At 48.6% G+C, this 115,343-nt stretch carries 104 protein-coding genes and 1 pseudogene (1 of these 105 running past the window's edge); 88 read left to right on the top strand and 17 right to left on the bottom strand.

Features of this window, described 5'->3' with window-relative positions; translation table 11 throughout:
• The 16 genes and pseudogenes from ACFRAM_RS01935 to ACFRAM_RS01860 form a co-directional block, all read left to right on the top strand.
• Positions 1 to 1,110: the 3' portion of a class I SAM-dependent methyltransferase gene (locus tag ACFRAM_RS01935; RefSeq protein WP_379464737.1), read on the top strand. The gene continues 156 nt to the left of window position 1, outside the view; only the last 1,110 of its 1,266 coding nucleotides appear in the window; its start codon lies beyond the left edge, outside the window; it ends in the stop codon at positions 1,108 to 1,110.
• 3 nt (positions 1,111 to 1,113) lie between these two features.
• Entirely contained in the window at positions 1,114 to 3,699 is a 2,586-nt protein-coding gene (locus tag ACFRAM_RS01930) for a metallophosphoesterase (RefSeq protein WP_379464314.1), read from the top strand.
• A gap of 208 nt (positions 3,700 to 3,907) precedes the next feature.
• Positions 3,908 to 4,177: pseudogene (locus ACFRAM_RS01925) on the top strand (DUF2087 domain-containing protein); the annotation flags it as partial.
• Positions 4,178 to 4,484: 307 nt separating this feature from the next.
• Positions 4,485 to 5,261 (top strand): bifunctional transcriptional activator/DNA repair enzyme AdaA, encoded by a 777-nt coding sequence (locus ACFRAM_RS01920; RefSeq protein ID WP_379464313.1) that lies wholly within the window; start codon positions 4,485 to 4,487, stop codon positions 5,259 to 5,261.
• Complete coding sequence (locus ACFRAM_RS01915; protein ID WP_379464312.1) at positions 5,254 to 5,802, top strand: methylated-DNA--[protein]-cysteine S-methyltransferase; 549 nt, start codon at positions 5,254 to 5,256, stop codon at positions 5,800 to 5,802. The genes ACFRAM_RS01920 and ACFRAM_RS01915 overlap by 8 nt, the downstream gene beginning before the upstream one ends.
• 120 nt (positions 5,803 to 5,922) lie before the next feature.
• Positions 5,923 to 6,174, top strand: coding sequence for a YolD-like family protein (locus tag ACFRAM_RS01910; RefSeq protein WP_175371861.1), 252 nt, complete (start codon positions 5,923 to 5,925; stop codon positions 6,172 to 6,174).
• Positions 6,175 to 6,281: 107 nt separating this feature from the next.
• Positions 6,282 to 7,100, top strand: coding sequence for an SPL family radical SAM protein (locus tag ACFRAM_RS01905; RefSeq protein WP_379464311.1), 819 nt, complete (start codon positions 6,282 to 6,284; stop codon positions 7,098 to 7,100).
• Positions 7,101 to 7,156: 56 nt separating this feature from the next.
• Positions 7,157 to 7,636, top strand: a complete 480-nt coding sequence (gene ybaK / locus ACFRAM_RS01900; RefSeq protein WP_379464736.1) for a Cys-tRNA(Pro) deacylase — start codon at positions 7,157 to 7,159, stop codon at positions 7,634 to 7,636.
• A 192-nt stretch (positions 7,637 to 7,828) separates the two neighbouring features.
• Entirely contained in the window at positions 7,829 to 9,013 is a 1,185-nt protein-coding gene (locus tag ACFRAM_RS01895; RefSeq protein WP_379464310.1) for a substrate-binding domain-containing protein, read from the top strand.
• Between the two features lie 220 nt (positions 9,014 to 9,233).
• Positions 9,234 to 10,535, top strand: a complete 1,302-nt coding sequence (locus ACFRAM_RS01890; protein WP_379464309.1) for a glycoside hydrolase family 125 protein — start codon at positions 9,234 to 9,236, stop codon at positions 10,533 to 10,535.
• Positions 10,536 to 10,631: 96 nt separating this feature from the next.
• A complete protein-coding gene (locus ACFRAM_RS01885) occupies positions 10,632 to 11,933 on the top strand; it encodes an ABC transporter substrate-binding protein (protein ID WP_379464308.1) in 1,302 nt (433 codons plus the stop codon).
• Between the two features lie 55 nt (positions 11,934 to 11,988).
• Complete coding sequence (locus tag ACFRAM_RS01880; RefSeq protein ID WP_379464307.1) at positions 11,989 to 12,876, top strand: carbohydrate ABC transporter permease; 888 nt, start codon at positions 11,989 to 11,991, stop codon at positions 12,874 to 12,876.
• Between the two features lie 31 nt (positions 12,877 to 12,907).
• The gene (locus ACFRAM_RS01875; RefSeq protein WP_379464306.1) at positions 12,908 to 13,795 is read left to right on the top strand and encodes a carbohydrate ABC transporter permease; all 888 of its coding nucleotides are present in this window, start codon (positions 12,908 to 12,910) and stop codon (positions 13,793 to 13,795) included.
• Positions 13,796 to 13,832: 37 nt separating this feature from the next.
• Positions 13,833 to 15,365, top strand: a complete 1,533-nt coding sequence (locus tag ACFRAM_RS01870) for a glycoside hydrolase family 76 protein (RefSeq protein WP_379464305.1) — start codon at positions 13,833 to 13,835, stop codon at positions 15,363 to 15,365.
• Between the two features lie 60 nt (positions 15,366 to 15,425).
• Complete coding sequence (locus ACFRAM_RS01865) at positions 15,426 to 16,481, top strand: glycoside hydrolase family 76 protein (protein WP_379464304.1); 1,056 nt, start codon at positions 15,426 to 15,428, stop codon at positions 16,479 to 16,481.
• Between the two features lie 65 nt (positions 16,482 to 16,546).
• Positions 16,547 to 17,722 (top strand): glycoside hydrolase family 76 protein, encoded by a 1,176-nt coding sequence (locus ACFRAM_RS01860; protein WP_379464735.1) that lies wholly within the window; start codon positions 16,547 to 16,549, stop codon positions 17,720 to 17,722.
• A gap of 343 nt (positions 17,723 to 18,065) precedes the next feature.
• Here ACFRAM_RS01860 and ACFRAM_RS01855 read toward each other — a convergent pair whose 3' ends face one another.
• Positions 18,066 to 18,380: a winged helix-turn-helix transcriptional regulator gene (locus ACFRAM_RS01855; RefSeq protein WP_379464303.1), complete on the bottom strand. Its 315-nt coding sequence runs from the start codon at positions 18,378 to 18,380 to the stop codon at positions 18,066 to 18,068.
• 198 nt (positions 18,381 to 18,578) lie between these two features.
• Between ACFRAM_RS01855 and zwf the strand changes: the two genes are divergently transcribed.
• The 6 genes from zwf to ACFRAM_RS01825 all read left to right on the top strand — a co-directional run bounded on the left by zwf (position 18,579) and on the right by ACFRAM_RS01825 (position 27,270).
• Positions 18,579 to 20,090, top strand: coding sequence for a glucose-6-phosphate dehydrogenase (zwf, locus tag ACFRAM_RS01850; RefSeq protein ID WP_175371851.1), 1,512 nt, complete (start codon positions 18,579 to 18,581; stop codon positions 20,088 to 20,090).
• A 105-nt stretch (positions 20,091 to 20,195) separates the two neighbouring features.
• Positions 20,196 to 21,095: a phosphogluconate dehydrogenase (NAD(+)-dependent, decarboxylating) gene (gene gnd / locus ACFRAM_RS01845; protein WP_379464302.1), complete on the top strand. Its 900-nt coding sequence runs from the start codon at positions 20,196 to 20,198 to the stop codon at positions 21,093 to 21,095.
• A gap of 208 nt (positions 21,096 to 21,303) precedes the next feature.
• Entirely contained in the window at positions 21,304 to 21,987 is a 684-nt protein-coding gene (locus tag ACFRAM_RS01840) for a response regulator transcription factor (RefSeq protein WP_379464301.1), read from the top strand.
• Positions 21,980 to 23,356 carry a HAMP domain-containing sensor histidine kinase gene (locus tag ACFRAM_RS01835; protein ID WP_379464300.1) on the top strand — a complete coding sequence of 459 codons (1,377 nt, stop codon included), beginning with the start codon at positions 21,980 to 21,982 and terminating at the stop codon, positions 23,354 to 23,356. The genes ACFRAM_RS01840 and ACFRAM_RS01835 overlap by 8 nt, the downstream gene beginning before the upstream one ends.
• A gap of 66 nt (positions 23,357 to 23,422) precedes the next feature.
• On the top strand, positions 23,423 to 26,551 hold the full coding sequence (locus ACFRAM_RS01830; protein ID WP_379464299.1) for an efflux RND transporter permease subunit: 3,129 nt from the start codon (positions 23,423 to 23,425) through the stop codon (positions 26,549 to 26,551).
• 77 nt (positions 26,552 to 26,628) lie between these two features.
• On the top strand, positions 26,629 to 27,270 hold the full coding sequence (locus tag ACFRAM_RS01825) for a class I SAM-dependent methyltransferase (protein WP_379464298.1): 642 nt from the start codon (positions 26,629 to 26,631) through the stop codon (positions 27,268 to 27,270).
• Positions 27,271 to 27,354: 84 nt separating this feature from the next.
• Here the strand turns inward: ACFRAM_RS01825 and ACFRAM_RS01820 are convergent, their stop codons facing one another.
• Positions 27,355 to 28,110 carry a DeoR/GlpR family DNA-binding transcription regulator gene (locus tag ACFRAM_RS01820; protein ID WP_175373347.1) on the bottom strand — a complete coding sequence of 252 codons (756 nt, stop codon included), beginning with the start codon at positions 28,108 to 28,110 and terminating at the stop codon, positions 27,355 to 27,357.
• Between the two features lie 217 nt (positions 28,111 to 28,327).
• Between ACFRAM_RS01820 and rhaD the strand changes: the two genes are divergently transcribed.
• From rhaD to ACFRAM_RS01790, 6 genes are all read left to right on the top strand, one after another.
• Positions 28,328 to 29,173 (top strand): rhamnulose-1-phosphate aldolase, encoded by an 846-nt coding sequence (gene rhaD / locus ACFRAM_RS01815; RefSeq protein ID WP_379464297.1) that lies wholly within the window; start codon positions 28,328 to 28,330, stop codon positions 29,171 to 29,173.
• Positions 29,174 to 29,413: 240 nt separating this feature from the next.
• Positions 29,414 to 30,508: an NADH:flavin oxidoreductase gene (locus ACFRAM_RS01810; protein WP_379464296.1), complete on the top strand. Its 1,095-nt coding sequence runs from the start codon at positions 29,414 to 29,416 to the stop codon at positions 30,506 to 30,508.
• Positions 30,509 to 30,656: 148 nt separating this feature from the next.
• A complete protein-coding gene (locus tag ACFRAM_RS01805; protein WP_379464295.1) occupies positions 30,657 to 31,595 on the top strand; it encodes a GNAT family N-acetyltransferase in 939 nt (312 codons plus the stop codon).
• A 166-nt stretch (positions 31,596 to 31,761) separates the two neighbouring features.
• Complete coding sequence (locus ACFRAM_RS01800; protein ID WP_379464294.1) at positions 31,762 to 32,097, top strand: alpha-helical endospore appendage domain-containing protein; 336 nt, start codon at positions 31,762 to 31,764, stop codon at positions 32,095 to 32,097.
• Between the two features lie 32 nt (positions 32,098 to 32,129).
• A complete protein-coding gene (locus tag ACFRAM_RS01795) occupies positions 32,130 to 32,426 on the top strand; it encodes an alpha-helical endospore appendage domain-containing protein (protein WP_379464293.1) in 297 nt (98 codons plus the stop codon).
• Between the two features lie 31 nt (positions 32,427 to 32,457).
• Positions 32,458 to 32,943 (top strand): hypothetical protein, encoded by a 486-nt coding sequence (locus tag ACFRAM_RS01790; protein ID WP_379464292.1) that lies wholly within the window; start codon positions 32,458 to 32,460, stop codon positions 32,941 to 32,943.
• A 165-nt stretch (positions 32,944 to 33,108) separates the two neighbouring features.
• On the opposite strand, the gene ACFRAM_RS01785 is transcribed toward ACFRAM_RS01790, so the two are convergent.
• Positions 33,109 to 34,743 carry a BclA C-terminal domain-containing protein gene (locus ACFRAM_RS01785; RefSeq protein WP_379464291.1) on the bottom strand — a complete coding sequence of 545 codons (1,635 nt, stop codon included), beginning with the start codon at positions 34,741 to 34,743 and terminating at the stop codon, positions 33,109 to 33,111.
• 248 nt (positions 34,744 to 34,991) lie between these two features.
• Here ACFRAM_RS01785 and miaB point away from each other — a divergent pair, with 248 nt between their 5' ends.
• The 5 genes from miaB to ACFRAM_RS01760 all read left to right on the top strand — a co-directional run bounded on the left by miaB (position 34,992) and on the right by ACFRAM_RS01760 (position 40,024).
• Complete coding sequence (miaB, locus tag ACFRAM_RS01780; protein ID WP_379464290.1) at positions 34,992 to 36,578, top strand: tRNA (N6-isopentenyl adenosine(37)-C2)-methylthiotransferase MiaB; 1,587 nt, start codon at positions 34,992 to 34,994, stop codon at positions 36,576 to 36,578.
• Positions 36,579 to 36,639: 61 nt separating this feature from the next.
• Positions 36,640 to 37,056 carry a YlbF/YmcA family competence regulator gene (locus ACFRAM_RS01775; RefSeq protein ID WP_246317325.1) on the top strand — a complete coding sequence of 139 codons (417 nt, stop codon included), beginning with the start codon at positions 36,640 to 36,642 and terminating at the stop codon, positions 37,054 to 37,056.
• Positions 37,057 to 37,185: 129 nt separating this feature from the next.
• Complete coding sequence (locus ACFRAM_RS01770) at positions 37,186 to 37,956, top strand: NUDIX domain-containing protein (protein ID WP_376767051.1); 771 nt, start codon at positions 37,186 to 37,188, stop codon at positions 37,954 to 37,956.
• 44 nt (positions 37,957 to 38,000) lie between these two features.
• Entirely contained in the window at positions 38,001 to 38,543 is a 543-nt protein-coding gene (locus ACFRAM_RS01765) for a cysteine hydrolase family protein (RefSeq protein ID WP_175373339.1), read from the top strand.
• A 29-nt stretch (positions 38,544 to 38,572) separates the two neighbouring features.
• Positions 38,573 to 40,024 carry a nicotinate phosphoribosyltransferase gene (locus tag ACFRAM_RS01760; protein ID WP_379464289.1) on the top strand — a complete coding sequence of 484 codons (1,452 nt, stop codon included), beginning with the start codon at positions 38,573 to 38,575 and terminating at the stop codon, positions 40,022 to 40,024.
• 243 nt (positions 40,025 to 40,267) lie between these two features.
• On the opposite strand, the gene ACFRAM_RS01755 is transcribed toward ACFRAM_RS01760, so the two are convergent.
• Positions 40,268 to 41,611: an amino acid permease gene (locus ACFRAM_RS01755; protein WP_379464288.1), complete on the bottom strand. Its 1,344-nt coding sequence runs from the start codon at positions 41,609 to 41,611 to the stop codon at positions 40,268 to 40,270.
• A 364-nt stretch (positions 41,612 to 41,975) separates the two neighbouring features.
• Here ACFRAM_RS01755 and ACFRAM_RS01750 point away from each other — a divergent pair, with 364 nt between their 5' ends.
• From ACFRAM_RS01750 to ACFRAM_RS01660, 20 genes are all read left to right on the top strand, one after another.
• Positions 41,976 to 42,986 (top strand): 2-oxoacid:acceptor oxidoreductase family protein, encoded by a 1,011-nt coding sequence (locus ACFRAM_RS01750; protein WP_379464734.1) that lies wholly within the window; start codon positions 41,976 to 41,978, stop codon positions 42,984 to 42,986.
• Positions 42,987 to 43,009: 23 nt separating this feature from the next.
• Complete coding sequence (locus ACFRAM_RS01745) at positions 43,010 to 45,316, top strand: thiamine pyrophosphate-dependent enzyme (protein WP_379464287.1); 2,307 nt, start codon at positions 43,010 to 43,012, stop codon at positions 45,314 to 45,316.
• A 204-nt stretch (positions 45,317 to 45,520) separates the two neighbouring features.
• Entirely contained in the window at positions 45,521 to 45,754 is a 234-nt protein-coding gene (locus ACFRAM_RS01740; protein WP_379464286.1) for a hypothetical protein, read from the top strand.
• A complete protein-coding gene (locus ACFRAM_RS28760) occupies positions 45,751 to 45,915 on the top strand; it encodes a CDI toxin immunity protein (RefSeq protein ID WP_483875003.1) in 165 nt (54 codons plus the stop codon). Before ACFRAM_RS01740 ends, ACFRAM_RS28760 begins: the two co-directional genes overlap by 4 nt.
• Positions 45,916 to 45,978: 63 nt before the next feature.
• Positions 45,979 to 46,527 (top strand): CPCC family cysteine-rich protein, encoded by a 549-nt coding sequence (locus ACFRAM_RS01735; RefSeq protein ID WP_379464285.1) that lies wholly within the window; start codon positions 45,979 to 45,981, stop codon positions 46,525 to 46,527.
• 157 nt (positions 46,528 to 46,684) lie between these two features.
• The gene (locus ACFRAM_RS01730; RefSeq protein ID WP_379464284.1) at positions 46,685 to 47,155 is read left to right on the top strand and encodes a hypothetical protein; all 471 of its coding nucleotides are present in this window, start codon (positions 46,685 to 46,687) and stop codon (positions 47,153 to 47,155) included.
• Positions 47,156 to 47,313: 158 nt separating this feature from the next.
• The gene (locus ACFRAM_RS01725; RefSeq protein ID WP_175373331.1) at positions 47,314 to 47,784 is read left to right on the top strand and encodes a MarR family winged helix-turn-helix transcriptional regulator; all 471 of its coding nucleotides are present in this window, start codon (positions 47,314 to 47,316) and stop codon (positions 47,782 to 47,784) included.
• A 407-nt stretch (positions 47,785 to 48,191) separates the two neighbouring features.
• Entirely contained in the window at positions 48,192 to 48,788 is a 597-nt protein-coding gene (locus ACFRAM_RS01720; protein WP_379464283.1) for a hypothetical protein, read from the top strand.
• Positions 48,789 to 49,031: 243 nt separating this feature from the next.
• A complete protein-coding gene (locus ACFRAM_RS01715; RefSeq protein ID WP_379464282.1) occupies positions 49,032 to 50,657 on the top strand; it encodes a peptidase G2 autoproteolytic cleavage domain-containing protein in 1,626 nt (541 codons plus the stop codon).
• An 808-nt stretch (positions 50,658 to 51,465) separates the two neighbouring features.
• Complete coding sequence (locus tag ACFRAM_RS01710) at positions 51,466 to 51,951, top strand: SRPBCC family protein (RefSeq protein ID WP_379464281.1); 486 nt, start codon at positions 51,466 to 51,468, stop codon at positions 51,949 to 51,951.
• Positions 51,952 to 52,511: 560 nt separating this feature from the next.
• A complete protein-coding gene (locus tag ACFRAM_RS01705) occupies positions 52,512 to 53,549 on the top strand; it encodes a CobW family GTP-binding protein (RefSeq protein WP_379464280.1) in 1,038 nt (345 codons plus the stop codon).
• 93 nt (positions 53,550 to 53,642) lie between these two features.
• Entirely contained in the window at positions 53,643 to 53,990 is a 348-nt protein-coding gene (locus ACFRAM_RS01700; protein ID WP_066361829.1) for a four-helix bundle copper-binding protein, read from the top strand.
• Positions 53,991 to 54,149: 159 nt separating this feature from the next.
• Positions 54,150 to 54,305: a hypothetical protein gene (locus ACFRAM_RS01695; protein WP_379464279.1), complete on the top strand. Its 156-nt coding sequence runs from the start codon at positions 54,150 to 54,152 to the stop codon at positions 54,303 to 54,305.
• Positions 54,295 to 55,251: an ATP-binding cassette domain-containing protein gene (locus ACFRAM_RS01690; protein ID WP_379464278.1), complete on the top strand. Its 957-nt coding sequence runs from the start codon at positions 54,295 to 54,297 to the stop codon at positions 55,249 to 55,251. Before ACFRAM_RS01695 ends, ACFRAM_RS01690 begins: the two co-directional genes overlap by 11 nt.
• Positions 55,248 to 55,961 (top strand): hypothetical protein, encoded by a 714-nt coding sequence (locus ACFRAM_RS01685; RefSeq protein ID WP_379464277.1) that lies wholly within the window; start codon positions 55,248 to 55,250, stop codon positions 55,959 to 55,961. Before ACFRAM_RS01690 ends, ACFRAM_RS01685 begins: the two co-directional genes overlap by 4 nt.
• Positions 55,962 to 56,021: 60 nt before the next feature.
• Positions 56,022 to 56,486, top strand: a complete 465-nt coding sequence (locus ACFRAM_RS01680; protein WP_175373324.1) for a hypothetical protein — start codon at positions 56,022 to 56,024, stop codon at positions 56,484 to 56,486.
• Positions 56,483 to 57,091: a class I SAM-dependent methyltransferase gene (locus tag ACFRAM_RS01675; protein WP_379464276.1), complete on the top strand. Its 609-nt coding sequence runs from the start codon at positions 56,483 to 56,485 to the stop codon at positions 57,089 to 57,091. Before ACFRAM_RS01680 ends, ACFRAM_RS01675 begins: the two co-directional genes overlap by 4 nt.
• Before the next feature lie 136 nt (positions 57,092 to 57,227).
• Positions 57,228 to 57,599 carry a BlaI/MecI/CopY family transcriptional regulator gene (locus tag ACFRAM_RS01670; protein WP_379464275.1) on the top strand — a complete coding sequence of 124 codons (372 nt, stop codon included), beginning with the start codon at positions 57,228 to 57,230 and terminating at the stop codon, positions 57,597 to 57,599.
• Between the two features lies 1 nt (position 57,600).
• Entirely contained in the window at positions 57,601 to 58,917 is a 1,317-nt protein-coding gene (locus ACFRAM_RS01665) for a M56 family metallopeptidase (RefSeq protein WP_379464274.1), read from the top strand.
• A 14-nt stretch (positions 58,918 to 58,931) separates the two neighbouring features.
• Positions 58,932 to 59,750, top strand: coding sequence for a TraX family protein (locus tag ACFRAM_RS01660; protein ID WP_379464273.1), 819 nt, complete (start codon positions 58,932 to 58,934; stop codon positions 59,748 to 59,750).
• 111 nt (positions 59,751 to 59,861) lie between these two features.
• On the opposite strand, the gene ACFRAM_RS01655 is transcribed toward ACFRAM_RS01660, so the two are convergent.
• The 5 genes from ACFRAM_RS01655 to ACFRAM_RS01635 all read right to left on the bottom strand — a co-directional run bounded on the left by ACFRAM_RS01655 (position 59,862) and on the right by ACFRAM_RS01635 (position 66,101).
• The gene (locus ACFRAM_RS01655; protein WP_379464272.1) at positions 59,862 to 60,752 is read right to left on the bottom strand and encodes an NAD(P)-dependent alcohol dehydrogenase; all 891 of its coding nucleotides are present in this window, start codon (positions 60,750 to 60,752) and stop codon (positions 59,862 to 59,864) included.
• A gap of 3 nt (positions 60,753 to 60,755) precedes the next feature.
• Entirely contained in the window at positions 60,756 to 61,016 is a 261-nt protein-coding gene (locus tag ACFRAM_RS01650; RefSeq protein ID WP_175373316.1) for a helix-turn-helix transcriptional regulator, read from the bottom strand.
• Position 61,017: 1 nt separating this feature from the next.
• Positions 61,018 to 61,455: a hypothetical protein gene (locus tag ACFRAM_RS01645; protein ID WP_175373315.1), complete on the bottom strand. Its 438-nt coding sequence runs from the start codon at positions 61,453 to 61,455 to the stop codon at positions 61,018 to 61,020.
• A 763-nt stretch (positions 61,456 to 62,218) separates the two neighbouring features.
• Positions 62,219 to 64,312 (bottom strand): ABC transporter ATP-binding protein, encoded by a 2,094-nt coding sequence (locus tag ACFRAM_RS01640; protein ID WP_379464271.1) that lies wholly within the window; start codon positions 64,310 to 64,312, stop codon positions 62,219 to 62,221.
• Between the two features lie 40 nt (positions 64,313 to 64,352).
• A complete protein-coding gene (locus ACFRAM_RS01635; protein ID WP_175373313.1) occupies positions 64,353 to 66,101 on the bottom strand; it encodes an ABC transporter ATP-binding protein in 1,749 nt (582 codons plus the stop codon).
• Positions 66,102 to 66,580: 479 nt separating this feature from the next.
• Between ACFRAM_RS01635 and ACFRAM_RS01630 the strand changes: the two genes are divergently transcribed.
• Complete coding sequence (locus ACFRAM_RS01630; protein WP_379464270.1) at positions 66,581 to 66,898, top strand: HesB/YadR/YfhF family protein; 318 nt, start codon at positions 66,581 to 66,583, stop codon at positions 66,896 to 66,898.
• Between the two features lie 122 nt (positions 66,899 to 67,020).
• Here ACFRAM_RS01630 and ACFRAM_RS01625 read toward each other — a convergent pair whose 3' ends face one another.
• Positions 67,021 to 67,536, bottom strand: coding sequence for an ADP-heptose synthase (locus tag ACFRAM_RS01625; protein ID WP_175373366.1), 516 nt, complete (start codon positions 67,534 to 67,536; stop codon positions 67,021 to 67,023).
• 126 nt (positions 67,537 to 67,662) lie between these two features.
• On the opposite strand from ACFRAM_RS01625, the gene ACFRAM_RS01620 reads away from it, so the two are divergent.
• From ACFRAM_RS01620 to ACFRAM_RS01610, 3 genes are all read left to right on the top strand, one after another.
• Entirely contained in the window at positions 67,663 to 69,411 is a 1,749-nt protein-coding gene (locus ACFRAM_RS01620) for an ABC transporter ATP-binding protein (protein WP_379464269.1), read from the top strand.
• A 390-nt stretch (positions 69,412 to 69,801) separates the two neighbouring features.
• The gene (locus ACFRAM_RS01615; protein ID WP_379464268.1) at positions 69,802 to 70,320 is read left to right on the top strand and encodes a sigma-70 family RNA polymerase sigma factor; all 519 of its coding nucleotides are present in this window, start codon (positions 69,802 to 69,804) and stop codon (positions 70,318 to 70,320) included.
• Positions 70,313 to 71,242, top strand: a complete 930-nt coding sequence (locus ACFRAM_RS01610) for a DUF4179 domain-containing protein (RefSeq protein ID WP_379464267.1) — start codon at positions 70,313 to 70,315, stop codon at positions 71,240 to 71,242. The genes ACFRAM_RS01615 and ACFRAM_RS01610 overlap by 8 nt, the downstream gene beginning before the upstream one ends.
• A 1,282-nt stretch (positions 71,243 to 72,524) precedes the next feature.
• Here the strand turns inward: ACFRAM_RS01610 and ACFRAM_RS01605 are convergent.
• Positions 72,525 to 72,968 (bottom strand): DUF441 domain-containing protein, encoded by a 444-nt coding sequence (locus ACFRAM_RS01605; protein ID WP_379464266.1) that lies wholly within the window; start codon positions 72,966 to 72,968, stop codon positions 72,525 to 72,527.
• Positions 72,969 to 72,991: 23 nt separating this feature from the next.
• Complete coding sequence (locus tag ACFRAM_RS01600) at positions 72,992 to 73,972, bottom strand: YpdA family putative bacillithiol disulfide reductase (protein ID WP_379464265.1); 981 nt, start codon at positions 73,970 to 73,972, stop codon at positions 72,992 to 72,994.
• Between the two features lie 226 nt (positions 73,973 to 74,198).
• Here ACFRAM_RS01600 and ACFRAM_RS01595 point away from each other — a divergent pair, with 226 nt between their 5' ends.
• Both ACFRAM_RS01595 and ACFRAM_RS01590 read left to right on the top strand, forming a co-directional pair.
• Positions 74,199 to 74,795: a DUF2087 domain-containing protein gene (locus ACFRAM_RS01595; RefSeq protein ID WP_175373307.1), complete on the top strand. Its 597-nt coding sequence runs from the start codon at positions 74,199 to 74,201 to the stop codon at positions 74,793 to 74,795.
• A gap of 120 nt (positions 74,796 to 74,915) precedes the next feature.
• Complete coding sequence (locus ACFRAM_RS01590; RefSeq protein WP_379464264.1) at positions 74,916 to 75,365, top strand: DUF3939 domain-containing protein; 450 nt, start codon at positions 74,916 to 74,918, stop codon at positions 75,363 to 75,365.
• A gap of 124 nt (positions 75,366 to 75,489) precedes the next feature.
• Here the strand turns inward: ACFRAM_RS01590 and ACFRAM_RS01585 are convergent, their stop codons facing one another.
• Together ACFRAM_RS01585 and ACFRAM_RS01580 are read right to left on the bottom strand one after the other, a co-directional pair.
• Entirely contained in the window at positions 75,490 to 75,786 is a 297-nt protein-coding gene (locus tag ACFRAM_RS01585) for a phosphatidylinositol kinase (RefSeq protein WP_379464263.1), read from the bottom strand.
• A gap of 221 nt (positions 75,787 to 76,007) precedes the next feature.
• Positions 76,008 to 76,916, bottom strand: coding sequence for an aldo/keto reductase (locus ACFRAM_RS01580; RefSeq protein ID WP_379464262.1), 909 nt, complete (start codon positions 76,914 to 76,916; stop codon positions 76,008 to 76,010).
• 199 nt (positions 76,917 to 77,115) lie between these two features.
• Between ACFRAM_RS01580 and ACFRAM_RS01575 the strand changes: the two genes are divergently transcribed.
• A complete protein-coding gene (locus ACFRAM_RS01575) occupies positions 77,116 to 77,787 on the top strand; it encodes an HAD family hydrolase (protein WP_379464261.1) in 672 nt (223 codons plus the stop codon).
• Positions 77,788 to 78,226: 439 nt separating this feature from the next.
• Positions 78,227 to 79,327: a ribosome small subunit-dependent GTPase A gene (gene rsgA / locus ACFRAM_RS01570; RefSeq protein WP_379464260.1), complete on the top strand. Its 1,101-nt coding sequence runs from the start codon at positions 78,227 to 78,229 to the stop codon at positions 79,325 to 79,327.
• A 184-nt stretch (positions 79,328 to 79,511) separates the two neighbouring features.
• Here the strand turns inward: rsgA and ACFRAM_RS01565 are convergent, their stop codons facing one another.
• Positions 79,512 to 80,138: an FMN-dependent NADH-azoreductase gene (locus tag ACFRAM_RS01565; RefSeq protein WP_379464259.1), complete on the bottom strand. Its 627-nt coding sequence runs from the start codon at positions 80,136 to 80,138 to the stop codon at positions 79,512 to 79,514.
• Between the two features lie 236 nt (positions 80,139 to 80,374).
• Between ACFRAM_RS01565 and ACFRAM_RS01560 the strand changes: the two genes are divergently transcribed.
• Entirely contained in the window at positions 80,375 to 80,512 is a 138-nt protein-coding gene (locus ACFRAM_RS01560; protein ID WP_379464258.1) for a hypothetical protein, read from the top strand.
• A 123-nt stretch (positions 80,513 to 80,635) separates the two neighbouring features.
• Here ACFRAM_RS01560 and ACFRAM_RS01555 read toward each other — a convergent pair whose 3' ends face one another.
• Entirely contained in the window at positions 80,636 to 80,875 is a 240-nt protein-coding gene (locus ACFRAM_RS01555; protein WP_066361778.1) for a hypothetical protein, read from the bottom strand.
• Positions 80,876 to 81,045: 170 nt separating this feature from the next.
• Between ACFRAM_RS01555 and ACFRAM_RS01550 the strand changes: the two genes are divergently transcribed.
• The 8 genes from ACFRAM_RS01550 to ACFRAM_RS01515 all read left to right on the top strand — a co-directional run bounded on the left by ACFRAM_RS01550 (position 81,046) and on the right by ACFRAM_RS01515 (position 89,556).
• Positions 81,046 to 81,708 (top strand): hypothetical protein, encoded by a 663-nt coding sequence (locus ACFRAM_RS01550; RefSeq protein ID WP_379464257.1) that lies wholly within the window; start codon positions 81,046 to 81,048, stop codon positions 81,706 to 81,708.
• Between the two features lie 318 nt (positions 81,709 to 82,026).
• Positions 82,027 to 83,049: an ABC transporter substrate-binding protein gene (locus ACFRAM_RS01545; RefSeq protein ID WP_379464256.1), complete on the top strand. Its 1,023-nt coding sequence runs from the start codon at positions 82,027 to 82,029 to the stop codon at positions 83,047 to 83,049.
• Positions 83,050 to 83,083: 34 nt separating this feature from the next.
• A complete protein-coding gene (locus ACFRAM_RS01540) occupies positions 83,084 to 83,863 on the top strand; it encodes an ABC transporter ATP-binding protein (RefSeq protein ID WP_379464255.1) in 780 nt (259 codons plus the stop codon).
• Positions 83,864 to 83,953: 90 nt separating this feature from the next.
• Positions 83,954 to 84,733, top strand: coding sequence for an ABC transporter permease (locus tag ACFRAM_RS01535; protein ID WP_379464733.1), 780 nt, complete (start codon positions 83,954 to 83,956; stop codon positions 84,731 to 84,733).
• Positions 84,734 to 84,834: 101 nt separating this feature from the next.
• On the top strand, positions 84,835 to 85,824 hold the full coding sequence (locus ACFRAM_RS01530; RefSeq protein ID WP_379464254.1) for an aromatic acid exporter family protein: 990 nt from the start codon (positions 84,835 to 84,837) through the stop codon (positions 85,822 to 85,824).
• A gap of 175 nt (positions 85,825 to 85,999) precedes the next feature.
• Positions 86,000 to 87,022, top strand: a complete 1,023-nt coding sequence (locus ACFRAM_RS01525) for an HD-GYP domain-containing protein (RefSeq protein WP_379464253.1) — start codon at positions 86,000 to 86,002, stop codon at positions 87,020 to 87,022.
• 161 nt (positions 87,023 to 87,183) lie between these two features.
• Positions 87,184 to 87,741: an outer spore coat protein CotE gene (locus tag ACFRAM_RS01520; protein ID WP_066361767.1), complete on the top strand. Its 558-nt coding sequence runs from the start codon at positions 87,184 to 87,186 to the stop codon at positions 87,739 to 87,741.
• A gap of 816 nt (positions 87,742 to 88,557) precedes the next feature.
• The gene (locus tag ACFRAM_RS01515; protein ID WP_379464252.1) at positions 88,558 to 89,556 is read left to right on the top strand and encodes a putative amidoligase domain-containing protein; all 999 of its coding nucleotides are present in this window, start codon (positions 88,558 to 88,560) and stop codon (positions 89,554 to 89,556) included.
• Between the two features lie 897 nt (positions 89,557 to 90,453).
• Here the strand turns inward: ACFRAM_RS01515 and ACFRAM_RS01510 are convergent.
• A complete protein-coding gene (locus ACFRAM_RS01510; protein ID WP_379464251.1) occupies positions 90,454 to 91,167 on the bottom strand; it encodes an inositol monophosphatase family protein in 714 nt (237 codons plus the stop codon).
• A 594-nt stretch (positions 91,168 to 91,761) separates the two neighbouring features.
• On the opposite strand from ACFRAM_RS01510, the gene mutS reads away from it, so the two are divergent.
• The 18 genes from mutS (at position 91,762) to ACFRAM_RS01420 (ending at position 115,302) form a co-directional block, all read left to right on the top strand.
• Positions 91,762 to 94,575, top strand: a complete 2,814-nt coding sequence (mutS, locus tag ACFRAM_RS01505; RefSeq protein ID WP_379464250.1) for a DNA mismatch repair protein MutS — start codon at positions 91,762 to 91,764, stop codon at positions 94,573 to 94,575.
• A 50-nt stretch (positions 94,576 to 94,625) separates the two neighbouring features.
• Positions 94,626 to 96,737, top strand: a complete 2,112-nt coding sequence (mutL, locus tag ACFRAM_RS01500; protein ID WP_379464249.1) for a DNA mismatch repair endonuclease MutL — start codon at positions 94,626 to 94,628, stop codon at positions 96,735 to 96,737.
• A 60-nt stretch (positions 96,738 to 96,797) separates the two neighbouring features.
• The gene (locus ACFRAM_RS01495; RefSeq protein ID WP_379464248.1) at positions 96,798 to 97,577 is read left to right on the top strand and encodes a class I SAM-dependent methyltransferase; all 780 of its coding nucleotides are present in this window, start codon (positions 96,798 to 96,800) and stop codon (positions 97,575 to 97,577) included.
• Positions 97,567 to 98,523 (top strand): tRNA (adenosine(37)-N6)-dimethylallyltransferase MiaA, encoded by a 957-nt coding sequence (gene miaA, locus ACFRAM_RS01490; protein ID WP_175373289.1) that lies wholly within the window; start codon positions 97,567 to 97,569, stop codon positions 98,521 to 98,523. Before ACFRAM_RS01495 ends, miaA begins: the two co-directional genes overlap by 11 nt.
• Positions 98,524 to 98,712: 189 nt before the next feature.
• Positions 98,713 to 99,057, top strand: coding sequence for a hypothetical protein (locus ACFRAM_RS01485; protein WP_379464247.1), 345 nt, complete (start codon positions 98,713 to 98,715; stop codon positions 99,055 to 99,057).
• A gap of 74 nt (positions 99,058 to 99,131) precedes the next feature.
• A complete protein-coding gene (locus ACFRAM_RS01480) occupies positions 99,132 to 100,862 on the top strand; it encodes an ABC transporter ATP-binding protein (protein WP_379464246.1) in 1,731 nt (576 codons plus the stop codon).
• Positions 100,862 to 102,706 (top strand): ABC transporter ATP-binding protein, encoded by a 1,845-nt coding sequence (locus ACFRAM_RS01475; RefSeq protein WP_379464245.1) that lies wholly within the window; start codon positions 100,862 to 100,864, stop codon positions 102,704 to 102,706. The genes ACFRAM_RS01480 and ACFRAM_RS01475 overlap by 1 nt, the downstream gene beginning before the upstream one ends.
• A 382-nt stretch (positions 102,707 to 103,088) precedes the next feature.
• Positions 103,089 to 103,328, top strand: a complete 240-nt coding sequence (gene hfq, locus ACFRAM_RS01470; protein ID WP_042128368.1) for an RNA chaperone Hfq — start codon at positions 103,089 to 103,091, stop codon at positions 103,326 to 103,328.
• Between the two features lie 173 nt (positions 103,329 to 103,501).
• A complete protein-coding gene (locus ACFRAM_RS01465; protein ID WP_379464244.1) occupies positions 103,502 to 106,078 on the top strand; it encodes a transglycosylase domain-containing protein in 2,577 nt (858 codons plus the stop codon).
• A gap of 226 nt (positions 106,079 to 106,304) precedes the next feature.
• Positions 106,305 to 107,549 (top strand): MFS transporter, encoded by a 1,245-nt coding sequence (locus ACFRAM_RS01460; protein WP_379464243.1) that lies wholly within the window; start codon positions 106,305 to 106,307, stop codon positions 107,547 to 107,549.
• Positions 107,550 to 107,825: 276 nt separating this feature from the next.
• Positions 107,826 to 108,380, top strand: coding sequence for a ribonuclease FAU-1 family protein (locus ACFRAM_RS01455; protein WP_175373284.1), 555 nt, complete (start codon positions 107,826 to 107,828; stop codon positions 108,378 to 108,380).
• A gap of 3 nt (positions 108,381 to 108,383) precedes the next feature.
• A complete protein-coding gene (locus ACFRAM_RS01450; protein ID WP_379464242.1) occupies positions 108,384 to 109,040 on the top strand; it encodes a YdcF family protein in 657 nt (218 codons plus the stop codon).
• A gap of 93 nt (positions 109,041 to 109,133) precedes the next feature.
• A complete protein-coding gene (locus ACFRAM_RS01445; RefSeq protein ID WP_379464241.1) occupies positions 109,134 to 110,099 on the top strand; it encodes an AAA family ATPase in 966 nt (321 codons plus the stop codon).
• A gap of 53 nt (positions 110,100 to 110,152) precedes the next feature.
• A complete protein-coding gene (hflX, locus tag ACFRAM_RS01440) occupies positions 110,153 to 111,442 on the top strand; it encodes a GTPase HflX (RefSeq protein ID WP_379464240.1) in 1,290 nt (429 codons plus the stop codon).
• 92 nt (positions 111,443 to 111,534) lie between these two features.
• Entirely contained in the window at positions 111,535 to 112,788 is a 1,254-nt protein-coding gene (locus ACFRAM_RS01435; RefSeq protein ID WP_379464239.1) for a methionine gamma-lyase family protein, read from the top strand.
• Positions 112,789 to 112,872: 84 nt separating this feature from the next.
• Positions 112,873 to 113,283 (top strand): MerR family transcriptional regulator, encoded by a 411-nt coding sequence (locus ACFRAM_RS01430; protein WP_066361713.1) that lies wholly within the window; start codon positions 112,873 to 112,875, stop codon positions 113,281 to 113,283.
• A 30-nt stretch (positions 113,284 to 113,313) separates the two neighbouring features.
• Positions 113,314 to 114,642, top strand: a complete 1,329-nt coding sequence (glnA, locus tag ACFRAM_RS01425; RefSeq protein WP_066361711.1) for a type I glutamate--ammonia ligase — start codon at positions 113,314 to 113,316, stop codon at positions 114,640 to 114,642.
• Positions 114,643 to 114,987: 345 nt separating this feature from the next.
• Positions 114,988 to 115,302: a hypothetical protein gene (locus tag ACFRAM_RS01420; RefSeq protein ID WP_379464238.1), complete on the top strand. Its 315-nt coding sequence runs from the start codon at positions 114,988 to 114,990 to the stop codon at positions 115,300 to 115,302.
• The last annotated feature ends 41 nt before the right edge of the window (positions 115,303 to 115,343 follow it).

Here is a 115,343-nt window from a genome sequence, read left to right as displayed (position 1 = left end):
GATAATGAAATTTCTTACAAGCAGCATGAGCAGGAGAACTTCGAGTATTTGAATGTGTCGCGGTACAATACACCGTTGTTTCCACTGAATGCAATGAACGAATTTTTCTCAGCGCCGCTAAGGGTACAGGATGAGCGGGATGTTAAAGGGTATGAGCAGACCTTGTTCATAGGCATGATTCATATTGAACTGGTGAGGTACATTCATTTTTTTGAAAAGCACTTGCCGGACTTCACGTTCGAAATGAGTCATCTGGCGCATAAAAGTTATTCCTTAACGGTGAAGACGAGCAAAAGCCTCTACCAGCTCCTGCATGTTGCGGGTGTACTGTGTTTGTTCCTCTCGGCCTTCGGCAATGAGTACATCGATATTTCAGAAAGTATCCTTGATAAATATATCAAGAGCGTAAACGTCATGGATGCGCCATTTTATATCCGTAGCCTGTTCGTACGCAATTTTTTATCGTCGAAGGACCGGTTCCACAAATACAAGGGTGAGCTGGAAACAACAGATCGTTATGATATCCAGTTTGCCTATGGAGGAACGGCACTACAGCGCAGACTACATATCGGCAATGTCTTAGCCTTCGATAAGTCGATTGTAGATATTGGCTGCGGAGAAGGGTTCTATGCTATTCCTTTTGCAGGAAAGCTGGAGGCTAGCTATTATGCGATTGATATTGACGAAGAGCGCCTAGAGACGGTAAGACGCAAAGCAACGGCCAAGACGATCGACAATATTGTTCTTGCAAGCTCCATCGATCAGTTCCTGGAAAGCTATAACGGGGAGCAGGTGGACGTGATTTTAACGGAAGTGATTGAACATATGAGTCTGGATGAGGCTGCTAAGTTAATCCGGCAAATCTGCACGTCTATTGATTTTGACCAACTCATTATTACGACCCCTAATGCGGACTTTAACCGCTATTATGAACTGAAAGATTTCCGCCATGAGGACCATAAGTGGGAACTTGGGGAAGAGGATTTTCAGCAATGGATGATTGATGTGATTCAAGATGCTGATGTGCATGCCGAGTTCGTAGCCATAGGTGATTGTGTAAATGAAACCCGAACCACACAAGGCGTTATTCTTAAGCAAAAGGGGACCTAATCGATGCTTATTCAGACAAAGGTTCATACGATCTTTATGTTAATCGGTTCTACAGAATGCGGTAAAACGACATTTGCCAAGGAAGTACTGATTCCCGGGCTGCAGTTTGAAGATCACAATCGTGCCGTGCGGGCCAATGTCCAGTACCTATCCTCTGACCAGATCCGTCAGGATATCCTCGGCTATGATTATGATAAGTACGATCAGTTTATGTTGGAGTCCAGTGAGCAAGCTTTTAAGCTGTTGTTCGAACGACTGAAATTGGTAACGTCCTTTCCGATCAATGCCGAGTTTGTGGTGGTTGATACTACAGGTTTGTCAGAGGATTTTCGAACGAAGGTCAAGGGGATTGCCCAAGAGAACAACTACAATCTAGAAGTCATCGTCTTCGATTATCGGAAACGCGACGACTATTATGCATCAGAACGTTCCAAGAAGCTGATTACGAGCCATATTAACCGGCTGAAAACAGAAGTACTGGGTTCATTGGCGCGAGAAAGCTATACGAAGGTTCATCGAGTGCGGGCTAAGGATTTTTATGTACCTGTAGAAGGAATAGTCAATTCGGAATACAGTATCGTCATAGAGGATTTACAAGCGTATCTATCCAGTGTATTGCCGCAAGACCAGCAGTATATCATCGTTGGCGATGTTCACGAATGCGTGGACGACCTGCAGGGACTGCTACTGGATTACGGATACAAGATGGAAGATGGTAAGTGGATTCCCGGAGAGAAACTGAAGCGAACCAAGGTGATTCTGGCCGGGGACTGGATTGATAAAGGAAAACGGACGAGGGAGATCATTCAATTTCTGTACGATAACCGGGAGCACCTGGTTCTTGTTCTGGGGAACCATGAGAACTTCGTAGATAAGTATTTGCGTGGTGAAGTGAAAGGTGTGGATCAAGAGCTGCTTCATTCGTACTTTGACTCTACCCAGACGCTTCTGCAAGATCCGGAATTGCTTGAGAAATTTCAGTGTCTGGTTGCCGTGTCGAAGCCGTTTTACCGATATGTAGGTGTTAATGGACCCTCTTATTATGTTACCCATGCGCCTTGTCGGAACAAGTATATAGGCAAGCTGGATACAAATTCGGTTCGCCATCAGCGGAATTTCCGGTTGGACCGGGAAGGGCTGGTGGAGGAGCAGCTTTCTTTTTTACGGGAGGAAGCGGTTAAAAATCACCCGTATCATATCTTCGGGCATATTGCGGCCAAGCAAGCTTTTCGAATCTATAATAAAATTCATATCGATACCGGCAGCGTCTATGGCAACCAGCTCACAGCGGTCACCATAGGGTACAAACCGTTTGTACGGTCACATCGGTCGAGCAGGGCGGTCATTCCGGAAGAACTGCCAATGCTGTTCCAGGAACCTAGAAAGGTCTCACTTCAGGATCTGGAGGAAGAAGAGGCACGCCGTCTCCGTTACGCTACCCGCCATAAAGTGAACTTTATCTCGGGTACAATGTCCCCGTCAGATAAAGATGAGGAGACACAAGAACTGGAATCGTTAAAGCAGGGCTTGGCGTATTTCCAGAAGCGTGGTGTTCAGCAGGTGATACTGCAGCCGAAATATATGGGCTCAAGATGCAACATTTATCTGCACAAGGAGCGGGACCAGTGCTTTGCTATTAGCCGTAACGGCTACAGGATTAAAGGAGCAGATTTATCGGAGATTTATACCGGGCTGTACGAGAAGTTTAGCAGCTTCATGGAGAAAGAGAAGATAGCGATGCTGATTCTGGATGGGGAGCTTCTGCCATGGAAGGCGCTCGGAGAAGGGCTGATCGAACGTCAGTTTAAGCCGATCGAGGCGGCGCTTGGAACAGAGTTGACCTTTTTGCAGGAAAATAGTTTTGAAGAGGCGTATCACGGGCTTGTTGCTGCTTATGAAGCAAGTGGCTTTGAGCAGGATCAGAATCGTACTGCCAAATCTGCTTTGAGTGAGAAATATGGGGCAAGTGTGTATCAGACCTACAAGTATATTCACGATATAAAGGCGAGTTATGTGCCGTTAGCCGATCATCAGGATGCATATGATGTCTACAAGCGGCAGCTGGAGTTATACGCTGGGGACGAAGTCATGGAGTATAAGCCTTTTACTATCTTGAAAATCGTCTGCGAAGATGGACGCGAGCAGCAGCCGGATTGGAAGACATCCGAGATGTACAGCTTTCTGTCGGATGACGAAGCGATTGTATTAGATCTTGCAGAACCGGATAGCTGGAAAAGAGCAGAGCAATATTTCTCCAAGCTTACGTTTGAGAGAGGAATGGAGGGCATTGTAATCAAGCCGGAGACATGGGATGAAAGTACGGTGCCTTATATGAAGGTACGTAACCCGGAGTACTTGTCCATCATCTACGGCTATGACTATAAGTTCCGGCATAAGTACCGGAAGCTCTTGAAGCAGAAGAATATTGCCCGGAAGCTGCGTACTTCCTATAATGAGTATAAACTGGGAAGAGATCTGCTGGCGATCCCGTTTGATGAGATCAACTCTGAACATGAAGGATACAAAGAGATCGCTGCAAATTTGCTGTTTGAAGTGGCTAAGGAGCGGGAGATTGACCCGCGGTTGTAAGGATTGTAGAGCGTCCATCCGTATTAACGGATAGGACGCTTTTTTTGCGATGGAATCATAAAAGAATATGAGATTGATCCCTTGAATGGAATCATTGACAACTAATAAACATTAAATTAATATCTAATTAGACAATTGACTAATTTTATGGATGTTCAAATACGATCTCAAGAAAGGTGCATATCAGATGAGCGATCAAGATCAAGCATTGAAAGCATCTGTTATCCGCAACTTCTCCACAGCCGATGGACGGTTGCAGAGCATTCCAGTACAGCGCAAAAAGAAGCTTATTATCTTGGAGTACCTGATTTCCAAGCTGGAGCCGGGACGTCCATATCCCGAGAAGGAATTGAATATGTTTATCAAAGGTTTTCATGAGGATTTTGCCACGATCCGCAGGGAATTTATTGTGCATGGATTCATGACCCGGGAGAATGAGGTATATAGGTTGGCCCCGCAGGAAAACTGGGCGACATAGGGTGGATTAGCCGCAGGCTACTAAGTAGCGCGAGGTTAATAGGGAACTTCATGAGTGTAGAAAAGAGGGGCGGGGTGCCTCTCTTTTTTCATATCATTGAATCCGTCTTCATCCAGCGCACCCACGTCGTGCTGAATCGAGGCTAATGCTATCAGTTCCAAGTTGATCCACAGCGTTGACCCCCGATTCCGGGAGAAGTTCCCCGATCGCTGCGACGAAAGCTTGAGTTTCACTATCTTGCTATTGTATTCCAAAATGCGTACAGGCAGGCCTGGATAGGGGTATACTATCCATAGAGGTGAGCGGAATGAAGAGTGGAATCGATAGCAGAATCGAACGCGAAATGGAAAGCAAAGACGAGAGTCGAACAGAGCACCGGACAGAGCATAACATGGAGAAACTGGCTGTGAGTCGAACGGAGCGCCAGAATGAGCGCAACACGGAGAGCCAAATCGAGCTCCAGACCGAGCGCAAAATAGATGAGAAATTGACGGAAGAGAAATGGCAAGCCATTCTGTCTAATAACGCCGCGTGCGATGGCACCTTTTTCTATGCTGTGCGGACTACGGGTATCTTTTGTCGACCATCCTGCAAATCCAAGGCCCCGAAGCGCGAGAATGTCGCTGTCTTCTCGGTAGCTGAGCAAGCGCTGGCAGCTGGATTCCGCCCCTGCAAACGTTGCAAGCCCACCGGGGAGCGATTACCGGATGCAGAGTGGGTTGAAGTTATGACCCGATACATGGATAATCACCTATCTGAGCCTGTAACGCTTGGGCATCTGGCCGAGGTATGCCATGGGAGTCCCTATCATCTGCACCGGACGTTTAAGAAGATCACGGGTATCACTCCGGTGGATTATCTCCAGCAGCAGAGGGTGGCTAAGGCCAGACAATATCTGCTTCAATCGGAGCAAGGGGTGGCCGAGATTGGCCAAAGTGTTGGTCTACCCAATACCTCTTATTTTATTACCCTGTTCAAGAAAAAAACGGGCTACACGCCCTCTCAATTCCGCCAGATTTACCAGGCAACGACGCAAGCTGCGGAAGATAATATATCAGCCAAGGAGGCATCCATATATGAGTAAAGAGACTAGTCCAGTTATCTATTGGACGTTGCTGGATTATAAAGAATGGCATTTTTACATCGCTGCTACAGAGAAGGGGCTCTGTTATATCGGCTCGCAGGGGAAGCCATTTAGTGAGACGAGCACGTGGGCTGAACGCCGCTTTCCAGGCAGTTCGCTTGTAGAAGATGAGGCTCGGCTACAGCCATGTCTAGCTGAACTGAAAGAATACCTGGACGGAGAACGTCAGGATCTAATCTCTCCAGCCGATTTGATTGGCACCCCCTTTCAGCTTGAAGTATGGCGCGCGCTTCGCGAAATTCCATATGGCAGTACATGGTCTTATTCGGATATTGCAGAACGTATCGGCCGTCCGTCCGCAGTGCGGGCAGTGGGGACCGCGATTGGGGCCAATCCGGTCTTAATTACCGTTCCGTGCCACCGGGTGATCGGCAAAAATGGAAGTCTAACCGGCTTCCGGGGCGGGCTGGAGATGAAGAAACGGTTGCTGGAACTGGAGCAGGGCACTGCTATTGCTGGAGAACAGCGCCTGCAATTTTAAGCAGGGAGTTTGGTGAAGGGGAATTCTTTTTATAAATGTCGGGTAGGGACATGTTATAATGAGAAGGAGCATTCATACTTCGTTTTATCTTAAATTGTAATGGCTTATTGGAGGTACAGTGTGGCAAAAGCAAAGGTAGCAAAACGGCCGACGAGAGACGAGTTCGTGCTCGAAGAACTTGGCAATCAGCTGGCAGAAGCCAAGATGGAAGAATCTGAAATTCTTTTGACCGTATGGGGGCAGGAAGAGCAGGTACGTGGTGTTATTGTTGACATGGACCCTCGAACCGGTAAAGTGCATCTCAGCTATCATGAGACTCTTATAAAAGTGCCTTTTATGGATATTATGCAAGTCAATTATCCCAGGGACTAATACTCATGACTCGAACCCCAATTCTGCGATTGGGGTTCTTTACTGCCAAGCGATCTTTGCCCCGTAAGGAAAAATCACATATATCTATATACTGCGAGGTGAACAGGATGGCTATGGAGCTTTTGTACAAACAGCCGAAGACACTGCTGAATAAAGGAACGGGATTTCTGTCGGGCTACAGCCACTCCCTGAACCCATATACGGGTTGTGCTTTTGCCTGCTCTTACTGTTATGTGCGCCAAATGCCGGTCTCGATCTTCCGTAAGGAAGAGTGGGGCACCTGGGTGGATATTAAGCAGGGGGCGGCGGAGCTTTTACGCAAGGAACTGCTCCGGGCAAAGGCGAAGGGACCGGTCACTATATTCATGTCCTCCAGTACAGATCCCTACCAGCCGGTTGAATATAAAGAACAGGTCACCCGTTCGCTGCTGGAGGTCATGGTGCAGGAACAGCCGGACTTTCTGCTAGTGCAGACACGGAGCCCGCTGGTGCGGCGGGATATAGATTTGCTGCGGGAGCTCGGAAACCGTGTGCGGGTCAGCCTGACCGTGGAGAGTGATCTGGACGAGATCCGCAAGCGTTTTTCCCCTGATGCTCCGCCTATCGCTGCCCGTCTCAAGACATTGGAGCTGCTTAAGGAGGCAGGCATTCCCGCTCAGGCTGCGATTGCACCGGTGTTGCCAAGCAGCCCGGAATTCCCGAAAAAGCTGAAAGAAGTGGTGGACCGGGTGTGTGTGGACGATTATTTCATGGGTGATGGTAGTGGAGGCAAACGTACGCGGAAGCTGGGAATATCTTCGTTATATGAAGAACAGGAGCTGGAAGAATGGTATAACCCATCTGCATGGCGTATCGTATATGACCGGATGAAGACGGTTTTTTCGGAAGAGCAGGTATTGCTCAGCCAGCAAGGTTTTGAGCCTTGATGACTATCCTTGACTGGATGTAATATGAAAGGGAATTGAATGAAAGGTTGATGATGATGCAAGCGGGTAAAACCAATGCAATGCGAATTCTGGATGCGAAGAAGATTCCATACGGCATCTTTTCTTACGATCATGAGGATGGGCAAATCCATGGGACTGCGGTCGCCGATAAAATAGGCCAGCCTGCAGAGCAGGTCTTTAAGACGCTCGTTTCGCACAGCGGCCCTAATATATACGTGTTCGTGATTCCCGTTGGCGAAGAGCTGGATTTGAAGAAGGCCGCCAAAGCTGCCGGGGAGAAAAAGATTGAAATGCTGCCAATGAAGGATTTGCTGAAGTGGACAGGCTATATCCGCGGGGGCTGTTCCCCGGTAGGCATGAAGAAGCTATACCCGACCTATATTGATCAAAGCGCAGAGCCCCTTGAGATGATGGCTGTCAGTGCAGGGAGAGTCGGCACACAGATGGGGCTTGCCCCGCAGCAGCTAGCGGATACTGTATCCGCAGTTTTTACGGAGCTGATTAAACAGCATTGATGTACATTAAGCGGAAGCCTGAAAGAGTCAAGTGGGGTTCCGCTTTATTTTATTATTGTTTAGCACGGAAAAGAGTTTGCGGTCTTCTCCCCCTGATTGCGGGTATTTGCGGAGATGGGTCGACAATAATAATATATCATGATATATTATTATGTATAAAATGAAATAATGAACGTCAGGAGAACGATAGCCATGAGTGAGACGACTTCTTCCAAGCCGATGTATGAGAAAATATTTGACGAAGTGAAGCAGGATATTGTTACCCAAGCTTACAAGCTAGGTGAGCGTGTTCCTTCCGAAAAGGAACTGGCTGAAGCTTATAATGTAAGCCGCATTACCAGTAAAAAAGCGCTGGAGCTGCTGGCAGCCGAGCGATTGATTGTACGTAAGCCGGGAAGGGGCTCTTTTGTAGCTGATCCCGTGCATGACTATGTAGAAGAGGAAGCGTCTTCAGCCGGACATCCCGATGAACCCGCTATCAAATTTGCACATCAAGAAGAGAAGACCATTGGCTTGATTATTACCGATTTTGGTAACAGCTATGGTACAGGGCTGATTTATGGTATGGAGCAGGCTTCACGAGACAAAGATTGTTTTCTGGTACTGAGAAGAACCTTCGGCATCCCTGAGAATGAGGAGCTGTCGATTCAGAAGCTGTTGGGCCTCGGGGTAGACGGGCTAATTGTGTTCCCCGCCCAGGGTGAGTATTTCAATGCGGAAATTCTGAAACTGGTGATTGACCGCTTTCCGCTGGTCCTTGTCGACCGGCATTTGAAAGGCGTGGCAGCGGCTTCGGTCAGTTCTGATAACCTGAAGGCTGCGCTTCAAGGCACAGAGTATCTATTTGATCTTGGACATACGCATATTTCCTTTCTGTCGCCGCCGCCGGTGGATACGACCGCAGTGGAGGACCGGATTGAAGGGTTCATCCAGGCTCATGCCCAGCGGGGGATCATGGTTGACAAAGGGCTATGGGTCAGTGATCTGACCTCAACGCTGCCCAATTCTTTTAATGATGAGAACATTGAGCGCGACATATCACGCCTGGTCTCCCATTTGCAGAACCATCCTTCCATTACTGCCTTGTTCGCCATCGAATACAACATTGCTCTGCTGGCCAAAACAGCGGTGGAACGGCTTGGTCTGCGTATCCCTGAAGATATTTCGATCATTTGCTTTGACAGTCCGCCGACACATTTGGGCGGGGGATATTCCTTCACCCACATGCAGCAGAATGAAGAAGAGATGGGACGGATTGCAGTAGAGAATGTGCTCAGTATCATGAACGGACACACCGTTCCGAATAAAATCATGCTGGAAGCCCGGTTGATCACCGGTGAATCCACCGGTCCTGCCCGAGATCCAGGCACCGTCTAGCGGTATTGGTGTCAACGAAATATATCCGTCGAGAATCGTCATTCCCTTAGAAACCTGTCAGCTTGTGATGGGTTTTTTGGGGTTCTTTGTGCATTTATTTGCTCTTAGTATCGATATAACAATATATCATTATCGAAAATAAAACATATTGACATATGGATGGTATACCAATATACTAATTTGTGAAAGCGCTTTAGATTAAAGTGAAGATGGGGAGGTTATGAAGCTGAGCTCAAACAATCAAATTCCGCAGGCCATAGAAGAACTTATAGCCGCAATACATGAGAAGCTAGGGGATCGCCCCAGACTGGCAGGGATGTTTGAGAAGTGTTTGTTGAACACATGGAATACGACGATTAAGCGTAAGCCCGATGGTACCACCTTTGTCATTACTGGAGATATTCCAGCCATGTGGCTGCGGGACTCGGCAGCGCAAGTTAGGCCGTATCTGATTCTTGCTTCCAAGGATGAGACAATCGCAGATATGATCCAAGGGCTGGTCGACCGGCAATTTGCCTATATCCAGCTTGATCCTTATGCCAATGCTTTTAATGAAACTGCTGCTGGCCAGGGCCATCAGGACGATCTGACAAAAATGAATCCCTGGATATGGGAACGGAAATACGAGATTGACTCCTTATGTTACCCCATTCAGCTAAGTTATCTGTTATGGAAAAATACAGGGCGGACCTCCCAGTTCAACCCGAATTTTGTAACAGGGGTCAGAAGGATACTGGAATTGTGGAGCAGGGAACAAAATCATGAAAGCGATTCGGCTTATCGGTTTCAGCGCTTGAATTGCCCACCGACGGACACACTGATCCGTGACGGCCGGGGAAGCCTCACCGCATATACAGGAATGACCTGGTCAGGCTTTCGCCCCAGTGATGATGCCTGTGAATACGGTTATCTGGTACCAGCCAATATGTTCGCAGTTGTAGCGCTGCGGTATGTGGAGGAAATTGCCCATGAGGTGCTGGGGGATATTGAAATGGAGACAGCCGCTTCCAGGCTCAGGGCGCAGATAGATGAGGGCATCCGCGAATATGGAATCGTGCAGCATCCGGAGTTCGGCGATGTGTATGTCTATGAGGCAGATGGTTTAGGGAATGTGAATCTTATGGATGATGCTAACGTGCCCAGCTTGCTGTCCATTCCTTATCTGGGCTATGCAGAAGCAGATGATCCCGTCTATCTCAACACCCGCAGGCTGATCCTAAGCAAGGAGAATCCTTATTATTATGAAGGCAGCGCTGCAGCCGGTATTGGTAGCCCACACACGCCTGAACGATATATCTGGCATATTGCGCTGGCGATTCAGGGGATGACGGCGACAAGCCGGGAAGAACAGAAAGGACTGCTCGATTTACTGGAGCGTACTGATGTCGGAACGGGTTTCATGCATGAAGGTTTTCATGTGGATGATCCCGGGCAGTTTACGAGACCCTGGTTCTCTTGGGCCAACATGATGTTCTGTGAGTTTTTGTTAATGACCTGTGACATATCCGTTAAGCGAAGCTGAGGAGGCAGGCGAATGTTGCGTCTTGCCGCTGCACATGTCTGTTGAATGCAGTGTCGTTCATTTAAGCTTTATCACACAACAAAAGGGGATGAGAATATGAAGAAATGGTTGGTTACGGCAGTTACACTCAGTATGGTTACTGTTCTAGCGGCAGGCTGTGGAGGCAGTAACGGAGCTTCTGAGAAAGGGGATACCGGAAAGGGGGATACCGGAGGCAACGGTAAGAAAACAGAGCTTACCTTCTGGGGAGACTGGGGCGGTGAAGGTCAGAAGCAATTCGAGACAATGGTCGATGCCTTTAATAAATCTCAGGATAAAATTCATGTTAAATATGTGCTGCAGCAGGATATGATCACGAAATTCCTGACCGCAGCCACTAATGGCGGTGCACCGGATGTGCTGTTCTGGGATCGCTGGCGGACTTCCCTGTATGCGCCCAAGAATGTCCTTCATCCTGTGGATGAGTATCTGGCACGTGACGGCATATCCAAAGATAATTTTTACAGTGAATCTCTGAAAGAGCTTACCAACGACGGAAAATTGTACGGCTTGCCGCTCACAGTAGATGCTCGCGCTCTTTTCTACAATAAAAAGCTGCTCGCGGAAGCCGGACTTCAGCCGCCGACGACATGGGATGAACTGGAAGCTGCTGCAACGAAGCTGACCAAATGGAAGGGTGACAAGCTGGAAGTAGCCGGCTTCTCCATGGGCGATCTTGGATTGTTCAATATGTATCTGCAACAGGCGGGCGGCCAGATGCTGACTGAAGATGGTAAGACAAACTTTAATAATGACAAAGGCAAGCAGGTGCTGGAGTTCTGGGACCGCCTGATGAACAAAGATAAAGTGTACAAAGTCGGCTTCGAATTGGGACTTGGCGAAGGTCAGGATGCTTTTGTCACAGGAAAGGTTGCTATGCTGTATTCCGGTCCTTGGATGCTAAGCACCTACAATAAATACGGCAAAGACCTGGATTATGGCATCGTACCTCCACCAGCAGGACCAAGTGGCGATAAGGGCAGTGTTATGGGCGGATTTGGCCTCGTGATCCCTGAAGGCTCCAAGCACCAGGATGAGGCATGGGAGTTCATTAAATGGTGGACAGCAAATAAGGATAACGCACTGCTGTGGGCAAAAACCAGTCTGAATTTGCCGGGCTTCAAGCCATCTCTGGAAGATCCGTTCTTCAAGGATGATCCGCAGTGGAAGCCATTTATGGATACGCTGGAATTCGCGAAAATTCGTCCTACTCACCCTGGCTACTCGGTTATGGAGACAGATGCACTCTCACCGAACCTCCAGCTCAATCAGCAGAACAAGCAGAGTATTGAAGATACGTTGAAGAAAGCTCAGGAACAGGGCGACAAAATGCTCAAAGACAACGAGGTTGTGAAGTAAAACGAAGGAAAGTAATATGGCAAATTACTGAATGGAATATAGAGGGGGAACCCAAGTGACATCCGTCAGAAGGATTGAAAGGCATCAGGCGAGAACGGCATATTTGTTTATTACGCCTACAGTGCTGCTGTTTGTGGTATTTACGGTCATCCCCGTTGTCATGGCCTTATATTTAAGCTTTACGAACTACGATGTGCTAAGCCGGAACGATTGGATCGGATTCGATAACTACCGGCGGCTGGCCGAGGATGATCTGTTGTGGAAAACCTTTCGGAACGTGTTACTGTATGCGGTAGTATTCGTTCCATTAAATATCCTGATATCGGTGCTGCTCGCTGTTCTGCTCAGCCGGGCGTGGCGCGGGGTTAAGCTGTTCCGTACGCTTAACTATCTGCCGACGCTAACCTCTGCCGTAGCCGCGGCTACGGTATGGATCTGGCTGCTGCATCCCGAATTCGGAGCGGTGAACGGGCTGCTCTCTTATGTAGGGATTACAGGCCCGGCCTGGCTGTCGGAGACCCGCACGGCGATGCTGTCCATTATCATGCTTACGCTATGGCAGTCGGTAGGATCGAATATGATCATTTATCTGGCCGGCTTGCAGGGGGTTCCCGATTATCTCTATGAATCAGCGCGGCTCGACGGGGCGAACAAGTTCGATTGCTTCCGGTACATCACGTGGCCGCAGCTTCGGCCGACAACCTTTCTGGTCAGCACGATGTCAATCATCGGTGCGCTCCAGCTGTTCGACCAGGCTTTCGTACTTACACAGGGCGGTCCGGCTAACATGACCAAGACACCTGTCTATTTAATTTATCAGCAGGGCTTCAATCAGCTTCAAATGGGCTATGCGTCCGCGCAGGCATTTGTACTAGCGATGGCGATTCTCATCTTTTCGCTGATCAATATGCGGATATCGAAGGCGGAAGACCCGATCGTATAGACACATGCCAAGCAGAAGGGGGCTCAAAGGAATGGATACTAGCAGCAATTCCGCGCTGAAGCGGGGTTTAGGCAAAACATTTTATTATATCTTATGCATCGCTATCGCGCTTGTCATGTTCCTGCCATTTTACTGGAGCGTGCTGACATCGTTAAAGCCGGATGAAGAAATCTTCGCGATGCCAATCAAATGGTTTCCGTCACATCTGACATTCGAGCATTACCGCAAAGCGTTCACGACTGTACCGTTCGGCCTGTATTTCTGGAACTCATTGGTGCTGGCGGTATCGGGTGTACTGGCGAACCTGTTCTTCGGATCAATTAGCGGCTATGCCTTTGCGAAGCTGAAGTTCAAGCTGAACAAGCCGATTTTCCGTGTCCTGCTTGCAGCCATGATGATTCCGGGCATCGTCACCATGATTCCGACCGTCTATGTGATGCGCCATATCCCGCTTATGGGCGGCAATGATATTTTTGGCAGCGGGGGTATGGGGCTGATGAATTCCTTCTGGGGCATTATTTTGCCGGGTGCATCAGGGACCTTCGCGGTATTCTTTATGCGGCAGTTCTTCCTGACCCTTCCGAGCGACATGATGGAGATGGCCCGGATTGAGGGCTGCGGGGAATTTATGATCTTCTGGCGCATCTATCTGCCGCTGACGAAGCCAGCGCTGGCTACCCTGAGCATCTTTACCTTTCAGGCAGGCTGGAATAGCTTCCTGTGGCCGATGATTGTGCTGAATGATCCTGATAAAGCGACCATCCAGATGGGTCTACAAGCGTTCTCTTATAATTTCCAGACGGATTACGGACCGATGATGGCCGGAGCGCTCGTGGCAATTTTACCGATACTCGTGCTGTTCCTGGCGTTGCAGCGTTATTTTGTGCAGGGAATTGCCTTCAGTGGTATTAAGGGTTAACAGCTCTTAACCAACTTCAACTCAAGGAGATGATGGAATGGCAAAATTCGGCAAGAAAGCATCAGCGATCGTCAGTGGAATTCTGGCGGCTGTGCTTCTGATTTCGCCCTTTGGGGGAGAACGACATGCGGCTGCGTTTACCGCAGCGAATGCCGACATGGCAATGAACAGTTTTGTCAGTACCTTTTATGATCCTGTAGCAAAGTATTTCTATACCAACAGCGACCACCTGATTCATTCAGAGCATGCTCATGGACCTGACGGTGGGCTGTATACCGACTTCTGGTGGGAGGCCCAGCTGTGGGAGACGGTGATGGATGCGTATGAACGGACCGGCAGCAGCACTTACCGCGCTATGATCGATGATATTTATGCGGGCTTCAACGCCAAGTACCCGGATATGATGGCCAATGATTTTAATGATGATCTTGGCTGGTGGGCGCTCGCCTGTATGCGGGCTTATGAACTGACGGGCACCGCTGAATATCGCAACCGTGCGTCATACCTGTTCGACCAGATCTGGAGCGATTGGGACAGCACGTATGGCGGCGGTATCTGGTGGAAGCGGGACGGTACTTCGCCGCAAAAGAATATGGCAACCAATGCGCCGATGGTTATGACAGCTATCAAGCTGAAGAATGCTACGGGCAACAACGACTATCTGACAAAAGCGCAGAGTATCTACAGCTGGATCCAGAGCAGACTGGTCTCCGGCAGCAAAATCAATGACCACGTCGAAGGCTCCGGCTCAGGAACGGTGGTAGATTGGGACTTTACCTATAATTACGGCACGTATCTCGGTGCGGCACTGGCCCTGAATCAGGCCACGGGGAATGCTTCCTATCTCACGGATGCGAATACTGCCGCAGCTTATGTCATTGATAAAATGACCCTCTCCTATACGCTTATGTATGAGGGAGAGAATGATTCACCTGGTTTCCGCATGGTGTTCGCCCGCAACTTGAACCAACTGCGAAAGGCGACAGGGAACGCTGCTTACTTAAATTTTTTGCAGCAGAATGCGACCCAGGCCTTTAACCATCGGCGGGCCTCTGACGGCATTATTGACAGCGACTGGACAGCACCTGCCAGAAGCGGTTATATCCAGTCCATCGCTGCCGCCGCAGGTGCTTCGATCCTGCAACTGGTTCCGGCAGACAATTACACCGGACCCATTGCGGGGAATGGTACCTACGAGGCCGAGAACGCCCGCCGTTACGGTGTTAATAACGAATCCTCGCAGCCAGGCTTTTCAGGGCGGGGCTATACAGCAGGCTGGAACACCGATAATACGAAAGTTGTATTTCACGTCAATCAGAACAGTGCCAGTACACGGACGATTAGCTTTCGTTATGCCGCCGCGGCGGGGAATGCCGGAAGGTACGTTAAAGTGAACGGTACGGTGGTCAGCAATAATTTGATTTTTAACGGTACCAGCAGTTGGTCCGCCTGGAACACGGTGACGCTAAATGTTCCGCTGAATGCAGGCTACAACTCTATTGAGCTTGGATTTGATAGTACCAAGGGCAACAGCAATTATCTGAATGTAGACAAAATGACGGGACTTTAAGCTGCTCTGCCAGAATCGGGGACGGCTTGGGAAGAACCGGGAGACCAGGGAGAGAAGCATATGAACCAACTGAAGCTTAAGCTGTGGGATGAACGGGCGGACCAGGCGCAGGGAGCGCTGGATACGCTATTCTGGAATGAAGATATCGGGATGTACAACATCGAGACACCTTGCCCGAATGGGGAATGCAACACGATTTTTCACTACTGGTGGATGGCCCATGCTGTAGATGTACTTGTGGATGGACTGCTGCGTACCGGTGACACCCGCTATGCCGATCGATTAGCCGCTCTGCATCAAGGGCTGCTGAAGCGCAATGGCGGTGTGTGGCCTAATGAGTTATATGATGATATGGAATGGATGGCTTTGGCTTGGTTACGTGCCTATCAGGCTACGGGTCAAGAGACTTATAAAGAAACAGTGTTTATCCTCTGGGAGGATATTCTCACTGGTTGGAATGAGCATATGGACGGCGGTATTGCCTGGCAGAAATCGCAGCTGGATTACAAGAATACGCCTGCTAATGCACCGGCAGTGATTCTCGCAGCACGTCTGTATCAAACATTCGGCGATGCCGAAGCCTTGAACTGGGCCGAGCGGATCTATGCGTGGCTAAAAGGGCATCTGGTCGATGCAGATACAGGCTTCGTCTGGGATGGCATGAACCGTGCCGGAGACGGCGGCATCGACAAGGACTGGAAGTTCACCTACAACCAAGGGGTGTACATCGGCGCAGCTGTAGAGCTGTACCGGATAACGGGCGAAGCTGGTTATCTGGAGAATGCCCGCCGCACCTTCCAGGCGGCGGTGACGGAGCTGGCCGATGCCGGACACGGCGGCCTGCCGGATGAGGGCGGCGGGGATGCCGGGCTGTTCAAAGGCATCCTGGTCCGCTATACGGCCGAGCTGTGCAAGGCCGATCCGGGGTCAGGCGTGGCTGCGGATTTCCTCCGCGCCAATGGCGATTTGCTCTGGTCGCGCGGGAAATCCGGCGACGGAGCGCTGTTCGGCACGGACTGGAACAGTGCGGGTGGCGAGATCATCCAGTTAAGCTCCCAGCTCAGCGGAATCAAGCTGCTGGAGATGTTGGCTGAGTTGGAGAGCGTGCGGAGCTAATTGGACAATAGATGTTAGTTTATAGAGTATGTCTCAATAGAATGTGAGCTAACAATGTGAAGGAAATGATATATCAACAGTCTAACGATAAACTAATAGCGAACATTGAACAACGAACTAACAACAAGCTAATCGGGTTAACCATGGGTACGCTATTACTAGAAGATGAGGTGCAGCTGATGTCAGACCTGATACAGACAGTGGACATGGACAGTTGGAAGGAACGGGCGGAGTGGTACCAGCAGCAGCTGCTTCATAACTATTACAACGCAGAGACCGGAATTATGAACCAATGGTACCCGCAAGAGAATAGCCCAGCTGATGAAAACTTTTATTATTGGTGGCAGGCCCATGTTATAGATGTGCTGGTAGACGGGCTGGAACGAACCGGCAGCCAAGGGTATGCGGACCAAATTCGTGAATTGAGCCGGAGTCTTCGTGCGTATAACGGTGGCACCTTCTCACATAATTACTATGACGATATGGAGTGGACGGCGCTTGCACTGCTGCGGGCTTACAAGGCGACAGGCGAACAAGAATATAAGCTTGCGGTGCTGGAACTGTGGAAGGACATCAAAACCGCGTGGAATGATCATTTTGGCGGCGGGATGGCCTGGAAGAAAGATCAGAGGGACTATAAGAATACTCCGGCAAATGCCCCGGCAGCTATTCTGGCCGCCCGTCTATATGGCCTATTTCAGGATGAGGAGGATTTGAACTGGGCGGAGCGTATCTATGAATGGAACAAAACCCATTTGGTAGACCCGGCTTCCGGCTTTGTCTGGGATGGAATTAACAGGCAGGGTGATGGAGAAATTGATTACGACTGGGAATTCACCTATTGTCAGGGGGTGTTCCTGGGCGCTGCACTTGAGCTGTATCTTAACACGGGTAACACTAAATATGCAGCGGACGCGCGCCGTACTTCAGAAGCTTGTATCGAGCGGCTTTGTGATGCGGATACACGGATGCTGCCTGATGAGGGCATAGATGACACGGGGTTGTTCAAAGGGATTCTAATTCGATATTGGGTACAGTTGTACCGTCAAATTCCGGAGCAGGAGCAGGTACGAGAGATCATTCTCCGAAATGCCGGGCGGCTATGGGAGTCTGGTCTGAACAAACAACTGGGCTTATGCAGTCCGTCATGGGAAAAAGCACCGGAACTGCCCGTTCAGTTGAGCGTTCAGCTCAGTGGATTGATGCTGCTGGAAGCAGCAGCGGTAGTACAGGAAAAGTGATAGCGCAGGAGCTGTACTGGTGACAAGAAAAATGAAGCAACAGAGGCATAGAGTTTTACTAAAACATTCAAGAGCGTTCTAAATGAAGGTCAGGATTGTTAATTGATGTTCAGACAGTTAGAGAATCGTTCACCGCTGTCCAATGATAAAAAATCGCCAGGTGTCCCGTAAGCCATTAATGGCTATGGGTCGCCTTTTTTTGAATTGTGGATCTGTGTGGAGCACTGAGATTCCTCTTAGATATGCTCTGAGGCGTTGTTAAGTTTTGCTCAAAGCTGCGTTTGAGTTATACTTAGTTGATATGCGAAGCAAACTATGCTCAGGCAAAGAGAGGTGGCTGTTCTTAAAACCACTTCATTCCCCACGCTTCAACATGAAATAAAGCATCGCCGAGTTCTTTCCCTTTCTCGGTCAACGTATATTCTGTGCGGACAGGCCGTTCTGGAATGACGTGGCGCTTTAGAATATCGTATTCTTCAAGCTCCTTCAGTCGTTCATTCAGCATGCGTTTGCTGAGGACGGGAATAATGGCGTTCAGCTCGTTGAACCGTTTCGGTCCTTCCATGAGTACATGGACGATTAGGTTCACCCATTTTTTCCCGATGATATGGTAAGCACTTTCGACTTTGGCATGTAATGGCTTAGGAGGTTCTTTCATAAATTAGGCTTCATCCTTTTTTGTGGTTATCATTAATATCTTTCTTACTATAACACAGTATAGTGAAATGAATAACTTCTGTAAATGTCGAAATGATGTTGACGAATGGACATTATCGTCGTATGATGTGTGATATAAAAGTTAAGAAGTAATTAATAGTAACCTCATAAATATATATTAACAACAGGAGGAATTAAAGTGGAATCATCAACTTTTGTGCTATTTGGCGCTACCGGAGATTTGGCAAAACGGAAAATTTATCCCGCTTTATATAACCTGTTCTTAGATGGTAAAATATCGACACCTTTATCTGTAATCGGACTCGGCAGACGGGAACTGTCGAATGAAGCATTTCAGGCGCAGGTTCTGAATTCCCTTCAAACCTTCTCCAGAAAACCGGCGGAAGATTCCGAAAAATTGCGGACTTTCATCCAGGCGTTTGAATATACGGTGCTGGACGTGGGTCGTCCGGAAGACTATGTGAAGCTGCTGGGACATGTCAAGGCTAGAGAAGAAGATCTGGGGATTCCTGAGAACCGAATGTTCTACCTGTCTGTCGGTCCTGAATTCTTCGGTGAAATTGCAGCCAACATCAATTCCAGCGGTCTTGGTTCCACGAAAGGCTGGAAGCGCCTGGTGATTGAAAAACCGTTCGGTACGGATCTGGCGTCGGCGAGAGTGCTGAATGAGAGCCTTTCGGCTGCGTTCAAAGAAGAAGAAATCTTCCGTATTGACCACTTCCTGGGCAAGCCAATGGTGCAGAATCTGGAAGTGCTCAAATATTCCAATCCAGTGCTTAGAGCGCTTTGGAAAAACCGTTATATCGCCAATGTGCAAATTACAGCGAGCGAAACAGTTGGGGTGGAGGAACGTGCTGGTTACTACGACAAGTCCGGCGCGCTGCGGGATATGTTCCAGAATCATATGCTCCAGCTGTTGATGATGACAGCCATGCAGCTTCCTAAAGGCAGCACACCAGAAGATGTCAGCAACAAGAAGCGGTATGTAATGGAATCGCTCCGCCCGTTGATAAAAGACGATCTTACACGTGATGTCGTGCTGGGACAATATGCAGCCGGAGAAATTAAGGGCAATCCAGTGCCAGGCTATTTGGACGAACCGGGAATCGACTCCAGCTCGCGGAACGAGACCTACATTGCTGCCCGCCTTTGGATTGAAGATCCGATGTGGAATGAAGTTCCGATCTATATTCGGACCGGGAAGCGGATGAAAGAGAAGTCCACGCGAATTGTCATTGAATTCAAAGAACCACTTAATGATTATAACAATCTGAATAAAGGGAACACTGACCCTAACCTGCTGATTATTGATATCAGTCCGAATGAAGCGATTACTCTGCAGCTCAACACTAAAGATCCGCTTCGTACCGGCAAGCTGGAACCTGTCCGCATCAATTATCAGCTCGGTAACCCGGAAATTCCGGAATCTTACGAGAACCTCATCTATGATGCCCTGCGCGGCGACTCGACCTTCTTTGCCCATTGGGATGAAGTTGAGCTGTCCTGGCAATGGGTTCAGCCGATTCAAGAAGCGATGGAAGCAGGAGTTCTTCCGTTGCACAGCTATGCTGCTGGCTCTCACGGTCCTGCTGCGGCAGCTGAACTTCTTGGCGATGACCACTGGTGGCTGGACGAGAATGAGGAACCGGAGGCTCAAGAGATTCAATCCGTACCGGCAGGTGTTCTGTAATTTCTAAACGCATCCAGGGGCCTCGGCCTCTGGATATTCTTTTTCTATACACCTTTAAAAGGAAGTATTTGGACCATACATGATCATACACAGGAGGGAATTTAGATGAAAGTAGGATTAATTGGACTTGGAAAAATGGGCTTTAACCTTGGACTGAATCTGCTGGAACACGGACATGAGGTGGCAGCGTTTGACCTGAATACACCAGCTGTGGAAGAGATGATCAAGAACGGTGCGGAAGGTGCAGCAAGTCTGGCAGAACTTGTGGGGAAATTAGAGCAGCCGCGCATTCTCTGGATCATGGTTCCCCATCCGGTCGTGGACAATGTGATCGCTGAGCTGACTCCGCTGTTATCACAAGGTGATATCATCATTGAAGCGGGAAACTCTCATTACAAGCAGTCCATTAGCCGTTATGAGGCCCTGCGCCAACATGGCATTAGCTTCATGGATGCCGGTACTTCGGGCGGGATGGAAGGTGCGCGGAACGGCGCCTGTTACATGATTGGTGGTGATCCTGAAGCTTGGGCGATTGTCGAGCCGCTGTTCCGGGATACTTCCGTGGAGAACGGATATCTCTATGCGGGTAAATCCGGCAGCGGGCATTTCCTGAAGATGGTGCATAACGGGATTGAATACGGGATGATGGCTGCCATCGGGGAAGGCTTCGAGGTTCTGGAGAAAAGCGGGTATGATTTCAACTTCGAACAGGTGGCCCGGGTATGGAACAATGGCTCCGTCATCCGTTCCTGGCTGATGGAGCTGGTGGAACGAGCCTTTTCCAAGGATGCTAAGCTGGAAGAGATTAAAGGTGTGATGCATTCCTCAGGTGAAGGCCGGTGGACGCTGGAAACTGCCTTTGATCTTCAGGCGGCTACACCGGTTATCGCCATGTCACTGCTGATGCGCTACCGTTCGCTGGAGACCGATACCTTTACCGGTAAAGTAGTTGCGGCACTGCGTAATGAGTTCGGTGGTCATGCCGTGGAATCCCAGGATAAATAAACTGGAGATTCCTCTAACGGGTATCTTGTCTACAATCCGCGGATGCTTTTCATTTCAGCCGCCCTTTCAGGAATAATAACGACCTTACTCCATGTAAAATCCAAGTGTGCGTTGGGTTGTAATGTTCTGTTCACTTTCAGTACAAATTAGGCCGATATACTAAAGTGATAATTGTCAGGGAAAACAACTGGATGAGGTGTGGTACAGCGTGACAACAATTTTGGTGGCGGATGATGAAGCGCATATTCGGGAGCTGGTTAGCCTTTTTCTGAAGGATGAGGGTATGGAAATTGTAGAGGCAAGCAATGGCGCGGACGCCTGGAGCTATTATGAGAAACATGATGTTGATCTCGTAATTATAGATATTATGATGCCCGGTATGGACGGATGGGAATTGTGCAGACGGATTCGTGAGGCCGGAGACAGACCGGTCCTGATGATCACAGCTAAAGGCGAGCCTGCCGACAAAATCAAGGGCTTTCGCCTTGGCACCGACGACTATCTCGTTAAGCCATTTGATCCGATGGAGATGGTCATGCGGGTCAAGGCGCTGCTGAAGCGATACGGCATTTCCACATCCCATACCATTAAGCTGGGAGGCGTTACGTTAGACAGGAGAGGTTATCATGTTCTGCATGACGATACCGGTCAATTGACTACGTTGCCGCTTAAGGAATTTGAGGTACTGTGGAAGCTGGCAAGTTACCCTGGCCAAATCTTCACACGCGATATGCTAATCCGCCAGATTTGGGGCTATGAGTATTTTGGCGATGAACGAACCGTAGATACACATATCAAACGGCTGCGGGACCGGTTCCAGCCGCACAGCGGTGATTTCCGGATTGTTACACTTCGAGGAGTAGGTTACAGGCTGGAGGTTCTGCATGATTAAGTCGCTGTATGTACGTGTGGTACTGACCTTTCTGGGGGCTGTTATCCTTAGTATTTTCACGGCATCGCTGTTGATAAATCACATATATATAGGACAAATCAAGAAGGCACTACAGGATCACATGATATCCAGCGGAAAAATGATGATCAAGGCTTACGAGCAGGCTGAGGGGGGAGATCTGGATTACCTGATGACAGGGGTATCCTCCCTCCCAGGCTATGCTGTACATATGTACGATAGCAAGGGGAAATTGCTGTATGTGAGCAGTGAAGTTCACCAAAGGCAGTTGGAGCTGGAAGCAGTCCATGTTCCGGAGGTTCTCCATGGGGGCGTTTTTCGCAGTGGAATTAACAAAGGTGAGGGAGGCATGACAGTCGGCCTTCCATTGACCGTGAATGGCTCACCCGGCGCATTATTCATCACACCGGAGGTCAATGAACTGGTGAGCATGATCGGCGGTTTCCTGAAAACCCAACTGCTCTTTATTCTGGGCTTCGGCAGTCTGTTCATTCTGATCGCTGCCAGGTACATCGTTCAGCCGCTGCGGCGGTTGACCCGTGCGACCCGAAGAATGGCCAAAGGCGATTTCAGCGTCAGTCTCAGCACCAAGCGTGGTGATGAAATCGGCCAACTGACTCAGAGCTTTAATGTGATGGCGAAGGAACTGGGAACGCTGGAGGAAAGCCGCAAGCGGTTCGTCTCGGATGTATCCCATGAAATTCAATCTCCGCTGACATCGATTAAGGGGTTCACACAGGCGCTTAAATACAAGCAGCTTGATGAACAAACACGCATGCGGCTGCTCGATATCATTGAGGCAGAGAGCGACCGTCTGTCCAGGCTGAGTGGTGATTTACTGCAGCTATCGACGCTGGAATACGAGCATATGCAGCTGTCCCCGGGGAAATTCTCACTGGATGAGCAGCTTCGTCAAGTGGTGATTGCTCTGGAACCTCAGTGGTCCACCAAGGAGATGACAGTCAATCTGGATGTACTTCCTGTAACTATAGAAGCGGATGAAGACCGGTTGAGTCAAATATGGAGTAATTTGTTAAGCAATAGCATCAAGCATACGAACAACGGTGGAACTATTGACATTAAAGTATCTTTAAGTGGAGAACAGGTATTGGTGGAGATTGCTGACACCGGATCAGGAATTCCTGAGGAGGAACTCCATCATATTTTTAAACCTTTCTATAAAGTGGATAAATCCAGAGAACGAAAAGTTGGCGGCAGCGGCCTGGGGTTATCCATCGTCAAGCGAATTGTCGACCTGCATAAGGGTCAGATTGAAGTCGCCAGCACTCCGGGAAAAGGAACGACTGTCTCTGTTCAACTCCCCCAATTCTACTACAAGCCCGAATTGTAATCCTCAGTTCACATTGAGGACAAATTCGGGCTTTATACTGTGGTCAGATAGAGGAGGAGAAGAGGAATGAACTTTTTGAGTAAAATCAGTTTAAAAAATTCAGTGGCTGTGCTGATCTTGTTTGCCCTTATTATGGGCTATGGCGTATATTCAGCGACACAGATCAAGCAACAGACTTTCCCGGATATCGAATTCCCTGCGGTATTTATCCAGGCAATTAATCCTGGGGCATCCACAGAGGAAATGGAGACAGGAGTTACAAAGCCAATTGAGGACAGCCTGAAGAACTTTGCCGGGTACGATTCCTTAACCAGTACTTCTACAGAGAATGCGTCCAGCATCTCGATCCAGTTTCCATTCGGTTCCGATATGGACAAATTGTCTACAGATATTGAGGCCTCGGTGGCAAAATTGAAGCTTCCGGAGAATGCCAAAGTAAGTGTGCAGCGTCTTTCGGCTGGTGCTATGCCAATCTACCAGGCGGCAATTTTTTCTACAGGCAAAGACTCTGGAGAATTAACCAGAAAGCTAGAGGACGATGTCGTTCCCGCCTTGCAGAAGCTTGAAGGGGTCAGCTCGGTGACACTGAAGGGAGCAGCCTCGGACCAACTGCAAATTGTCGTCGACAAGGAGAAGGCTTCCAGACTGGGGATCTCGCTGAGTTCTATCCAGACAGCCCTTCAGGGCTTAAATTATGCTTTGCCGCTAGGAAATGTAAACGAGGGTGAAACCACAATTCCGATCCGGCTCTCAGGCTCGGCGACTACCCTGCAGCAAATCAAGGATTTGCCGCTCGGCCCAGCCGGCGGAGTAGGCGGGGGCGTCGCAGCTGCGCCTGGTTCTTCTGGCGGAGCTGGGCAACAAACGAGAGGCGCCGCCGGAGGTGCTCAGGTGGCCACGCCGCCTCCTGCGATCAAACTCTCCGATATTGCAACAGTAACCAGTTCTGCGCAAGTCGATGAAATTACACGTTACAACGGGGAACCGAGCTTTGTATTGGAAGTGGTCAAGACCCAGGATGCTAATACAGCTGATGTAGGGGATGCGGTTCAAAGCTTGCTGGATTCCTACAAGAACGATCATATAGAAGCTCATGTGATTTCGAACCAGGGAGAGGAAATCAAGGAATCGGTTAATTCATTGATTAGAGAAGGATTGTATGGGGCATTATTCTGTATCATCATTATCTTCCTGTTCCTGCGTAATGTACGGGCAACACTAATCTCCATTCTGTCACTGCCAATCTCTATTTTCGCTACAATCGCAGTGATGAACCAAATGGGATATACCCTGAATATTATGACGCTGGGTGGGATTGCCGTATCCATCGGCCGTATCGTCGATGATAGTATAGTGGTCATTGAGAATATTTATAGATGGCGTCAAGAGAAAGGTACTTCACTTAAGAGCAAGGACTTGACCTACCGGGCGACCAAGGAAGTAATCAGTCCAGTACTGTCCTCGACGATTGCCACAGTCGTAGTATTTGCACCGCTTGGTTTCGTCAATGGCGTGATTGGTGAGTTCTTCCGCCCGTTTTCTCTCGCTGTCGTAATCTCTATTGTGGCGAGTCTTCTGGTCGCTGTGATGCTTATTCCAGTGCTAGGTGCTTCTTTTTTCAAAAAGGTAAAACCCCATAAGAGCGAAAGCAGACTTACGGGCGTATATGAGCGACTGATTAATGCTGCACTGAAACGCAAATGGCTGGTTATGATTCTATCACTGGTACTCCTTGCTGGCTCGCTGAGCTCTATTCCATTGCTGGGGGTTGCGTTCCTGCCGGCAGATTCCGTGCCAACGGCTTCCATTCAGCTGACGCTTCCAGCCGGAAGTGGCACAGAGCAGGGCGATCAAGTCAGCAAAAAAGTAGAGAGCTATGTCAAAGATCTTAACGGAGTGACGAATTACCAGGTTGCTGTTGGCGGCTCAGCAGATAATCCGATGCGATCCTCAGGCAGTACGGCTAACCGGGCAACAGTGACAGCACAGTTTACGAAGGATATTGACATGGAAGCTGTCATTGACAAAGCCAAGGCTGACCTGCCGGCGCTAGTGGAGAATGTCATTCCCGGCACGACAGTGACAGTCAAGGCAGGCGAGCAGCAGGGTCTGCCTAGCGGCAACAATATTGATGTCAGCCTTTATTCAGACAATATGGATGATTTGTCCAAGGCCTCTAAGCAAATAGAGGACCTGATGGGGCAAAACAGCAATCTCAAGGATGTTACGAACAATATGAACGAGGTTACTCCGAAATGGGAGCTTACCCTTAATCAACAAGGAATAGATGAGAAAGTCAGTCCTTATGTGCTCATGCAGGCAGTATCAGAGCAACTCAAGCCTGTCCATGCAGGGAGTTATACACTGGACAATAAGGAACAGACAGTTACACTGTCCTATCGTCAGCAGATTACCTCACTGGAGGAATTGAAGAGCATCCCATTACCTACGGCAGGCGGAATTCGTACTTTAGGGGATGTAGCTGATATCTCTGTCCGCGATGCTTTGGTTACTGTCAATCATAACGATGGCAAAACCTATGCCAAAGTTTCAGGGACCGTCAAAGGAGACAACACTTCAGTCGTCACCCGTGAGGTGCAGAAGGATATTTCAGCCCTGTCCCTGCCTGATGGTGTTGAAGTCAGCTATGGCGGCGGTATGGCGATGATGCAGGAGGGCTTTACGAATCTTGGGATTGCAATGGCGGCAGCGGTTGGACTTGTATTTCTGGTCATGAGCATCACCTTCGGCGGCGTAGTTACTCCGCTGATTATCCTGTCCTCCCTGATCTTCATTCCGGTCGGTTCTCTGGGGGCATTGCTGGTTACAGGGCAGGCCTTGTCCATGAGCGGAATGATAGGCATGCTGATGCTGGTCGGTATTGTTGTGACGAATGCAGTCGTTCTGCTTGACCGTGTGGAGAAGAATCGTAAGAGTGGCCAGCCGATCACGGAAGCCATTGTCGAGGCTTGCAAAACACGGCTTAGACCGATCCTGATGACCGCACTGGCGACAATGCTGGCCCTGTTGCCGCTGGCATTGTCCGGTTCCTCCACGAGTCTGATCTCTGGCGGCCTGGCAGTGACAGTGATCGGCGGTTTGTTCACTTCAACTTTGCTTACGCTGATTGTGGTTCCGGTCCTCTACGAGATTGTGTGGAAGAAGCGGAAGGTCAGAGAAGTTGAGAATTTTTAACCGAAATTAACCAAAAGATATGTTATCTAGCCAAAGGGTAATACTTAATAAAAAGATGCATAGAGAGGAGGCGGCATATGTTAAGAGGACTCAAAGAGCGATTGTTGTTTCTATATAAGTTCCTGCAGGCCCCTTTATCGACAGGGAATATTGTTCCCAGTTCGCGCAGGTTGGCGCAAGCGCTGCTGGAGCCCATTCCTTGGGAGCAGGTAAACTCTCTGGCAGAGCTTGGAGCAGGCACAGGCGCGGTTACCCGGCATCTGCCGTCGGCACAGCAGCCTATGCAAGTTCTTTTGTTCGAGAAAGATCCGGAACTCCGCCGCCGATTGAAACTGCGGTTTCCTGACTACCGATTTTATCCGGACAGCTCCCGGCTGCGGCTGGCGTTGCATAACGGTAAGCTGGAGAAGCTGGATTGCATTGTGAGCGGTCTTCCGTTCTGGAGTATGGGCAGCGAGAAGCGGATGCAATTGCTGTCACAAATTTCCGCTTCCCTGAAGGATGAGGGGATGTTCGTGGTCTTCAGTTATTATTTTAAGCAGATACAAAAAGACCTGAAGCCATTCTTCGACATCCAGAGATCGATGTTCGTTCCGCTGAATTTCCCACCAGCGGTAGTCTATGTCTGCCGTAAAAAGGCGAATGCAGACAGCGAAAAGAAAGTCCCGTGGCTTTCAGTGGTTGCTGCCAAGGACTCCCGGGTGCTGCTTGAAAGATGACTGTTAGTTGAATAGAAGACTAAGTAGAGTGCAATGTCAGAGAAGGGTCGTTTCCCGCAGGGGAGACGGCCCTTCTTTTTAATACTAATACAGCAGTTCGATATTATCTCTGGATAGACGTTCCAGCCATGCTTCGGATGGTCTGCGGTCTGTGATCAGATAGTCGATGTTACTTAACTCGATGAGCTTCGAGAAGGCGGTTTTGTCAAATTTGGTGTGATCCGCAAGCAAAACAACTTTGTCGGCCTGGCGCAGCATGTATTTCTTCAGCTCGCATTCCGGTTCGTTAGAGTCGGTAACACCTTTGTCAAGATCGATGGCTTTGCAGCTGATTACAGCTGTATCCACATTGTAGCGCTGGATGGTGTCGTGAGCGACCGGACCGACCAGTGAGAGGGAGCGATAACGTAGTGATCCTCCGGTAGAGATAATGTTCATTCCCGAATTAGCGAAATCATGCAGAATATTAACCGAATTCGTAATGATGGTCAGATTGCTTTTCGTCTCGAGCAGTTTCAGAAATTCAAAGGCGGTAGAACTGGGGTCTACCATCAGCGTGTCACCGTCGTTAATAAGATCGAGTGCCTTCAGAGCGATGCTTCGCTTGATTTCTGTGTTCAGGGCATTCCGGGTGACAAAAGGCAAATCTTCATTCGTATGACGGTTCAGCATCGCGCCCCCATAAGTGCGGCTCACGATACCGTCTTTCTCCAGCTTCTCCAGATCCCTGCGGATTGTCTCTTCCGTGACCTCAAACATTCGGCTTAAATCCGAGACCAGGACACGCTTGTCCTGATGGACGAGATCAATGATTTTTTTGCGTCGTTCGGCTGCCAGCATAATAATCACCTTTTCAACAGTATAGTTATTTATGATAGGGGGATATTCTGTGTTTTGCAACAAACGAAGAAGAATAACATGCTAATTACAGCATGAATTGCCTGAAAATCACTTAAAACAAATATAAACAACACAATTAATATTTAATTTGTTGACAATGAAGAATCGTGCACATACGATTAAATCATTAAAGGACGAAGAAGGAGAGAAACAAGCGATGAGCACATCTATGATTAGAAATAACGGATATATTGCTAGTGCCGAAGCTCCATTTATCAATGAAATGACAGAGATTACCCATCATATGTGGAAGCTCGGCTGGGATGAGCTGAACGGCGGGAATATCAGCTACCTGCTGGATGAAGAAGAAGTTGGAAAATATATCAATATCGTCGAGCCCTTGCGCACCATTCCGCTGACCTTTCCGGTACAGGAGCTGGCAGGTCGTTATTTTATCGTGACCGGCTCGGGGAAATTCTTCCGAAATGTAATCAAGGACCCGGAAGCCTGTCTTGGCGTATTGCGTGTAAGTACGGATGGCAACAGTGTCGAAATTCTATGGGGGCTGCGGGATGAGGCTATGCCGACCAGTGAATTGGCCTCGCATTTCATGAGCCATATCGAAAGGTTAAAGGTCGACCCGAGTCACCGTGTCGTCCTTCACACCCATGCGACGAATGTGATTGCCATGACTTTCACTCATGATCTGGATGAACGTAAATTCACTAAGACTTTATGGGAAATGTGTACCGAATGTATTGTTGTGTTCCCGGACGGTGTGAGTGTTATTCCTTGGATGGTACCAGGCAGCAGCGAAATCGGACGTGAAACGGCGAAGAAAATGAAGGATCACCGCGTTGTCATCTGGCCGCACCATGGCATATTCGGCACAGGATCAACAATGGATACGGCCTTTGGATTGATTGAAACGGTTGAAAAAGCCGCAGCGGTGTACAACCTCATCGGTGGCAGGGAAATCAGGCAGAGAATTACCGATCAGCAGCTGGCTGATCTTGCCAAGGCTTTCGGCCAAGTGCCGAAACCAGGGATTCTGAACGTTTAGAATCGAAGACAGATCTTCCCGTTCCAATAGAATGAAACCAGGACTTTTACGATAAAATAAGTTATCCGGCAAAGCCGGGCATTTGCAGAGGGAAGCTGCGTTGCCCGGCTTTTGATTTGAGCATTCACTTTGAATTACCTTAGTAATTCGGTAGGTTATAACGGATAATTTGCAATTTGTTCTAAATCGCGCGATAATATGCTTACAAAAAGTAATTATATTAAAATATGGAGGTTACTCATGACTACTAAATTATTGTTTGAGCCTGTTACAGCAGGCAACCTGAAGCTGGCTAACCGAATTGTAATGGCACCGATGACCAGAGCGTTCTCGCCGGACGGAATTCCAGGTGATGATGTTGCGGCTTACTACCGTCGGCGGGCAGAGGGCGGAGTCGGTCTGATCGTTACTGAAGGAACGGCGATTAATCATCCGTCAGCTGTCAGCAGTCCGCGCATTCCCAATTTCCATGGGGAAGCAGCACTTAAGGGTTGGGCAAAGGTTGCTGCTGAAGTCCATGCAGTTGGCGGCAAGATCATCCCGCAGCTCTGGCATGTCGGGTTGGAACGCAAGATTGGCGCGCTGCCGAACCCTGAGGCTCTGCCGGTTGGCCCCTCAGGCCTTAACTTGGCCGGAGAGCAGGTTACAGAGCCGCTAACCACAGCTGAGATCGAAGGCTTGGTGGCCGCTTACGCTCAAGCTGCTGCTGACGCCAAGGCAGCTGGCTTTGACGGGATTGAGCTACACGGGGCACATGGCTATTTGATCGACCAATTCTTCTGGGAGCGGACCAACAAGCGCACCGACCGCTATGGCGGCGATCTAGTAGGCCGCACAACGTTTGCGGTAGAGGTTATTGAGGCTTGCCGCCGCGCAGTGGGTCCGGATTTCCCAATTGTGCTGCGCTTCTCGCAGTGGAAAGCGGGCAATTATTCTGCCAAACTGGTGGAAACACCAGAGGAGCTGGAGCGCTTCTTGGCTCCGCTGGTACAAGCTGGAGTTGATATTTTCCACTGTTCGACACGTCGCTTCTGGCTGCCGGAGTTCGAAGGCTCTGAACTGAACCTGGCGGGATGGACGAAGAAGATCACAGGCAAGCCGACCATCACTGTAGGTTCTGTAGGTCTCGACAGTGACTTCCTGATCCCGGATAAGGAGAAGAGTGATGAGGATAATCTGGAGCGTCTGCTGGAACGTCTGAATCGAGAAGAATTTGATCTTGTCGCTGTGGGTAGAGCGCTCATTAGTGATCCAGCTTGGGCGAATAAGGTACAAGAAGGCAGAACAGATGAGATTCTTCCATACACTCAGCAATCAACTAGCACCTTGTACTAATAAACCGTTGTACACGGCCTAAGCGTCGATTATTTCAACGTTTTTTTGAGTAATATTTGGTTTTAACTAAAGAGTATGCTTCTGCGCAGGCCAGTATGGTCTATGATGAATTCATGCATTTATCATGACTGGCAAAGGAGCTACTTATTTGAGTCATTTATCTACCGACCGTTTGCATGATGTTGAGATCCGTAATTTTCAGGAAGCAGATATGCCGCTGCTGGAAGGGCTGTTCCGCTCTGTAACGGCAAGGGAATACGCTGTCTTCTGGTGGGTTGGGGATCCGGCGAACTGGGGCAATGTATTCTGTGCCTTCAGGCAAGGTGTGATGATCGCCAAGGGACAGGTGAGTATTATTAACATCGTGCCGCCCGGAAGTCTGTCAGAAGCGCGGCATTCGATCTACATGAACCTTAAGGCTGTACCGGAATGGGAACATGATTTTGAATTGATGGATCGTCTATATGAGCTGTTGTATGCCAGGGCTTTGGAGCTGAAGGCGACGCTGTCAGCTGAATATCCGACGCTCTTGTGTGTGGGTAATGATTCGGGAGAGGTAGCCAATAATCAATTTTTCAAGGAACGGCACAGTTTTCGCCATCTGAACAGCCTGTTCAGTATGAACCGTGATTTGGGATTCCCGCTGCCCGAACTGACGCTGCCGGCAGGGCTGGAAATGATGCACTGGCAGATGGCGACAGTACAGGAGGAAGAGGATTATTTGACGCTGGAGGCCGAAATATGGCCCGATACGCCACTAGGCAGCAACAGATTGGCTGAGTACAAGCGTAATGATCTGTGGACGGCGCTGGTGGTCCGTGAAGGGGAGACCATCATAGCCAGTCTGATGGTGTGGCGTGAGGATAATTACGGATACATTGAAGATGTGTTTGTACGCGAGCCGTGGCGAAAGCGGGGAGTGGCCAAATATTTGCTGACGCAAGCGATGAAGTATTCCGGGTCCCACGGATTGTCCTCGGTCCGGTTGATGGTGTTAACCACCAACCCCTCCGCACTGAAATTGTATGAGTCGCTGGGCTTTACCGCAATACAAGAGGAGATTCGATTCTGTCTGGATCTGAAGTAGACTGAAACGGTATGAGTATAAGCAGAAGGTGTTCGCAGTGTTTTCACTGCCGGACACCTTTTTTATATTAATCAGACTGGACAATAAAGTGACTTTCTGGGTTTTTGTGCATACCATAAGGTATAAGTGAATGTATAAAATTGGAACACAAGGTTGTGATTACATTATGTCAATGCCCAATATTCCGGATATCAAACCAAACATCATCCTCAACCGCAAAGATGTCATCAACCTGCTGCTAACCACTATCGCACTTGAGGAGATTGGATTTTCCCATATTATTAATGCGGAAGCTGAGAAAATACAGCATATGCTGAAAGACAACTGCCTCACCTTGGATGATGCGCTGCGGGTCAATGACAGTGTGGAGCATATGCTGCGCGGAATTGTGGCTAATCAGATCCTGCTGCAGTTCAAATTAAGCGATGTTTTGAAGCTCGAACGAAGCTACAGACTCTCCCTCACAGAGGAGGAGTGTGAAATTGAAGAAGAGGAAGAATAGCATTGTTCCGTCAGAGAAAGGAGACTTGCAGCGTGGGAACGAGAATAGTTGATGACGCAACTACATACGGGAAAGCTGTTAGCAGCCAGCAGGAAGCTTTGGATAGCGAAAAAGAAGCACTTGCAGCTCTGATGTCGGCGCTGGCGGATGAGGTGAGTCATTTCACGAACGATCGGAGACGCCGTACGGAAGTTGAAACCGCTGAGATCATTCTCTACAATGACTCCCTTCTCCGGACGGTGGATTCTTTTTGTATGATGAGCTGGATGATGCTGAGGAAGGAACAGTCCCTGCATCAGGTCAAGGCACTTGAGGAGGTGTTGTCCTGATGTCGATATCCAAGTGGCAGGGGCACAGGTGATGCCAAATTCCGATTCCAGTTATATCGAGGCCATTGATAAGTTAACCGATTCCCTTGCCCGGATGATGGTCTGGGAAACGAGGCGAGTATGTACAGGCCAGAACAGTGATGAGCTGGAAGGGCAATGGGTTGCTTTACTCTCCCGTATTGCCGAAATGACCGGTTTTTCCTGCCGGATCGAGCAGACCTCGTCCGAAAATGCGAAACGTGACGCTACACTGGCACAGGTCTTTCCGGCATGGATTGCAATATTGAACAAAAGCATCCTAGAGTTTCCATTTAGCAATACCTTTCACCGTCTAGCTGTACAGGAAGAACTTCGCCAGATCGGATATTATTATATCGGCTCCTATAGTCAAGAGATGGCGCTAAGGAACAAGCTCAGAGATCGTAAGTTACCGATGCCATTCCTGAATCAGGAGCTGTTCCCCAAATGGAAGAACTGGGAGTGGCCGCAAGAAATGAGAAGTGAACTTAATGAATAAAAGCGAAAGCTGTTTACAGAGCGAATCTTCGACTGTGGACAGCCTTTCTTCAATTTTAGCGAATTTAGAGCCTTGGTTCTGGTGAGGAGCTGTGAACTTTTGTCTGCAATCAAAAAGAATACCCCCAGAGCTATAACTATCTGGGAGTATTCTTGTCGTAATCTTTTAGACGAGGCGAATGATGGTCAACGTGGCACCTGGTGCCTGCAGGCCGACCGAGAGTGTAGAGGTTACATTGAGCTGAATAGTGGCCCCGGCAGGAACGTTAGTGATTGTTTCGGCCGCCAGAACGGTGGTGGCAACGGAGGCTGTAGCTGTGGCTGCAACAGGAGAACCGTTCAACAATATGCGGGATGAAGTAAGCAGAGAAGCCGTCATATTGATTCGGTAGCTAATGAAATAGCTACCCGCATTAGTGATCGTTAAGGTGTCATTTGCACCGTTGATGGTGATGCCTGCCGGAATGTTTTGGTTATCCGGGAACGTGGCATTACCTGAGCCCAGAAGCACAGCGATCGTTCCTGAAGCATTTTGAGCAAATGCGTAGTTGGATGTTACGCTAGTGCCAGTAGCACCGGTAGGTCCTGTTAAACCAATGGGTCCTGTTGGTCCAATATTACCTGTGGCTCCTAAGGTTCCGGTCGGGCCAGTAGGCCCTGAAGGACCAATGGGTCCAGCAACACCGGTAGCTCCTCGTGCTGCTAACTGGGTGTAGTTAGGGGAGACGTCTGGTGTACCTACTGGTGGAGCACTTGTGACGATATAAGTGCCGCCGTTGTAAGTGACAACCTGGCCGACAGGATATCCTGGAGCAAGTGCGGCGTTGTAAGTGACGATCCCGGTCAAACCTACACCTGTCGGACCTGTAGGTCCAGTAAGACCTGTAGGTCCGGTAGCACCGGTGGCTCCTACAGCGCCTGCGCTGCCTGTAGCTCCACGTGCGGCAAGCAGTGTATAGTCTGCTGATGCACCGGGCAGACCGGTCGGTGGAGCATTGTTAACTATAAAGGTGCTGCCGTTGTAGCTAACTACCTGGCCAACAGGATACCCTGGAGCGAGCGCGGCATTATAGGTTACTATGCCAGTGAGTCCCACACCTGTGGCTCCTATAGGTCCGGTTGGGCCAGTAGCGCCAGTAGGTCCAGTAGCACCAGTAGGTCCCTGTAGTCCAGTAGCGCCTGTTGCACCGGCGGCAGCGATCAGAGTATAGTCCGGGGAAGTATCAGGCGTACCTACAGGCGGTACCGTGTTGACGATATAGGTGCTGCCGTTGTAGGAAACAACCTGATTGAGAGTATAGCCAGGTGCAAGGAAGGGATCAAAAGGAACAATGCCGCTTAAGCCAGCCCCGATCGGACCCGTGGCACCAGTAGGTCCAGCGAGTCCGGTTACCCCCGTTGGCCCCGCCGGTCCGGTAGCACCAGTAGGCCCGACAGAACCTGTGGGCCCAACTGGACCCCCAGCAGGCCCTGTGGGTCCAGCCGGTCCGGTTGGTCCTACAAGTGTAGGAGCCTGTAGTATTCCCTCCATCTTGGATTGGAGGAACATCTGGTTGCGGGCTGTACTGTCTAGTGTAGACCGAACACTCTGGTTAACAGAAAGTAAATCGGCAATAGTTGCTGGCGGCCCTGTCAGGCCGGGCAGAGTTCCGAGCACATACTGAAGCTTTTCACCTTCAGCATTCAGAATGTGGCTCATCCCCAGTTCTTCCATAGCTATGGAAGATAAAATCAGGTTCACAGCATCGTCTCTCGTGATAGTCACGCTAGGAGTAATGTTAGGAATATTCGGTTGAGACATGTATTCAGATCACCTCTGAGTTATTTGATTTGTACACCATACATACTATGTTGCTTATTAAATAGTGGAACATAGACGAAATAACCAATATCAGTATAGTGATTCTTTTATCTGGATTTTATAGAAAGGGAATAGGGGCATAGATGGAACGAACTACATCCTTGTGATATAATTTTTTATTAGCAAAGAATTATGGCAATCTACCCATTCTTTATGAAGAAGCTTCATTAAATAAAGGACGTGACAAGATGACTAAGGGGAGTCAACCCTCACCGGACTTAACATCCGGCAAGAGTGTCAAGGATTATTCCAAATACTTTGATTTTAGCGATGCCAAGCTCATCAGTGAGGAAGATGGCAAAACCACCTACCGTATTAAGGGCAGAAATGTACAGATCAACAGCCAGCCTGATTACAAGGAAGGCAAACGCCGGGGTAAGGAAGAGATCGAGGTTCATTATGAATTTGCGATTCCAGAAGAAATGTCCGGCTTCGGTGTGGGCAAGTTCTATCATATAACGACCTACGGCTGCCAAATGAACGAGCATGATACCGAAACGATGAAGGGTATGCTGGAGCAGATGGGCTACCGTAGTATTGAGGACCGCACGAAAGCGGATCTGATTCTATTGAATACCTGTGCCATCCGTGAGAACGCCGAAGACAAGGTCTTCGGGGAACTTGGTCATCTCAAGCATCTGAAGACCGAGAATCCTGATCTTCTGCTGGGTGTCTGTGGTTGTATGTCACAGGAGGAAGGCGTAGTTAACCGGATTATGTCCAAGCATGGCTTTGTAGATATGATTTTTGGAACGCATAATATCCATCGTCTGCCGCATCTGATTAAGGAAGCGGTATTCAGCAAAGAACTGGTTATCGAGGTATGGTCCAAAGAAGGCGATATTATCGAGAACCTGCCCAAGAAACGCGAAGGTATGCGTGCCTGGGTGAACATCATGTATGGTTGCGACAAGTTCTGCACCTATTGCATTGTGCCGTATACCCGGGGTAAGGAGCGTAGCCGTCGTCCAGAGGATGTAATTGCCGAAGTGCGGGATCTGGCCCGTCAAGGCTTCAAGGAAGTGACCCTGCTGGGACAAAATGTGAACGCATACGGGAAGGATTTTACCGATATCGACTACACCTTCGGCGACCTCATGGACGACATGCGACGTATTGATATCCCGCGCATTCGCTTCATGACCTCTCATCCGCGTGATTTCGATGACAAACTGGTTGAAGTGCTGGGCAAAGGCGGTAACCTCACGGAGCATATCCATCTGCCGGTGCAATCAGGAAGCACGGCGGTGCTGAAGAAAATGAGCCGCAAATATTCCCGTGAAGTCTATCTGGAGCTGGTCCGCAAAATTAAAGCTGCCGTACCGGGTGCCGTGCTGACTACCGATATTATCGTTGGTTTCCCGGGTGAAACCGATGAACAATTCGAAGAAACCCTGTCCCTCGTGCGCGAGGTAGGTTATGATATGGCTTATACCTTCATTTATTCTCCGCGTGAAGGGACGCCGGCCGCCGCCATGGAGGACAATGTACCGATGGAGGTTAAGAGCGAACGCTTGCAACGACTGAATGCTCTCATTAAAGAGAACAGCCGTATCAGTAATGATCGCATGCTGGGCGAAGTGGTCGAAGTGCTGGTAGAGGGCGAGAGCAAGAACAATGCTAACGTGCTATCAGGGCGTACTCGCAGTAATAAACTGGTGCATTTTGAAGGATCTCAGGAGCTCATAGGCACCTTTGTGCAAGTACGTATTACCGATACCAAGACCTGGTATATCAAAGGAGATTGTGTGGCGGAGGCTATGGCCGTCAATTAATTATATAGAAATGGAGCGATTGCCAGTGAGTCAGGAGCAAGGACGTTTGAACAACTACGGGATGCCGACTTATGATACCCGTGATTTAATCGTACGCGAAGATATTATGGGCAAGGCCAAGGAACTCGCTTCATTGATTTCGACCAGTGAGGAAGTACAGCATTTCCAACAGGCCGAGAAGAAGATCCAGAATCATGAGCGCGTACAAGGATTGATTGCACAGATCAAGAAGAAGCAGAAGGAAATTGTGGCCTTCGAGAGCTTTCGGAATAAAGAGATGGTAGCGAAGATAGAAGCGGAAATTGCAACTCTTCAGGATGAGATTGATGGCATCCCGGTGGTGAATGAGTTTCAGCAGAGCCAAAGCGATATCAATTACCTGCTTCAGCTAGTCATTTCGGTCATCCGGGACACCGTCTCGGAGAAAATCAATGTGGAAGCGGGCACTGAAGCGCCCCCGTCCACCTGCGGAGATTAAAGGACAGCAGACACGGGGCGGATGAGAATCCGTCCCGTTTTTGATATGAAGCATTGCTTTTCGAACTGAAGGTTTGGTACATTAAAAGATACGAACAGCAAAAAAGCTGCGGCAAAGGATGGATATATCGTGAGCGAGAACGGGGAACAAACCTATAACGCCAAAAAATACCGCACTCCGGACGGTGTTCCGGCCGACATTGTGATGTTTACATTGACGAAGCGCGAGCGGAAGACCGTGACGAAGACCCTTCCCCTACGTGAATTAAAAGTCATGCTGATTAGGCGGAAAAAGTGGCCGTGCGCCGGGATGTGGGCGCTGCCGGGCGGCTTCTGCCAGGAGGATGAATCTATATACGCGGCTGCAACACGTGAGCTCAAGGAAGAGACGGGCGTTGACGGCGGACATCTGGAGTACTTAGGCGTGTACAGCACACCGGGCCGTGATCCGCGCGGCTGGATCATCAGCCATGCCTTCTTCGCTTTGGTGGAGGAGTGGATGCTGGAGCAAAGACAAGCCTCCGACGATGCCGGCGAAGTAGGGCTTTTCACACTGCAGGAAGCATTGGAAGAGCTGGAACTGGCTTTTGACCACCATGACATTATTACGGATGCTTACTTGCGTATTCAGCAGCAAATGCTGCAGACCACAATTGCAAGACAGTTTCTGCCGCGGCATTTCACACTGAGTGAACTGTATCAGGTCATTCAGACTGTGGTGCCTGAGTTCAAGGAGCCCAATTTTATCCGTAAAATAACATCAACCCGTAGCCGCCAAGGAATTCTCCAGGAGGTTCGGGATGAAGAGGGCAATCCGCTGAGTTCCAATCAATATTCACAGCGTCCGGCCCAATTGTATATGTTCACTGACCATGAGCCGTTGTTGTCCATCTATACCTGATCCTGAAGTAACGGTGTCTTACAACAAACAAGGAGGTAATACTCATGAGGGGATTAATCGTGATTGATTTCACGAATGATTTTGTGGATGGTAGTCTGCCAGTAGGTCAGCCAGCAATCGATATTGCGCCTAGAATCAGTCAAATAACAGAAGACTTTGTAAAGAACGGCGACTATGTCGTTATGGCTGTGGATCTTCACGACGAGAATGATGAGTATCATCCCGAGACCAAGCTGTTTCCACCGCATAATCTGCGTGGCAGCTACGGACGTGAGTTGTATGGCACGCTAAAACAGGTGTATGAGGACAATAAGGAGTCTATCTATTGGATGGACAAAACACGTTATAGTTCATTCAGTGGCACGAATCTGGAGCATAAGCTCCGTGAACGCGGAATTACTGAACTGCATTTGATTGGGGTATGCACGGATATCTGTGTATTGCATACCGCGGTAGATGCGTATAATAAAGGCTTTAAGATTGTTGTGCACGAGGACGGGGTCGCCAGCTTCAATGCAGCAGGCCATGCCTGGGCGCTGGGCCACTTTACAGGAAGTCTCGGGGCAAAGGTAGTCAACGGAGAATAAGAACAGCAGCGAGACTAGGAGATGAGGATTTGAGAAGAGAACTTGCTCTTCATACGGATAAGTACCAGATCAATATGATGTACGCCCACTGGGTCAACGGAAGTCATAAGCGCAAAGCGGTATTCGAAGCCTATTTCCGCAAGCTGCCGTTTGGAAACGGCTTTGCCGTATTTGCAGGGCTGGAGCGCATTGTCGGCTATATCGCCGGATTGCGCTTTACGGAGGAAGATATTCGTTATCTGTCGGAGCAGGAGGAGAACTACGCGCCCGCCTTTTTGGAAGAGCTGCTGCAATTTCACTTTCAGGGCACGATCCATTCGATGAAAGAAGGGGCGCTTGTCTTTCCTGACGAGCCGCTGCTTCGGGTCGAAGGGACGATCATGGAGACTCAACTGGTTGAAACGGCCATATTGAACTTCATGAACTACCAGACGCTAATCGCCACTAAGGCATCACGTATCAAGCAGGTTGCTCCTAACGATATTTTGCTAGAATTCGGCACACGGCGGGCTCAGGAAGCAGATGCTGCGGTATGGGGGGCACGGGCTGCCTATGTTGCGGGCTTCGATGCTACCTCTAATATGCTGGCCGGCAAGCTGTTCGGCATTCCCACGAAGGGGACGCATGCCCATTCCTGGGTGCAGAGCTTTGGCAGCGAGCAGGAGGCCTTCGATGCTTATGCAAAGGTCATGCCTGACGGAGTCACACTGCTGGTGGATACGTTCGATACCTTGCGCAGCGGGGTGCCAAATGCTATAAATACGGCCAAGATGCTGGAATCTCAGGGCAAACGGATGAACGCTATTCGTCTGGACAGCGGTGACTTGGCATATCTATCCCGGCAAGCCCGCAAAATGCTGGATGATGCCGGTTTGCCGTATGTGAAGATTGTCGCTTCCAATGATCTTGATGAGAATACAATCATGAACTTGAAGTCCCAAGGTGCGGCGATCGATACCTGGGGTGTCGGCACTCAACTGATTACAGCTTCCGACCAGCCTTCACTGGGCGGTGTTTACAAGCTGGTGGAGATCGAATCGGCGAGCGGAGAGATGATCCCGACGATCAAAATCTCCTCCAATCCCGAGAAGGTCTCCACACCGGGCAAGAAGGATGTGTTCCGGATTATCGGGGCGAACGGCAAAGCATTGGCTGATTATATCAGCTTCCCTGAAGAGGAAATTCCGCGGAACGGAGCGCGTCTGAAGCTGTTCAATCCGCTGCATCCTTATATGAAGAAACATGTGGATCGCTATGAGGCGCTCCCAATGCTGGAGCCGATCTTTGTCAACGGCTTTCAGGTCTATAAGCTGCCCGATCTGGAAGAAATCCGCCGGTATCACCGGGAACAGCTGGATCTGTTCTGGCCGGAATATCTGCGCAAGCTGAACCCCGAAGTCTATCGGGTAAATCTCAGCCAGCAGGTATGGAGCCGCAAGCAGCAGTTGATCGCCGAGCATATGCAGGCGGATATGGAATAGGGTACTTATAATTGAACAGCAGCCTATTTAATACTGCAATAAACAAGGGGTTGTCCAGGTAGCCATTTATATGGCTTAGGGACAGCCCCTTTTCCAGTTGTTGAGATGATTATCGGAGCGAGTGTCGTTGGAAGCTGCCGAAGAAATCGTGCAGGAGGCACTCGTCAGTTGAAAAAACAAACACAAAAGCAGCGATTCTCCCAACAAGGGAAAGTCGCTGCTCTGTTTTTGTTTTTCATTATACTAGTTTCTTTTTCTAAATTTCACGAAAGACCAGACGATCAAGAACAGCAGGAACGCCAGGCATGTGCCGATGCTGATGCGATTCTTCGTATCAAACAGAAACATGCTCGCAATCACGATCAGGCAGGTAACCGTCAGGGTAGTGATATATGGGAAGCCCCATACTTTAAAGCTAGGCTCCTGAGGATATCTTCTGCGTAGCTTGAGCTGGGCTAGAGTGATCGAGATCCATACCAATAGCACCACAAAGCCTGGAACGGCCATCAGCAAGGCGAATACCCTGTCCTGTGCAAAATAAGCCAGCATCGAACCGATTCCAAGTACAGCGGCGCAGAGCTTCAGGCTGTTCAGCGGTACGCCTCGCGAGGTGGTACGCGCCAGAGCTTTCGGTGCTTCTCCTTGGGAAGCCATGGAATGCAACATCCGGGTCGCTCCGTAAATTCCTGAATTGGCCGCCGACAGTACGGCAGTGATCAGGATAAAGTTCATCACATGTGCGGAGCCTTTCAGACCTGTGGAGGCCAGCACCTGCACAAAAGGACTTGTCTGATCATTCAGCTGATTCCATGGCATAAGGCCGCAGATCACCAGGATCGGCAGGGTGTAAAACAGGACCACGCGCAGAATGAGGTTTTTGACCACCTTGGGCAGTACTTTTTCCGCATCCTTCGTCTCAGTTAATGTCAGTCCGATCAGCTCAGAACCGCCGTAGGCGAACATAACGACCAGTAACGCAGAGAAAATGGAGGTCCAGCCATTCGGCAGAAATCCGCCATAATCCGTAAAGTTACGCAGATAAGGAGCACCTTCTGCCAAAGGGAGAAGTCCGAAAATCAGCGCGGCTCCAAGAATAATGAAGATAAAAATCATTGCGATTTTGATGCCGGCCAGCCAGAACTCTGCTTCGCCATACCCGCCGACGCTCATCGTGTTAATACCAATAATCAAAGCACCGCTTGCCAGACTGAGCAGCCAGAGCGGTACATCGGGGAGCCAATATTGCAGGAAGCTTCCTGCAGCCAGTATCTCAATGACGCAGACCGTCAGCCACATGAAGCAGTACATCCAGCCCACGATAAAAGAAAGTCGTTCTCCAAACGCCTCGCGGATAAAATCCTTCATATTTCTGTTCGGGTAGACTGTAGCCATCTCGGCAATCGCACCCATCACCACTAGCAGAAGCAGCCCTCCTAAGGCGTAGGACAAAACAATCCCCGGCCCGGCAATTCCGATGGTCTCGGAGCTCCCCTTGAAAATTCCAGTGCCGATTACACCGCCCATAGCCATAAAGCTGATATGTCTAGGCAGTAATTTTTTCTGTAGTTCGGCTTCATTTGACTTCACTATCGATGCACCCAACCCTCTATACAATATTTACGACAAGAATATAGTGTATCCTGAATCGCTTGCCTTGAAAAGTACAAATCACACGATCAGGCAGGTTTCTCAAACAGAAAATGGTCACGACCGGGGGAATCCTTTGGGGAGGCCCAACTGTGATTTTAATCATCCATTCTGTGATGAATTTAACATCTTAATTTTTAATATTGTTGCTAAAGTAAGAATGAAGGATACGATTCACATAATAATTTCCAAACCATGGAAAAATGCAAGATTTGTCACTTCGCGGCAAATGGGATCAAGCTATAATCTTTGAAACAGTCAAAAGGATACTATTCTTATGAGAACCTTGAAAGGGGTTATGTCGGTGGTACAGTTACCTAAAGTAAACGACCTCGGTTTTTTTGAGATTCGTCTGGAGTCTATTGGGGGCCTGGGAGCGAATCTGGCGGGTAAAATGCTCGCTGAAGCAGGTGTTGTCGGGGCCGGAATGAATGGGGTGAGCTTCTCATCCTATGGCTCGGAGAAAAAAGGCTCTCCCGTAAAAGCGCATATTCGTTTTTGTGATCTGAATACGCCTATCCGTGATACTTCCCCGGTGGAGCGTCCCCATGTCGTTGGTGTTTTTCATGAAGCGTTGGCGAAGACCATTAACGTTACAAGCGGAATTTATGAGCATAGCACGGTGCTGGTCAACTCGGCCAAGTCGCCGGAAGAGCTGAAGTCATCCATGAAGATGATGGCAGGTACCATTGCTGTAGTGGACGCGACAAGCATTGCGCTGGACGAGAAGAATCGTGTCAATATGGCGATGCTGGGCGCGTTGTTCCGGATGTGTGATTTTCTGGACCCGGAAATTATGAAAGATGTCATCGAGAAATCACTCGGCAAAAAATACCCGCAAGCCGTTCACTCCGCAATTATGACGTTTGAGCGCGGATATAGTGAAGTGAAGTTTATGCATTTCCCGCTGGCGCAAGGTGTAGAGATGCCTCTGTTCGTCCGTTCCGACATTTCGGCTCTTGGTTACGAGACCCAGACCATCGGGGGGACAATTATTAGCGCGGGCAGTACTTTTGTGAAAAATCTCAGCATTTCCCGTTCCGGGCATTTGCCTCATTTTAAAGCGGAGGAATGTATTCACTGTGCCCAGTGTGACACCGTCTGTCCTGATTTATGCTTCGTATGGGATGAATTGCCGGACAAGAAGGGACGTCCGCAGATGTTCCTGCAGGGGATCGATTATCAATACTGTAAGGGCTGTCTGAAATGCGTCGAGGCCTGTCCAACCAGCGCCTTATCTGGTGAACGGGAGGAAGAGGGCTACGCAGAGAGTCATTCGGTCCGTCAGCATTTGGATCTCGTCACCCAAGTATAAATGGAAGGAAAGGTGGAACACACATGGCAATCGACTATGAAAAAGAACTAGGCTCTGCCAAGGTGGAGCAGAAATTCCTATATGAATCCGGCAATGAAATGGCTGCTTATGCCGCTCATCAGATCAACTATCATGTCATGGGCTATTTTCCAATTTCGCCATCTACGGAGGTTGCTCAGTTTCTCGACACGATGAAAGCTAGCGGACAGCATGATATTCTGCTGATTCCTTCAGATGGTGAACATAGCTCAGCCGGCATTTGCTACGGGGCATCAACAGCGGGTGGACGGGTATTTAACGCAACGAGTGCGCAGGGCTACATGTTTATGCTGGAGCAAATGCCGGTTCAGGCGGGTACCCGGATGCCAATGGTCATGAACTTGATCTGCCGCTCCATTTCCGGGCCGCTGAACATTCATGGTGACCACTCAGACTTGTACTTTGCCCTGAATACAGGCTGGCCGATTCTGATGTGCTGTGATCCGCAGTCAGTCTACGACATGAACCTGATGGCACTGAAGCTGGCGGAGCATGCTAAAGTCCGGCTTCCAGTAATGGTGGCTTCGGACGGTTACTTTACTTCTCATCAGAAGCGCCGTGTGCAGGCTTTTGCTCATCGCAGTGACGTGCATAAATTCGTAGGTGAGCAGCCGCCAGCAGGCTTTACCGATACACTTGACCGCAACAATCCAGTCACAGTCGGTCCTTACATGAACGAACCTGACTACATCAACAACCGTTACCAACAGTCGGTGGCCATGTACAATGCCGGAGAAGTCTTCGAAGAAATTGCCAAGGAATTCGGCGAGCTGACCGGACGTCATTATCCGATGATTGAAGAATACCGGATGGAAGACGCTGAGGTGGCGGTGTTCCTGATGAATTCCGCGTCAGAGATCATCAAGGATGTCGTGGACCAGCTTCGTCTGCAAGGGATTAAGGCTGGAGCGATCTCACCGAATATGATCCGTCCCTTCCCACAAAAGCAGATTGCGGAAGCGCTCAAGCATGTGAAGGCCATCACCGTTGGAGACCGTGCGGATTCTGTCGGCGGACACGGCGGTAATATGGTGAACGAGATCAAAGCTGCGCTGTTCACATATGGCAACACAACGACCAAAGTTATCAGCCGTATTTATGGCTTGGGTGGCAAAGATTTTTATGCAGAGGATGGACACAGCTTCTTCAAGTTGGCCTTGGATGCTGTAGCGGCAGATCGGGTAGAAGTACCATTCGACTATTATGGTCACAATCCGGGTGCGCCAGAGAAGGCGCCGCAGCGACTACTGAAGCCGATGGATTTCGATGCTCTGAAGACAGGACTTATTACGGTAAAACAGGATGAAGCCACAGGCAAGCTGAGTGTGCGGATTCCGCCGCTACGCAACTTGACTAGGAAGCCAAAACGCCTGGCTCCAGGCCATGGGGCGTGTCCAGGCTGTGGGATTTTCTCGGGACTGGAGACTTTTTTCAAAGGCATCGAAGGCGATATTGTAGCTCTGTATCATACTGGCTGTGCAATGGTTACTACGACAGGGTATCCATATTCAGCGCATAAATCGACATTCATTCACAACCTGTTTCAGAACGGTGCAGCAACGCTGTCTGGCGTCGTGGAAATGTTCTGGGAGCGCAAACGCCGCGGGGAACTGGATGGCCTTGGCCTGAAGGATGACTTCACCTTTGTGATGGTTACTGGGGACGGCGGCATGGATATCGGGATGGGACCTGCTATCGGTGCAGCCCTGCGCGGACACAAGATGATTATTGTGGAATACGACAACGAAGGCTACATGAACACTGGCGCACAGCAGTCCTATTCCACGCCGCTGGGTCATCGTACCTCGACTTCAAGCATCGGCAAGAACCAGCAGGGAAAGGTCACACAGCATAAGGATACTGCGCAAATTATGGCGGCAACTAATATCCCTTATGTCTTCACAGGAGCTGAGGCCTATCCGCAGGATCTGGTGAAAAAAGCAGCCAAAGCCCAATGGTACGCCCAGAACGAAGGTCTGGTCTACGGCAAAATCCTGATCGCCTGTCCGCTCAACTGGATGTCCGAGGACAAGGAGGGCACGAACATCGTGTCCCTGGCTGTGGAATCCTGTTTCTTCCCACTCTACGAAGTGGAGCATGGCATTACGAATATTACGTACAACCCGGAGGACAAGAATAAGCGCCTGCCGCTTACCGACTGGCTCAAAACCATGGGCAAAACCCGCCATCTCCTGAAGCCGGAGAACGAACCTGCCCTGCACAGCTTCGAGGACGAAGTCCAGCGCCGCTGGAGCCGGCTCAAAGCGAAGCATGAGCATCCGGATTTGTAGAATTATTTTATAAAAATATAAGCAGTGAAATTGGGCTGCCCCTGTAGTTGGCAAGATGACTATGGGGGTGGCTTTGTTTTGGATGGGAATTACTGCGATCAGGAGAGATTAGAGAGTCTAGTAGTGATTGACAAAAAGTAAATATTATCTAAAAATCAATTTAAGGATTTTGTACATATTTGAAAATTAAAGGAGTGAAAATGTATGGTGATAGTAAAATATACACCTGAATATTCGCCAGTAGAAGTATTCATAACTAGATTTTTTGATAATGAAACTAATGTCTTAATTTTTGAACAAGAGACCCAGATTCCGATCCCGACATTAACTGTCGGAGATATTATACATATATTTGAACAAGAATATATAGTGAAAGAAAGGAAATTTGCATTTAACGAAGATGCGTTTCTTACTATATACGGACTGGAGACAAAATGACGTTATTTGAGGAATGTACTCTAGCGCTTGGAGAGAATATTGAGATTTTATCTATAAGAGAAACAGAAGATATGTTCAATAAGCTTGTGAGTTTCTTTCCGGTCACCAGTTGGGGACGAATCGATTGTATGAAGTACGTGCTAATGGATCTAATGGATTAACGAAAGCAACCGGAATTAATCCTGCAAAATCACTCGGTGGTGGATAATAAATGGGGTGAAAGAGTGACACGAAATGAAGCAATAACCATTATTTTAAACTCAACGATTGAAGATTTGTCTAAGGAAGAACGGGAAGAAATTCTAATTGACTGGTGGGGGATAGACCAAAACCATCCTGGATTTGATAATTTGCCGAAAACATTAAAATCAGAGATACTCCATTTTGATGAACCTCAGAGAGATGCAATGGATGAAGTTTACAATGTATTGTTATTTGTGGCTTTAAGAAAAAAATATCTTGGGGTTAGAAACGAGTATTTATCGAAGAGAGTGTCAGTACTCCTACATTCTAATCAGGAGGTTGAGGGGGTGCAGGAAGAACTTTATAGTTGTCCGTGCTGTGAATTTAAGACACTTCCAATAAAGGGTGAATACGAGATTTGCTTAGTATGCTTTTGGGAAGATGATGGGAATACATATCTAAACTACTATAGTTCACCTAACCACATGACACTTGCTCATGCCCGTGAGAATTTTGTTGAATATGGTGCTGTGAACGAGACTTCGTTACAATTCCTTCAATCAGATAGACTTGAGATGTTTTGTAAATGAAATAGAAGGTAACACATGATCAGCCTTGAGGAATACAATCTTTAATCATTGTTTCATCTTTAATAGGTGTTAGATTGCTTGTCCGATTCGATAGAAACTAAGTAGTATGAATGGGTGATACAACATTTTTAAGATGGAGTTAATCTTAGAGAAGCCATTGGAAAGTATACCTGAAACCGAATATATAATACCTGATTCAGCACTTGATGATGCAGTGGCAGTTCTGATAAGTATATGCGAAGCTTTTGAATCATCACTATTTGTGTCATTTATTGTTTCTGGTTTTGGACAAGATAATTGGCCTGTTGATTGTAGAACAGATTTAGCAACAATAATTGAACAAATTCCTGATATTTTAGAAAAAACAAGAGCGGGTGTATTTTCCTTTCAATTGGATTTCTATGAACAGGGAATTGAAAGACAGCTTGTATTTGAAGAGGACAAGAATCTTGTGAGGGTCACTTGTATTAGTCGTACTCACTGGATACCGCAACCAATTTCTGTGTTTATGGAAAAAGTTGCAGTTTCAACAATGTTTGAAGAAATATATAGTGATTTTTTTGATGTTAGTAGAGTTCTCTGTGAAAGACTAGCTAATAATACTTTACTGAACAACTGGAAAAAATGATTAGTCTTGACTTTACTCAATGCCTATTACGCTCTCGGCTCTCCTTTGTCACCTATAGCTCAATCCCTAAATGATCATCTTCATATTGTTGAAAAAGAAACAAAAAATAGTTATAATACTCTTTATGTTTTATGAACAAACGAGCGGGAGGACAGGCCATGGACAAAGAAGAACAGGTCATAATAAGTTTCAGGGACTTGTATAACAAGATCGCTTGGGTGAATAGGCTTAAGCTGGAAGACAGTCTTAGGAATTATACGTTCTCTGAAGTAGGTTGCATAGAATATATTGGCGACAATGCAGATTCCAACGTGACAAAACTTGCGGAGTACCTTTATATGACTAGGGGTGCACTGAGTAAAATGACCAAGAAGCTTATCGAAAAGGGACTTATTGAAAGCTATCAGAAGCCAGATAATAAGAAAGAAATCTATTTCAGGTTAACCGAACAAGGACAAGTAATTTATAACGTCCACGAGGAAATGCATAAAAAGTTTATTGATCGGGATAAAGTTGTATTTGAGCATATAACCGCAGAACAATTTGACAATATACTCGGCTTCATGAAAAAGTATGATAGGCATTTGGATGCAGAACTACAGAAAATGGAAATAGAGATGAAGTCGTAACAAATGTGCATATTGAAAATGACACCACAGGCAATCCAACTCGCTTGAGAATGGGCTGTCTTTTTTATTTGAATTATTATTGATGAGGGGATTTTATTGTTAAAAGAGAGGGAAGAATAACAAGTAGTGCGTTTATCCAAGAAGATCTATTACTTGAATAATACAAAATCAAATTCATAAGTTGGGATTATACGTAACCAAATTAAGAATGATTTTTCTCCTCCCAGTAAGTGAGGGTTCTAGCTTTTTCAAGGACACCGAGAATGCACCGAATTTAAAAATGTGATTTTTTTAAAGATCCACTCAGGATGATTTTTGAGTAAAAACCGCATATTTCTCCCCCCACCCAGCCATGCTACAACTGACAGGTGTAGCAATAAGATCTTTATAGGGAAAGGGTGGCGGGGATGAAGCGACAATGGCTCCAAGTACTGGCTGTTGCGTTCGTTTTGACAGCTGTGCTGGCAGGCTGCAGAGGGCATCAGATCCGCAAGGAAGCGGATAAATACAGCATGAAAGCCTATGAGGACGGTGTGCTGCGTGCACAGTCACAGGGAAAAGGACTCAACGGGCGTTTTCTGGGTGAAATGCGCCGCTCATTTGCCGGAGAGGGAATCAAGCTGACGCATGAGATGTTCGCCGAAGACAGCAGGGGAAACGTCAGCTACCAGTATCTGATTGCTGGACAGCCCTCTCAGAATATTACGCTGCATGTATTCTCGAACCTGGATGAGCGGAAGGAACGAATCCCAGAGTGGTATGGGAGCAGTGACATTTCTGTAACACCAACGACGAAGACAGAGATTTACAGCAAATATAATGCCTCACTCGTCTACACATCAATGGGCAAGGAAAAGGCCAAGTATTCTAAAAAGATTAAATCGTTGTTCACCGGACTGCTGGAGCGTTTGAATCTGTCGAAGGATGAGCCGCCTGAGCATCTTAAAAAACTGCAAAGGGGCACCGAGGTCTACTACAGACCTACTCCAACATCACAAAGCTGATGAACGGGTAGGCAGATGTTTCATTCACTTAAGGATGATGCGTCTGCCTTTTTGTTATGAACCTGGCTGGAATGAGCAAGAACTTCTATTGTGACGCGCTGCCATACGCTTGCGGCCTATGAGTCTTTCAGTCTTCTTTACAGAAAACGGGCGAATCTCGTAGTTTAATAGCCATTGCTGTCCTATCTAACCCGAATATTATAGCTATGTACAATTAATATATCTATTGGGGTGATGGATGGCATGGTAAACGAATGCAACCAGAATGCGACTGGTCAATATTCTACAGTAGAGGGGATCGATACTATAGCCAGTGGCATTGCTGCGCATGTGGAAGGCTACCAGGCCAATGCCACGTTTAACGCGGCTCATGCCGAAGGCAGCGCTACAACCTCAAGCGGGAACGCCTCCCATGCAGAGGGATACCAGACATTGGCTAGTGCGGATACAGCACATGCCGAAGGAAATACGACTACGGCTAGTGGAAGTGCATCTCATGCGGAAGGCTACCAGAGTCAGGCTACCGCAGACACGGCTCATGCCGAGGGATCGTCAACCGTTGCCAGCGGTGTGGCTTCCCATGCGGAAGGAACGCAGACGGTGGCTTCCGGATTATTTGCTCACGCTGAAGGGGAAGGGAACACTGCCAGCGGAAGGGCCTCTCATGCGGAAGGTGGTGGCTTAGATCGACTGAACACCCCCTCTCCGAATCTGTCTAGCGGAGCTAGCAGTCATGCCGAAGGAGTGGGCAGCATCGCCCTCGGGTTCGCTGCTCATGCGGAGGGAGGCACGATCAGTATAACCGGTTCGCCAGGTCCCCGGGCCATCGGAGATTTTTCTCACGCTGAAGGGCAAAGTACGGTAGCGATCGGCTCTCCGTCCCATGCGGAGGGGTTGGACACCGTCGCCAGCGGCAATGCGGGGTCACATGCTGAGGGGCAGAGTAGCATTGCCAGTGGAACATCTTCTCATGCCGAAGGCCTCCATACCCATGCCAGCGGGCCTTCTGCGCACGCAGAAGGAGCGTATACATTGGCCGATGGTCCATTTTCTCATGCCGAAGGTATTGGTACCCTAGCCGATGGACCCTATGCCCATGCGGAAGGTGAAGACAATATATCTAGCGGTGAAGCCTCTCACGCCGAAGGCCAGGGGAATAATACTACGTTTACGGCATCCCACATTATGGGCCGCTTTGGTGACGCGGATGAAGCATATTCTTGGTTTATCGGGAACGGTACCTCCAGTACGGTTAGGGGCTTGGGGGCCAAATGGAGCGGATCTACTTTCGATATGTACATCGACGGCATGTATTTAAGTCCGGCGGCTGACCATGCCGAAATGTTCGAGACCGCAGACGGACAGCCATTAGATGTAGGTTACTTTGTCACCGTGCAGGAAGAAGACCGGATTCGGAAAGCAACATCTGCTGATGATTTTATTATTGGGATTACTAGTGCTACTCCAGGCTTTGTCGGCAACAGTGCAGGTCTGCGCTGGCAGGACAAATATGTGACCGACGAATGGGGGCGCAAGCAGTATCATGAGGTGACTCTGCCAGCTCATCAGGATAATGAGGGACATCTGCTGATTCCTGAGCGCAAAGAAATGCAGCCGCTCCTGAACCCTGCTTGGGATGCTGATAGGGAGTATCTTCCACGGCCGAAACGGCCGGAGTGGGTAGCAGTAGGATTAGTGGGACAAATTCGCGTTCGTGATGATGGAAGTTGTGTCACCCATGGATATTGCCGCCCGAATGACGAGGGAGTGGCTACAAGCGCTGATCATGGTTTTTTTGTCCTGAAGCGAACAGGTGCCAATCAGATTGTAGTCCTATTGAATAACGTTCCGGGGCAAACGGGACGTTGAGAATAACTTTGAATTCGTAAGGTGCAAATCAATGAAACCTCTCTTTGAAAATGGCAGGTTATACAGGGATCGGTCCCAACTTCCATTTCAGAAAGAAGAGGTTTTTTTGCCTGAATACATAAGGGTACTTGTAGCAATGTTCCAGCTATGCTTCGCTTATACAGGTAATCCTGGTAGTCAGAGATACCTCAAACCTGTTCATCAGGCGGTCATGATAGCGGACTTTACTATTTTACAATCCATCGGGCAGCAGAGAGGAGTAGCGGGGATTATTTTGTAGATTGTTTTATAGTAGAATAGACTTATATTTGGGGAATACTCGGAAGTAATGGGATCTATATAGAACGCATTTAAAAAACAAACATAGCCAAGAAAAACTTCTAAGAAGTATCGAAGTGTAATTAACGGCATTTTTGTACCTTAAATCCTCTGCAGCTAGGGGTTAGTGGAGATTAAGTGCAATATTGTACCTTAAATCTTCCCAATACCCCACCTAGCGTGCTTTTCCGAAAAATAAGATACAATAATACCCTCATTTCCCTATTTTGTCTATATTAAAGAAAAATAAGGTACAAAAATGCCGTTAGTTGGAGAGGTGGCCCCTCTTTTTCACTATTAAGACGACTAGTGAAGGGAATATACCGCTTCTGGTGGTTGCAATCTGTCAATAGTCTATGTTCTGGTGGAAGCTTTCCTATGGAAAGCTTCCAGGTGAGCACTTTGCACCTACAGCTCCAACCTTCCCTCTTTGCTTTTTGTTAATTTCTTTTGTTCGGCTTAATAGTTTACTTTATCAAGGAGGATGCAGATGATAGCTTCCATAGAAAAGACTGAGGCAGGATACACCGCCCGATTTGACCGACACTACATTTTTCCTGTAACGGAAGTTTGGTCTTGGTTGACTGAGAATGACAAGCTGTCCCAATGGTTTCCTGAATTACGGGTAAAAGATCTGCGTGAGGGTGGAAGTTTAATATTCGATATGCCAAGCGGTACAGCGATAACGATGGAGATCACTGATTTTACACCTCATGCTGTGTTGGAATTCACGTGGGGTGCTGATCTTGTACGCTTTGAGCTGTCCCCTGAGCAGCAGGGCTGTCACCTGGTATTGATCGAGAGACTGGGCAAGGTTACTGGGCATACCGCGAAGGATCTCGCGGGTTGGCAAGTATGTCTGGAAGTGTTCTCTTCCTTAATGGAGGGGAAGTCACTAGAATCTCGTGATGACGAGTGGAAGAAGTGGTACGAAAAGTATCAACTTTTGCTGGAAGCGTATTTAACTGCTGAGTGATAAGTCCAAAGGAGGTCCCTTGCGGGTACCTCCTTTTTAGTGCTGCCTTGACTACAGCTTCAGGACTGAATAAGTCTGGTAGCGACAGTTTATCTTTTTTTACGGCTACGAACGCTGGATACTGTGCACATAACGTCTTTGACAGAGTAAGAGTAGCAATGTTTTGGAATCGGCACACAGTGATGACGTCTGATGACTTCGACGGGATGAATGACATTGACCACCTGTGGGTGATAGTAATCCTCATAAACAAAAGACGGCGGGTCTGTTACAGTTTGTTCTGGGCAGTTGGGGCAAAAAGTCATTTCATTTCAGCTCCTCTTCATTGGACTTATCGTATTATACGCACAGAACAAAAGCCTGCTTGGTCTATTGTCTTGTAGGCTGCAAAATAGGTGAATGCCACCTGATAACCGAAGTTTTCTAAGCGGGTATCCTGTTTGAGAACGATTTCAGCTTTTGTTTCGCTCAGGAAGAACAGCATCGGACTGGTTGCATGCCTATGTCCTGATGTAGTACACTCGCTACCATAACCGATTTTTTGCAGGGAGAGATGAAACATGGAACAGGCTATACCTGTGTATATATTGTCAGGCTTTTTGGGGAGCGGCAAAACAACGCTTTTGCAGCGTCTGCTGGATCATTGGAAAGGCCAAGGCTTACGCCCGGCTGTTGTTATGAATGAGCTGGGAGAGGTAAATCTTGATGGTCTCCTGGTTGAACAGTCCGTGCCTATGGCTGAATTGCTGGGCGGCTGTATCTGCTGTTCGATCCGTGGCGATCTTAGCACTGAGCTGGCTACACTAATTAAGAAGGAATCGCCGGATGTCGTTGTGATTGAAGCAACTGGCGCAGCCAATCCGCTGGAGATCGTCGACGGGGTGACCGAGACTTCGCTGTATCTGAAGGTAGAGCTGAAAAGCTTAATCACTGTTGTGGATGCCGGACATCTTCTGGAATTGCATCGCGCCCAGCAGGGAGCAACCTATCGTCTAATGCAGGAGCAGATTCGCTGTGCTTCAGTGCTTATTTTAAACAAGCTGGATCGGGTGACAGAGGAAGAGAAGGAGGAAGTTCTGACTGTTCTGCGGAAATGGAATGCTTACGCGGCAGTAATGCCGGCGGTGCGTTGTGAGCTGGATTCTGAAGAAGTGCTAAGTCAGGCCGGAGGCATTCGTCTTGAAGCCGAGGATTTAACAGATGAAGCTGAAGGTGACGATACCTCACATGAAGTTGAGACAGAGGGCAATCATACTGCACCGGGAAGCACCCATGCGCTGCATGATCATGTTATGGCTTACACGCATTATTTCAAGAATACAGTGAACAGCGAAGAATTCGAGCAGTTTGTCAAAGATTTGCCGCGGGACGTCTATCGGGCGAAGGGAATTGTGGAGTTCAATGATACCTCTAGCCGTTACTTGTTCCAATATGCTTACAGAGAAGCGGATTACATGAAGATCACACCGCAGGGCGATGTGCCCAATGTGGCAGTATTTATTGGGGAGCATTTTTCGTCAGGTGAGCTGCGTAGCAAACTGCTGCGACTAGAGAAACGTCTGCTCGCCCGGCCAAATGCGGTCAGACGAAGCTTGTAACTGTCTGTGAAGTGCCACAAGGTCTGGTTCGTTGCTTTTCTTGCAGGTTAATAGATAGGCATACCCTATAAAAAATCGCAGGAGGTTAAGGCTATGACCCGAATTCAGTATCAGGAGTGCATTGATGCTTGTATCAAGACCATGAACACCTGTAATTACAGTTATGTCTCAAGCCTGAAAGAGTACCACCTGGAGGAGCTTCGTGAGAGTATCCGGCTCGATCGGGAATGTGCGGACATTTGCTCCTTTGCCATTCAGGCCATGACGCGTCAAAGTCCGTTTGTAGTTCAGATTCTGCGTCTGTGTGCAGATATTTGCGAAGCCTGTGCAGACGAGAGCAGTAAGCATGTACATAGGCATTGCCGGAGCTGCATCGAAGCTTGCCGGGAGTGTGCAGCAGCCTGCCGTATGATTAGTGAGACAGTTGAGGTGTATGCTTAAGAAGCTGCCCTGAATCTTTTACAATATTAAAACCAGACCTTATGTTAGCGATAACTTGGGTCTGGTTTTATTTCATTTTCTCTCCAAAAATTAGATTTATTAAGAGGAAAAAGGGAGGCGCCCGGCGAATTACATGGAGGTGATAAAGGAGTGTGTAGTATGAATGATCCTGTGAATGGCACTACTCAGATGAATTGGAAATGTGCTGGCCGGAGCAGAGTGCAGGCCTTGCGCGATAACATAGATATGGACAAGGATACAACTGCAAGTTGGTCCGAGCGGAAAGCTTCACGGTGGTTAGAATATGGGGATTAAAACAGGAAAGGGCATAGTTGAAAGCCCAGCTGAGGCGGCATGTGCCGAACTTGAAGCTGTGAGCAAAATGTATACAGGACACATGGTGCTCCAAGAAGTGTCGATGAGTATTCGGCCAGGAAATATTACTGCCCTGATCGGACGAAATGGTTCCGGCAAAAGTACGCTATTGTCCATTCTCGCAGGTCTGGTCCAGGTTACATCGGGAGCCATCCGCAGGAAAGCTGACCTGGTAATAGGTTATGCGCCTGAGGCGTTTCCAGGGCTGAAATTCACACCAGAGCAGTATTTGCGCAGTATGGGAAGAATACGCGGGTTATCTGCACGTGAGATTGAAGTACGAATGGCAGAATTGCTGGAACTGTTTCATTTGGCACCTTTCCGGGGGCAGCCGATGAATAACTTTTCCAAAGGGATGCTGCAGAAGATAAATCTGATTCAAAGCTTGCTTGTAGAACCGGAGTTACTACTGCTGGATGAACCGATGTCGGGGCTGGATCTTTCGGCTCAGAATATGCTGGTTCAGCTGTTGCGTGAACGAAAGAAAAAAGGAACGGCCGTGGTATTCTCCGTTCATGAACCGCAATGGGTGGAGGCCCTTGCTGATCATCTGCACATTCTGCAAGCCGGACGAACGGTACGAATGCAACAGGGAATACAGGAGCTATCCGCGCGTCCCACAACATACATAGTATTCAAGCATTTGCAGGAAGAGGAGCTTCGCCAATGGCGGGATCAGCCGGGGTTTCTTTCCTTGCAAGTCGTGACGGAATTACATGATCAATCCTGTCTGGGTCTCACTGTTGATGCTGCGGTATCCGATGCGTACTTGCGTCAGGTGCTGGAGCGGGGAGGATCTGTTGTATCTGTGGAACCATGCGATGGCTGGTCAGACTTGGAGCAGTGGATGAATCCCAAGACCCCTGAAGGGGGCGGAAAGTCATGACATCACTTGTTGTGTATATGCTGCGAAGTTATACACTGTCCCAGCGTTACTTTGCCCCTTTTGCAGGCATCCTTATTGCCGTTTTGGTACTTTATTCGTACACACCCAATCCAGTGATGAACAGCTATGCTGCTACAGCTGTAATCCTATTCATCGGCTGCGCCTGTCTGGGTTTGAGCTTTTTAAACCATGAACATCCGGTACAGAGACAACTGACAACCGTTCATTTACGTAGTATCAGAAAATACAACATGGGCTGTCTCCTCACACTCGGGGTCCTGACTTTGCTGCTGGACGTGCTGATCGTTGTATATCCGCTGGTGACTGGACGTTTTGATGAACAAGCAGGATTATACCGAATCATGCTGGCATTAACCGGTCATGCACTGCTCGGGTTGTTGGGAATTGCGATCTCATTGTTCCTGCAGTCGTCCGTGATCAAGAAAGCCAGCCATGCTACCGGAATCATGCTCGCTGTGATCATAATTTCCATTGGTGGTACGAAGATCACTGAATTCTTGCCGGGTTCTCTGACCTATCTGCGGCTACTACTCCCGCCGGTGTCACCAGTCATGGATGCCATGATGAATGCCGATCAGATCTCTGGGGTGGCTGTGCTGGTTCCTTTACTTCACATTACTATCTATACAGCATTATTGATCGGATTCTACGGCTACAGATCGGGCAAGAGAGATATGAATAAAAATTAATGGTTCTATCTAAAAATCAGAGGTGTATTCAAAATCCAAAGATACTGAACGGGAGGAACGATGAAGGATACCAGAATACCGGAGAGTGAACAATCAAAGGAACTGTTTGCCTATTTCGGCTTGGCAGTCTACTATTGTCAGGCGCTGGAGCAGCAGCTCACGAATCTGCTTCTACTGACCAAGCTTTCGCAAGGGAAGACGCCCACGGAAGCCGATCTTACAGATCTGTACCAGCGCAAACTCAGCAACTCCCTCGGCCAGCTCATCAAAGAAATCCAGCATCACTTTCCGTTCTCCGAAGAAGAAACGGCGCAATTACAAGAAGTTTGGAAGCAGCGCAATCATATTGTCCACGACTATTTCAAAGAGCGGATTCAGGAGACCTTCACCCCAGCGGGAAGATCTCAAATGCTGCGTGAGCTGAAACGCTTCAAGAATAAAGCTTGTAAACTGGAAAAGACCTTACAGGGGTATTGTACAGAGTTATACGCGAAGTTGGGTCTGGAAGAGGAGCATTTAATATGAACGAAATTTTCAAGCACATCCCGCTATACCGCTACCTTAGCTTTTGCAATGAGACCGGGCTAGAGCGAACTGTGCTGGATTGCGGTGCGGGAGGAGACAGCCCTTCTTTAGGGTTGTTTGCCCAGTATGGATATACTACCCATGGCATTGAATTTGATCCTATTGCTATAGCGCAAGCCCAGGCTTACGAACAAGAAAGAGGGCTTCAGTTGAACATTGAGCGTGGGGATATGCGGAACTTACCTTTTGCCGATGAATCCTTCAGCTTTGTGTACTCCTATAATTCGATATTTCATATGAGAAAAGATGAGGTTTCGCAGTCCCTGCAAGAAATGATCCGGACGCTGAAACCGGGGGGATTGCTGTTCGTTAATTTTCTTACAGTGAACGATTTTCGCTGCGGGGAAGGTCCTCATCTTGGTGACCATCAGTATGAACAGTTTGACGACGATCAGCCGGTCATTCATTCCTACTATACAGCTTCCGAGGCAGACCCTTTATTCGGCAATATGGAAGTCTTGTTCAAAGAAGACCGTACTCTGGAGAGAATCTATGAAGGCGAACGCATTAGGCAGGGCTTTGTCGATTATATTGTTAAAAAATAGGGAAGACAACAGGTTTATAAGATGGATCCGACGGGTCTGTTTTATAAACTTTTTTTGTATATGGACTTGACTCTGAAATAAGACGTTTGTAGAATATAATAGTAGACAGTTGTAGAATATGGGGAAGAGAGGTTGTATGATGAAAAAGCTTCCTGATACGGAGTTTGAGATTATGAAGGTAGTCTGGGACAATGAACCTCCAATAACGACCAATATGATTATGGATCAGTTAGGAAGAGAGAAGGAATGGAAAGCACAGACGATCATTACGTTATTGCTGCGGCTTGTGGAGCGTGGGTTCCTCCGAACGGAAAAGAACGGCAAGGAACGTACCTACTTTCCACTTATAGTTAAAGAAGAATATCTTGAGTTTGAGACTGCAGATTTTATGAAGAAGTATCATGGCAACTCATTCACAAGCCTGGTTGCGGCTCTGTATGACGGGCGGAAATTAAAAAATGCTGATCTTGATGAGTTATTAACCTGGTTGAAGGAAAAGAGGGATTAGGATGCGTGCCTTCATAATCACTCTACTGGAAAGTTCCCTGACATTATCAGCTATCGCACTAGTCTACATAACCCTCACTCCATCGTTATCCAGGCGTTATTCTGCAAAATGGAGGTATTACATCTGGCTGGTGATAATCATTGGCCTGTTAATACCCTTCCGCCCTCACTTCGCACTCACACCTCAGATTCAACTGAACCCAATAGAGTTGATGCCTGATCTTATTTCAGAAGCAGGTCGCAGTCTTCTCGGCGCAGCTTCAAATGAAATTCTGACGATAAACAGTAATATTTGGAACGTAATTGCAGTGCTTTGGTTCACTGGCGTCTGTGTCGTGATAGCCTTTCATGTGCTTCGCCATTATCGATGGATGAAGATGATAGCCCGCTGGAGTAATGATGTTGAAGATCAGCAGATCATGGAGACCATGCAGTTTCTTCAGGGAGAACTGGGTATACGGAAACGTATAAATATAAAGCATTGCGCAGCTATACCTGGACCGATGATGAGCGGTTTGTTCAAACCAGTAATTACCTTGAATAGCATAGACATGACTCCTGAAGCGTTGAATGTTGTGCTCAAGCATGAGTTGGTTCACATCAAACGTTTGGATTTGGGGTACAAAGCTTTGGTGCTATTGGCAACGGCACTGCATTGGTTTAATCCGCTGGTTTACTTGATGGCCAAGGCCATTGAGGAGCAATGTGAGCTTTCGTGTGATGAAGAAGTTTTGAATAACGCAAGTCTGGAAGAACGCAGGCAATATGCCGCGATTATTATTGACACAGCCAAAGCAGTAGCCAAGCGGCAGACCGCGATAACAACTCACCTGTATAACGGTAGAGATACACTGAAGAAACGCATTTTCGCATTGATGGATACCCGGAAAAAGAAACGGGCGACATCTATATTGATTTTTGTGGCGCTTTGTATATTCTTGACCGGAGGGACGATAAACGAATTTGTTGTTGAGAATATTCAGTTTGCAGATTCAGAAGATATTATGGTTGCCACTCAATATGACAGTACTGTAAACGATAATGAGAGTAAGCAGTCACAGCTATCCAGCTCTTCTGTCATTGAACCTGAATGGTATACCTACGAGGAGTTTAAACGTTGGGTGGAGGCGGAGCTGATGGTGATTAACAAGCTGGTCAAGACGGGGGAATGGACGCAAGAGAAAGCGGACTTTGCCGCCGAGACCTATAAAGAAATACTAAGCCAAATTACACAAGGTGCGAGAGTATCCAAACCGCAATTACAGCATGCAGAAGGGACTCAAACACAAAACATCGTATTTATTAGTGCTTCTGAATAGGAGAAATGAGGAGAATGAATCTCAAAACATTGAAGCTGATTGCGATTTTTTCCATGTTGTTTGATCATATGCTCAGAATATTTCCTTTACATAAACTATTGCTGCCAGTTGCTTCAAATTTGGAAGTGATCTACCCGGCACATGGGGAGTTGATTTGCAATCTTCTTCTGGACACCTTACCGACGATATTGATGTTTGTTGGAAGATTGGCTGCACCTGTCTTTATGTTCTGTATAGCTAACGGTTACATGCATACCAGTAATATAAAAAGATACCTTTTACGAATTTTTTGTTTTGCAGCCCTTGCTCAAATACCTTATATTTTATTTTTTCAAGCTGAAGCTAAAGTGCTTGGTACTGAAATCACACCATATGAGGTGAATCTGAACATTTTATTTACACTGGGGCTTGGGTTGCTGGCGATCACTTGCTTCGAACGATTCAAGCAAAATAATAGGTTGATCGGATTTGTCTCTGTGTTATTAATAGCCCTGTTCGCCAAGTTGATAAAAACGGAGGGAAGCGAAGGCTATATACTTATTGTGTTTATGTTTTATCTGTTAAAAGATGTATCTAAGCCTAAACAGGCATGGGTTTGGATTGGGGTCATCCTGCTTTCCCGCTGGAAACTGCTGCTTTGGCTATCAGATGATTTTGACTCTGCATGGCGTTCCACGCTTCTTAACACCGTTGGTGCGTATTTGGGGATATTATTAACTTTTTATTATAACGGGAGGAAGGGCAATATCAACAAGGTGCTGCAATATGGATTCTACTGGTTCTATCCGATACATCTACTGTTACTCGCCGCAATAGGATTCATAATCATATAAAATCGAAGGCGCTGTGATTCTCTACACCATTTGACGATACGCGGAATGTTCTCCTTTATCCATCACAGGCTCACAGCGGCTTCATTCCTCCACACTTCATCCATCTGACGACTACAGCGTTATGACCACATTCCCCTGTTTATGACCCTTTTCAACGTAAGCATGAGCCTGAGAAATCTGTTCGAAGGGGTAACATTGATCGATGACCGATTTCAATTCTCCAGCTTCTACAAGCTCTTTAAGAAGGAGCAAGTCGTCAAGATTTTCTTTGGCAAGCCCGCCTGCTACCGAAATGTATTTGCCGCTTAGAGTTAATGCCTGTTTGCTGCTCGATTTTGAGCTTTTGCCGACGGCATCAAAGATAAGATCGTAGCGCGTCCCTTTTTTCGAAAAATCCTCTTGGGTATAGTCAATGACGTGATCTGCTCCGAGCGACCTCACCAGTTCAAAATTGCGGCTGCTGCATACAGCGGTAACAGTGGCTCCGAAGTGCTTAGCCAGCTGAATAGCGGAAGTACCCACGGCTCCAGAAGCACCAAAGATGAGCACGTTTTGACCATTGTGAATGTTTCCTTTTCGGAGAAAATACAGAGCCGTCGTACCACCGAAGGCAATAGCTGCACTTTCCTCAAACGTCATGTTTTCCGGCTTTGCCGTGAGTACAGCATTCTCGGAGAGGGTTATATATTCTGCATGTGCACCAACCTGCATCCCGGTATAGGCAATTATGGAATCACCTTTCTTGAATTTGGTGACGTTCTTACCAACAACCTCGATTGTCCCGGATAATTCACTTCCCAGGATATCTTTTCTTGGTTTCGTGAGACCAAAGAGCAGCCTCATAACCAGCATCTTGCTGTTACGCAACACACAGTCACCAGAAGTTACGGTCGTTGCATGCACTTTGATCAATACCTGGTCGTCTTGAACAGTCGGTGTTTTGACTTCTTTAATCTGAATAACATCTGGTGTCCCGTATTTCGTACATATCGCAGTCTTCATATGTTATTTCCCTTCTTCCTCAAGTGATGTTGCTTGGCTACTGTCAGTTCCTTGTGGGTGAAAAGAAAAAATCTCTTCCAGCGGGAGCTCAAACACTTGAGCAATCAGAAACGCCAGTTCGAGCGAAGGGGAGTACTTCTCTTTTTCAATAGCAACGATAGTTTGTCTTGTCACGCCGACCCGATCGGCCAATTGCTGCTGGGTCATCTCATGTTTCATAAATCGTAATTGTCGTATGTTATTCTTGACCAAGTTCTTCTTCATTTCAAAATCCTCTCTGATAATAGAAGATGTAGGACAGGTTCAAGACTAGGCCGGAGAGAAAGAAGTCTATTGCCAGGGTATTAAACATGACTGAGAGGGGTTGATGAATCGCTAGTGCACCCATTGCGACGAAAAAACCAAAGGAAAACATAAAGCAAAAGTTTCTGACCGCTTTTAGCTCAATCATTCGATCACGTTCATCGGCAAAGGAAGGCTCTGCTTCTCGTGTAGCTAACCTGTTCAAAATATTGAAAACAATCAGGATCACCATCTTCGCTAAAACCTCGATTACGATCCATTTCAGAAAGAAGACTCCCCAAAGCTGTGGCAGAGATTCTACTCCTGCGGAACCCGCCCCCTGGATATCGATAAAAAGATAAAGAAAAACAAGAAGGGAAGTGAGGATGGATACGATTGCTTTTTTGGAGTGATACGTCATGGGGCATCTCCTTTATGTATGTTTTATTTTACATGATGTAAAAAATTATATACATACAATATAGTTAACTTCACTTCGTGTCAAATATTTTTTACATTGGAGTGTAGTGCTTTGTTTAATTCCTATAAAGGACGCAATAAAAACACAACGTAATTGTAATCACCCGCAAATACGTCGAAAGGCTTAACTTCACTCTATAGGGCGTTGTAATAATTGAAAAAGCTCAGATTGTTGAGAAAGTAGTGGCTTTGAGAAAACCCATAATTAAACTCTTGATTTATGGATCTATCTCGAAATCAGTACTTTCTTCTTATTCCATCTGGTAACGGACCCCAGAGACGTTATCTCCTAACAATCAACCGTAGCAGAAAATAACGGACTCCAAAGACGTTATGAGCAGAAATCCTGTGTAAAATCCACGGTTTGGGAGGAAATAGCGGCACCTGAGTCCGTTACAAATTCCAGAAGCTGCTTGATGTGCAAATAACGACGTTAGGGTCCGTTAGCCCCCATGCATGAGTTTCAACCTTCTGAAGCAGTGGTATTGGGAAGCACTGATAAGATGTAAGGAAGCATTTAACGGTATTTTTCCCGCTACGAAAGCCCCTCTGAAGCTTCGAACCTGGGCTCAGCCAATTATTCCAGTGATGTGTGGACTTGTGATCGCTGTTGTTCCCCAATTTCTTATCCGTTAAACTGCTTCTATTGACTGAACTTAGAAAAAAAAGCCCCTCCGCCAACAGGCAAAGGGGGCATGAATATGCTACATTTTCTTAAATGCTGGCTGCAATCCAGCAGCAGAAGCCTGATGTGCCGAACCAGCTGCTACAGGATTTGTACTTTCCGCTGCGGCAGCACCGACCTGAAGCTGATACATGCGGAAGTATCTTCCGCCGAGCGCCATCAATTCATCATGGTTGCCGCGTTCTACGATCTCCCCGCGGTGCAGCACCAGAATCTGGTCTGCGGAGCGGATTGTCGAGAGACGGTGGGCAATGATGAAGGTGGTACGACCTTTCTTCAGCACCTCCAGCGCTTCCTGGATAATGCTCTCCGTCTCGGTATCGATGTTGGAGGTTGCCTCATCCAGAATCAGAATCGCCGGATCGAAGGAGAGAGCACGGGCAAAGGAAATTAGCTGACGCTGTCCGGCTGACAACGTACTGCCTTTTTCCACTACCGGTTCATCGAAGCCCTGCGGAAGATGGGCCAGCAGTTTATCTGCGCCTACCTCACGCAAAGCCCGTTCCACACGCTCACGTGAGATGCGTTCATCCCCAAGACTAACGTTGGAAGCAATGGTACCGGTGAACAGGTAAGGGTCCTGTAGAACGATCCCCATATGGTTACGGATCCACTGCTTCGGAAGACTCGTAACCTCCTGGCCATCTATCGTGATGGAGCCTTTCTGCGGATCGTAGAATCGGAACAGCAGGTTAATGATCGAGCTTTTGCCTGAACCTGTGTGTCCCACCAGGGCGACAGTCTCACCCGGACGAGCCTCGAAAGAAATATCGCGCAGGACAAAGTCTTTTTTGTAGGCGAAGGATACATTCTTGAAAGCCACATTGCCTTTATAGCGAGGCATGGTGCCGTCGGTCACAGCTTCGCCCGGTTCATCCATCAGTGTGAACACACGGCCTGCGGAGACCATGGAGCTGTCAAGGTTCGCCAACTGGTTGACCATACCTGTGATCGGCTGGAACATCCGGCCCAGCACATCGACGAAGGCATACAGCACACCGAGCGAGACGAATGTTGAGCCGTCCAGACTCCCAAAGCCAAAGTACCAGAGGACAAGGACAAAGGACAGGCTGCGGATCGAGTTGACCAGATTGTGCGAGGTCAGCGCATTGAGGTTAAGCATTTTGTTCTGATACTTCAGATAATCGTCATTTAGTTTCTCGAACTCTTCGCTGCGCTCCTTCTGGCGGCGGAAAATCCGGATGATCGACATCCCCTGAATGGATTCGTTGATAATGGCGTTGATCTCACTCAGACGGGAGCGGATGATCGTGTTGTACTTGGTCGCCACCTTCCGGTAGATAACAATCCAAAGGATTAGTGCCGGAATAATGAAGAGACTGACCAGTCCAAGCCGGACATCCAGCAGGAACAGTGCGATATAGACACCAATAATATTAATTACACCGGTGCTGAAGTTGGATAAGACGGCGATGAACAGGTCCTTGATGGCTTCCGTATCATTCGTGACCCGGGAAACGACTTTACCCGCTGGCAGGTTGTCAAAAAAGTGGACCGGAAGGCGCTGGATATGCGCATAGACATCAGTCCGCAGCTTGCGGATAACCTGGTTGGCTGACGATTGCAGCCAGTAGGTTTTCCCAAATTCCGCGAAGATGGAGATTACAAGGAACAGGGCATAGAGCCCTACCAGCTCATAGATGCCTGGCAGCTCGGGCTTGTAGAAGGCGAACAGCTCATCCACAGAAAGCTTCACTGCCGGATAGGTGACCTCATTCCCGCCGCGGACGATATGAAGCTCTCCGTCACGGAAGGTGCGTTCACCATCGGGCTGATCTACAGCACTGTTGATAAAATAGAAGCTGCGTCCAGCCTGCAACAGGCGGATTTCCTGGCCTTTGGCCTCACCCGGCTGGAAGCGGTCGGCGCGTTTGTAATACTCATTATTATAGACCGCGGCTTCCTCTGAAGATGCGGTTTTGAAATAAGGCTTCTCAATCGCCAGCATATGGTTGTCGATCATGCTCTTGGCGATGAAGGGACCGGCAAGCTCAGCCGCAACGCCGATGGACAGCAGCAGCAAGGCTGCGATAAATGTTTTTTTAGCGGTTAATGCATATTGGAGCAGGCGTTTGCCTGTACTTTGTGTCAACGGTGACACCTCCTGTTAGTTGGTCTGTAGCTCAGGCTGTTTAGTTGGACAGGTTATTCTCGATCTGCTGCCTGTCATATTGTTCACGGTACCAGCCGTTTAATTCAAGCAGTTCTTCGTGTGTTCCCCGCTCTGTAATATGTCCGTTGTCCAGCACGACAATCTGATCGGCGTGTTCGACGGCGGAGAGACGGTGGGTAGAGATCAGCGTTGTTTTGCCGGCACGCTCCTGCCGGATGTTCTCAATGATCTGTGCTTCTGTCCGTGCATCTACGGCGGACAGCGCATCGTCCAAGATTAGAATTTCCGGATTGGCGATAAATGCCCGGGACAGCGAGACACGCTGCTTTTGTCCTCCGGAGAGGGATACCCCGCGTTCGCCGACTAGCGTATCCAGTCCGTCGGACAAGGTGCCGAGGTCATTCTGGAATGCAGCCGCAGTAATGGCGTCCATAATCTTGTCATCACCGGCATTCTCCAGTCCGAACTGGATATTCTGCCGCACACTTTTGGAGAACAGGATTTGTTCCTGCGGAACATAGCCCATCCAGCTATGCAACTGGTCCAGGGTAATCTTCTGGATCGGCACACCGGAGATCAGAATGTCTCCGCTACCGGTCGGATATTCATGTAGAAGCTGCTTCAGCAGTGTGGATTTACCGCTACCGGTTCGCCCTACAACGCCTAGCGTCTGTCCGCGTTCAAGGGACAGGTTGATTCCGATCAGATTATCAATGGTGGATGAAGGATAACGGAAGGTCACATTTTTCAATTCAATGCCGTTAGGTCCGGCTGCAACATCTACAGGGTTCGGAAGATCGGTTACGTCTGGCTGGGTTCCCGTGGTTTCGTCAATACGTTCCAGCGAGGCGCCGCCGCGTTGCATAATGTTGATCAATTCGCCAATGGCGAACATCGGCCAGACAATCATCCCGAGGTACATATTGAAGGAGATCAGATCGCCGAGCGTGATCTGGTTGCGGAAGACTAAGTAGATACCATAGGTGAGTCCAATAATATAACTCAATCCTACGCAGAAACGGATGGTTGGCTCAAAGAAGGCATCGACCCGGGCTACAGCCATATTTTTGCGGTATACATCTTCCGTGATGTCAGCAAAGCGCTTCTCATCGAGGCGCTCCTGTACATAAGCGCGAATCACGCGCACGCCGGAGACGGATTCCAGAACCTGGTCATTCATGTCACCAAAAGCATCCTGGGCCAGACTGTACCGGTCATGTATGGCTTTACCATAGAAGACCATTGCTATTGCGATGAGTGGCAGGGGCAGTACGGCAGCCAGCGTAAGCTTCCAACTGACCAGAAATCCCATGGCCAGCAGGACGACGGTAAGATATACCGTGGAATCTACAAGGGTCAGCATGCCGAATCCTACAGTAGCGGAGACTGCACGGATGTCATTGGTGGCTCGGGCCATAAGGTCGCCGGTACGGTTGCGTTCGAAGAACGAAGGCGTCATGGTCATCAGGTGATTCATGAACCGGGAACGCAGCAGACGCTCTACAAGGTTAGAGCCGCCGAATAATTTGTGCATCCATATGTACGTGATCCAGTAGATAAATAGCAGCAAAGCCACGATCAGACCAATGTACTTGATCAGGGAGCTCGCCGTGACGGAGCCGCGGACGATTTCGTCAATGGCATTGCCGAGCAGGCGAGGTGGCAATAGTTCCAGCACACCTACTGCGATCAGCAAGAAAAGGCCGAGCGAATAGCGCCTTTTTTCCCGGCGGAAGAACCATCCGAGATTTTTAAGAACAGAGAACAAGGTAAATCCCTTCCTTTCAGGTTGTAATTAAGTCGGCAATTGGGATACAGCGGATAGTGGAAAATCTCCAACAAAAAAGGCATATCATCCGAAAACGGACGATATACCTGTGTAATTAGAGGCTATCATGCGCACGGTGCAAAGCAGCACCTGGCATGGGAAGATTTTCGTTACCTTAAGACATGCGGTATGTATGATCCGCAAAGCTTCAGGAGAGTTCCACCATTTGGGCTGCTTCGGTATTCGATTGTGTATGGTTGCCGACAATTGTAAAGTAATGGTCCTGTACTGTGATAAACACCGCTCTCACCCTTTCGTTCATTTTTTGGTAATAACTTGAAGAATATTCGTTATGTTCAGAGTTTATCATTCGCTTCAAGACGTTGTCAAACAAATTTTTTTAGCTTTTTTTTAAAAAGCAGTTTGGAATCTTTGATTTTTTTCAGTATGATTAAGGTTACACAAAGGAGTTGAGAGAGATGAGTATGGCAATTAGCCAAGCTGCTGCAGCCTGGTTCAAGCGAGAACTGGCACTTAATAACGGAGACTCTATTCGTTTATTTCCCCGGTATAGCTCGGGCGGCGGACTCCACCCTGGATTCTCGCTGGGGCTCGCCACCGAGGCCGCTGTAACGCCGGGTGACCGGATTGAGCAGGAGGGCATCGTGTTCTTTATGGAGGAGCAGGATTTGTGGTATATGGAGGGGTATGACCTTGCCATTGAATATCATGAGGCTGAGGACGATATCGAATACATTTATAAAGCAAAGACCGCGTCCGCTGAGCTTCAGAAGTAGCGAGAAATATAAGGATGTTTACAGCGTAGAACATATGCATTCTTATATTTTTCAAAAAGCCCCTGCCGAGGCAGGGGCTTTTCATATGGAATATGGAGATCAGTCCGGGAAGTTACCCTGGATCAATGGGAGCTGCGGAAGGAATCTTCCTCCATTGCAAAATCAAAATCGTCAATATCGAACACCTGAACCGGGACGCCGCCTTCGATAATGCGCTGGATCAGCTCGAATTGGTCTGTTAGAATAGGCACGTTCTCCCGCTGGGAGGAGAGAAGCAGCTCAGTCTCAATCGGATCGAACATCTCACCGTACGGAGCGGTATCCATACTGTTGATGATGGTAATTTGCGCTTGCTCGCCCAGAAGAATCCCGGAGCTTTTGGCCCAAGGCACAGCGAGACAGCGATTGATTTTCTTGGCATTAAGCGGTTCTTCAAAATATGCGATCAGCTCGCCGATCTTGCTCTTGACATGCTTGTCGTCATCTGCACGGTTCATCAGCGGCTCATCGCTGTCCCGCAGTTCATATAATTCCATCACCGAGGTGTAGGGAACTATGTATTCCACAGGGCTTCCCGGCACTAAAAGTTGACCGTAAATCGCCATCATGACGGCTTCCGTCACAAATTGTCTTGACATCATTATCCTCCTGAAGTTCGGGTGCTGCTTATCCTACTAATGGACATAGCCTTATAAAAACATTGTGGAGAGCAAAAGTCAACATCACCATGCACACACCAGCTAGAAGAAAGGACACCCTAACCTGTGAAGTACTGGAAATCTTATTATACCTTTGTACGTCCATATATGAAATGGATCATTATCACCCTGATCATAGGGATGATCAAATTCAGCATTCCGCTGACACTTCCTATTATTCTAAAATACGTCGTGGACGACCTTTTGATGAATCCGGCGATGACCGTTAACGAACGAGTTTCGCAATTAATGATGATCCTGGGCGGTGCCTTTGTGTTATTCGTTATCGTTCGCGGGCCGGTGGAATATTACCGTCAGTATTTTGCCCAGCTCATTACCAGTAAAGTGCTGTTCGATATGCGTAACAAGCTATACGCTCATTTGCAGCGCTTATCACTACGTTACTATCAGAATACCAAAGTAGGCGAGGCCATTTCCAGATTTATCAATGATGTGGAGCAGACGAAGAATCTGGTAGAGGTCGGCATGATGAATGTCTGGCTGGATATGTTCACGCTGGTCTTCGCTCTGGCGTTCATGTTCTACCTGAATCCGGTGCTGGCTCTGGTCTCCATTGCGATACTGCCTCTGTACGGTATTGCAGTGAACACGCTGTATAAGCGGCTTAAGATCCTGACCAAAGATCGCTCGCAGGCGCTGGCCGGTATTCAGGGCTATTTGCACGAGCGCATTCAAGGGATCTCTGTGATCCGCAGCTTTACGATGGAGCGTGTTGACCAGAAGAAATTCGAAGGCATCAATGCTAATTTTCTGAACAAAGCGATGGCCCAGACGCGCTGGAATGCATTCACTTTTGCCATCATCAATACCTTAACGGATATCGCCCCGCTGCTTGTGATCGGGTACGGAGGTTATCAAGTTATACAGGGGAATCTGACCCTTGGGACCTTTGTTGCTTTCTTCGGTTATCTGGATCGGATGTATGCGCCGCTTCGGCGTCTGATTAACTCTTCTACGGTTCTGACCCAGGCCTCGGCCTCATTAGAACGGGTGCTGGAGCTGCTTGAGGAGCCCTATGATATCGTCGATGAGCCGGGAGCCAGAAATTTGAGTGGAGGGTCGGGCGCGATCGACTTCCGTCATGTGTGGTTCAAGTACAGCCCGGAAGGCGATTGGGTATTAAAAGATATTGATCTATCCATTCAACCGGGACAAACGGTGGCCTTTGTTGGCATGAGTGGTGGTGGCAAATCATCGCTGATCAGCCTGATTCCGCGCTTCTATGATGTCACTGAGGGTAGTCTATGCGTAGACGATCAAGATATTCGGAGCTTAACGCAGGAGAGTCTGCGCGGAGCTGTCGGGATGGTCCTTCAAGACAACTTCCTGTTCAGCGGTTCGGTGCGTGAAAATATTCTATTCGGGAATCCGCAGGCACCTGAAGAGAGCATCATCGCGGCGGCGCAGGCAGCCAATGCCCATGATTTCATCATGCAGCTGCCGCAGGGATATGATACGGAAGTGGGCGAGCGGGGCGTCAAGTTGTCCGGCGGACAAAAGCAGCGGATTGCGATTGCCCGTGTTTTCCTCAAAAATCCTAAGGTGCTTATTCTGGATGAAGCCACCTCAGCACTGGACCTCGAGTCAGAGCATCTGATTCAGCAGTCACTTCAGTCGCTGGCTTCGGAGCGGACGACCTTGATTGTTGCTCACCGGCTGTCTACGATTACCCATGCCGATCAGATTGTCGTACTGGAGAATGGATCGATCACAGAACGGGGCACACATGAACAGCTGATGGCATTGGACGGAAGTTATGCCCGGCTCTTTAACGTACAGCGATTGGATGTTTAATTTAGACAGCATATCCACTGGCTGGATTGCATAGAAGAGAGCAGCGGTGATCTCGGGAGAGACGCCGCTTTTTTCATTTGCTTGATTTATAAGATGCACATAAGAAAATAACAAAAAGCGAGAAGGAACGAAGGGGAAAGGTTGGAACTGTAGGAGCGAACGCGTTCGCCTTTGTCACCAGATTTCATCCGCTAAAAGCGGTTTAATCAAAGAAATCTGGGGATAACAGCGACCGGAAGTCCAACATTCACCGTAGTGACGACCGAGCCTTACGTTCATATCTTAAGTTCGTCTTTTATAGCATCAGCAAAAGTTTTTTTGAGTCCTTGCGTCTTTTTGGGAGGGCTGCACGTCTAACTGGTGTATACGTTAAGAAAGGAAGTGAGCAGCATGAACGTTGAAGTACTGGCTGAGCGGGCAATCGCCGGCGATGAAGACAGCTTCATCACCCTGATCGAGGGCATGCAGGAGCGGATTTACAGAATGGCATTTTCTTATGTCAGGAACAAGGATGAGGCGCTGGAGATTGTCCAGGAGACAGTCTATAAAGCCTATATTTCCATTCATAAATTGCAGCAGCCGCAATATTTTGCGACCTGGCTTACCAGGATTGCGGTGAATTGCGCACTCGATCATATCCGCAAATCCCAGAAAATCATCTACATGGAGAAAGAACCTGAAGGCAGCTATGTACCGGGGCAGAAGGAAGAAATCATTGACTTGCACGAAGCGCTGGATGGGCTGGATGAAAAGTCGCGAATGGTAATCGTTATGAGGTATTTCGAAGACTTGCCGCTGAAGGACATTGCCGAAATCCTGGAACAGCCCTTGAGCTCGGTCAAATCGGTCCTCTACAGAGGATTGGAGAAATTAAAAATCAATCTGGAGGAGAGTGAGCACCTTGGATAAGAAACTGGAAGTGATGCAGCAAGCATATAACGATATAGAGATTCCTCAAGAGCTGTCGGCCGCTGTCCATAAGGGGATTGAAAGAGGCAAGCAACATCGGCGCAAAAATAGCGTGGTACGGCGGAGCCTGAAATGGGGCGGTTCAGCAGCGGCGGCGGTGCTGATTTCTTTTACTATAAGTGTGAATACGATGCCTGCATTCGCAGGAAGTCTGGAGCAAGTGCCTGTACTGGGCAAGCTGGTAGAGGTGTTGCAGTTTACCCACGGAAGCGCTGGTGGCGGCACGATCCAAGATGGGGTCGATGTGGACTTTATTGCTTTGAAGACACAGGGCGAGCGTGATCAGTTAATATTGAATTTTGCCAACCCTGATGAAGATCAGACACTGGCGAGTTCGTATAACGTGAAGTTTACAGAATATCCTTACACGATGACCATTTCTGTCAGTGGTGCGAGAAAATTCTCGGCGGCCAAAGACTTGGAGACTCTGAAGGAGAGTCGTTTTGTAGAGGATGCCTATCCGCTCATCACGCTCGATGACTCCGCTATTCGGTTTAGTGTAACTTTCAAAGAGCCGGTTGCCTATGAGGTCAAAGAGTACAAAGATCCTGCACAAGTGGTGATTACATTGAAGAAGGGAGCGGGCGTTCAGGAGCAACCTGTGTATTCGCTGCGGACACCTTCTCAGCCCGCTGGGGAGACGCTAGCTATTGCTGAAGAAATGCTGTTCGGGGTAGAGGGATTACGTATGCTGAAGGACCAGAAGGGCTTATACCTCGTGGAAGCAGGGTATTATCCGACGGAGAAAGCGGCGCAGGAAGCCATGAAGAAGATTCAGGCAGAGCATGGCTATGCAGAACCGTTGGTTGTGGAGAAAAGAATGGCAGGCGAGCTTCCGCAATCGATTACTGCTGATGAGTAACTGTCGTTTGGCCCAGCTATTCCGGGCAATGATTTCACTAGTTTGAAATAAGAATATAACACGAAGCAGCTAAACACAAAATGCAAGCAATTATACAAGATATGAATTGAAGGTATGTATGAGCCTTTGATTCATATCTTTTTAACTCTATAGACTGAATTAGCATAACTAAACTCAAGTTCAAAACCATTAAACCTAGGAAATACCTTTCAAATGGATAAATAAAAATAAAGATGGCGAATATGATTACTCCCAGAGAAAAAAAGTACCTTATCAATTTCAAATTTCTTTTTGATAATAAAGTCAATTTACACCTCTCCTCAGCCTACTCCGAAGCTTAAAATAATTTACTATTTAGAACGCAATAAAATAACAAACAAAGCTATATAGATTGAACTGAAAAATTTAAACTAGGGGAACAGAATGGAGGGGAAGTTTGGAACTGAAGGAGCGGAAGCGACCGTCTAAAAGCTTTTCGTAGAAAAGCTTGCATCGGAAGCAAAGGCTGTCTCCGGACTTTATCCGCGAATAACGGTACAATCATAAGAAATCTGGAGACAACAGCGGCCGAAAGTCCAAACGTTTACCGCAAAGGTGATCTAACCCCGTGTAAGAATCCTAAGTTCAATCTATATAAAAGTTATTTTTAAAGTGTAATTAACGGCATTTTTGTACCCTAAATTGTCTGCGAATACCAGTATATTGGGAATTAAGTGCAATTTTGTATACTAAATATTCGCTAAAAGGCCTTCTGGCTTATTTTTTTTGAAAATAAGTTACAATAATGCACTTATTCTCGTTATAACGCCTCAATTAGCAAAATTAAGGTACAGAAATGTACTTATTTACTTTGTATACCTATAATCGACAAATATAAGGTGTAAAAATGTTATTAGTCGGGGAGGTAGAGCTATTTTCACTGCTAATAAGACGGGCACAGTTGAGGGGGGATTTGCGACTTAAAGCTCAATTTCACCTCTAACTATAATAAGGTTTATTCTTACAAATGCTCGCTTATTCACAGGATATCCCGCTGCTGAATAGCACCTGATCTTCTGTTTGATTCTTCATTTCACTTAATGATAGGAATAATAGATTAGAGACTATTTCTAGCCAAATCATTAAAATTCGCTTTAAAAAAAGCTTATTGCCAATAGATACAAATAGCTGCTTCAGTACCTGAAGCAGCTATTTGTGCGGATATGAAATGGAGGTGAAAAATGAATTTGAGCGGCTTCAATAGGTGAATTCCTATTGTGAATTCCCGCCCGATCCGAGTGAATTACAATTTTCCAATCAACAGCGATAGAATCCCCGCGGCGATCAGCGGGCCGACCGGCACGCCCTTGAAGAAGGCCACACCGATAACTGTGCCGATCAAGAGACCGGCGACAACGGTGGGCTGGTTGCCCATCAGGATAGCGCCGCGTCCGCCAAGATAGGCCACAAGAATGCCGATGCCGATCGCAGCGAGCGATTTCCAGTGCAGGAAGGACTGGCCGACCGTCTGCAGAGAGATTTTGCCGCTGGCCAGCGGGGTCATGACGCCGATCGTCAGGATGATAATCCCGATGGTGAGTCCGTATTTCTCCAGCCAGGGGAAGGCTTGATGCAGCCCTAGTACCCTTATTAGCAGCAGAACGACCATCGCGATAGTGACAGGCGAATTGTTGCTGACAATACCCAGTGCGGCCAGTCCCAGCAGCAGCAAAGAAGTCATGTCCATCCGTGCTTCAACTCCTTGTCTGATTACCTTGACTTCGAGAGGATGTGATCCACAATCAGTTTGCCATGTCCCCGTCCAGTCTCAATGAAGACCTCATTGGCATTGCGACCGGAGGCGATCACTCCTGCTACGTAAATCCCTGGCACCGTTGACTCCATGGTAACAGGGTCGTATACAGGTTTATCCAGATCGTCATTCATAGCTGCACCGGCGGAAGAGAGCAGGGCCCGGCTTGGCTTGAAGCCAGTTAGCGCCAGGACAAAATCATTGTCGATGACGTTAGTCTCGCCATAATGACTTGTAATCAATACTGAATCCGGCTTAATTTCTGTAACACGGGACTGAAGATGCAGCCGGATCTTTCCTTTTTGCACCATGCCTTCGAAGATCGGCCGTACCCATGACTTAATATTGTCCGAAATGCTGTCTCCGCGATAGACCATATCTACAGAGGCACCCACACGCATCAGCTCCAGCGCAGCATCTACTGCCGAGTTACTGCCACCTATGACGGTAACCTTCATCCCTGTGTAAGGGTGTGCTTCCCCGAAGTAGTGAGTGACCTTTGGAAGCTCCTCGCCGGGAATGCCAATCATATTAGGTTGGTCAAAATAACCGGTCGCAATCACAACATGACCCGCTTTATGACTGTGCTGCTCGCCGCGCATATTGGATGTATGTACGACAAAAGTTCCATCCTCGAGTGTTTCAATTGACAGCGCCTCTTCATAAGCGGCAATTTCCACACCATGCTGCTCAGCGGCGCGGCGGTAGTAGACAAGCGCTTCATGGCGATAAGGCTTGTCATTTGGCGAGGTGAATGGTACATCGCCAATTTCCAGAAGCTCTGCCGTGCTGAAGAACTGCATATTGGTGGGATACAAATAAATAGAATGGACAATGAAGTTCTTTTCAATAATGAGGCTGGACAGCCCCTGACGCTGGCATTCGATAGCTGCTGAAAGCCCGCAGGGCCCGGCCCCGATGATGATAACATCTTTCATGTTGCTGGTAACCTCCCGTGAAATCCTATCTTTTTATTCTGTATAACGGATCCGGCAAAAAGCCGGACCTCTAAATCCTACTCCAAATCCAAGTTTTTTTCCATAAGGACGAAAAGTAAGCGCTTTTATATTGCTTGTAATGTTAGGATGGTGTATAATTAGATATATATCTAAAGTTATTTCAACTTTATCATCAAGATCTGAATGTCAGTAAGGAGTGTATCAAGTGCAGCTCGACAAAATCGTTAATTATCATAAGGCGCTGGCCGACCCTACCCGCCTCCGCATGTTGCTCTTGTTATCTCAAGGAGAAATGCACGGACATGCGCTGGCTGAGAAGCTGAATCTCTCCCAGCCAACGGTTACCCATCATGCCGCCAAATTGCGCGAAGCTGCGCTGATTAAGGAACGTCGTGACAAGAATACAGTCTTTTTCAAGCTGAATCCTGAGTTCATCAGAGAGAATGCGGAAGCATCTTTGGAGTTTATTTTTGCGAAAGGAGCCCGGGATATGGAAGAGCAGTCACCTGAGAACAGTCTCAAGGAGTCGGTGATTCGTAATTTCTTCGCCAAGGACGGCCGTCTGCGGCAAATTCCGGCCCAGTACAAGAAGAAGCTGATTGCCTTGCAGTACATTGTGGAGAAGCTGGAACCTGGTGTGGTGTACACCGAGAAAGAGATCAATGAGTTCATCAAGCCGTTTCACGACGATTTTGCCACTATCCGCCGGGAGTTCATCATGCATCAGTTCATGTACCGGGAGAATGACAAGTACGAGCTGAATCCGCCGGAGATGTGGACACATTGGGAATATGTCAAATAAAAGGCTCTAAATGATAAGGTTATGTGAAACTTGGGCTTATAACGGTTTAAAGGATTGGGAATTGCATAAAATGGAATTGTAAGCGTTAACTAATATATGCATTGAAAGGAGACTTTCGGTATGATATTTAAACGCGCTAAAAAAGCATCCCCGACCATTGCTGTAACTCTGCCGCAGATCAAGCAGGCTGTGAGGCAGTTCGAAGCCGATATGCCGGACCCGATCAATCGCACTGTACTGATCAATGAAGATAAGAGTATTGATGTGGACCGTCTCAAACGTTATTTAGGCGGTGTTCCGGAGCAGAAGTTCTTTATGTCTCGTGAGACCTTTGAAATCTTTGAGGAAAAAGACAAGCTAATTCCTTATTATTTGGACATGGTTCAGTCCGCTGTGGACAACTATATTAGCGATACCGGCAAGCTGCCGCTACTGGAGGATGCCTGGTTGCCCGAGGTGCACTACCGGCTTCTGTCAACGGAAAGGTATCTCAAGGAGACCCCGCCTTTTCCACTGTATATCACGGAAGAGGAAATGATGCTTACTCACAGACCGGAGCATTTCGAGTAACGGGGGTGACAGGGTGAGCAGGGGGCTAGAAGATAAAGACTGTCTCGGATAAAGGGCAACCAGCACCCTTTCCAAGACAGTCTTTTTGTTGATGTGTGAAGTGTGGAAGACGGGTAAGTGCAAGCTAGATGAAGAAAGGAAGCAGGAACAGGTCCCTGATACCGAAAAAAGGAATACGCCGATGGATAAACCGCCGTCTTGGAAAGAATCCGGGACGGAAGCCGAATTGTCTGTAAGTAGAGCCTTGTGCAGGTATTCCGTTTGCCTGAGTCATGATTTCACCCGTCGGAATTGCCAGTGTAATATAATCCTGATCAACGTGAGCAATAAATCCGTCATGGGATTGACCGTCCGTTGTCACGATCCCAACATATTTATTCATACAGTTCCAGCTGATTTGTTGAATGTCTTGCGTTTCCATAACATTACCCTCCCAGAATTTACCCATCTAGATTTGAACTCCTGACACCAGTCTATGGACTGCAACCCAGAACGACCACGGTATTCGCCTATAGGATGATAATTAATACAGATGGGGTGAAATTTACGGAGAGAATAAAAGAAGCTGATCTAACCGCTTTGTTCGGTTGGACCAGCCTCTTGTGCAAATTATTTTAGCAGGAAAAATGCATTACCGTTGTATTAACGATGCTGTGCATACTGATTAGCATTGCTAATACCCCGGAGTATATTCAGAGTCTCCTCAGAGAGCGGGGGACTCCCGGCGGCCGCTACATTCTGCAATAACTGTTCCAGACTACTTGCGCCCGGAATGATTGTTGCTACAGAAGGATGGGACAATGGATAACGCAGTGCCGTTTGGGTCAAATGAAGGCCATCGCCACTCTGCTGTGTCAGCTTGTCATGGAGCGCGAGCAATGCCTCCCGGTCATAATCCAAATAGTTCTTCTCTGCTTTGACTCGGCCTCGCTCAGTCAGGATTCCCCCAGCCAGTGGCCCCCGGGCGATCAGACTGATATCATGCTGGGCTAGCAGCGGAAGAATCTCTTCCTCCGGACGCCGGTCCAAAATGCTGTATTGACTCATAACACTGATAATATTAGAGCGTTTGACATATTCTCTGATTACATTGGGGCGGATGGAGGAGATGCCATAGTAACGGATGAAGCCCTCCTGCTTCAGCTCCTCGAACGCCTCGATAGTTTCCTCAATAGGGTCCTCGATTGTCCCGCCGTGGAGCTGATACAGATCGATGTAGTCCGTCTGCAATCTCCGCAAACTGTCTTTGACTGCTGATTTGATATAGGCCTTGGAAGGGTCCCAATCCCAGCCTTCTTGACCTGGCCTTCTGCGGTTGCCCACCTTGGTGGCAATAACCACATCCTCGCGGCGGTGGCGAATGGCCTGGCCTATGATCTCCTCATTGCGGCCTGCATCGTACAGATCGGCGGTATCCAGGAAGTTGATACCCTTCTCCAGTGCTTCATGAATGAGATAGACGCCTTTGTCTTCCTCTGTTCCGAGCGACATGCAGCCGAGTCCAATTTCGCTAATGTATAGTTCTGATGTTCCCAAACGGTGTTTGTTCATCCTAGGTTTCCTTTCTGTAGACAGATTGACCTTTATTATATCGTCTTCAAGTCCAGTCGGACAAATCGGGAGGTGTGGGCTGCCGGTTCATGAGACCCTTTTCTTTTCAGAAAAGGATCAGGCGTGATATAGTTTTAACTGTGAACCTGTAGACAGGTTACTTGTACGGGAACACGAAATCTAGCGAATTGGTGAACTTATGACAAAAATACAAGGCTTGCTGTTTGATCTTGATAATACTCTTATGGACCGTGATCATACGTTCCGCAGCTTCAGCACCCAGTTTGTACGCGATTTTCTAGGCCACTTATCTCCAGAGGAGATGGACAGGGTGGTCGAAGATATGATCATCAGGGATAATGACGGTTACAGGGACAAGGATGGTTTTTTTGCCGAGCTGAGCGAGATACTGCCTTGGAGGACACCGGTTTCTGCCGCCCATATTCGCACTTATTATGATGAAAGCTACAGTCACCATGGTGCGCTGATGAAGCATGCCCTGGATATTCTGGAGCATTGCCAGGCGCGCGGTTATGTGCTCGGACTAGTGACCAATGGGAAAAAGCATATCCAGGATGGTAAAATCGACAAGCTGAATCTGCGTAGCTTCTTCAAAACAATTGTGATTTCCGGAGAAGCTGGAATCAGTAAACCTGATCCAGCCATCTATCGGCTTGCGCTGGAACGTCTGGGAACAGAAGCCGATAAGACACTATTTATAGGGGATCATCCGGTTAATGATATTTGGGGTGCCGGTAAAGCGGGGATCGAAAGCATCTGGTTACGCCGCAATCATCCATGGGATGATGGGCTTGAAGGTGGTCCGTGGAAAACAATTGATGAGCTTTATGAACTGAAGCAGATTTTGTAAATTAATATTGCATTATAGGTTGACATTTAGTATGAAGTCCGTTTATGATAGCAACAGATTATTTCGGAAGGAGACGATGAATATGACAGCATATACAATGATTGTTTCGACGGTTGTAACTGTTGTAGATACGTGTCTTCCGGGAACAGCGGCTGTTCAGTAAGTCTGATTCAGCTTAGCGGGTAAGCTCTTTTAATGCTTATTAGAGCCGCCGGGAACCGTATCGGTTCCGGCGGCTTTTTTGCGTACAAATATACTATGCCTAACTTTTATAAGAGTGTGGTTTATTCTGTATTTGTAATCGTACAGCCAGACTCTACGTGAGTGTGGAGGATTCTGTACCAGACGCCGCCGGAACCTTGGTTTCGGCGGTTTTTTATGTTCCCGGAAAACTTGCAGGGTGATAAAAATATGGATACAGAAACTTAGGAGGCAATACATGAATATTGAACAATATGGTTGGAATGAAATCTGGATGAAAAAATGGAACCAAGAATGGAATACACAAGAGGATGGAAGAAGCTATGTACCCGGGCGGATTGTGGGCGACTTTGGCAGCAAATACCGGGTCCTTGCGGAGACCGGCGAGACTTGGGGGGAATTGGCCGGAAAGTTCAGGCATTCTCTTCACGAGAAGGGAGAGTTTCCAGCCGTTGGCGACTGGGTGGCATTAGTTATGCAAGATGAGGGTGCCCATGCGGTCATCCATGGTGTTCTTCCCCGGCACAGCGTGATTTCACGCAATGTAGCTGGCAGCACCCAGGACGAGCAAATCGTCGCTTCTAATGTCAACACCTTGTTCCTGGTCAGCGCGTTGAACAACGATTTTAATGTCCGGCGGATGGAGCGGTATCTTATTATGGCCTGGAACAGTGGAGCCAACCCGGTAATCCTGCTGACCAAAGCAGATTTGTGTGAAAACGCGGAAGAGCAAATCGCCGATATGGAAAGGGCGGCTCCGGGCGTTCCCGTGTATGCCGTCAGTGCCTTGCTGGATCAGGGGCGTGAGAAGCTGCTTCCGTATATCGGCAGCGGTCAGACGGTTGCGCTTACCGGCTCGTCGGGCTGTGGTAAGTCGACGATGGTTAACTGGCTTAGCGGAAAGAATCTTCAATTGACGCAGGGTGTTCGCGAAGACGATAGTCGTGGCCGGCATACTACAACGCACCGGGAAATGTTCGTGCTGCCAGATGGCGGTATTATCGTCGATACGCCGGGGATGCGGGAGCTGAAGCTGTGGGAGGACGAAGGCGGACTTGATCTTGCTTTTGGGGATATCAGCGAATGGGCTGCGTCCTGCCGGTTCAGCAATTGTAGTCATGAGCGGGAAGAAGGCTGCGCCGTGCTGGAAGCAGTCCAAAGCGGACAGCTGGATGAGAAGCGGCTGCTCAACTACCGCAAAACCCAGCGTGAGCTGCAATTCCAGAGTTCGAAGGAAGCCAAAGCCAAACGAAAGGTAGCCTCCGGGACAGGCTCCTCCAAAACAGGCCAGTCGCGCACCAGAGGCTACGGCTGGCGCAAAGAACTAGATGAATATTAAGTGATATGTGATTCTTAAGATCACTCTATCAAACGACAAAACCTCCCTGTTCCAGAAGGAACGGGAGGTTTTGTCGTACCTATATATAAATAAAGGCCCGGTTAATGTGATTCCAGATCGTTGTTAAGTCTAGTGGTTCAAATCGTAACGGCAAATGTTATAACCGGACCTTTAGAACGATAACTTAGAACGAGGCTGCTACAGTTTTGGCAGATTCAAGGCCTTTTGCAATAATGTCAGCGGCTTGATCTGGAAGTTGACTGTGGCCTTCAACGATTACTTGAGTAATATCTTGGATACCCCAGAAGCCAAGGTTGTTAACGATGAAGTTAACAGCCATTTCAGCACCAGCAGCAGGACCTTCGGAATAAATGCCACCTCTGGCATTCAACACAACTGCTTTTTTGCCGCCCAGGAGGCCTTTAGGACCTTCAGCAGTGTATTGGAATGTCTTACCAGCTTGGTTCACGTAATCGATGTATGTGTGAAGTACAGCAGGCACAGTCATATTCCAAAGTGGGAAAGCGAACACGACTTTATCAGCTGCGATAAATTGATCCAGGTATTTGTTTACCAAAGCTGCACCAGCAGCTTCTTCAGGAGTAGCTTCATAGCCTTGATTGGATTTGTAAACGCCAGTGATCAAAGTGTTGTCGTAGTAAGGGAGCTGTTCAGCGAACAGGTCAAGTTCGGTAATCTCATCTTGCGGATTATTTTGCTTGTAGCTCTCCAGGAATTCGTTGTACAGCTGGACGCTGATCGATTGGTCAGCAGGGCGGTTATTTGCTTTGATGAATAGGACTTTAGTCATGATGATTGCTCCTCAAATGTATATTAGATACTTACTGAATATAATATAGCACATGTAATTAAGTTTGTAAAACTTTTATATATAAAAAGAAAATCTATGAATAAACAGATAATCCCTCTTAATGAGAATGCGTTTAGGAATATGTAGGAAGGGTATATAGGAGTACGAGGGTAAAAGGAAATGATTTCCTGAAAAGAATAGTGTCTGATAAGAAATGAATAAAAGGAGCGATTGGCATGTCCATTGACCGTTTTATTATTAAGAAATTGGACAGCTGTCACGAAGAACATACGCGTCTAAATCTGCTCAAGCTATTCAAGCTTCGTATCCAAAAGGCCGAGAAAATGGAAGAGAGAAACTACAAAACCAGCTAAACCGTTCTATCCAAAAGTTAAAAGGGCGGCGGTCGTTCGGGTGATAAACAGGGCATATTCCTTCGATCGAGAAGGTATATGCCTCTTTGGGTTGTCTGGAGCATAAAAAAAACTACCCCTCTATTAATAGAGGGATAGCGCCAATGAATCATTTTCACTGTAACTGTGCAATATAGCTTCAGAGCCTTTAATTTCAATACTGATCAGAGAATTCAAGCATTTCTGGAGGGCACGTTTGCCTTTTTGAATTTTGAGATCCAAGGTGTTGTTAAGTAACCGGAGCACTTTTTGAGTCGGCTGTTTATTTTCTGTTGTGAAATACACAGGTACAAGTTTGTTCTGAAATGTTATAACCATTCTCATTTGAAATCCACCTCGCTACAAGTATTTCATAGTAATGATAATACCGGGTGTTTCTTAATTTTACCTTAAAATTAGCTTATGATAACATAAAGATTACTAGATTTATTTCCATATGCCGTGTTTTTTGATTTAATTATGATCAGTGAAGTATTACAGGAAGGAATAATGATGTGAATGAAAAGGAAAGATTGATTCTGGCCCGGTTTCTGTTTCCAGAGCTGACCAGGAGTGTGGATATTGAAAAGTTGTTGAATAAAGCGGATGCAGGAGCACGACTATGTCGGCTGAAATACGCCGAAGCGGGTTTTACACGGGATGTTTGCCTGCTGATACATAAGGAGAGTACATGGGTTTTTTGTCTGAGAGCACCGGAGTTGTCCAGTTGGGAGCTAAGCGAGCCAGAAGAAGTGCGTGAGGCTTGCATCCTCTTACTGAATGGTTGCGACGAATGTGAAAGTGATACTCAGACCGTACCACCCGCACCTGCAATGTTGCTATCCAGGACAAGATTTGAGCAGATCAAGGAAGAGTCAGCCGCCCTTCCGGTACATATCCTATCGGATTTACTGGAGGAGACTAGCGGCGATGTCATGAACGCCCCCCGGTTAGCCAGAATCATGAAGCGGTGCACATCTGAGGGTGAATTACGACTTTGCATGCACGGTTCCAGCGGCTGGAATACGCAATATGCCTCCTATATCGGTGATCCATCCGGCGCATTTATGCTACGCATCGGGCGCGGAACGGAAGATTGGATGATTGCTGCACCAACCACCAAAGCAGAGTTCTGCAACGCTATCACACAATGGGTTCTGAAGGCGGCGCCAATCTGACGCTGCGGGCAGCACGCAAATAATGAAACCGGAACCCGTATCAAACCTCAGCCAAAATATGCGTAAACAAATAGAGTGACACACATCAGGCAGGACCGATACTACCGGTTCCGGCCATTTTGGCATTCCTCTTGAATCTCAAATTCTCTCAACCATAGTTTCCATGTATTTCAAAAAAATGAGTATCCGCCGATGTACCTATTTTTACTTCATTTTGAATCCGCCCACCGCAGCCTCCTGGTCTTCTTAACCATTCTTTAGGCATCCGCATATGCTGCAAGCAAGGGCGAAAGACCCGGTAAGAAAGGAGAATGAAGGATGAAAAGAAGAAAAAAACTGTCACTGTCGTTCTTGATCATCGCTCTGTGTTTTTCCGTACTTGCCGGCTGCGGGGGCGACCCGTCGTCGGTGAAGGTGAAGATCGGCGAGGTGACCCGTTCGGTGTTCTATGCGCCTGAGTATGTCGCGCTGTCACAGAATTTTTTCAAGGATGAGGGTCTGGACGTGGAGCTGCAGACCATTCCTGGCGGGGACAAAACGATGACAGCTTTGCTTTCTGGAGCGATTGATGTGGCGCTTGTAGGCTCCGAGACTTCGATCTATGTATCTCAACAGGGAGCCGATGATCCGGTGATCAACTTTGCACAGCTTACTCAGCGGGACGGGACATTTCTGTTTGCCCGCAAGGCCGCGGGACAGTTCAACTGGGATGACGTGAAGGGGAGCGTTTTTCTCGGACAAAGAAAAGGCGGCATGCCACAAATGGCCGGCGCTTTTACCCTGAAGCATAAAGGTATCGATCCTGCCAAGGATGTGAACCTGATTCAAAATATTGATTTTGCCAACATTGCCGGGGCTTTTGCTTCCGGGACAGGGGACTATGTACAGCTGTTCGAGCCGCAGGCCTCAATCTTCGAGCGTGAAGGACGGGGTTCAGTTGTGGCTTCGTTCGGGGTGGAGAGCGGGTACTTGCCGTACACGGTTTTCATGTCCAAGAAGAGTTACATCGGTAAAAATGGCGACACGGTCCAAAAGTTCACCAATGCGATCCAGCGCGCTCAAGCTTGGGTGAAGGATCACAGCCCGGAGCAGATTGCAGACGCGGTGCTGCCGTATTTTGACAAGACAGACCGGGATATCGTCATCTCTTCGATCAAGCGTTACAAAGAACAGGATACGTATGCGACAGATCCCATCATTGATAATAAAGAGTGGAATAACCTGCTGGACGTTATGGAGAACGCCGGTGAGCTGAAGGAACGCATTCCAGTAGACAAGATTGTGAATAACAGCTTTGCCGAAAAAGCCAAGGACAGTCTCGCAAGTCAAACCGGAAAGTAAGGAAAAGCACAATCTGTGAAAGGAGGAGGTGGATATGCTGCCGGTAGTGGAATTAAAGGGCGTAACACATGCTTACTTGGGCGAACGGGAAGCCTCTCTGGCTATTGAAGACTTGAACCTTAGCATCGGAAGTGGAGAATTCGTCAGTCTGGTTGGGCCAAGTGGCTGTGGTAAAACGACGCTCCTCTCAATAATTGCCGGATTATTGCAGCCTTCCGAAGGAGAGGTCTCCGTCTATGGCCGTCCAATCCATAGCCCTTCCCCTGAGATCGGCTACATGCTCCAGCAGGATTATCTGTTCCCCTGGCGCACGATTCTTGAGAATGCCCTGCTGGGGCTAGAATTGACCGGTAATCTGAACGAGGATAACCATAGAAAGACCGTGGAGCTGCTGGGAGATATGGGACTTGCGGGAAAAGAGGATGCTTATCCGTCCCAGCTCTCCGGCGGCATGCGGCAGCGCGTAGCGCTGGTGCGTACCCTTGCAACCGATCCCGGCCTGCTTCTGCTGGATGAGCCATTCTCGGCGCTCGACTACCAGATCAAGCTGCAGCTTGAGGATCTGGTGTCAGAAACTCTGCGCCGCCGCGGAACTACAGCTATTCTGGTTACCCATGATCTGTCTGAGGCAATTGCAGTCAGTAACCGGGTGATCCTGCTGGAACCAAATCCGGGAAGAATCCGCAAAGTGTTTACTGTGCCGGAGTCTATCCGCGAGGTTCCACCCTTATATGCACGGGATCAGCCGGGCTTTGCAGAGCTTTTTCATGAGGTTTGGCAGGAAATGGAGCAGGCAGGGAGCAAGTCGGTTTAGGCAGGTAACGCTGAACGTTAGGAGGGAACGCTTGTGAAGCAATCGGAAATATCCGGGATCGCAGCTTCCCGGGAATCATGGCTGCGGCAAATGCACAACACATTCAGCCAAGAGAAACGACGGGAGAAAAATCGGATTATCGCGGTACGCACCAGCCTGCTGCTGGTGTTCTTTGCTCTCTGGGAAGCCAGTGCACGGTTGAGCTGGATCGATGAATTGCTGTTCAGCTACCCGACCAAGGTGTTCCGGCAAATCTGGGGCGATATGGTCAGCGGCACTCTTTGGCCACATTTAGGCATCACGGTTGGAGAGACTGTGGTAGGTTTCGCACTGGGGACGCTGTTGGGCACACTGCTGGCCGTGATGATCTGGTGGTCGCCTTTTTTATCTGCGGTGCTGGATCCATATATGGTCGTATTCAACAGTATGCCAAAGGTAGCACTAGGTCCCATCTTTATTGTGATGTTCGGTGCCGGATTTACAGCAATAGTAATGACGACTTTATCCATCACGGTCATTGTTACTACGCTTGTCGTCTATAACAGCTTCTGCAGCGTTGATCCCAATCTGGTCAAGGTGGTGCGGTCGTTCGGGGGCACGCGGGTGCAGATCTTCTTCAAGGTTATTCTGCCATCTTCGTTCCCTGCCATCGTATCTACGCTGAAAGTGAATGTCGGCATGTCATGGGTTGGTGTCATTGTGGGTGAATTTCTGGTGGCAAAATCAGGTCTTGGCTATCTCATTATCTATGGCTTTCAGGTCTTCAACTTCACGCTGGTCATGTCAAGCCTGCTAATCATAGCAGCGGTGGCAACGGCTATGTATCAACTGGTTGTTTATGTGGAGAAGCTACTGTTAAATCGGCGTTAAAAAGATGATGTCATGTTGTGCCGTTCTGAAAAATCTTGTACCATGACTATATTATCTTTACTTAAATTAAGAAGCGAATGTAGTTAAGGAGAGTATTGTTCATGGGATTTCGTGTAATCAAAACCGCAGCGGCCACGCTGTTGTCCATTCTGCTGGCAGCCGCTGTGGGCATACCCAATGCGCAAAGCGCAGGTCTGCTAGCTATTCTGGGTGTGGAAGTGACCCGAAAAAGGAGTCTCCGAACGATATCGGCGCGCTTTTCCGCCTCGCTCGTGGGACTCTTTTTAGGCTGTATTTTATTCTGGGGACTAGGGTTTCATTATTGGGTGCTCGGACTATATGTGTTGCTTGGCTTCCCGCTGATTGTGCGGGCAGGCTTTAAGGAAGGGATTGTCACCAGCTCGGTTATCGTTTTTCGGGTCTTTGGACAAGCAGAGATCAGCTTGCACGTCCTGTTCCAGCAGATTGAACTGCTCGTAATCGGACTAGGGTCTGCAGGACTGGTGAATTTGATCTATATGCCTCATGCAGGTGGGGCGATCTCGGCCATCCGCAAGGAAGTGGATGGTTATTTCTCTGTGATCTTCACACAGATGTCCCGCACATTGCGTGATCCCGCGTATGTCTGGGACGGGAAGGAACTGATCGGGGCGAACGCTGCAGTCCAGCGGGGACTGACGGCGGCAACCCGGGAGATGGAGAATCACGTGATTCATCCCGATGAAGCATGGAATGTTTATTTTTATATGCGAAAAGAGCAGTTGGAGTCGATTCAGAACATGGTTCAGCTCCTCTCCCAGGTGTACCGGCAACTGCCGCATTGTGACATGATGGGTGAGCTGTTCGATCAATTGAGCAGTGATGTGAGAGCAGAGGAATATACGGGACGTACGGAGCACTTGCTGCAAGAGGTAGAGCAGGAATTCAAGCGGATGGAGCTCCCGGCTTCCCGTGAGGAATTCGAGGTGCGTTCAGCGATTCTCCAATTGTGCCGTGAGCTGACTCTGTACCTAAAAATTGCTAAACAGCATAAGAATCCGGTTGGACATGAGGTAGTTCGTCCTTCACGGAGCCGTGCCCGCAAAAGCTGAGATTAGGCCTCGAAGCCCGGGACAGGTATTAACAAACAATAGTAAAATAACGATAAGTATAGTTAAGCAATAAAATAGTACCACATAGGTGATGTATCTTGAACGGTAACAGTGGGGATTCAAATACAGCAGGGAATTCCGTAGTCTCGGATTTTCTGCTCTGGCAGGTGAGAGCATGAATAGTAGCAATGAGGAGTACATCGGGAAGCAGTTGGTTGCCAACTTGTTCAACAGCAAGGGTGTCTTTGTATTGCCTGCGATGACCTTGTTAAGCGCCGAGCATATCCGATTGATCAGTCAGCACAAGATTACGCTGGAGGAGAAAGATGTTATTCATTTGGATGGCGCGGCATTTTTCCAGATTGCTATCGACGACTGTACGACTGCAATGGAAAGTATTTTTGAACAAATCCGTTACAATAAAAGCAAGCGCATTCCCATGATTGAGCTCCGCAATGAAGTCATCCCCTTCATCCATCAGGTGACGGAGAAGAATGATTTCTATGGCATATTGGCTGCGTTGCAGTCAAAGGACGATTATACATACAGGCATAATGTTGCAGTAGGGATTCTCTCGACGCTGCTGGGCAAGTGGCTCAAGATGAAGCCGGAGGATCTTAGCCAGCTGACCATTGCGGCCACCCTGCATGATATCGGAAAGATTATGGTGCCGGCCGAGATTTTAACCAAGCCCGGGCCGCTGAGCGAAGAAGAGTTCCAGATTATGAAAAAGCATACTACGTACGGCTACGAAATGGTGCGGGATACGGTGGGTACGAATCACAATCAGGCACTTGTGGCCCTTCAGCATCATGAACGAATGGACGGCAGCGGCTATCCGTTCGGGGTGCTTGGACACCGGATTACCGATTTCAGTAAAATCGTGGCGATCTGCGATATTTTCCATGCCATGACCTCAGACCGTTTCTATCGGAAGGCATCTCCGCTATACGAGGTTCTGACGCAGATGGAGGAGAGCGTGTACGGCAAGCTGGATCCTTATATATGCCGGGTCTTTATTGATAAACTGATGCAGTCCATGATAGGGAACGAGGTGGAGTTAACAGATGGGCGGACGGGAAGAATTGTGATGATCCTGTCGCATGACCCTCTTCGTCCGCTCGTGAACCTCGGGGAGGACTTCCTGGACCTCAGTAAGCAGAGAAACGTCGGTATTGTAAGGGTTATTCCGCAATAAAATGTACTCATACCATCGTGTCAAATGAAATAAAATGAACTATAACCCTCGCGGCCGGGGCCGGGAGGGCTTACTCAAATTTATTTATAGACTAACAATCAACAAATGCCTAGAACCTGCATACACTTGATAGTGAATGATTGTATGGAGGAGGTTCAAAGATGTCATTAGGCCATAAACGTCAAACAAGGGAGATCATTACGAAGGCAATTTGCGGCAAAGGTCGTAAGTTCTCTACCGCAACTCATACCGTGACTCCGCCACATCATCCGACAAGTATTCTGGGGGCTTGGATCATCAACCACCAATACGAAGCGGTTGCCGCCGGTAACGGAATCGAAGTAATCGGTACTTATGATGTGAACATCTGGTACTCGTACGACAAGAATAAGCAGACCGAGGTTGCTAAAGAAACGGTCTCTTATGTGGAGCTTATTCCTCTTTCGTACTTGGACCCGAGACACCGCGCATCTACAGTGGAAGTTTCTGCGGAGGCAACGCAGGAACCAAACTGTGTAGAAGCGGGCGTATCGCCGGGAGGCGGAAGCGTGACCCTTCGCGTGGAGCGGGAGTTTGAAGCGGAATTGGTGGCTGAGACCAAAGTCCGCGTGTTTGTAAGTGATCAAGTCGATGATCTGGAAGACAAGGATTATGATTTTGACGGCGAAACCTTCGATTATGAAGATTTGGACCCTGACGCCCTGGATGATGAGTTGTAAAAAACATGCGCCGCCGCCTGACTTACGATGTATGAGATATGATTCATTATATGCTGGGAGGGCGGCGGCGTAGAGGGCGAATGCCCTCCTTTTTTTGAATAATTTTTTTGCTTGTCTAAAAAGGCTGTTGAATTTCTGCAAAGCTTAATTTGTATGGCAAAAACGGTGTCTTCCGCATGACGGGAAGCCGTTTTTTGCTATTTGGGCATCTAAACCGGGAATATCAGCCCGGAGGAGGGCGAGAAGATGATCAATGAGGGGATTGGCGTCTACAGGTCTCTTTCACTTGAACAGCGAGAGGGTCGTCTACTGCGGAGCGGGCTGAAGGCGGCACTCACTGCGGGTAGCAGAAGAAAGTATTTGATCACTGATTCCCGGGTCAGTGCCAGTCCAGCTAGGGAACGTCGTTGTGCCTGGGAGATGACAAACTCAGTTGATGATACATATAAGGCCAGCAATCACGGGGGGAAACACCGGCAGCGTTACTCCATTTCGGTCTACAATCTCGCGGTGAGGGCTATTACGCCCTTTGGAGCAGGGCCGGGGATGAAGGGAGTTCGACGTAGTTCCTATGGACTGCAAGAAGAGCTGGTAGACGATCTTTCAGGGGGGCTTCTATCCGCTAGCCAGGGTACAGAAAGGGAGGATTTTACTACAAGTGAGAGGCATACTGAGGGCTACGCACTAGATCGGCTAAGTCACTCGTTAGATACTGCCAGAGGTAATGGTACTCCGGAGGAAGGAGATGTCGGGTCATGGAGAGGTTCGAGAACTACTTTCGGTCGACGCAGAACCTTCCGCCGGGATGTCGACAGCTTGGCGATTGCTGCCCTGTATAGCCTGGGGCTGGACAGCGGGGAAGTGCTTCTCACCGCCATGGGCGAGCGCCAGTATGTGGTGGAGGATGTGACACCACTGGCAGTGGCTCCGGGCAATTCGCTCCCGGAGCCTTATGCATCGGCTGCGCGGGTCTTGACCCGCAGCCTGGCCGCTGAGCAGCCCGGGCGTCCGGGGCTGCTCATGGGCATGGACCCGGAGTTCCTGCTGCTCCGGGCCGACACGGGCCGCGTCGTGCCTGCGTCGCGGTACCTGCCCATGGCAGGCGTCGCGGGCTGCGACGCCGGACCCCCGGGAACGCGCGGCGCGTTCCCGGTAGCGGAGCTGCGCCCTAAGCCGCGCGGGGAACCGCGCGCGCTGCTGGCGCAGCTTATGTCCGCCGCGGCTACGGCGGACCGGCTGATCGCCGACCGCACGCTGGCGTGGCGGGCGGGAGGCATGCCGCTGGCGGGCTGGGCCCTCGGCGGCCATCTGCACTTCAGCGGCGTGACGCTGACCGCGCCGCTGCTGCGCGCGCTCGACAACTATCTCGCGCTGCCCATTACGCTGCTGGAGGACGCCAGGGCGTCCTCGCGCCGTCCGCGCTATGGTGTGCTCGGCGATTTCCGGTACCAGCCGCATGGCGGCTTCGAGTACCGCACCCTGCCGAGCTTCCTGGTCTCCCCGGTCATCGCCAAAGGCGCGGTCCATCTGGCACACCTGATCGTGAGCCATTATGAGGACCTGCCGCTCCGCCCGCTCGACCGGGAAGATCTGCATGCCGCCTACTATAGCGGCGACAGAGCTCCCTTGCGGGCCGCCTTTACCCCTTTGGCGGCCCAGATTAGAGCCTTGGGCGGCTACGAGAAGGCCGCCCCATACATTGAGCCCCTGCTTCACTATATTTCCGCAGGGCGAACCTGGGATGAATCCCGCGATATCCGCAGGCTATGGCGGACCGGGAAGCCCAGCGGGAGTATTCCCGCCGGGCAATCTTAACCCACCATTAAAGATCGGGCCGTCCTATTAAAGATCGAACCGCCCTAAAGTGATTTTCTACGATTGAGGCAAAACTGTTTTTGTAAAAGAAGCTTTAAAAAGAAGATTTAAAAAGACATTAGAGCAGTGATTTTCCCCTTAAGGGAGGATCGCTGCTCTACGTTTTACTTATTGACGCCTGCTTCAAAAATTATTGCCAGTGAAAGTCATCCAATCTCGATAGTTACTTAAGGTAAAATCCTTGATTGGCCTAATAATACGAAAATGCTCCTTCGGGATGGTCTGTGACGCTGCTATTTTTAAAGGCACAACAGAAAAATCGGCGCTTGAACGTTTGGCAGTGAAGATGCTGTGTGTTCAGAGGGTTCTCCCGATCGCTGATAAAGACCGATTTCCTTTGCGATTTTTAAAGGACCCAACGTCATCACCAGTGTTGTCAAACAAATTGTCAAAACAACTACATCTAACGGTTGAAATTCACGCCTGAGAGCTAACGGACCGTATAATCGTTATTTTCCATAAAAGTTACTTCTGGAATGTGCAACGGACTCAGGTGACGCTATTTTCTCCCGCACAGCGGATTTCGTTTGGAAACTATGCTCATAAAGTCTCTGGAGTCCGTTATGTTACTGAGTGGTTGACTCGAAAGGCATTAAAGCCTCTCGAGTCCGCTGTTTGACGAAGCGAGCACTAAATGGAGGTAGCTCCTTTTAAAGACGTGCTTTTTAAGACGTGTGATAAACAATTATGTCTCCCAAGCAGCGGAGAGGACGGATTGTGGAAAAGCGGTAGCGTTCGCCTTGTTATCAGTATTCCATGGGTTTGGAGATAACTCTATGCTAAACTATCCATTCTGTTATGGCTTGGCTCAAACGCAGGTCAATAAACAAAACAAGATCAAAGCTCCCTCAGCTCCGCGACCATTTTCCCATGCAGACTGGTATTCGCAGTGATGATCCCGGAAGTGCCCCACGTGAAAGGTCCGCCTTGACCATTCGTAATGATCCCGCCAGCCTCCTTAACGAGCAAAGAACCCGCCAGCCAGTCATAATAATCGTCCCCAAATTCAAAATAGCCATCAAGTCTACCGCTTGCGACGTACGCTAATTGTAAGGAGACAGCACCGAGTATTTTTACAGCTACAGTCTTAGTCATAAAACGGGTAATGCCGCGTACCGTCAGCTCTGATATCTCCGGTTCTTTTGCCGGATTGCTGGGCAGGGAGGTTGTAATGTAGGGTTGGCCCAACCCTTGCTTGGTTGCCACATGGATAGGAGAGCCGTTCATGAAAGCCCCTTGTCCTGAAACAGCATGGAATAATTCCCTGCTGCTGGGATCATAGACAAACGAAACGACCGGTTGTCCTGCACGGACAAGACACAGAGAAAGGGCAAAGAAGGAGAAGCCTTGGACAAAATTCAGAGCTCCATCCAGTGGATCAAGAATCCAATATTCGCCTGCAAATTCTGCCTGCCGCTGATTATCCAGATTGAATTCCGAATCCGACCAGAGAATAGAAGGATATTTGGTGGCAAGGGGTTCTTTTAACGATCTGGTGACCCATTCACTCATTTCTGTAGCTCTGGCGTGTACTTCCTCAAATGTGGTCAAACGCAGATCTTTCTTGCATTCCTTCAGGAGACTTGGCTCCGAGAGAGACAATAAGTTCGCTGCAAAAAGCGATATCAATAGTGGTTGAGGTACTCATGGTTGGTTTATCCTCTCTTTGTTCGAATTTAAAGTAGTATTAATGAATACGACCTAATTTTTTGAAAAAAATACCCTCTACAAAAGCTGTGTTAAAATGATACCTTTGTATAAGTGGTATATTAGAATACTACTAAGTGAAATGTGGTCTGTCAAGATTCTTTCTCAGTGATTACTGACTATAAGGCATACCATTTAGTTTGACTTTACCTTGAACATTTAATCGATTAAGCAGTATTTGTATAGCTTGAACTAAAAATAATAAATTGTCTGAGTCTACAATCGAGCTAAGAGAGGTCTTGTTAGAAGGGGAAAATACCTTTAAATGCTTTAGTATGTTTTTTTAAATAAAGGCAATTTAGCGTTCAATATAGTAGTAAAGCGGACTAAATGGGATCTCTATAACAGCGGCTACCAGTACAACTTACCAGGGGTAACTTTGAGGGCAAACTTTCTGTTATAATAGAGGTTAGCATGAAAAAGGCTTGGAGGTAGACCATGGCAAAATATACGCCGATGATAGAGCAGTACTTACGTGTGAAAGAAGGAGCAAAGGATGCGTTCCTCTTTTTCCGACTGGGCGATTTCTATGAGATGTTCTTTGAGGATGCCGTGCTGGCATCGAAGGAACTGGAAATAACATTAACAGGACGCGAAGGTGGGGGCGACGAGAAGATTCCGATGTGCGGTGTCCCATACCATGCCGCTGAGGGTTACATACAGCGTTTGATCGAAAAAGGATACAAGGTCGCGATCTGCGAACAACTGGATGATCCTGCTGTAACGAAAGGGATGGTGCGCAGAGATATCGTGCGCGTCGTAACACCGGGAACGGTGATGGATGGCAAAATCATCTCCGACAAGAACAATAACTATTTGGTCTGTGTCACTGAGCTGGACGGGATGATGGCGCTGGCTGCCTGTGATTTGACCACAGGTGAGCTGTATGTAACTTCCGTACTCTCCGGCGCAGAGTGGTTGCGTGATGAGATTGGCATTTATGAACCCGCCGAGATTATCGGTGATACAGCACTGCTGGAGACCTTGCGGAGCGAAGCTTCGCTGCTGGCCAAACCTGTCGTATACACCCCATGGGATAAGCGGGATGAGGAATTGGCTCGTCGCCAGTTCGGCGAATCAGCATGGGTACGGCTGGAACGGGAGCGGGGCCATTGTCTTTCGCTGCTGATCTCCTACCTGAGTGAGACACAGCGGCGCTCCTTGGGGCAACTCAGTCAGATTTCGCCTTACGAACCCGGCAATTATATGATTCTTGATCCATTTACCCGCCGAAATCTGGAGCTGACCGAGACGGTGCGTGAGCGTTCCAAAAAAGGCTCGTTACTCTGGCTGCTTGACCGCACCGAGACATCGATGGGTGCGCGCCTGCTGCGCCGCCGCATTGATAAGCCGCTGCTTCAGCGGGTACCGATTGAACGTCGCCTGGAAGCCGTCGATTATCTGTATAACCAATTCATCGTTCGTGAAGATCTGCGTCAGGCATTGAAAGAAATCTATGATCTGGAGCGTCTGGTTGGCCGAATTGCCTTCGGGAGCGCCAATGGCCGGGATATGAATGCACTGAAGCTGTCGCTGGAGCAGATTCCGGCTCTGAAAGAATTGTGTGGGACGTCAGGCTCTGCGACCTTGCGGGAGATCGGGGCGGCGATGGACGATTGCGCAGAGCTGCGTGAAGACATTGCACGGGCAATCGTAGAAGACCCGCCCGTATCCGTGCGTGATGGGGGGATTATCCGCCAGGGGTACCATGAACGTCTGGACGAGCTGCGGGAAGCAAGCAGCAGTGGCAAGCAGTGGATTGCGGAGCTTGAGGCCAAAGAGCGTGTCGCTACCGGTATCAAATCACTCAAAATCGGCTACAACAAAATATTTGGCTATTTTATAGAGATCACCCGTGCCAATCTGGCTGCACTGCCGGAAGGGCGCTATGAGCGCAAACAGACACTGGCGAATGCAGAGCGCTTTGTTACTCCTGAGCTGAAAGAGAAAGAGGCGCTGATTCTGGAAGCCCAGGATAAGATGACCGATCTGGAATACAGCCTCTTCACAGAATTGCGTGACAGAATAGCGGCTCAGGTTCCGCGACTTCAGAATCTTGCTGAGAAGGTCGCTGAGATTGACGTATACCAGAGCCTTGCAGCTGTCAGCGCAGAACAGCGGTTCGTGAAGCCGAAGCTCTCCGACGGATATGATCTCCGGCTGGAAGGCGGACGACATCCGGTCGTGGAAGCGGTGCTGAAGGATGCAGCGTTTATCGCCAATGGAAGCAGCCTTACCAAAGCAGAGGGTAATATTCTGCTTATTACCGGACCGAATATGGCGGGGAAGAGTACCTATATGCGCCAGGTTGCCTTGATCTGCATTCTGGCCCAGATCGGTTGCTTTGTTCCCGCGTCTAGCGCTGAAGTGCCGCTGATTGACCGCATTTTCACCCGGATTGGAGCCGCGGATGACTTGATTGGCGGCCAGAGTACGTTCATGGTGGAGATGGCCGATATCCAGGTCATGACGGAAAAAGCCACCGCACGCAGTCTGATTATCATTGACGAGCTGGGCCGGGGTACCTCGACGAGCGAGGGCATGGCCATTGCTCAAGCCGTTATTGAATATGTGCACGACACCATCGCCTGTAAGGCGCTTGTCTCGACACACTTTCATGAGCTCGCTCACTTGGAGCAGAGTCTAACAGGCTTGCGAAACTATTCGATGGCGGTGCAGGAGAGTGGCGACAAGGTTAACTTCTTGCGCAAGCTTGTACCAGGAGCGGCGGATAGCAGCTACGGTATTTATTGTGCACGGTTAGCCGGACTGCCGGGGGGAATCATTGACCGGGCATATGGGCTGCTCCAGAGTATTGAGCAGGCAGCAGCACCAGGCGGACCGTCGCTCCATTACGGGGGCTCAGAGCCACGGCGTTCCAATACTGAGGGGCCTGATTCTGTTCAAGAATCTGTTGCCAGCATAACTGAAGCACCAACAGATCATGCGTTCACCAAGGCAGGTACGGCATATGTTGAATCTGCTGTATCGCTCGCAGCGCCTGAAGCTGCCGTAACGCTTGCAGCGCCTGAAGCCGAGCAGGAAGTGGTGCAGCTCTCTATCTTCGGTGAAGAGGAACCTCGTAAGTCCCGCAAAGGCGGGGCAGGAGCTTCTGTACCCGCCCAGGAACAATTTAACCCGGCGCTTAGAGACTTTATCGCAGCCGTTCAAGGGGCCGATCTCATGAACATGACGCCGCTGCAAGCTATGGGTCTGTTGAATGATCTGAAAATGAAAGCGAAGGATCTCTGATTAACATTTACAGCTTAACAATATAGATAGCCTATAGCGGGGTGAATAATATGGCGAAAATTCATGTGTTGGACGAGCATATTGCCAACCAGATCGCCGCGGGGGAAGTGGTTGAACGACCAGCCTCCGTGGTGAAGGAGCTTGTAGAGAATGCCATTGATGCGGGAAGCACCGTGATCGAGGTATCGGTGGAGGAAGGTGGACTTCAGAGCATCCGTGTCAAGGATAACGGATCAGGCATCGAGCCGGATGATTGCGAGACAGCGTTCTACCGGCATGCGACGAGCAAGATTGTGACCGGACGGGATCTGTTCCAGATTACAAGTCTGGGCTTCCGGGGTGAGGCGCTGCCCAGTATCGCGGCGGTATCCAAAGTGTCACTGCTCACAGCGAGCAAAGATGACGGTGTAGGCCGCAAGATTGAGATCGAGGGCGGCAATTTGCGGATCAATGAAGATTCTCCTTCCGGACAAGGGACAGATTTTGCTGTTCGGGAATTATTTTTCAATACCCCGGCCAGGTTGAAATACATGAAGAGCATTCAGACGGAACTCGGACATATCTCCGACACGATGTACCGGACGGCGCTTGCCCATCCCGGGATTTCCTTCACGCTTCACCACAATGGCAATCAATTGTTGCGCACGTTGGGCAATGGTGATCTGCTGCAGGTCATTGCTGCCATCTATGGGACGTCAGCAGCGAAAGCGATGCTGCCTGTGACTGCTGAAGATCCTGACTTCAAGATTAGCGGTTTTGTCAGCCGCCCGGAATGGACGCGATCTAACCGCAACGGAGTGACAACCATTGTTGGAGGACGCCATATCCGCAGCAATGGTCTGAATGCGGCCATTATGCGGGCTTATCATACGCTGCTGCCGATTAACCGTTACCCGCTGCTGGTGCTGAAATTCGATATGCATCCATCCCTGGTGGATGTCAACGTGCATCCGGCCAAGCTGGAGGTTCGTTTCAGTAAGGAGAATGAGCTGTACAAGTTCGTCGAAGAGGAGATCCGCAAGGTCCTTATGGGCCAAAGTCTGATACCTCGTCCTAGCAAAGAACCGATCGGCTCCAAGAATAGCGGTGCCTTTATTCAGGAGCAGTTCGCATTCGGTAGAGGGGCATCTCAACAGTCACCTTCAGGCGAAATTCCGGCAGCTCCCAATGTGCCGCCAGGTGCACAGCATCCGGTGAATCCAGGCGACGTAACCCGTCCGCAAGAGACGAATTCCGACCTGGCGGCAGCGGGTTCGAGCCCTTCTTATGAGGGCGTTAATTCTCCTGTGAAGCCGGAGTTGTTCCAGTCTCGGGAATCCACGGCCTCCTACGGGAGCGGCAATCCGTTGTCTTCTTCTCCACTCGGTGTAGGCACGTCTAATGATGGTTACCGTAATTCGCCTTCTGGAGCCAGTGGGAACTATTCCGGGAATCCCAGCCGACCATCGACAGGAGGCGCAGCCAGTAATAATTACAGTGGCGGATATCGTCCATCACCTGCTGCCCCGGTCAACAAAGGCCAATTCCCAGTGAGCGAAGAACTGTGGGCACCCGCAGCCAGCGAAGAATCGGGGCTGCCAGCTTTTCCAGAGCTGAATTATATTGGCCAGCATCATGGGACCTATATTATTGCCCAGAACGACAGTGGGCTGTACCTTATAGATCAGCACGCTGCACATGAACGGATTAATTATGAATATTATTACGAAAAGTTTGGCCGTCCAGAAGATGCGTCACAGGAACTGCTGCTACCCATAACACTGGAATTCACACCTTCAGAGAGCCGGCAGCTCAGCGAACGGCTTCACTGGTTTCAGCAAGCGGGCGTATACCTGGAGCATTTTGGCGGCCAGACCTTCTTAGTGCGCTCCCTGCCTTATTGGTTCCCGGAGGGGGATGAGAAGGCGGTCATTGAAGAGATGGCAGAATGGGTGCTGAGCGAACGGGCAATAGATCTGGCTAAGTTGCGTGAGAAATCGTCCATCTTGTGTTCCTGCAAAGCCTCTATTAAAGCAAATCAGAAGCTGACCGAACAGGAAGTAGAGACCCTGATCTCACGGCTAGCGGCGTGCCGCCAGCCATACACCTGTCCACATGGACGGCCGATTGTCATTTCTTTCTCTGCTTATGATCTGGAGAAGCTGTTCAAACGGGTAATGTGAAGTTTTGAAATAAGATTGATCTATAAAGGATTTATTGTATAGAGCCGAACAGGAGGCAAAATGATTATAACGACGGGCAATGACCCGATACCGGAAATTGTACAGCGGGCGGTTAGCCTTGCGGAACGTACAGGTTGTAACTATGTACCGCGCGATAACCTTTCCTTGCCCAAGCTAGTGAAGCGACATGGGGAGGAGGAGGTGCTGGTTGTACTGCAAGAGGCTGTCCGGCTGATACGTCCCGGAATGCCGCCAATGGAGTTCCATCCCAGCATGGGATATGTACGCGCTAAGAGGATTCTCAAAGGCGAAACTGATCCACTACTGTCTGCTGCGGAGATGATTCCCGGCGACAGCGTGTTGGATTGCACAGCAGGGCTGGGTACGGACTCCCTGCTCTTCTCGGTATATGGTGGAGAAACATCCGAGGTAACCGCACTGGAAAGCTCGCTCCCGCTGTATGCACTGCTGATTGAAGGGATGAGTCAATATACCACTGGGAAGGAACGGGTAAATGAGGCTTTTCGCCGTATCCAGGTCGTGAACAGTGACCATTTGGACTATTTGCGGGCCCAGCCGGACCGTAGTATAGATATAGTTTACTTCGATCCCATGTTCCGTGTTCCATTAACGGATTCGGCTTCTATTTCTCCGCTGCGCCAATATGCCAACGGAGAAGCGCTGTCGCTAGAGAGTGTGGCAGAAGCCAAGAGAGTGGCCCGAAAAACTGTGCTGCTAAAGGAAAAAGCGCTTAGCGGCGAATTTGAACGACTGGGCTTCACCGAGCTGCTGCGCGGCAGCTCCAAAACATCGTACGGGGTGATAAAGATTGGCAACTGAAGAAAGGCGTAAGGTTCTGGTGCTGCTGGGACCGACCGCTGTCGGCAAGACGAAACTGAGTCTTGCCATTGCTAAGGCTTACGGAGCTGAGATTATCTCCGGAGATTCTATGCAGGTCTATCGTGGCATGGACATCGGAACAGCTAAAATTTCACAAACAGAGATGGAGGGTATCCCTCATCATCTGATAGATATTCATGATCCTAAGGATGCCTATTCAACTGCGGAGTTTCAGGAGCAGGGTCGCAGGCTGATTGAAGAGATCAGCAGCCGGGGCAAGCTTCCATTTATAGTAGGGGGGACTGGGCTTTACATCGAATCCCTTTGTTACGGATTCCGCTTCTCGGAAGCGGTGGCGGATGAAGCCTTCCGCAAAGAGCAAGAGGATTATGCGGATGAGTACGGAGCGCTTGCTCTGCATGCGAGACTGGCGGCTGTAGACCCTGTTAGCGCGGAGCGTCTGCATCCTAATGACCGTCGGCGCATCATCCGTGCCCTGGAGGTCTTTCATCAGACGAATATAACACAATCGGACTCCCTTGCCGGGCAAAAGAAGGAATCACCCTATGATTTGTGTCTGGTCGGTCTGACTATGGATCGGAAAATTCTTTATAAACGGATCGAAGATCGAATTGACGCCATGCTCGCTGACGGGCTGATCTCCGAGGTCAAAGGACTATTGGACCAGGGCTACGATCGGAGTCTCGTATCGATGCAGGGACTGGGCTATAAAGAGATTGCTGCTTATCTTGCCGGTGAGCTGACCATGGATGAAGCCGTGACGCTCTTAAAACGGGATACACGCCGGTTCGCCAAAAGACAGATGTCATGGTTCCGGCACATGAAAGATATCCAGTGGATTGATGTTGATGCGGAGCCAAGCTTCGATGAGCAGATTGAGAAATTCAATGAGTTCATAGCAAATAGCTTCTCTAAAGGCCTATAAATATTTGTGTGATGCGATAGCATAGAAGATGCTCCTGAAGTGGATTTTCACTTTTCGGGAGCATTTTTTCGTCTAAGGGTGAGTGGTGAATGACAGTTTATATGTACTTGACAGTCGATATGAATCAGGTTTAGATTAATAACAGATACTTTTGTATACAAATGTATACAGAGTGAGGAGGGGTTTAAAATGCGCGAGGGAAGAGATCGATCGAAGGGGTCACGTGGTCACCGGGGATCTGGTGAACAGGGCTGCGAATCTGGCGACGGGCACAAGGAGCGTATTCAAAGTGCTCAGACCTTTCGCAGAGGGCGTGCAATTGCTTTTCTGGAAAGACTGGATATTAAGCGCTCCACGTTGATGCAACAGCTGAACCAGCCCGAATACGACGCCATTAAGCAGGTTTTGAGTGGTGAATTAAAAGCTACCGATGCTATTATGCAAGAATTTATCCATGCTTTTGAGCTGCGGGAAGTGATGTTGGAACAGGATGTGAAACGGGATAGAGAAGAAGTAAAGGATGAGAGTAACTAATAGGATGGATGGCCACAATTAGTTTTGTTTTCGTTTAACCCGCAGAACAAGAGTTTCAGAAATCAGGTGAAAAGATGTTAAAGCTAAAGAGTTTTATTAAGCCTTACTGGCTATGGTGCGTGCTGGCACCCCTTCTGATGGTTGTTGAAGTGTTTATGGATTTGCTTCAACCTACACTGATGGCAAGCATTGTGGACAAAGGCATAATGAAGAATGATTTGACGCATATTGTTTCGACGGGTCTGACCATGCTGGGCGTAGCCTTTATTGGTCTGATTGGTGGTGTGGGATGTACTATTTTTTCAAGTATCGCATCGCAAAATTTCGGTAACGATCTGCGGATTCGGCTGTTTGAACAAGTACAATCTTTTTCAAATCGAAATCTGGATAAGCTGAAGACCGGATCGCTGATTACCCGTCTGACGAACGATGTGGTGCAGCTACAGACGTTTGTTCAGATCATTCTGCGCTCGCTGGTCCGTTCACCACTGCTACTTATCGGTAGTTTGGTTATGGCGATTCGCATCAGTCCTTCATTGACACTTATCCTGCTTGTCTCGGTTCCGCTGTTGTTTGTACTGCTTTATGTACTGATCCGGTTTTCTTTCCCGTTGTTTAGCAAAATGCAGATCAAGCTCGATGGAGTCAACACGGTGCTGCAGGAAAATCTATCGGGGATCCGGGTCATTAAGGCCTTTGTTCGCGGTGAGCATGAGCAGAAGCGGTTCAACGAGGCGAATAAGGATTATACCGAGACGGCGATTAAGGTTACACGGCTGATGTCCCTCAATTTACCGCTCATGATGCTGGTGCTGAATGTCAGCATTGTTGCGGTTCTTTGGTTTGGGGGACTGGCAAACTGGAATCACGGATTGCCTATCGGCGATTTGATAGCTTTTATAAACTATGTGACCCAGCTTCTGATGTCGATGCTGATGCTGAGTAATATGCTCACATTCATCTCGCGGGCAAAAGTATCCGGGGATCGTGTAAGCGAAGTGCTCGCAACAACGAATGAAATCGCGAATTCGCATGACAGCCTAACAAATGCTGTTCATGTCGGTCAGGTTGAGTTTAACAAGGTCTCATTTGCTTATGATTCAAATGATGAGAATCTTGTGCTGGAGGATATTTCATTTACGGCTAAACCTGGTGAAACGGTCGCAATCCTTGGGGGCACCGGTGCGGGCAAGTCGACACTAGTTAGCCTCATGTCGCGGATCTATGAGGTGTCGTCAGGTTCTATTACAATCGACGGCTCAGACATTCGAAGAATTGACCTGAAGCATCTGCGCAAAAACATCGGATTTGTCATGCAGCAAACGATTTTGTTCAGTGGAACTATCCGCGATAATATCCGCTATGGCCGGCCTGATGCTACGGATGAGGAAGTTAAGCAGGCGGCCATTGCTGCGGAAGCAGATGGATTTATTATGGGACTTCCTGAAGGCTACGATACTGTACTGGGTCAACGTGGGATTAATCTATCCGGTGGACAGCAGCAGCGTCTATCTATTGCGCGGGCACTGCTGATTAAGCCTACCATTTTAATTATGGATGACAGCACCAGTGCGCTTGATGCGGTAACTGAGTCTCGAATTCGTAAGCGGCTCAGTCAGCAGATGGGGAGCAGCACGAACATTCTGATTACGCAACGCGTGTCGTCTGTCGTTGATGCTGATCGAATTCTGATTTTGGAAAATGGTGTAATCGCTGCTCAGGGTACACATGAAGAACTTCTGCGAACCTCAGAAGTTTACCAGGAGATCCGGCAATCGCAGTTGAAGAAAGAGGAGGCATCGTAATGTCCAGTCCCCATAATCGTACATCGGCACAGGTATCCGGCCCTCCGGGCGCCTTCGGCAGAGGTCATGGAGGAGGCGGGCCTGCCGTGCCTATCGTTCGTGCTAAGAACCGGAGTGCCACCATTAGACGCATCTGGGCTTATTTAAACCGTCAACGCGGCGGATTGATCGTGGTGTACATTTTCACTGTGCTGAATGCAGTGTTGTCGTTGGTTGCACCGTTCCTGCTGGGCAAGGCGATAGACGTCGCCGTTATTCCACGTGAATATAATTTGCTGGTTCGCTTTAGCATTCTCCTGCTGGGGATTTACGGGCTGTCCAGTCTGGTTGCCTGGGTGCAGGCCTATGTTATGACGGCAGTGTCGCAAAATACAGTGCTTGAACTCCGGCGTGATTTATTCGCCAAGTACCAGGAATTATCGGTACAATTTTTTGATACACATGCTCGCGGAGAGCTGATGAGCAGGGCAACCAACGATATCGAGAATGTATCGAATACGCTAAATCAGAGTGTGACTCAGCTTCTGAACAGTCTCATTACGTTGAGTGGATCGTTGGTCATTATGCTCACCCTGAATGTTCCGCTTACGGTCGTGGCACTGTTAACAATTCCTCTTGTTCTCGTAAGCAGCCGCAAAATCGCCGGATTGAGCCGAATCTATTTTAAGGATCAGCAGCGGCATTTGGGCGAGCTTAACGGGTTTATTGAGGAGACGATCAGTGGACAAAAGGTCGTTAAACAATATGTTAGAGAAGGTATTGAGACAGAGCGGTTTCGCGGAATCAGTCATAAGCTGAACAAAGTCGGTATCAAAGCACAGATTGTATCTGGACTTGTAGGGCCGGTTATGAACCTTATTAATAATCTGGGCTTTGCAATCATTGCGGGTACCGGTGGCTGGATGGCTTACCATGGGCTGGCCACGGTCGGGATTATCGTAAGCTTCCTGAATTATTCCAAGCAATTCGGGCGTCCGATCTCAGAACTGGCCAACCAGTACAATCTGATCCAGTCTGCCATTGCGGGGGCGGAGCGTGTGTTTGAGGTGTTAGATTTACCGTCGGAATCCGAATCAGCAGAAGTGAAAGAGACGGAATGTCCGATCTTGACCGGGAAAGTTGACTTCCGTGACGTATCCTTCAGTTACAAGGCAGATTCGCCAATTTTGAACGGGGTGACCTTTCAAGCCATGCCCGGCGAAAAAGTGGCCATTGTCGGGCCGACTGGATCGGGTAAGACGACGATCGTTAACCTGCTTACCCGGTTTTACGAGAGGACGGACGGTTCTATTACCATTGATGGCTTTGACATTCGGAAGCTGAACAAGCGTGGGCTTCGCAGCCAGATCGGGATGGTTCTGCAAGACGCTCATGTATTCTCAGGGACGATACGCGAGAACATTCGTTTTGGACGCCTTGAGGCCACTGACAAAGAGGTTGAGGAAGCCGCAAGACTGGCCAATGCCGCCGATTTTATCGCAAGGCTTCCGCATGGCTATGATACAATGCTGGAGACGGAAGGCAGCAATTTGAGCCATGGACAACGCCAATTGCTGACGATTGCACGCGCTATTCTCGCTGATCCGGCTATCTTGATTTTGGATGAAGCTACAAGTAGCGTTGATACCCGTACGGAGATGCAGATTCAGCAAGCCATGAAGACTCTCATGCAGGGACGCACCAGCTTTGTCATTGCGCACAGACTGAGTACAATTCAGGATGCGGACCGTATCCTGGTTATCCAGAGCGGCCGGATTGTCGAACAAGGTCCCCATGAGCAGCTGCTTAAGCTTCATGGTGTCTATCATGAATTGTATGTTAGCCAGTTTGAGCGGGCAGTGTAGTCGGATTTATTTAAGCGGGATCGGTTTCCATGTGAATTGAAGAAGGAGAATAGGAAGGCGAGGTCGAAATCAATACTTTGTGAGGAACTTGGGTCAGCTGTCGTCCGACAATTGGACCAAGGATTACAATAGGCTTATAATGTATGAGTACAACACATTAAGGGGGAGCCATCTTTTAAGAGATTAAGTACTGTAATTGAATTTATCCGCTTTAATCCAGAAGTGATGAATATATCCTTGACCGATAAAATAAGCCCCTGTTTTACCCCGTGCATCCTCCATTGATGAAGGGGGATGATCCGTGATATAATAGCAGGAAAGTTTCTCTCAGGTCTCGAATATACTTCTAAACAATCTAATTGAACCATTGGGGGTACGTCATATGAACAAGTCCATTAACATCCAAGATACGTTCTTGAACCAACTACGCAAAGAGAATATCCCTGCTACAGTATATTTGACCAACGGTTTTCAAATCCGGGGCATCATTAAAGCATTCGACAATTTCACCATTGTCATTGACAGCGATGGCCGTCAGCAAATGGTGTACAAGCATGCCATTTCTACCTTCACACCGCAACGCAGCGTGTCCTTGATGCAGGATAACAGCAACGAGGAATAACGAGCGAGCGTGTGCTTGATTAATCTGCCTGGCAGATTTTAAACAACAGAAGTGAAACCTTTTTGTGTATACAGCGTTGAATAAAGAGTGAGAAGGAGCAACCTGAGAAGGTTGTTCTTTTCATTCAGGAAGGCATTCACGATTTTTTTCCTTAAAGGGAGTCAGGAGGCACCATGTCTAAAGATGAAATGTCAAGGACGAATCGGAATAGAGACAGAACGCCGACGTCATCCAAACCGAAGACAAATGCAAAGAAGAAAAAGTTTCTTACCAAAAAACGTGTATTATGGAGTTTGTTTTTTGCAACAGCACTAGCTATTTTTTGTGCGTTGGGTGGTTACCTCTTCATTATGCTGAACGGAGAGAAGCTGCTGCAGGAGAACGAAGACAAGCTGACCGTAAACCCAACAACCAAAATCTATGACCGAAATGCGAACATTATTGGCGAACTGGCCTTTGAGAAAAGTGATCCGGTGGAGTATGACAAGATTCCGAAGCTGCTGATTGATGCGTTTGTAGCTACCGAGGACAGACGATTCTTCGAGCATAGCGGGGTGGATCTATGGTCCATCGGCCGTGCCGCAGTCAAGGATATTGCCGCACGGAGCATGGTGGAGGGCGGTAGTACGATTACGCAGCAGCTCGCCAAGAACATCTTTTTAACACGGGATAAGACCTTTTTCCGAAAAGCAACAGAGGTCTCCATCGCTGTCGCACTAGAGAATCAGAAGACGAAGGAAGATATTATTACACTCTATCTGAACCGGATTAACTTCGGTGGTACAGTGTATGGTATCAAGGCTGCTTCGATCCGTTATTTCGGCCAAAGTGATCTTAGTCAGCTGAAAATCTGGCAGATGGCAACCTTGGCGGCTATGCCTAAAGGTCCTTCCCGATATAATCCGCTCCGCAATCCGGATTTGTCCAAGGAACGTCGTGCGGTTGTGCTGCAGCTCATGTATGAGCAGGGGTATATTACCGAACAAGAGCGGGACGAAGCCAAAGTAGTGGACTACAACTACAAGCCGCCGGAAACGAAGCAACGCTATCAGGCTTTCATTGACTATGTAGTGGATGAAGCAGAAGATAAATATGGACTGACTGAGGATGATCTGAATATCGGCGGATATAAGATCTACACTACTATGGATAAGCACGCGCAAGAAACGGTAGAGGATGCCTTTGCCGACAGCTCTAACTTTGAGAAAAGTGTGGATGAAGATCTAGTGCAAGGCTCGATGACCATCATCAACCAGGAGAACGGAAGTATTGTTGCTCTGCTTGGTGGCCGGAACTATGAGAAAAAAGGCTATAGCCGGGTAACCGCAAGCCGTCGTTCACCAGGTTCAGCCTTCAAGCCGCTGGTCTCATACGCGCCGGCATTGGAGACTGGCAAATTCAACGAGAATTCCTTGCTCAGCAATGTGAAGCAGTGTTTCGGCAAATACTGTCCGAACAATCTGCATGGATATTCCAACACGATCAACATGAGCGATGCCTTGCAGAAGTCGGAGAATATTCCGGCGGTATGGCTGCTGAATGAAATCGGGGTGAATACAGGCTTCCAATTCGCCAAGAAAATGGGGATTGACCTCACCGATGAAGACAAGAACCTTTCACTGGCACTTGGGGGCATGAGCAAGGGTACTAATACGCTGGAGATGGCGCAAGCATACAGCGCTTTTGCCAACGGTGGTGAAATCCGCGATGCTTACTCAATCAAGTCGATTACAGATAGCAGTGGAGAAACCAAATTCAAGGCCAATACGACACCTACGCGGGTCATGAAAGAAAGTACCGCCTACCAGATGACCGATATGATGCAGAAGGTTGTTGAAAGCGGAACGGGTAAAAAGGCCAGAATTGACCGTCCGGTAGCCGGCAAGACCGGTACGACCCAAAGCGGATACCCTGGTATCAGCTCAAACCGTGATGTCTGGTTCGTCGGTTATACTCCGGAATGGACGGCAGCCGTCTGGATGGGGTATGACAAACCAAGCAAGAAGCATCTGCTCAAGAACAGCAGTCCGCTGGCAGCAGCATTCTGGGGTAAAGTCATGAAAGAAGCGCTGCGAGATGTGCCGAAGAAGACGTTCCCGCGGCCGGATAATATCGTTAACCTGGAGCCTACACCGACTCCGGAAACTATACAGGCGGTTACCGGCCTTTCCGCCCAGTATGATCCTTCTACGTTGACGGTGAATCTCAGCTGGAATGCCGTATCTACTGCGGGTGTAGAGTATCGTATTTACCGCAAGGAGACCTCGGAGGCGAACTTCAGTTCCGTACTGAGCACAACAACTGCAGGGGTAGGAGACATCAGCGCGATGCCAGGTCTGACCTATGAATATTATGTAACGGCGTATTATCCTGAGCTGGGTACAGAAGGTCCGGCATCGAGTACGGTCTCCGTCTATGTGGAGGATGAAGAACCGACTCCAGAACCTACGATCACACCTGATCCTAATGTTCCTGTCGAAACGCCGGGTAACGGTGGAGATGACCAAGGAGGAAATAATGGAGGTGGAGATCAGGGCGGTGATAACGGTAATGGTGGAAATAACAGTGGAACGGTTGTTCCGCCTGAGAGTACACTGCCGCCAATTCCGACGCCTCCGCCTATAACGACACCACCGCCAGCGGCTACAACTGAACCTGGCAATCCGGCTAATGCTGGTGTCGACACAGGTGCCCCGACCAATACCGACCATGAAGCGGGTACGGGGACGGATGGCTTAACTGCGCCTTAAGAGGCTGGTTCTTGTGGGCAACTGAATAGAAGTCCCAGAACCCTGGTTGTGCCGTGCTCCCTCATTAGGAGGGGGTGTACGCACTGCCGGGGTTCTTTTTTTGCCAGAAGGAATGCAATTGTGAATGAAAAATGCTACAATGGAACAATCTTTTTCATTTTTGATCGGAGGCAGACCGTTGTAAATTCTCATTCCTTTTCCTGAATACAACTGAATATAGGGAAGGATGAGTCCATTGCTTACACAATCATTTCATAGACTCTGGCTTAGTCAGGCTCTATCTACTTTAGGAGACATCTGGTATATTTTGGCGCTAGTCGTCACGCTTTATCATCTTTCTGGTTCGGCTACCATAACGGCTTTGTATCCACTGCTCAGAGTTGCCGGTATGACAGTTGGTAGCGTAGCAGCTCCTGTTATTATGCGTAAACTGCGATTGAACCGCCTACTTACCTCTAGTCTTGGCGGGCAAACACTTGGCTTGGGCTTACTCACCATATACATGCTGTTAATGGGTAATGAGAATCCCAATATTGCTGTATTGGTCGGGATGGTGTTCGGGATATCTATTCTGGAGGGTGTAGCAGGTCCTGTCAGGTCGTCGCTTATTGCGCTAACCGTACCTGAAACTTCGTTGCTTAAAGCGAACAGCGTACTCGCGGGTGTTGTAGAGACTTGTTCTCTGGCAGGTTGGGCGTTCGGATCCATCACGGTTAGTTGGCTCGGTGCCAGCCAAGTGTTGCTCCTGTCAACACTGCTATTAGGGGGTGCTTGCATATCATCCGCGATGATCAAAGAAGTCAGAATCAACATGGACCAAGCACCAGTAGTTTCTTGGGGACAATCACTTCAAGAGGGATGGCGGATTTATTTTACGTTACCCAAGTTACGTGTCTTGTTATGGATGGATTTTTGGGAAGGCTTATTTAGAGGGGCATTTGCTGGAGCGCTATTGCTCGTATTTGTAAATGAACGGCTACATGTAGGCGAAGTATGGTGGGGATGGATGAACGGCGCTAATTTAGGTGGATTCGTCCTCATAAGCATTTTGATGAGTCGTTTGACGGACGAAAAGTGGAATCTTGGTGTTATGCTGACTGTAGGCAGCGGCTTCGTTGCTGCGCTAACACTAGGCTTCAGTTTCTCTACTAGCCCAGTGGTGACGCTCGGCATCATGTTCGCCATAGGGGCTTTCCAGGCTATAAAGAATTTGGCGGAGCGAACTTCTTACCAGACTAGTGTCCCCACTTCAGAGCTCCCGCCGTTATTTTCCGCTCAATCGTCACTTACCTCAATTCTATATGGTGTTTCTTTATTGTTATCTGGCTGGATAGCGGATACCCTGGGGATTCAAATGCTGTATATCATTGCTTCGGTTGGGTTCGCCCTTTCCTTCGTTGGTTCGCTTGCGGGTCGGGTAAATGCGAAACAAGCAAATAGATATAATGGTACAGAAGAAACAGTAAAATAATGATTCATGATGTCCAGATTAATAAGTTACACAGAAATGCCAAGTGTCAGCTTAAAATGCAGTGTTGTATGAAAGGTTATCCAGAATTTCTGGATAGCCTTTTTTTATATCGAAAACGGATAAACATTAAATAACAAAAATGATTAATTAACCAATAACAGTACTTAACATACATCAGTTATGGATATAACAGGAATACTGTTCACTTGTCTTCCTTTGAGTGTATCTCCTAAATGTGGTAAGCTGAAGACACCATAATGGAGAGGGTTATTTCTTATGAAACGTAAATTCGGAGACCGGGCCAACTGGCGCCGGATTACGCGCCGCCATTTTGCTTGCCGCTATGTGGAGAGCCGGGAGTTCAGTGGTTATATTACGCTGTACACTATTTATGGGCTGAAAGAACCACTGTGGAAAAGCTATGGCCGGCATACATACCGTATTGCTGACAAAGGGTATTCCTGGCTGCAATATTTCCCCAAGGATAGCCATTATATCGTCACGGCTATGTTCGATGAGCGGCAAAATATCGTTCAATGGTACATCGATACCTGTAAAGTGCAGGGTGTCACCGATCAGGGTGTGCCCTGGTTCGATGATCTGTACCTGGATGTTGTGGTGCTCTGGAACGGGGAAGTGTTCTTGCTGGATGAAGATGAGCTGGAGGAAGCGCTGGAACGAGGGGACATTTCGGACAGTGATTATAACCAGGCCTGGACCACAGCGAATACGATTTTACGAAGTATAGACGCGCATGCTTTTCCTTATTTCTCCCTCTCCCTGAAGCATCGCGCGGAATTATTTCATCACGGAGAGTTCAGGAGGAAATGACAAATGGATTGGTACGTCTACGGAAAAGGCTCATCCCCGATCCGGGTAGTATCTAAAAGACGGCGGTTCCGTTTTAAGGGACCGTTCTTGATTGGACTGGCTATCTTGATCGTACTGGGGCTGCTATGGAGTGGTTTTGCACTATGGAATATTAACCGCGCCAAGTCGACGGTCCCCATGCATAAAGCAGATGTGGGGATCGTTCTTGGAATGTCCATGTGGGGTGATGAGCCGAGCCCAGGCTTGAAGGAGCGCCTCGATTACGGGCTCAAGCTTTACCATAACGGGATGTTCCCCCGTTTTATTGTATCTGGAGGACTAGACCGGCCGGAGTACAAGTACACCGAAGCTGAGGGAATGCGTAATTATTTGGTTGGTGCAGGCGTCCCGGAAGGCGATATTCTGATTGAAAATGCAGCGACCAGTACGTATGAGAATCTACTGTTTAGCCGCGAGATTATGAAAAAAGAAGGTTTCACTACTTCTATCATCATTACGCATACCTATCATGGGTCACGAGCTAGGGAAATAGCAGATGCTCTTGGTTACGACAAACCGGAGCTAGGACTGACAGAATCCCGCGTGATGTCCATGCCCTGGAACAAATCGCGTGAGGTACTGGCCTATACCAAATGGAAGATTCAGCAGTTGTTTCTTTGAATAAAGGGAAAATCCCGAAACTGCTAATATCACCCCGTCAGCAGGAATAGACTTGTTTAGAGCAAGTCAGCCCTGGATAATGAGGTGAAACCGATGAACGGACGCGTAGCGGCGGCAAGCGGGCGGGAGGAAGGCAGACCGTCCCGGCAAATTAACATCGTCTTGCGCAATCAGGAGCCTGTTGCCATGGGCAGCACGGCAGAGGAGCCGGAGGCGGCACCCGCGAAAATTCACAGCCATAACAGCCTGTTCCAGGAATTAAGCCGTGAACTGGACGGACTGGTTGGACTGGATAACATTAAGGAACTGGTATTTGAAATTTACGCGCTGCTTCAGATCGCCCAGATGCGCACCGAGGCAGGTCTTGCCAGCAGCGGGCAGGCCTATCATATGGTGTTTAAGGGCAACCCTGGTACTGGTAAGACAACTGTCGCACGTATTGTGGCAAAACTCTTTCAGCGGATGGGTGTGCTGAGCAAGGGGCATCTGATTGAAGTAGAAAGAGCCGATCTGGTGGGCGAATATATCGGGCATACTGCGCAAAAGACGAGGGACCTGGTCAAGAAGGCGCTCGGCGGCATTCTTTTTATCGATGAAGCCTATAGTCTTGCCCGTGGTGGAGACAAGGATTTTGGTAAGGAAGCGATCGACACACTTGTAAAATCGATGGAGGATCACCGCAGTCAGTTTATTCTCATCTTGGCCGGATACTCCGGCGAGATCGATTATTTTCTGATGAGCAATCCGGGACTCCCTTCCCGGTTCCCGATTCAGGTTGAGTTTCCCGACTATACCATCGATCAGTTGCTTGAGATCGCGGGGCTGATGGCCAAAGAACGCGATTATATTTTGATGCCGCAGGCGATACTCAAACTAAAGCAGCATTTGCTGCTGGAGAAGACCGAAAGTCTTCATGCGTTCAGTAATGCAAGATATGTGCGTAATGCAATTGAGAAAGCAGTCCGCAGCCAGGCAGTAAGGCTCTTGTACCAGTATGAGAACAATAGTCCCGGCAAGCAGGAGCTAATGACACTGCGAACAGAGGACTTCAAGCTGTAGAGCCTGAGTGGGCGGACAGGAATACCGAAACGGGCATAAGGAGTAAAGTATACATGGCAATCGCAACACATAATACAACAACGGAAGTACAAGACCGGGCGATTCTGGTCAGCCTCGTTACGGACAAAATCAAGCGCACTGGTGTTGACCCTGAGTTATCCCTGCAGGAACTGGTTCAATTAGCGGAGACCGCCGGGGTCGAGGTGCTGGATGTGCTTCGTCAAAACAAGGAAACCCCCGACCCCAGATGGTTCATCGGCAAAGGTAAGGTGGAGGAGCTGCGCATGGCGGCAGACGGCTTAGGGGCCAACACTGCTATCTTCGATCAGGAGCTGTCAGGCGCTCAGGTCCGCAATCTGGAGGAAGCGCTGGACCTCAAGATTATCGACCGGACCCAGTTGATTCTGGATATTTTTGCTGGACGGGCGAAGACACGAGAGGGAATTATCCAGGTAGAGCTTGCCCAGTTATCGTACTTGTTGCCTCGTCTGTCCGGGCATGGTAAGAACCTGTCCAGACTGGGCGGCGGTATCGGGACGAGAGGGCCAGGGGAAAGCAAGCTGGAGACCGACCGTCGTCATATCCGTGACCGGATTACCGAACTGAAACGCCAACTGGATGAGGTTGTTAAGACACGCGAGCTGCACCGCGAACGCCGCCGGAAGAGTGGAGCCGTGCAGGTGGCTTTGGTGGGATATACGAACGCCGGGAAGTCCACACTGCTAAAACAGCTCACGGACGCGGATGTTTATATCGAGAACCAATTGTTCGCCACACTTGATCCTACCTCCAGGGTTCTTCAGCTTCCTGGCGGCAAGGAAGTCGTGCTTACCGACACGGTTGGTTTTATCCAGAACCTGCCCCATGATCTCGTTGCTTCTTTCCGGGCGACACTGGAAGAAGTGAACGAAGCTAATCTGGTGCTGCATGTGGTTGACGCGTCTTCGCCGATGCGGGAGGAGCAGATGGATGTTGTGCAGAGTATTTTGCAAGATCTCGGCGCAGCGGGCAAACCGCAAATTGTACTGTTTAACAAATCCGATATCTGTGAACCGGGTCAGCTCGAAATGCTGCCGTCGGGAGACGGGTACTTGAAGATCAGTGCGTTCAATTCTGAGGATTTGGCCCACATCACACAGGTGATTGCCGATGAACTGGCTGGAGATACGGTGACCTTCCGTATTCCTGGTGAACGGGGAGATCTGACCTCCGTGTTGTACAGGGTCGGTGAGGTGCTGGAACAGGGTTTTGATGAGAATGATATTCTGTACACCGTTCGTCTGAATAAAGAAGATTATGCAAAATGGGGCTACATGCTGGCTGATTTTGTGGACCCGCAGTAAAATGAATATAAGTATTGCTCAGGAAAGCGTCAGGCAACTGTCGCTTCCTGTTATTTTAATGGCAAGTAAATGTAAGGAGAGAGCAGAGAAACATGGCAGCATTTGCAGAGGATATTTTACAGGCGGCAGAAGCCGCAGAGCTTGAAATCGAAAGTGCAGTAAAGAACCTGGAACGAATTGTGGACAAGAATCAATGGAAGATCATTGAGGCGTTTCAGCGTCATCAAGTTAGTGACTACCATTTTGCCGCTTCTACTGGCTATGCTTATAATGACCGGGGCCGTGAGGTGCTGGATCTTGTGTATGCCGATGTATTCGGTGCGGAGGCGGCGCTAGTTCGGCCTCATTTTGCTTCCGGTACGCATACCATTTCCACGGCTCTATTTGGCGTGCTGCGACCGGGGGATGAGCTACTCTATATCACAGGCACTCCGTATGATACTTTACACAAGGTCATTGGCAAAACCGGCGACGGAACAGGTTCACTTGCAGACTTTGGCATTGGTTACGGTGAAGTTGCATTGACACCAGAGGGCGGGGTAGACTGGGATGAGGTGGCACTGTCCATTAATGACAATACCAAGGCCATCGGCATTCAGCGTTCACGCGGGTATGACTGGCGCTCATCCTTCACGGTGTCTCAGATCGGTGAGATGGTGCGGAAGGTGAAGGAGCTGAAGCCGGATGTAATTGTCTTTGTGGACAATTGCTATGGTGAATTTACGGAGGAACTGGAGCCGACGCAGGTTGGTGCAGATCTTATTGCTGGTTCACTCATTAAAAATCCTGGAGGCGGCATTGCCGAGACTGGCGGCTATATTTGTGGACGCAGAGAGCTCGTTGAATTAGCCGCGTACCGGCTGACTGCACCAGGCATCGGCGGTGAGGTGGGGGCGATGCTAGGAACCACCCGCGGCCTGTATCAAGGCCTGTTCCTGGCCCCGCATACGGTGGGACAAGCGGTTAAAGGCAGTATTTTCGCAGCTTCCGTGTTTGCCCGCTGCGGCTTCGAGACAAAACCAGCGTGGAATGAACCCCGTACGGACCTTATTCAGGCTGTGGCTTTTGACGGACCTGATCATCTGATTGCCTTTGTTCAAGGGATTCAGCGCGCTGCGGCTGTTGACAGCCATGTGGTTCCTGAACCATGGGACATGCCAGGTTATGAACATCCTGTCATTATGGCGGCAGGTACGTTCATTCAAGGCGGCAGTCTGGAATTATCGGCCGATGCGCCGATCCGTGCACCATATATTGGCTATATGCAAGGCGGTTTGACCTATTCCCACGTGAAATATGGCGTGCTGATGGCTTTACAGAGTATGAAAGATCGTAAATTGTTGTAAGTTTATCTAACATACTATTGACGCGCTGGATTAGGGAATGTACAATGATAAATAGAAAAAGATCATTGGAAGGTTGGATGAGTCATGGGTGATGAAATCCGCAGAAATATGGCATTATTTCCTATAGGGATTGTAATGAAGCTAACCGATTTGTCGGCAAGGCAGATTCGCTATTATGAGCAGCACAGCCTGATTGTACCAGCGCGTACTTCCGGCAACCAGCGTTTGTTCTCTTTTAACGATGTAGAACGTCTACTGGAGATTAAGGCTTTGATTGAGAAGGGCGTTAATATCGCCGGGATTAAGCAGGTTATGAATCCTGTCTCCAAGGAATCCGAAGAGGCGACTGTCATTACTCCTGATACAGAGGTAAAACGCAGAGAGTTGTCCGATTCCCAGCTTCACCGCTTATTGAAGCAAGAGCTCGTTTCCGGAAAAAGACCGGGACAAGTATCTCTCATTCAAGGTGAGTTATCCCGGTTTTTCAATAAATAATATAAAGATACGTGAAAGGGAGAGGTTATTGTGAGCTTTACTAAAGAAGATATTCTGCGTATTTCCAAAGAAGAAAATGTTCGTTTCATTCGTCTTCAGTTCACCGATTTGCTGGGTACTATCAAAAACGTTGAGATTCCTGTAAGCCAATTGGAAAAAGCGCTCGACAATAAAATGATGTTCGATGGTTCTTCCATTGAAGGTTATGTACGTATCGAAGAGTCTGACATGTATCTGTATCCTGACCTTAGCACTTGGGTAATTTTCCCTTGGGTAACTGACAGCCGTGTAGCACGTCTGATCTGTGATGTCTACATGCCGGATGGTACTCCGTTTGCAGGTGACCCGCGTGGCATCCTCAAGCGCTGTCTACAGGAAGCGGAAGAACTCGGCTTCACTTCCATGAACGTTGGTCCAGAACCGGAATTCTTCCTGTTCAAGACAGATGAGAAGGGTAATCCGACCATGGAACTTAACGACCACGGCGGATACTTCGACTTGGCACCTATGGACCTTGGCGAAAACTGCCGTCGCGAAATCGTCTTGACCCTGGAAGAAATGGGCTTTGAGATCGAAGCTTCCCACCATGAAGTGGCTTCCGGCCAGCATGAGATTGACTTCAAATATGCAGACGCCATCAAAGCGGCTGACCAAATTCAAACTTTCAAGCTTGTTGTGAAGACTGTTGCCCGTCAACATGGTCTGCACGCAACCTTTATGCCGAAACCGCTGTTCGGAATGAACGGTTCCGGTATGCACGCTCACCAATCGTTGTTCAAAGGCAACGAGAACATGTTCTATGACGAGAGCGACACGCTGGGTCTCAGCAAAACCGCACGTTATTACATGGCGGGCATCCTGAAGCACGCACGTGCTTTTGCCGCAATCACCAACCCGACTGTGAACTCTTACAAGCGTCTGGTTCCTGGCTATGAAGCCCCTTGTTACGTGGCATGGTCTGCAAGTAACCGCAGTCCGATGATCCGTATCCCGGCTTCAAGAGGTCTCAGCACACGCGTAGAGGTTCGTAACCCGGACCCTGCTGCTAACCCTTACCTTGCACTTGCTGTAATGTTGAAGGCAGGCCTTGATGGCATCAAGCGTCAGCTTGAGCTTCCAGCTCCAATCGACCGTAACATCTATGTGATGTCCGAAGAAGAGCGTATCGAAGAAGGCATTCCTAGCTTGCCATCCGACTTGAAAGAAGCACTAAGCGAACTCATTCGCAGCCAAGTGATCACCGAAGCACTCGGCGAGCACGCACTGGCTCACTTCTACGAGCTTAAAGAAATCGAGTGGGATATCTATCGTACGCAAGTGCACCAATGGGAAAGAGATCAATACATGACTCTTTACTAGAATGAAGCAGCCCCTGACGCGTGAGCGTTGGGGGTTTTTTTGTTTGTGGGAGGATATGTTTTTCTTGTGGTGGGAATGTGGATGCCCACAAAATGCCCACATATTATTTTTTTTTTCGAGGACGTTTTGGGAGCGGGTTTCGAATCTGCTCATATTGTCTTCTTCTATCTTCTTCGAAATGTGAGCATAAATATCTGACGTTATTTGAACGCTACCATGCCCTAATCTCCTTGAATATTTTTCATGTCTGCTCCAGCCTCTATTTGCAGGACAACGTGAGTATGCTTTGGAGAATGAACCGGCATTGCAGGTAATCTAATTCTTCTGAGTACACGCGAAAAGGCATTGAATAACGAAGATTTGGGAATGAAATTCCCATCCTTTTTCAAAGGTACAGCCGAAGGATTCAAAGATGTTACTGATTATGTTGGTTCGGGACATTTCGACCCCACACCAGTACAGCCAGACATCAAACGCCAAGACAGAGTTAGATACACAGGTGATGTTCACAAGTTAACCAAAGGTACAGTTAGATGCGTATTCCAAAACGATAGTGGGCATTGGGCTGATGTATATGACAGAAATGGTGTGGCTGTACACACTGTGCGTTTAGACAAATTAGAGGTAATCAATCCTAATGAGTCACCCATTAAAGACTGAATCATTGTTGAAACCTTTGAATACCCCTCTTCAATGAGAGG

Source organism: Paenibacillus sp. NPDC056722 (assembly GCF_042790635.1).
Lineage (GTDB): Bacteria > Bacillota > Bacilli > Paenibacillales > Paenibacillaceae > Paenibacillus_AQ > Paenibacillus_AQ agri.
The sequence above is the reverse complement of the archived record's forward strand: the minus strand, read 5'-3'. Positions and strand labels throughout refer to the sequence as shown.

Coding starts and splice junctions, on each gene's coding strand:
- ACFRAM_RS01930 (WP_379464314.1), top strand. CDS start 1,114: ATGCTTATTCAGACAAAGGTTCATACGATCTTTATGTTAATCGGTTCT.
- ACFRAM_RS01920 (WP_379464313.1), top strand. CDS start 4,485: ATGAAGAGTGGAATCGATAGCAGAATCGAACGCGAAATGGAAAGCAAA.
- ACFRAM_RS01915 (WP_379464312.1), top strand. CDS start 5,254: ATGAGTAAAGAGACTAGTCCAGTTATCTATTGGACGTTGCTGGATTAT.
- ACFRAM_RS01905 (WP_379464311.1), top strand. CDS start 6,282: ATGGCTATGGAGCTTTTGTACAAACAGCCGAAGACACTGCTGAATAAA.
- ybaK (WP_379464736.1), top strand. CDS start 7,157: ATGCAAGCGGGTAAAACCAATGCAATGCGAATTCTGGATGCGAAGAAG.
- ACFRAM_RS01895 (WP_379464310.1), top strand. CDS start 7,829: ATGAGTGAGACGACTTCTTCCAAGCCGATGTATGAGAAAATATTTGAC.
- ACFRAM_RS01890 (WP_379464309.1), top strand. CDS start 9,234: ATGAAGCTGAGCTCAAACAATCAAATTCCGCAGGCCATAGAAGAACTT.
- ACFRAM_RS01885 (WP_379464308.1), top strand. CDS start 10,632: ATGAAGAAATGGTTGGTTACGGCAGTTACACTCAGTATGGTTACTGTT.
- ACFRAM_RS01875 (WP_379464306.1), top strand. CDS start 12,908: ATGGATACTAGCAGCAATTCCGCGCTGAAGCGGGGTTTAGGCAAAACA.
- ACFRAM_RS01870 (WP_379464305.1), top strand. CDS start 13,833: ATGGCAAAATTCGGCAAGAAAGCATCAGCGATCGTCAGTGGAATTCTG.
- ACFRAM_RS01865 (WP_379464304.1), top strand. CDS start 15,426: ATGAACCAACTGAAGCTTAAGCTGTGGGATGAACGGGCGGACCAGGCG.
- ACFRAM_RS01860 (WP_379464735.1), top strand. CDS start 16,547: ATGATATATCAACAGTCTAACGATAAACTAATAGCGAACATTGAACAA.
- ACFRAM_RS01855 (WP_379464303.1), bottom strand. CDS start 18,380: ATGAAAGAACCTCCTAAGCCATTACATGCCAAAGTCGAAAGTGCTTAC.
- gnd (WP_379464302.1), top strand. CDS start 20,196: ATGAAAGTAGGATTAATTGGACTTGGAAAAATGGGCTTTAACCTTGGA.
- ACFRAM_RS01835 (WP_379464300.1), top strand. CDS start 21,980: ATGATTAAGTCGCTGTATGTACGTGTGGTACTGACCTTTCTGGGGGCT.
- ACFRAM_RS01830 (WP_379464299.1), top strand. CDS start 23,423: ATGAACTTTTTGAGTAAAATCAGTTTAAAAAATTCAGTGGCTGTGCTG.
- ACFRAM_RS01825 (WP_379464298.1), top strand. CDS start 26,629: ATGTTAAGAGGACTCAAAGAGCGATTGTTGTTTCTATATAAGTTCCTG.
- ACFRAM_RS01820 (WP_175373347.1), bottom strand. CDS start 28,110: ATGCTGGCAGCCGAACGACGCAAAAAAATCATTGATCTCGTCCATCAG.
- rhaD (WP_379464297.1), top strand. CDS start 28,328: ATGAGCACATCTATGATTAGAAATAACGGATATATTGCTAGTGCCGAA.
- ACFRAM_RS01810 (WP_379464296.1), top strand. CDS start 29,414: ATGACTACTAAATTATTGTTTGAGCCTGTTACAGCAGGCAACCTGAAG.
- ACFRAM_RS01800 (WP_379464294.1), top strand. CDS start 31,762: ATGTCAATGCCCAATATTCCGGATATCAAACCAAACATCATCCTCAAC.
- ACFRAM_RS01790 (WP_379464292.1), top strand. CDS start 32,458: ATGCCAAATTCCGATTCCAGTTATATCGAGGCCATTGATAAGTTAACC.
- ACFRAM_RS01785 (WP_379464291.1), bottom strand. CDS start 34,743: ATGTCTCAACCGAATATTCCTAACATTACTCCTAGCGTGACTATCACG.
- miaB (WP_379464290.1), top strand. CDS start 34,992: ATGACTAAGGGGAGTCAACCCTCACCGGACTTAACATCCGGCAAGAGT.
- ACFRAM_RS01775 (WP_246317325.1), top strand. CDS start 36,640: ATGCCGACTTATGATACCCGTGATTTAATCGTACGCGAAGATATTATG.
- ACFRAM_RS01765 (WP_175373339.1), top strand. CDS start 38,001: ATGAGGGGATTAATCGTGATTGATTTCACGAATGATTTTGTGGATGGT.
- ACFRAM_RS01745 (WP_379464287.1), top strand. CDS start 43,010: ATGGCAATCGACTATGAAAAAGAACTAGGCTCTGCCAAGGTGGAGCAG.
- ACFRAM_RS01740 (WP_379464286.1), top strand. CDS start 45,521: ATGGTGATAGTAAAATATACACCTGAATATTCGCCAGTAGAAGTATTC.
- ACFRAM_RS28760 (WP_483875003.1), top strand. CDS start 45,751: ATGACGTTATTTGAGGAATGTACTCTAGCGCTTGGAGAGAATATTGAG.
- ACFRAM_RS01725 (WP_175373331.1), top strand. CDS start 47,314: ATGGACAAAGAAGAACAGGTCATAATAAGTTTCAGGGACTTGTATAAC.
- ACFRAM_RS01720 (WP_379464283.1), top strand. CDS start 48,192: ATGAAGCGACAATGGCTCCAAGTACTGGCTGTTGCGTTCGTTTTGACA.
- ACFRAM_RS01715 (WP_379464282.1), top strand. CDS start 49,032: ATGGTAAACGAATGCAACCAGAATGCGACTGGTCAATATTCTACAGTA.
- ACFRAM_RS01710 (WP_379464281.1), top strand. CDS start 51,466: ATGATAGCTTCCATAGAAAAGACTGAGGCAGGATACACCGCCCGATTT.
- ACFRAM_RS01705 (WP_379464280.1), top strand. CDS start 52,512: ATGGAACAGGCTATACCTGTGTATATATTGTCAGGCTTTTTGGGGAGC.
- ACFRAM_RS01700 (WP_066361829.1), top strand. CDS start 53,643: ATGACCCGAATTCAGTATCAGGAGTGCATTGATGCTTGTATCAAGACC.
- ACFRAM_RS01695 (WP_379464279.1), top strand. CDS start 54,150: ATGAATGATCCTGTGAATGGCACTACTCAGATGAATTGGAAATGTGCT.
- ACFRAM_RS01690 (WP_379464278.1), top strand. CDS start 54,295: ATGGGGATTAAAACAGGAAAGGGCATAGTTGAAAGCCCAGCTGAGGCG.
- ACFRAM_RS01685 (WP_379464277.1), top strand. CDS start 55,248: ATGACATCACTTGTTGTGTATATGCTGCGAAGTTATACACTGTCCCAG.
- ACFRAM_RS01680 (WP_175373324.1), top strand. CDS start 56,022: ATGAAGGATACCAGAATACCGGAGAGTGAACAATCAAAGGAACTGTTT.
- ACFRAM_RS01675 (WP_379464276.1), top strand. CDS start 56,483: ATGAACGAAATTTTCAAGCACATCCCGCTATACCGCTACCTTAGCTTT.
- ACFRAM_RS01670 (WP_379464275.1), top strand. CDS start 57,228: ATGATGAAAAAGCTTCCTGATACGGAGTTTGAGATTATGAAGGTAGTC.
- ACFRAM_RS01665 (WP_379464274.1), top strand. CDS start 57,601: ATGCGTGCCTTCATAATCACTCTACTGGAAAGTTCCCTGACATTATCA.
- ACFRAM_RS01660 (WP_379464273.1), top strand. CDS start 58,932: ATGAATCTCAAAACATTGAAGCTGATTGCGATTTTTTCCATGTTGTTT.
- ACFRAM_RS01655 (WP_379464272.1), bottom strand. CDS start 60,752: ATGAAGACTGCGATATGTACGAAATACGGGACACCAGATGTTATTCAG.
- ACFRAM_RS01650 (WP_175373316.1), bottom strand. CDS start 61,016: ATGAAGAAGAACTTGGTCAAGAATAACATACGACAATTACGATTTATG.
- ACFRAM_RS01645 (WP_175373315.1), bottom strand. CDS start 61,455: ATGACGTATCACTCCAAAAAAGCAATCGTATCCATCCTCACTTCCCTT.
- ACFRAM_RS01630 (WP_379464270.1), top strand. CDS start 66,581: ATGAGTATGGCAATTAGCCAAGCTGCTGCAGCCTGGTTCAAGCGAGAA.
- ACFRAM_RS01625 (WP_175373366.1), bottom strand. CDS start 67,536: ATGTCAAGACAATTTGTGACGGAAGCCGTCATGATGGCGATTTACGGT.
- ACFRAM_RS01615 (WP_379464268.1), top strand. CDS start 69,802: ATGAACGTTGAAGTACTGGCTGAGCGGGCAATCGCCGGCGATGAAGAC.
- ACFRAM_RS01605 (WP_379464266.1), bottom strand. CDS start 72,968: ATGGACATGACTTCTTTGCTGCTGCTGGGACTGGCCGCACTGGGTATT.
- ACFRAM_RS01600 (WP_379464265.1), bottom strand. CDS start 73,972: ATGAAAGATGTTATCATCATCGGGGCCGGGCCCTGCGGGCTTTCAGCA.
- ACFRAM_RS01590 (WP_379464264.1), top strand. CDS start 74,916: ATGATATTTAAACGCGCTAAAAAAGCATCCCCGACCATTGCTGTAACT.
- ACFRAM_RS01585 (WP_379464263.1), bottom strand. CDS start 75,786: ATGGAAACGCAAGACATTCAACAAATCAGCTGGAACTGTATGAATAAA.
- ACFRAM_RS01580 (WP_379464262.1), bottom strand. CDS start 76,916: ATGAACAAACACCGTTTGGGAACATCAGAACTATACATTAGCGAAATT.
- ACFRAM_RS01575 (WP_379464261.1), top strand. CDS start 77,116: ATGACAAAAATACAAGGCTTGCTGTTTGATCTTGATAATACTCTTATG.
- rsgA (WP_379464260.1), top strand. CDS start 78,227: ATGAATATTGAACAATATGGTTGGAATGAAATCTGGATGAAAAAATGG.
- ACFRAM_RS01565 (WP_379464259.1), bottom strand. CDS start 80,138: ATGACTAAAGTCCTATTCATCAAAGCAAATAACCGCCCTGCTGACCAA.
- ACFRAM_RS01560 (WP_379464258.1), top strand. CDS start 80,375: ATGTCCATTGACCGTTTTATTATTAAGAAATTGGACAGCTGTCACGAA.
- ACFRAM_RS01555 (WP_066361778.1), bottom strand. CDS start 80,875: ATGAGAATGGTTATAACATTTCAGAACAAACTTGTACCTGTGTATTTC.
- ACFRAM_RS01545 (WP_379464256.1), top strand. CDS start 82,027: ATGAAAAGAAGAAAAAAACTGTCACTGTCGTTCTTGATCATCGCTCTG.
- ACFRAM_RS01540 (WP_379464255.1), top strand. CDS start 83,084: ATGCTGCCGGTAGTGGAATTAAAGGGCGTAACACATGCTTACTTGGGC.
- ACFRAM_RS01535 (WP_379464733.1), top strand. CDS start 83,954: ATGCACAACACATTCAGCCAAGAGAAACGACGGGAGAAAAATCGGATT.
- ACFRAM_RS01530 (WP_379464254.1), top strand. CDS start 84,835: ATGGGATTTCGTGTAATCAAAACCGCAGCGGCCACGCTGTTGTCCATT.
- ACFRAM_RS01525 (WP_379464253.1), top strand. CDS start 86,000: ATGAATAGTAGCAATGAGGAGTACATCGGGAAGCAGTTGGTTGCCAAC.
- ACFRAM_RS01520 (WP_066361767.1), top strand. CDS start 87,184: ATGTCATTAGGCCATAAACGTCAAACAAGGGAGATCATTACGAAGGCA.
- mutS (WP_379464250.1), top strand. CDS start 91,762: ATGGCAAAATATACGCCGATGATAGAGCAGTACTTACGTGTGAAAGAA.
- mutL (WP_379464249.1), top strand. CDS start 94,626: ATGGCGAAAATTCATGTGTTGGACGAGCATATTGCCAACCAGATCGCC.
- ACFRAM_RS01495 (WP_379464248.1), top strand. CDS start 96,798: ATGATTATAACGACGGGCAATGACCCGATACCGGAAATTGTACAGCGG.
- ACFRAM_RS01485 (WP_379464247.1), top strand. CDS start 98,713: ATGCGCGAGGGAAGAGATCGATCGAAGGGGTCACGTGGTCACCGGGGA.
- ACFRAM_RS01480 (WP_379464246.1), top strand. CDS start 99,132: ATGTTAAAGCTAAAGAGTTTTATTAAGCCTTACTGGCTATGGTGCGTG.
- ACFRAM_RS01475 (WP_379464245.1), top strand. CDS start 100,862: ATGTCCAGTCCCCATAATCGTACATCGGCACAGGTATCCGGCCCTCCG.
- hfq (WP_042128368.1), top strand. CDS start 103,089: ATGAACAAGTCCATTAACATCCAAGATACGTTCTTGAACCAACTACGC.
- ACFRAM_RS01465 (WP_379464244.1), top strand. CDS start 103,502: ATGTCTAAAGATGAAATGTCAAGGACGAATCGGAATAGAGACAGAACG.
- ACFRAM_RS01460 (WP_379464243.1), top strand. CDS start 106,305: ATGAGTCCATTGCTTACACAATCATTTCATAGACTCTGGCTTAGTCAG.
- ACFRAM_RS01455 (WP_175373284.1), top strand. CDS start 107,826: ATGAAACGTAAATTCGGAGACCGGGCCAACTGGCGCCGGATTACGCGC.
- ACFRAM_RS01450 (WP_379464242.1), top strand. CDS start 108,384: ATGGATTGGTACGTCTACGGAAAAGGCTCATCCCCGATCCGGGTAGTA.
- ACFRAM_RS01445 (WP_379464241.1), top strand. CDS start 109,134: ATGAACGGACGCGTAGCGGCGGCAAGCGGGCGGGAGGAAGGCAGACCG.
- hflX (WP_379464240.1), top strand. CDS start 110,153: ATGGCAATCGCAACACATAATACAACAACGGAAGTACAAGACCGGGCG.
- ACFRAM_RS01435 (WP_379464239.1), top strand. CDS start 111,535: ATGGCAGCATTTGCAGAGGATATTTTACAGGCGGCAGAAGCCGCAGAG.
- ACFRAM_RS01430 (WP_066361713.1), top strand. CDS start 112,873: ATGGGTGATGAAATCCGCAGAAATATGGCATTATTTCCTATAGGGATT.